General features: G+C 60.6%; 113 protein-coding genes, 1 rRNA gene and 1 other RNA gene (1 of these 115 running past the window's edge). 47 read left to right on the top strand and 68 right to left on the bottom strand.

Translation table 11 applies throughout. The features are described 5' to 3' along the window. Positions 1–428, bottom strand: partial view of a nickel/cobalt transporter gene (locus tag ACJ8KE_RS19975; protein ID WP_016929766.1) — the beginning only. The gene continues 595 nt to the left of window position 1, outside the view; 428 of the gene's 1,023 nt are visible here — the first part of the coding sequence; its start codon is at positions 426–428; its stop codon lies beyond the left edge, outside the window. After that, complete coding sequence (locus ACJ8KE_RS19970; RefSeq protein WP_028127507.1) at positions 419–1,054, bottom strand: DUF1007 family protein; 636 nt, start codon at positions 1,052–1,054, stop codon at positions 419–421. Before ACJ8KE_RS19970 ends, ACJ8KE_RS19975 begins: the two co-directional genes overlap by 10 nt. A 182-nt stretch (positions 1,055–1,236) precedes the next feature. Here ACJ8KE_RS19970 and csiE point away from each other — a divergent pair, with 182 nt between their 5' ends. After that, entirely contained in the window at positions 1,237–2,502 is a 1,266-nt protein-coding gene (gene csiE, locus ACJ8KE_RS19965; RefSeq protein WP_282677262.1) for a stationary phase inducible protein CsiE, read from the top strand. Here csiE and ACJ8KE_RS19960 read toward each other — a convergent pair whose 3' ends face one another. Beyond that, positions 2,503–3,648: a 3-phenylpropionate MFS transporter gene (locus tag ACJ8KE_RS19960; RefSeq protein ID WP_016929769.1), complete on the bottom strand. Its 1,146-nt coding sequence runs from the start codon at positions 3,646–3,648 to the stop codon at positions 2,503–2,505. 156 nt (positions 3,649–3,804) lie between these two features. Continuing rightward, on the bottom strand, positions 3,805–5,058 hold the full coding sequence (gene glyA, locus ACJ8KE_RS19955) for a serine hydroxymethyltransferase (RefSeq protein WP_004941389.1): 1,254 nt from the start codon (positions 5,056–5,058) through the stop codon (positions 3,805–3,807). Positions 5,059–5,415: 357 nt separating this feature from the next. On the opposite strand from glyA, the gene hmpA reads away from it, so the two are divergent. Further along, on the top strand, positions 5,416–6,606 hold the full coding sequence (gene hmpA / locus ACJ8KE_RS19950) for an NO-inducible flavohemoprotein (protein ID WP_261420286.1): 1,191 nt from the start codon (positions 5,416–5,418) through the stop codon (positions 6,604–6,606). Between the two features lie 37 nt (positions 6,607–6,643). Here the strand turns inward: hmpA and ACJ8KE_RS19945 are convergent, their stop codons facing one another. The 15 genes from ACJ8KE_RS19945 to purL form a co-directional block, all read right to left on the bottom strand. Then, a complete protein-coding gene (locus ACJ8KE_RS19945) occupies positions 6,644–7,828 on the bottom strand; it encodes a cytochrome c (RefSeq protein ID WP_016929771.1) in 1,185 nt (394 codons plus the stop codon). Then, on the bottom strand, positions 7,825–9,735 hold the full coding sequence (locus tag ACJ8KE_RS19940; RefSeq protein ID WP_016929772.1) for an NAD(P)/FAD-dependent oxidoreductase: 1,911 nt from the start codon (positions 9,733–9,735) through the stop codon (positions 7,825–7,827). Before ACJ8KE_RS19940 ends, ACJ8KE_RS19945 begins: the two co-directional genes overlap by 4 nt. An 85-nt stretch (positions 9,736–9,820) precedes the next feature. Further along, positions 9,821–11,245: an aminobutyraldehyde dehydrogenase gene (patD, locus tag ACJ8KE_RS19935; RefSeq protein ID WP_033639609.1), complete on the bottom strand. Its 1,425-nt coding sequence runs from the start codon at positions 11,243–11,245 to the stop codon at positions 9,821–9,823. A gap of 35 nt (positions 11,246–11,280) precedes the next feature. Further along, complete coding sequence (locus ACJ8KE_RS19930; RefSeq protein WP_016929774.1) at positions 11,281–12,087, bottom strand: ABC transporter permease; 807 nt, start codon at positions 12,085–12,087, stop codon at positions 11,281–11,283. Further along, a complete protein-coding gene (locus ACJ8KE_RS19925; RefSeq protein WP_016929775.1) occupies positions 12,077–13,021 on the bottom strand; it encodes an ABC transporter permease in 945 nt (314 codons plus the stop codon). The genes ACJ8KE_RS19930 and ACJ8KE_RS19925 overlap by 11 nt, the downstream gene beginning before the upstream one ends. 1 nt (position 13,022) lies before the next feature. Continuing rightward, positions 13,023–14,051 carry an ABC transporter ATP-binding protein gene (locus ACJ8KE_RS19920; protein ID WP_016929776.1) on the bottom strand — a complete coding sequence of 343 codons (1,029 nt, stop codon included), beginning with the start codon at positions 14,049–14,051 and terminating at the stop codon, positions 13,023–13,025. Positions 14,052–14,104: 53 nt separating this feature from the next. Continuing rightward, on the bottom strand, positions 14,105–15,259 hold the full coding sequence (ydcS, locus tag ACJ8KE_RS19915) for a putative ABC transporter substrate-binding protein YdcS (protein ID WP_016929777.1): 1,155 nt from the start codon (positions 15,257–15,259) through the stop codon (positions 14,105–14,107). A 73-nt stretch (positions 15,260–15,332) separates the two neighbouring features. Then, positions 15,333–16,796: a gamma-aminobutyraldehyde dehydrogenase gene (locus tag ACJ8KE_RS19910; RefSeq protein WP_016929778.1), complete on the bottom strand. Its 1,464-nt coding sequence runs from the start codon at positions 16,794–16,796 to the stop codon at positions 15,333–15,335. Between the two features lie 115 nt (positions 16,797–16,911). Beyond that, complete coding sequence (locus ACJ8KE_RS19905; protein ID WP_015378793.1) at positions 16,912–17,835, bottom strand: LysR substrate-binding domain-containing protein; 924 nt, start codon at positions 17,833–17,835, stop codon at positions 16,912–16,914. Positions 17,836–18,241: 406 nt separating this feature from the next. Beyond that, positions 18,242–18,580 carry a nitrogen regulatory protein P-II gene (glnB, locus tag ACJ8KE_RS19900; RefSeq protein WP_004847623.1) on the bottom strand — a complete coding sequence of 113 codons (339 nt, stop codon included), beginning with the start codon at positions 18,578–18,580 and terminating at the stop codon, positions 18,242–18,244. A gap of 11 nt (positions 18,581–18,591) precedes the next feature. Continuing rightward, positions 18,592–20,214, bottom strand: coding sequence for an NAD+ synthase (locus ACJ8KE_RS19895; RefSeq protein ID WP_442517357.1), 1,623 nt, complete (start codon positions 20,212–20,214; stop codon positions 18,592–18,594). Between the two features lie 130 nt (positions 20,215–20,344). Then, the gene (gene glrR, locus ACJ8KE_RS19890) at positions 20,345–21,685 is read right to left on the bottom strand and encodes a two-component system response regulator GlrR (RefSeq protein WP_004941361.1); all 1,341 of its coding nucleotides are present in this window, start codon (positions 21,683–21,685) and stop codon (positions 20,345–20,347) included. Beyond that, a complete protein-coding gene (qseG, locus tag ACJ8KE_RS19885) occupies positions 21,682–22,554 on the bottom strand; it encodes a two-component system QseEF-associated lipoprotein QseG (RefSeq protein WP_050072195.1) in 873 nt (290 codons plus the stop codon). The genes glrR and qseG overlap by 4 nt, the downstream gene beginning before the upstream one ends. A 3-nt stretch (positions 22,555–22,557) precedes the next feature. Beyond that, the gene (locus ACJ8KE_RS19880) at positions 22,558–23,994 is read right to left on the bottom strand and encodes a sensor histidine kinase (protein ID WP_004941357.1); all 1,437 of its coding nucleotides are present in this window, start codon (positions 23,992–23,994) and stop codon (positions 22,558–22,560) included. A gap of 887 nt (positions 23,995–24,881) precedes the next feature. Then, complete coding sequence (gene purL, locus ACJ8KE_RS19875) at positions 24,882–28,775, bottom strand: phosphoribosylformylglycinamidine synthase (RefSeq protein ID WP_442517365.1); 3,894 nt, start codon at positions 28,773–28,775, stop codon at positions 24,882–24,884. 275 nt (positions 28,776–29,050) lie between these two features. Between purL and mltF the strand changes: the two genes are divergently transcribed. Next, positions 29,051–30,511: a membrane-bound lytic murein transglycosylase MltF gene (gene mltF, locus ACJ8KE_RS19870; protein ID WP_004941352.1), complete on the top strand. Its 1,461-nt coding sequence runs from the start codon at positions 29,051–29,053 to the stop codon at positions 30,509–30,511. On the opposite strand, the gene tadA is transcribed toward mltF, so the two are convergent. After that, positions 30,512–31,018: a tRNA adenosine(34) deaminase TadA gene (tadA, locus tag ACJ8KE_RS19865; RefSeq protein ID WP_015378796.1), complete on the bottom strand. Its 507-nt coding sequence runs from the start codon at positions 31,016–31,018 to the stop codon at positions 30,512–30,514. 117 nt (positions 31,019–31,135) lie between these two features. On the opposite strand from tadA, the gene ACJ8KE_RS19860 reads away from it, so the two are divergent. Beyond that, a complete protein-coding gene (locus tag ACJ8KE_RS19860) occupies positions 31,136–32,188 on the top strand; it encodes a DUF2157 domain-containing protein (protein ID WP_176062765.1) in 1,053 nt (350 codons plus the stop codon). 45 nt (positions 32,189–32,233) lie between these two features. Here ACJ8KE_RS19860 and yfhb read toward each other — a convergent pair whose 3' ends face one another. From yfhb to murQ, 3 genes are read right to left on the bottom strand one after another with little or no spacing between them, the layout of a single operon-like run. Further along, on the bottom strand, positions 32,234–32,890 hold the full coding sequence (gene yfhb, locus ACJ8KE_RS19855; RefSeq protein ID WP_261420292.1) for a phosphatidylglycerophosphatase C: 657 nt from the start codon (positions 32,888–32,890) through the stop codon (positions 32,234–32,236). A 3-nt stretch (positions 32,891–32,893) separates the two neighbouring features. After that, positions 32,894–34,255: a PTS transporter subunit EIIC gene (locus ACJ8KE_RS19850; RefSeq protein WP_234213080.1), complete on the bottom strand. Its 1,362-nt coding sequence runs from the start codon at positions 34,253–34,255 to the stop codon at positions 32,894–32,896. Positions 34,256–34,273: 18 nt separating this feature from the next. Next, the gene (gene murQ, locus ACJ8KE_RS19845) at positions 34,274–35,167 is read right to left on the bottom strand and encodes an N-acetylmuramic acid 6-phosphate etherase (RefSeq protein ID WP_049299990.1); all 894 of its coding nucleotides are present in this window, start codon (positions 35,165–35,167) and stop codon (positions 34,274–34,276) included. Positions 35,168–35,334: 167 nt separating this feature from the next. Here murQ and ACJ8KE_RS19840 point away from each other — a divergent pair, with 167 nt between their 5' ends. The 3 genes from ACJ8KE_RS19840 to ACJ8KE_RS19830 all read left to right on the top strand — a co-directional run bounded on the left by ACJ8KE_RS19840 (position 35,335) and on the right by ACJ8KE_RS19830 (position 37,761). Then, positions 35,335–36,183 carry a MurR/RpiR family transcriptional regulator gene (locus ACJ8KE_RS19840; protein WP_033639602.1) on the top strand — a complete coding sequence of 283 codons (849 nt, stop codon included), beginning with the start codon at positions 35,335–35,337 and terminating at the stop codon, positions 36,181–36,183. A gap of 154 nt (positions 36,184–36,337) precedes the next feature. Further along, positions 36,338–36,544, top strand: coding sequence for a hypothetical protein (locus tag ACJ8KE_RS19835; protein WP_131818043.1), 207 nt, complete (start codon positions 36,338–36,340; stop codon positions 36,542–36,544). 422 nt (positions 36,545–36,966) lie between these two features. Continuing rightward, positions 36,967–37,761, top strand: a complete 795-nt coding sequence (locus tag ACJ8KE_RS19830) for a DUF3800 domain-containing protein (RefSeq protein WP_123867326.1) — start codon at positions 36,967–36,969, stop codon at positions 37,759–37,761. A gap of 334 nt (positions 37,762–38,095) precedes the next feature. Here ACJ8KE_RS19830 and ACJ8KE_RS19825 read toward each other — a convergent pair whose 3' ends face one another. From ACJ8KE_RS19825 to ACJ8KE_RS19815, 3 genes are read right to left on the bottom strand one after another with little or no spacing between them, the layout of a single operon-like run. Continuing rightward, entirely contained in the window at positions 38,096–38,425 is a 330-nt protein-coding gene (locus tag ACJ8KE_RS19825; RefSeq protein ID WP_064290143.1) for a type II toxin-antitoxin system RelE/ParE family toxin, read from the bottom strand. Then, entirely contained in the window at positions 38,394–38,630 is a 237-nt protein-coding gene (locus tag ACJ8KE_RS19820) for a ParD-like family protein (RefSeq protein ID WP_072271223.1), read from the bottom strand. The genes ACJ8KE_RS19825 and ACJ8KE_RS19820 overlap by 32 nt, the downstream gene beginning before the upstream one ends. Before the next feature lie 15 nt (positions 38,631–38,645). Further along, positions 38,646–38,942 carry a hypothetical protein gene (locus ACJ8KE_RS19815; RefSeq protein ID WP_442517356.1) on the bottom strand — a complete coding sequence of 99 codons (297 nt, stop codon included), beginning with the start codon at positions 38,940–38,942 and terminating at the stop codon, positions 38,646–38,648. Positions 38,943–39,156: 214 nt separating this feature from the next. On the opposite strand from ACJ8KE_RS19815, the gene ACJ8KE_RS19810 reads away from it, so the two are divergent. Next, complete coding sequence (locus tag ACJ8KE_RS19810) at positions 39,157–39,417, top strand: YfhL family 4Fe-4S dicluster ferredoxin (protein WP_123867324.1); 261 nt, start codon at positions 39,157–39,159, stop codon at positions 39,415–39,417. A gap of 44 nt (positions 39,418–39,461) precedes the next feature. On the opposite strand, the gene acpS is transcribed toward ACJ8KE_RS19810, so the two are convergent. The 7 genes from acpS to lepA form a co-directional block, all read right to left on the bottom strand. Then, on the bottom strand, positions 39,462–39,842 hold the full coding sequence (gene acpS, locus ACJ8KE_RS19805) for a holo-ACP synthase (protein ID WP_004929169.1): 381 nt from the start codon (positions 39,840–39,842) through the stop codon (positions 39,462–39,464). Further along, positions 39,842–40,573: a pyridoxine 5'-phosphate synthase gene (gene pdxJ, locus ACJ8KE_RS19800; protein ID WP_016929790.1), complete on the bottom strand. Its 732-nt coding sequence runs from the start codon at positions 40,571–40,573 to the stop codon at positions 39,842–39,844. Before pdxJ ends, acpS begins: the two co-directional genes overlap by 1 nt. A gap of 71 nt (positions 40,574–40,644) precedes the next feature. Continuing rightward, entirely contained in the window at positions 40,645–41,376 is a 732-nt protein-coding gene (gene recO / locus ACJ8KE_RS19795) for a DNA repair protein RecO (RefSeq protein ID WP_004929165.1), read from the bottom strand. A 6-nt stretch (positions 41,377–41,382) separates the two neighbouring features. Further along, positions 41,383–42,291 carry a GTPase Era gene (gene era / locus ACJ8KE_RS19790; protein WP_004929162.1) on the bottom strand — a complete coding sequence of 303 codons (909 nt, stop codon included), beginning with the start codon at positions 42,289–42,291 and terminating at the stop codon, positions 41,383–41,385. Beyond that, positions 42,288–42,968 carry a ribonuclease III gene (gene rnc, locus ACJ8KE_RS19785; protein ID WP_004929158.1) on the bottom strand — a complete coding sequence of 227 codons (681 nt, stop codon included), beginning with the start codon at positions 42,966–42,968 and terminating at the stop codon, positions 42,288–42,290. Before rnc ends, era begins: the two co-directional genes overlap by 4 nt. Before the next feature lie 234 nt (positions 42,969–43,202). Next, complete coding sequence (lepB, locus tag ACJ8KE_RS19780; RefSeq protein ID WP_016929791.1) at positions 43,203–44,180, bottom strand: signal peptidase I; 978 nt, start codon at positions 44,178–44,180, stop codon at positions 43,203–43,205. Positions 44,181–44,212: 32 nt separating this feature from the next. Next, positions 44,213–46,012, bottom strand: a complete 1,800-nt coding sequence (gene lepA, locus ACJ8KE_RS19775; RefSeq protein WP_004929150.1) for a translation elongation factor 4 — start codon at positions 46,010–46,012, stop codon at positions 44,213–44,215. A gap of 519 nt (positions 46,013–46,531) precedes the next feature. Between lepA and ACJ8KE_RS19770 the strand changes: the two genes are divergently transcribed. Further along, positions 46,532–47,368, top strand: coding sequence for a hypothetical protein (locus tag ACJ8KE_RS19770; RefSeq protein WP_016929793.1), 837 nt, complete (start codon positions 46,532–46,534; stop codon positions 47,366–47,368). Here the strand turns inward: ACJ8KE_RS19770 and rseC are convergent. The 4 genes from rseC to rpoE are packed head-to-tail and all read right to left on the bottom strand — an operon-like array spanning position 47,365 to position 50,056. Then, positions 47,365–47,841, bottom strand: a complete 477-nt coding sequence (rseC, locus tag ACJ8KE_RS19765; protein ID WP_004929144.1) for a SoxR-reducing system protein RseC — start codon at positions 47,839–47,841, stop codon at positions 47,365–47,367. The genes ACJ8KE_RS19770 and rseC overlap by 4 nt on opposite strands. Further along, positions 47,841–48,797 carry a sigma-E factor regulatory protein RseB gene (rseB, locus tag ACJ8KE_RS19760; protein ID WP_016929794.1) on the bottom strand — a complete coding sequence of 319 codons (957 nt, stop codon included), beginning with the start codon at positions 48,795–48,797 and terminating at the stop codon, positions 47,841–47,843. The genes rseC and rseB overlap by 1 nt, the downstream gene beginning before the upstream one ends. Beyond that, on the bottom strand, positions 48,797–49,450 hold the full coding sequence (rseA, locus tag ACJ8KE_RS19755; protein ID WP_016929795.1) for an anti-sigma-E factor RseA: 654 nt from the start codon (positions 49,448–49,450) through the stop codon (positions 48,797–48,799). The genes rseB and rseA overlap by 1 nt, the downstream gene beginning before the upstream one ends. A 30-nt stretch (positions 49,451–49,480) precedes the next feature. Beyond that, positions 49,481–50,056, bottom strand: a complete 576-nt coding sequence (gene rpoE, locus ACJ8KE_RS19750; RefSeq protein WP_004929136.1) for an RNA polymerase sigma factor RpoE — start codon at positions 50,054–50,056, stop codon at positions 49,481–49,483. A gap of 214 nt (positions 50,057–50,270) precedes the next feature. Between rpoE and nadB the strand changes: the two genes are divergently transcribed. Next, positions 50,271–51,872 carry an L-aspartate oxidase gene (gene nadB, locus ACJ8KE_RS19745; RefSeq protein WP_016929796.1) on the top strand — a complete coding sequence of 534 codons (1,602 nt, stop codon included), beginning with the start codon at positions 50,271–50,273 and terminating at the stop codon, positions 51,870–51,872. A 38-nt stretch (positions 51,873–51,910) separates the two neighbouring features. Here the strand turns inward: nadB and trmN are convergent, their stop codons facing one another. Then, positions 51,911–52,690: a tRNA(1)(Val) (adenine(37)-N(6))-methyltransferase TrmN gene (gene trmN, locus ACJ8KE_RS19740; RefSeq protein WP_079450449.1), complete on the bottom strand. Its 780-nt coding sequence runs from the start codon at positions 52,688–52,690 to the stop codon at positions 51,911–51,913. 99 nt (positions 52,691–52,789) lie between these two features. On the opposite strand from trmN, the gene srmB reads away from it, so the two are divergent. Further along, positions 52,790–54,112, top strand: coding sequence for an ATP-dependent RNA helicase SrmB (gene srmB / locus ACJ8KE_RS19735; RefSeq protein WP_016929798.1), 1,323 nt, complete (start codon positions 52,790–52,792; stop codon positions 54,110–54,112). 52 nt (positions 54,113–54,164) lie between these two features. Here srmB and ACJ8KE_RS19730 read toward each other — a convergent pair whose 3' ends face one another. The 3 genes from ACJ8KE_RS19730 to grcA form a co-directional block, all read right to left on the bottom strand. After that, positions 54,165–54,920 (bottom strand): ankyrin repeat domain-containing protein, encoded by a 756-nt coding sequence (locus ACJ8KE_RS19730; RefSeq protein ID WP_274985047.1) that lies wholly within the window; start codon positions 54,918–54,920, stop codon positions 54,165–54,167. After that, a complete protein-coding gene (locus tag ACJ8KE_RS19725; RefSeq protein ID WP_274985048.1) occupies positions 54,913–55,875 on the bottom strand; it encodes a phospholipase in 963 nt (320 codons plus the stop codon). Before ACJ8KE_RS19725 ends, ACJ8KE_RS19730 begins: the two co-directional genes overlap by 8 nt. 183 nt (positions 55,876–56,058) lie before the next feature. Next, the gene (gene grcA / locus ACJ8KE_RS19720) at positions 56,059–56,442 is read right to left on the bottom strand and encodes an autonomous glycyl radical cofactor GrcA (protein ID WP_004929114.1); all 384 of its coding nucleotides are present in this window, start codon (positions 56,440–56,442) and stop codon (positions 56,059–56,061) included. A 346-nt stretch (positions 56,443–56,788) separates the two neighbouring features. Between grcA and ung the strand changes: the two genes are divergently transcribed. Then, complete coding sequence (ung, locus tag ACJ8KE_RS19715) at positions 56,789–57,472, top strand: uracil-DNA glycosylase (protein WP_004929112.1); 684 nt, start codon at positions 56,789–56,791, stop codon at positions 57,470–57,472. A gap of 56 nt (positions 57,473–57,528) precedes the next feature. Here the strand turns inward: ung and grpE are convergent, their stop codons facing one another. Next, positions 57,529–58,113, bottom strand: coding sequence for a nucleotide exchange factor GrpE (gene grpE, locus ACJ8KE_RS19710; RefSeq protein ID WP_016929801.1), 585 nt, complete (start codon positions 58,111–58,113; stop codon positions 57,529–57,531). Positions 58,114–58,238: 125 nt separating this feature from the next. Between grpE and nadK the strand changes: the two genes are divergently transcribed. The 3 genes from nadK to bamE all read left to right on the top strand — a co-directional run bounded on the left by nadK (position 58,239) and on the right by bamE (position 61,444). After that, the gene (gene nadK, locus ACJ8KE_RS19705; RefSeq protein WP_004929107.1) at positions 58,239–59,117 is read left to right on the top strand and encodes an NAD(+) kinase; all 879 of its coding nucleotides are present in this window, start codon (positions 58,239–58,241) and stop codon (positions 59,115–59,117) included. Positions 59,118–59,203: 86 nt separating this feature from the next. After that, positions 59,204–60,865 (top strand): DNA repair protein RecN, encoded by a 1,662-nt coding sequence (gene recN / locus ACJ8KE_RS19700; protein ID WP_123867320.1) that lies wholly within the window; start codon positions 59,204–59,206, stop codon positions 60,863–60,865. A 240-nt stretch (positions 60,866–61,105) separates the two neighbouring features. Further along, complete coding sequence (bamE, locus tag ACJ8KE_RS19695) at positions 61,106–61,444, top strand: outer membrane protein assembly factor BamE (protein WP_004929101.1); 339 nt, start codon at positions 61,106–61,108, stop codon at positions 61,442–61,444. Positions 61,445–61,562: 118 nt separating this feature from the next. On the opposite strand, the gene ACJ8KE_RS19690 is transcribed toward bamE, so the two are convergent. Then, positions 61,563–61,847 carry an RnfH family protein gene (locus ACJ8KE_RS19690; RefSeq protein ID WP_049300035.1) on the bottom strand — a complete coding sequence of 95 codons (285 nt, stop codon included), beginning with the start codon at positions 61,845–61,847 and terminating at the stop codon, positions 61,563–61,565. Next, a complete protein-coding gene (locus ACJ8KE_RS19685; RefSeq protein ID WP_004929096.1) occupies positions 61,840–62,274 on the bottom strand; it encodes a type II toxin-antitoxin system RatA family toxin in 435 nt (144 codons plus the stop codon). Before ACJ8KE_RS19685 ends, ACJ8KE_RS19690 begins: the two co-directional genes overlap by 8 nt. Before the next feature lie 161 nt (positions 62,275–62,435). On the opposite strand from ACJ8KE_RS19685, the gene smpB reads away from it, so the two are divergent. After that, the gene (gene smpB / locus ACJ8KE_RS19680; protein ID WP_004929094.1) at positions 62,436–62,918 is read left to right on the top strand and encodes an SsrA-binding protein SmpB; all 483 of its coding nucleotides are present in this window, start codon (positions 62,436–62,438) and stop codon (positions 62,916–62,918) included. A 49-nt stretch (positions 62,919–62,967) separates the two neighbouring features. Beyond that, positions 62,968–63,331, top strand: a transfer-messenger RNA (tmRNA) gene (gene ssrA / locus ACJ8KE_RS19675). A 97-nt stretch (positions 63,332–63,428) separates the two neighbouring features. Here ssrA and ACJ8KE_RS19670 read toward each other — a convergent pair. From ACJ8KE_RS19670 to ACJ8KE_RS19655, 4 genes are all read right to left on the bottom strand, one after another. Further along, the gene (locus ACJ8KE_RS19670) at positions 63,429–63,776 is read right to left on the bottom strand and encodes a DUF6404 family protein (protein ID WP_016929815.1); all 348 of its coding nucleotides are present in this window, start codon (positions 63,774–63,776) and stop codon (positions 63,429–63,431) included. Positions 63,777–63,878: 102 nt separating this feature from the next. Continuing rightward, positions 63,879–65,492 carry a DUF2534 family protein gene (locus ACJ8KE_RS19665; RefSeq protein ID WP_261420299.1) on the bottom strand — a complete coding sequence of 538 codons (1,614 nt, stop codon included), beginning with the start codon at positions 65,490–65,492 and terminating at the stop codon, positions 63,879–63,881. Positions 65,493–65,611: 119 nt separating this feature from the next. Beyond that, a complete protein-coding gene (locus tag ACJ8KE_RS19660) occupies positions 65,612–66,028 on the bottom strand; it encodes a DUF2946 domain-containing protein (protein WP_261420300.1) in 417 nt (138 codons plus the stop codon). Positions 66,029–66,134: 106 nt separating this feature from the next. Further along, positions 66,135–66,587: a GNAT family N-acetyltransferase gene (locus ACJ8KE_RS19655; RefSeq protein ID WP_261420301.1), complete on the bottom strand. Its 453-nt coding sequence runs from the start codon at positions 66,585–66,587 to the stop codon at positions 66,135–66,137. Between the two features lie 100 nt (positions 66,588–66,687). On the opposite strand from ACJ8KE_RS19655, the gene ACJ8KE_RS19650 reads away from it, so the two are divergent. Beyond that, on the top strand, positions 66,688–67,422 hold the full coding sequence (locus tag ACJ8KE_RS19650; RefSeq protein WP_016929819.1) for a class I SAM-dependent methyltransferase: 735 nt from the start codon (positions 66,688–66,690) through the stop codon (positions 67,420–67,422). 73 nt (positions 67,423–67,495) lie between these two features. On the opposite strand, the gene ACJ8KE_RS19645 is transcribed toward ACJ8KE_RS19650, so the two are convergent. Both ACJ8KE_RS19645 and ACJ8KE_RS19640 read right to left on the bottom strand, forming a co-directional pair. Beyond that, complete coding sequence (locus ACJ8KE_RS19645; protein WP_016929820.1) at positions 67,496–67,993, bottom strand: GNAT family N-acetyltransferase; 498 nt, start codon at positions 67,991–67,993, stop codon at positions 67,496–67,498. Positions 67,994–68,144: 151 nt separating this feature from the next. Then, positions 68,145–68,660 carry a DUF1543 domain-containing protein gene (locus ACJ8KE_RS19640; protein ID WP_110147323.1) on the bottom strand — a complete coding sequence of 172 codons (516 nt, stop codon included), beginning with the start codon at positions 68,658–68,660 and terminating at the stop codon, positions 68,145–68,147. 120 nt (positions 68,661–68,780) lie between these two features. Between ACJ8KE_RS19640 and ACJ8KE_RS19635 the strand changes: the two genes are divergently transcribed. Further along, a complete protein-coding gene (locus tag ACJ8KE_RS19635) occupies positions 68,781–68,963 on the top strand; it encodes a YodC family protein (RefSeq protein ID WP_016929823.1) in 183 nt (60 codons plus the stop codon). A gap of 32 nt (positions 68,964–68,995) precedes the next feature. On the opposite strand, the gene ACJ8KE_RS19630 is transcribed toward ACJ8KE_RS19635, so the two are convergent. After that, the gene (locus ACJ8KE_RS19630; RefSeq protein ID WP_016929824.1) at positions 68,996–69,274 is read right to left on the bottom strand and encodes a GNAT family N-acetyltransferase; all 279 of its coding nucleotides are present in this window, start codon (positions 69,272–69,274) and stop codon (positions 68,996–68,998) included. A gap of 1 nt (position 69,275) precedes the next feature. Then, entirely contained in the window at positions 69,276–69,506 is a 231-nt protein-coding gene (locus ACJ8KE_RS19625) for a (4Fe-4S)-binding protein (RefSeq protein WP_115116547.1), read from the bottom strand. 192 nt (positions 69,507–69,698) lie between these two features. Here ACJ8KE_RS19625 and ACJ8KE_RS19620 point away from each other — a divergent pair, with 192 nt between their 5' ends. Next, positions 69,699–70,112 (top strand): DoxX family protein, encoded by a 414-nt coding sequence (locus tag ACJ8KE_RS19620; protein ID WP_016929826.1) that lies wholly within the window; start codon positions 69,699–69,701, stop codon positions 70,110–70,112. A gap of 50 nt (positions 70,113–70,162) precedes the next feature. On the opposite strand, the gene smrA is transcribed toward ACJ8KE_RS19620, so the two are convergent. After that, positions 70,163–70,735: a DNA endonuclease SmrA gene (smrA, locus tag ACJ8KE_RS19615; protein WP_048794740.1), complete on the bottom strand. Its 573-nt coding sequence runs from the start codon at positions 70,733–70,735 to the stop codon at positions 70,163–70,165. 184 nt (positions 70,736–70,919) lie between these two features. On the opposite strand from smrA, the gene ACJ8KE_RS19610 reads away from it, so the two are divergent. Then, positions 70,920–71,255 (top strand): MbeD/MobD family mobilization/exclusion protein, encoded by a 336-nt coding sequence (locus tag ACJ8KE_RS19610; protein WP_004928976.1) that lies wholly within the window; start codon positions 70,920–70,922, stop codon positions 71,253–71,255. A 67-nt stretch (positions 71,256–71,322) separates the two neighbouring features. Next, positions 71,323–71,769, top strand: a complete 447-nt coding sequence (locus tag ACJ8KE_RS19605) for a DUF1198 family protein (protein ID WP_025303978.1) — start codon at positions 71,323–71,325, stop codon at positions 71,767–71,769. Positions 71,770–71,794: 25 nt separating this feature from the next. Here ACJ8KE_RS19605 and ACJ8KE_RS19600 read toward each other — a convergent pair whose 3' ends face one another. From ACJ8KE_RS19600 to ACJ8KE_RS19590, 3 genes are all read right to left on the bottom strand, one after another. Next, positions 71,795–72,133 (bottom strand): DUF2002 family protein, encoded by a 339-nt coding sequence (locus ACJ8KE_RS19600; RefSeq protein WP_016929830.1) that lies wholly within the window; start codon positions 72,131–72,133, stop codon positions 71,795–71,797. Positions 72,134–72,235: 102 nt separating this feature from the next. After that, entirely contained in the window at positions 72,236–73,408 is a 1,173-nt protein-coding gene (locus ACJ8KE_RS19595; RefSeq protein WP_016929831.1) for an MFS transporter, read from the bottom strand. 90 nt (positions 73,409–73,498) lie between these two features. Beyond that, positions 73,499–74,404, bottom strand: a complete 906-nt coding sequence (locus ACJ8KE_RS19590) for a LysR family transcriptional regulator (protein ID WP_123867314.1) — start codon at positions 74,402–74,404, stop codon at positions 73,499–73,501. Between the two features lie 105 nt (positions 74,405–74,509). Here ACJ8KE_RS19590 and ACJ8KE_RS19585 point away from each other — a divergent pair, with 105 nt between their 5' ends. Both ACJ8KE_RS19585 and ACJ8KE_RS19580 read left to right on the top strand, forming a co-directional pair. Continuing rightward, positions 74,510–75,892 carry an MFS transporter gene (locus ACJ8KE_RS19585; protein ID WP_016929833.1) on the top strand — a complete coding sequence of 461 codons (1,383 nt, stop codon included), beginning with the start codon at positions 74,510–74,512 and terminating at the stop codon, positions 75,890–75,892. Then, a complete protein-coding gene (locus ACJ8KE_RS19580; RefSeq protein WP_016929834.1) occupies positions 75,889–76,269 on the top strand; it encodes a DUF4440 domain-containing protein in 381 nt (126 codons plus the stop codon). Before ACJ8KE_RS19585 ends, ACJ8KE_RS19580 begins: the two co-directional genes overlap by 4 nt. A 195-nt stretch (positions 76,270–76,464) precedes the next feature. Here ACJ8KE_RS19580 and asr read toward each other — a convergent pair whose 3' ends face one another. Beyond that, the gene (asr, locus tag ACJ8KE_RS19575) at positions 76,465–76,815 is read right to left on the bottom strand and encodes an acid resistance repetitive basic protein Asr (RefSeq protein WP_004928953.1); all 351 of its coding nucleotides are present in this window, start codon (positions 76,813–76,815) and stop codon (positions 76,465–76,467) included. A 229-nt stretch (positions 76,816–77,044) separates the two neighbouring features. On the opposite strand from asr, the gene ACJ8KE_RS19570 reads away from it, so the two are divergent. The 5 genes from ACJ8KE_RS19570 to nrdF all read left to right on the top strand — a co-directional run bounded on the left by ACJ8KE_RS19570 (position 77,045) and on the right by nrdF (position 81,599). Continuing rightward, entirely contained in the window at positions 77,045–77,353 is a 309-nt protein-coding gene (locus ACJ8KE_RS19570; protein ID WP_004928950.1) for a DUF883 family protein, read from the top strand. A 495-nt stretch (positions 77,354–77,848) separates the two neighbouring features. After that, positions 77,849–78,079 (top strand): glutaredoxin-like protein NrdH, encoded by a 231-nt coding sequence (nrdH, locus tag ACJ8KE_RS19565; RefSeq protein WP_004928934.1) that lies wholly within the window; start codon positions 77,849–77,851, stop codon positions 78,077–78,079. Positions 78,080–78,088: 9 nt separating this feature from the next. Then, positions 78,089–78,493 (top strand): class Ib ribonucleoside-diphosphate reductase assembly flavoprotein NrdI, encoded by a 405-nt coding sequence (gene nrdI, locus ACJ8KE_RS19560; protein WP_004928930.1) that lies wholly within the window; start codon positions 78,089–78,091, stop codon positions 78,491–78,493. After that, positions 78,475–80,619 carry a class 1b ribonucleoside-diphosphate reductase subunit alpha gene (gene nrdE, locus ACJ8KE_RS19555; protein WP_072009650.1) on the top strand — a complete coding sequence of 715 codons (2,145 nt, stop codon included), beginning with the start codon at positions 78,475–78,477 and terminating at the stop codon, positions 80,617–80,619. Before nrdI ends, nrdE begins: the two co-directional genes overlap by 19 nt. Before the next feature lie 8 nt (positions 80,620–80,627). Next, positions 80,628–81,599, top strand: coding sequence for a class 1b ribonucleoside-diphosphate reductase subunit beta (gene nrdF, locus ACJ8KE_RS19550; RefSeq protein WP_033639549.1), 972 nt, complete (start codon positions 80,628–80,630; stop codon positions 81,597–81,599). Between the two features lie 43 nt (positions 81,600–81,642). Here the strand turns inward: nrdF and ACJ8KE_RS19545 are convergent, their stop codons facing one another. The 4 genes from ACJ8KE_RS19545 to ACJ8KE_RS19530 form a co-directional block, all read right to left on the bottom strand. After that, entirely contained in the window at positions 81,643–81,930 is a 288-nt protein-coding gene (locus tag ACJ8KE_RS19545) for a type II toxin-antitoxin system RelE/ParE family toxin (RefSeq protein WP_028127519.1), read from the bottom strand. After that, the gene (locus ACJ8KE_RS19540; RefSeq protein WP_016929838.1) at positions 81,930–82,217 is read right to left on the bottom strand and encodes a CopG family ribbon-helix-helix protein; all 288 of its coding nucleotides are present in this window, start codon (positions 82,215–82,217) and stop codon (positions 81,930–81,932) included. Before ACJ8KE_RS19540 ends, ACJ8KE_RS19545 begins: the two co-directional genes overlap by 1 nt. A 77-nt stretch (positions 82,218–82,294) precedes the next feature. Next, positions 82,295–82,489 carry a DUF1289 domain-containing protein gene (locus ACJ8KE_RS19535; protein WP_071525980.1) on the bottom strand — a complete coding sequence of 65 codons (195 nt, stop codon included), beginning with the start codon at positions 82,487–82,489 and terminating at the stop codon, positions 82,295–82,297. 64 nt (positions 82,490–82,553) lie between these two features. Then, positions 82,554–83,294, bottom strand: a complete 741-nt coding sequence (locus ACJ8KE_RS19530; protein WP_016929839.1) for an SDR family oxidoreductase — start codon at positions 83,292–83,294, stop codon at positions 82,554–82,556. Positions 83,295–83,396: 102 nt separating this feature from the next. Between ACJ8KE_RS19530 and ACJ8KE_RS19525 the strand changes: the two genes are divergently transcribed. After that, positions 83,397–84,290 carry a LysR family transcriptional regulator gene (locus ACJ8KE_RS19525; RefSeq protein ID WP_442517354.1) on the top strand — a complete coding sequence of 298 codons (894 nt, stop codon included), beginning with the start codon at positions 83,397–83,399 and terminating at the stop codon, positions 84,288–84,290. A gap of 12 nt (positions 84,291–84,302) precedes the next feature. Here ACJ8KE_RS19525 and ACJ8KE_RS19520 read toward each other — a convergent pair whose 3' ends face one another. Beyond that, on the bottom strand, positions 84,303–85,247 hold the full coding sequence (locus ACJ8KE_RS19520) for an MBL fold metallo-hydrolase (protein ID WP_261420307.1): 945 nt from the start codon (positions 85,245–85,247) through the stop codon (positions 84,303–84,305). A 206-nt stretch (positions 85,248–85,453) separates the two neighbouring features. On the opposite strand from ACJ8KE_RS19520, the gene ACJ8KE_RS19515 reads away from it, so the two are divergent. After that, a complete protein-coding gene (locus ACJ8KE_RS19515; RefSeq protein ID WP_261106671.1) occupies positions 85,454–86,425 on the top strand; it encodes a patatin-like phospholipase family protein in 972 nt (323 codons plus the stop codon). A 98-nt stretch (positions 86,426–86,523) separates the two neighbouring features. Here ACJ8KE_RS19515 and ACJ8KE_RS19510 read toward each other — a convergent pair whose 3' ends face one another. Then, complete coding sequence (locus ACJ8KE_RS19510; protein WP_016929843.1) at positions 86,524–87,879, bottom strand: 2-hydroxycarboxylate transporter family protein; 1,356 nt, start codon at positions 87,877–87,879, stop codon at positions 86,524–86,526. Positions 87,880–88,205: 326 nt separating this feature from the next. Between ACJ8KE_RS19510 and ACJ8KE_RS19505 the strand changes: the two genes are divergently transcribed. Both ACJ8KE_RS19505 and ACJ8KE_RS19500 read left to right on the top strand, forming a co-directional pair. Beyond that, positions 88,206–89,798: an ATP-binding protein gene (locus tag ACJ8KE_RS19505; protein ID WP_442517353.1), complete on the top strand. Its 1,593-nt coding sequence runs from the start codon at positions 88,206–88,208 to the stop codon at positions 89,796–89,798. A gap of 32 nt (positions 89,799–89,830) precedes the next feature. Next, positions 89,831–90,517 carry a response regulator gene (locus ACJ8KE_RS19500; protein WP_033639541.1) on the top strand — a complete coding sequence of 229 codons (687 nt, stop codon included), beginning with the start codon at positions 89,831–89,833 and terminating at the stop codon, positions 90,515–90,517. Between the two features lie 16 nt (positions 90,518–90,533). On the opposite strand, the gene ACJ8KE_RS19495 is transcribed toward ACJ8KE_RS19500, so the two are convergent. Next, positions 90,534–90,797 (bottom strand): hypothetical protein, encoded by a 264-nt coding sequence (locus tag ACJ8KE_RS19495; protein ID WP_261420308.1) that lies wholly within the window; start codon positions 90,795–90,797, stop codon positions 90,534–90,536. Positions 90,798–90,923: 126 nt separating this feature from the next. Here ACJ8KE_RS19495 and proV point away from each other — a divergent pair, with 126 nt between their 5' ends. From proV to proX, 3 genes are all read left to right on the top strand, one after another. After that, positions 90,924–92,126 carry a glycine betaine/L-proline ABC transporter ATP-binding protein ProV gene (gene proV / locus ACJ8KE_RS19490; RefSeq protein ID WP_033639540.1) on the top strand — a complete coding sequence of 401 codons (1,203 nt, stop codon included), beginning with the start codon at positions 90,924–90,926 and terminating at the stop codon, positions 92,124–92,126. After that, positions 92,119–93,225: a glycine betaine/L-proline ABC transporter permease ProW gene (gene proW, locus ACJ8KE_RS19485; protein ID WP_016929847.1), complete on the top strand. Its 1,107-nt coding sequence runs from the start codon at positions 92,119–92,121 to the stop codon at positions 93,223–93,225. The genes proV and proW overlap by 8 nt, the downstream gene beginning before the upstream one ends. A gap of 69 nt (positions 93,226–93,294) precedes the next feature. Then, a complete protein-coding gene (proX, locus tag ACJ8KE_RS19480) occupies positions 93,295–94,296 on the top strand; it encodes a glycine betaine/L-proline ABC transporter substrate-binding protein ProX (RefSeq protein WP_016929848.1) in 1,002 nt (333 codons plus the stop codon). 30 nt (positions 94,297–94,326) lie between these two features. Here proX and ACJ8KE_RS19475 read toward each other — a convergent pair whose 3' ends face one another. Next, a complete protein-coding gene (locus tag ACJ8KE_RS19475; RefSeq protein ID WP_004928891.1) occupies positions 94,327–95,205 on the bottom strand; it encodes a LysR family transcriptional regulator in 879 nt (292 codons plus the stop codon). Between the two features lie 105 nt (positions 95,206–95,310). On the opposite strand from ACJ8KE_RS19475, the gene ACJ8KE_RS19470 reads away from it, so the two are divergent. The 7 genes from ACJ8KE_RS19470 (at position 95,311) to emrB (ending at position 102,628) form a co-directional block, all read left to right on the top strand. After that, on the top strand, positions 95,311–96,510 hold the full coding sequence (locus tag ACJ8KE_RS19470) for an MFS transporter (RefSeq protein ID WP_197759195.1): 1,200 nt from the start codon (positions 95,311–95,313) through the stop codon (positions 96,508–96,510). Between the two features lie 121 nt (positions 96,511–96,631). Further along, positions 96,632–97,378, top strand: a complete 747-nt coding sequence (locus tag ACJ8KE_RS19465) for an AzlC family ABC transporter permease (RefSeq protein WP_016929851.1) — start codon at positions 96,632–96,634, stop codon at positions 97,376–97,378. Then, positions 97,368–97,715, top strand: a complete 348-nt coding sequence (gene ygaH / locus ACJ8KE_RS19460; protein WP_016929852.1) for an L-valine transporter subunit YgaH — start codon at positions 97,368–97,370, stop codon at positions 97,713–97,715. The genes ACJ8KE_RS19465 and ygaH overlap by 11 nt, the downstream gene beginning before the upstream one ends. A gap of 162 nt (positions 97,716–97,877) precedes the next feature. Beyond that, the gene (gene mprA, locus ACJ8KE_RS19455; protein WP_004928879.1) at positions 97,878–98,396 is read left to right on the top strand and encodes a transcriptional repressor MprA; all 519 of its coding nucleotides are present in this window, start codon (positions 97,878–97,880) and stop codon (positions 98,394–98,396) included. Between the two features lie 28 nt (positions 98,397–98,424). Further along, positions 98,425–99,876 (top strand): efflux transporter outer membrane subunit, encoded by a 1,452-nt coding sequence (locus tag ACJ8KE_RS19450; protein WP_028127520.1) that lies wholly within the window; start codon positions 98,425–98,427, stop codon positions 99,874–99,876. A 23-nt stretch (positions 99,877–99,899) separates the two neighbouring features. After that, the gene (gene emrA, locus ACJ8KE_RS19445) at positions 99,900–101,072 is read left to right on the top strand and encodes a multidrug efflux MFS transporter periplasmic adaptor subunit EmrA (RefSeq protein WP_016929855.1); all 1,173 of its coding nucleotides are present in this window, start codon (positions 99,900–99,902) and stop codon (positions 101,070–101,072) included. A gap of 17 nt (positions 101,073–101,089) precedes the next feature. Continuing rightward, positions 101,090–102,628 carry a multidrug efflux MFS transporter permease subunit EmrB gene (gene emrB / locus ACJ8KE_RS19440; RefSeq protein ID WP_016929856.1) on the top strand — a complete coding sequence of 513 codons (1,539 nt, stop codon included), beginning with the start codon at positions 101,090–101,092 and terminating at the stop codon, positions 102,626–102,628. 60 nt (positions 102,629–102,688) lie between these two features. On the opposite strand, the gene ACJ8KE_RS19435 is transcribed toward emrB, so the two are convergent. Then, positions 102,689–103,777: a tRNA/rRNA methyltransferase gene (locus ACJ8KE_RS19435; RefSeq protein WP_004928870.1), complete on the bottom strand. Its 1,089-nt coding sequence runs from the start codon at positions 103,775–103,777 to the stop codon at positions 102,689–102,691. A gap of 207 nt (positions 103,778–103,984) precedes the next feature. Between ACJ8KE_RS19435 and trxC the strand changes: the two genes are divergently transcribed. The 4 genes from trxC to pssA all read left to right on the top strand — a co-directional run bounded on the left by trxC (position 103,985) and on the right by pssA (position 109,413). Then, a complete protein-coding gene (gene trxC / locus ACJ8KE_RS19430) occupies positions 103,985–104,404 on the top strand; it encodes a thioredoxin TrxC (protein WP_442517352.1) in 420 nt (139 codons plus the stop codon). Positions 104,405–104,518: 114 nt separating this feature from the next. After that, positions 104,519–105,214 carry a tRNA-uridine aminocarboxypropyltransferase gene (locus tag ACJ8KE_RS19425; RefSeq protein ID WP_004928866.1) on the top strand — a complete coding sequence of 232 codons (696 nt, stop codon included), beginning with the start codon at positions 104,519–104,521 and terminating at the stop codon, positions 105,212–105,214. A 42-nt stretch (positions 105,215–105,256) separates the two neighbouring features. Further along, positions 105,257–107,905: a bifunctional acetate--CoA ligase family protein/GNAT family N-acetyltransferase gene (locus tag ACJ8KE_RS19420; protein WP_079452313.1), complete on the top strand. Its 2,649-nt coding sequence runs from the start codon at positions 105,257–105,259 to the stop codon at positions 107,903–107,905. Positions 107,906–108,057: 152 nt separating this feature from the next. Continuing rightward, the gene (pssA, locus tag ACJ8KE_RS19415; protein ID WP_028127521.1) at positions 108,058–109,413 is read left to right on the top strand and encodes a CDP-diacylglycerol--serine O-phosphatidyltransferase; all 1,356 of its coding nucleotides are present in this window, start codon (positions 108,058–108,060) and stop codon (positions 109,411–109,413) included. Positions 109,414–109,449: 36 nt separating this feature from the next. Here pssA and ACJ8KE_RS19410 read toward each other — a convergent pair whose 3' ends face one another. Next, a complete protein-coding gene (locus ACJ8KE_RS19410; RefSeq protein WP_016929861.1) occupies positions 109,450–110,760 on the bottom strand; it encodes an MFS family transporter in 1,311 nt (436 codons plus the stop codon). 258 nt (positions 110,761–111,018) lie between these two features. Then, positions 111,019–111,131, bottom strand: a 5S ribosomal RNA gene (rrf, locus tag ACJ8KE_RS19405); the annotation flags it as partial.

The following is a 111,131-nucleotide window of genomic DNA, read 5'->3' as shown; positions in this document are numbered from 1 at the left end:
CGCGAAGAGAGCTGTAACACCACCAGCATCAACGTGACCAGCGCGATCGCCACCCCGCCCTGCACCAGCGAAGCGGCGAAGGTCAGCTTCAGGCTGCTTTTCAGCCGCGCCGGATGGGTGGCCAGATAGGTGGCGATCACCACTTTGCCGTGGCCGGGGCCGAGCGCATGCAAGACGCCATAGCCGAGGCTGAACAGCATCAGCGCCAGCCCGGCCTGCTGCGGCGCGGCCTTCACCTGCTGCAATAGCCCCGCCATCTGCTGGTGCAGCGCTTTTTGCCATACCACGCTCTGCATCAGCAGCTGCGGCCAATAGTGCCACGCCAGCAGCGCGGCGGCCGCCAGCGCCAGCGTAAACGGCAGCAGCGGCCACAGGCCGAAGGCCCAGTGGCGCCGGCTCGTCGTCGGTTGCGAGAGATTCAGCGACATTGCAGCGTCACCCGCTGGGCGAACTGCTGCCCCAGCGCCAGGTCTTCACCGGGCGAGTCGTTCTTGTCGAGCGACAGCGCATAGGCCTGCAGCGACGCATTCGGCTGCGGCGTCATCAGCTTGTAGCTGCACTGCTGCGCCATCTCCGGCGGCAAATGCAGCGCATTTTGATCTTTATAGGTCATATCCACGAAATAAGTCGGATCGTAAGTAGAAAGTTCGAACGGCTTGCCCGCCAGCGGCTGCGGTTCGGCCAACGGCAGCACGAACTCCAGCACCGCCTGGTTGCCCTGGCGCGACAGGTGATATTCGCTGGGCAAGTTCAGGTATTTCACCGGCTTGCCGTCGCGGTAAAGATCGGTGAAATAGTGCTGCCCCAGCACATTGGCCATCACTTCCGCCGCCAGCTTTTTCCATACTTCCGAATCGCTCTTGGCGTTTTTCGCATCGTAGAGCAGATCCGCCGAGGTGATTTCATCCATCACCCACACCATTTTCAGGCCGACCAGCCGCTGGTCCTTGGCGACAAAGGTGGTGTTCATGTCGATAAAGCTGTGTGGATGCGCGATCGCACCGGCGCTGAACACGGCGCCGAAAGCAGCCAAAAGACGACGTAACTTCATCATTATCCTGTCTTACCTGCATTTGTTATAACGTAACACAAATAACTGCCGAACGGCCCGCCTCTCCCGGCGATATTTGTGACGAAAGTTGTAAGCCGAAGTAAAAGCCGCGCTGTCATCCTGACGTTGCAAAGCCTTTTGCTATGCTTAGGCATAATCGCAACCTTTTATGCCGGAAGGTGATAATGAGCCTGGACACCTCTCCCGTGCCCGCGCTCTCCGGACAACAACGGCGCTGCCATCTGCTGCTGATGCTGTACACGCCGGAGCCCGAGTTACAACTGGAGACCCTAAGCCGAATCAACGGCGTCGCCCCCCCGATAACCCGGCAAGATATAGCCGAGGTAGCCAGTGAAATCCAGCGTTTCCATCACCTGGAGATCGCCGTCGATCCCGACCATGGCTACCAACTGCGGGGCAGCGCGCTTGACCAACGCCTGTGCCTGATCCATTGGCTGCGGCGGGCGCTGCGCTGCAGCCCGCTGTTTGTCGAAAGCGACTTCGCCCCGCGCCTGAGGCAAGCGCTGGCGGCCTATGCCGTCCCGACGTCTGCGCTGGCGGAGGCGATCGACGCCTGCGGGCCGCTGCTTAACCGCCACTTCGACGCGCGCGACCGCCAATTTCTGCAGCATTACCTGCTCTACTGCGCCTGGCAAAATCGCCTGCAGCAGCATCCGCGTTTCGACGCCGTTCAACGCGACTGGCTGCGGCAAAAGCCGGAGCAGCAAGCCGCCGCCTGGCTGCATCAGGCCTGCAACCGGCTGTTTAACCAGCCGCCGCAGGCAGACGAGCGCGATTTTTTGGCGCTGACCTTCACCCTGTTGAAAAATCACAGCTACCACAGCAATGACTCGGCGCAAGAGCAGCGGTTGATGACGGCGATCGACAGCATGGTCGAGCGTTTCCAGCAGCTTTCCGACATGGCCTTCAGCAACAAGGCGGAGCTGGTCAGCCAGCTGTTCGCCCACCTGGCGCCGGCGCTGGAGCGCTGCCGTTTCGCCATCGGCATCGACAATATGCTGCTGGAAGACGTGGTGCGCAAATACCCGCGGCTGATGCGCACCACGCAGGAAGCGCTGAAACCGCTGGAACAGGAGTACGGCGTGCATTTTTCCAACGAGGAGGCGGGCCTGGTGGCCATCAGCTTCGGCGCCTGGCTGATGCAGGACAACGCGCTGCAGGAAAAACAGGTGCTGTTGCTGACGCTGGACAACCCGCAGCTGGAAGAGGAGGTGGAATATCAGATCCGCGAGCTCACGCTGCTGCCGCTGAACATCAAATATCTGCCGCTGAGCGACTATCTGTGCGGCGGAGCGCCGCAGGGCGTCACGCTGGTGATCACCCCCTACGCGGCGGTGCACAGCGCTCCGCACCCGCCGCTGATCTATACCGAACTGCCGCTGGAAAACCGCCAGCGCCAGGCCATCCGCGCGCTGCTGGAAGCCCCTTAATCACCGGCTGACGCTGACCGCCGGCGGCCGGATGAACAAGGCCGGCACCGCGACCGCCGCCATCACCCAGAACACCCCGCCCTGCCAATGTTCGAACAGGAACCCGGCAATGACCGTCATGACGGCGATGCCGCCGCCCATCGCCAGCGCCGAATACACCGCCTGCAGTTGGATCACCTCTTGCCCCTGGCGCGCGGCGATAAAGCGCATCGCCGCCAGATGGCAGACGGTGAAGGTGCCGCAGTGCAGGATTTGGATCAGCAGCAGCCAACCCAGCTCGGTGCTGTAGGCCATCAGGCTCCAGCGCAACACGCCGCAACAGGCGGAAAGCAGCAGCAGGTTGCGCGCATTCCAGCGGCGGAACAGCACGTTGCTGCTGGCGAAAATAATCACTTCCGCCACCACGCCCAGCGACCACAGATAACCGATGGTCGAGGCCGAATAGCCCGCCTCCTGCCAGTAAATGGAGCCGAAGCTGTAGTAGCCGGCGTGCGCGCCCTGCAGCAGCGTGACGCACAGCAGGAAGCGCCACACCGGCCCCTCTTTCAGCAGCGCCCACAGCGAACGCTCGGCCCCGCCGTGCGTGCGCGCTTCGCCCTGCGGCATCACGCTCGGCTTCAGCAGCATGCCCAGCAGCATCGCCAGCACGCTGAGGATCAGGCTGTAGAGAATGGCGTTATGGCCCCACACCGCCACCAGTTGCCCGGTCAGCGCCGAGCCGATGACGAACGCCAGCGAGCCCCACAGCCGCACCCGGCCGTAGTCCATGCGGATCTGCTTTTGCCAGGTGGCGGCCAGCGCGTCGGTCAGCGGCACCAGCGGCGAGAAGAACAGGTTGAACCCCGCTATCACCAGCATCAGCCAGCCCCAACCGTTGCCGAAACAGAAGCCAACCGCGAAAGCCAGGGTCAGCAGCGCCAGCAGGCGCAGGGCGGCGACCAGATGAGAGGGATCTTTAACGCGGGGAGCAATCAGTAAACTGCCGAGGAAGCGGGCCACCAAACCGGCGCCGAGCAATATGCCGATGGTTTCGGGCGCGATGCCCTCGCCTTTCAGCCACACGCCCCAGAACGGTAAGAAGATGCCGTAGGAAAAAAAGTAGGTGAAATAACTGAGCGCGAGCCAACGCGTGGATTGCAGAACCATGATCCCTCCGGTGTGAGGGCAATACTTTGACAGAGCTCACACCGACCCGCAATCTTCATTCCACTTCAATGCGTTAGAGTGCCAGACAGCTCACAGTTTGCCGCAAGCGGCCATAAAAAAACCCGCCGCAGCGGGTTTTGTCAGGCGAAAGCGGGATTAGGCGTAAACCGGCAGGCGGGCGCAGATATCCAGCACTTTCTTCTTGGTGCGTTCGATGGTGGCTTCATCGTTGATGTTGTCCAGCACATCACAGATCCAACCGGCCAGTTCGCGCACGTCGGCTTCTTTGAAGCCGCGACGGGTGACGGCCGGGGTGCCGATACGCACGCCGGAGGTAACGAACGGGCTCTTCGGATCGTTCGGCACGCTGTTTTTGTTGACGGTGATGTTGGCGCGGCCCAGGGCGGCGTCAGCTTCTTTACCGGTCAGGTTTTTGTCGACCAGATCCAGCAGGAACAGGTGGTTATGGGTGCCGCCGGAGACCACTTTGTAGCCGCGCTGCAGGAACACTTCCACCATCGCCTTGGCGTTGACCGCCACTTGCTGCTGGTAAACCTTGAACTCAGGCTCCATCGCTTCTTTCAGCGCCACCGCCTTGCCGGCGATCACGTGCATCAGCGGGCCGCCCTGGCCGCCAGGGAACACGGCGGAGTTCAGCTTCTTGTACAGCTCTTCGTCGCCGCCCTTCGCCAGGATCAGGCCGCCGCGCGGGCCCGCCAGGGTTTTGTGGGTGGTGGTGGTGACGATGTGCGCGTGCGGCACCGGGTTCGGGTACACGCCGGCGGCGATCAGGCCGGCCACGTGCGCCATGTCGACGAACAGGTAAGCGCCGATGCTGTCGGCGATTTCGCGCATTTTGGCCCAGTCAACCACGCCAGAGTAGGCGGAGAAGCCGCCGATGATCATTTTCGGCTTGTGGGTTTGCGCCTGTTTGGCCAGATCGTCATAGTCGATTTGACCTTTGTCGTCGATGCCGTAAGGCACCACGTTATACAGTTTGCCGGACAGGTTAACCGGGGAACCGTGGGTCAGGTGGCCGCCGTGCGCCAGGTTCATGCCCAGAATGGTGTCGCCCGGCTGCAGCAGCGCGGTGTAAACGGCGAAGTTAGCCTGGGAGCCGGAGTGCGGCTGCACGTTGGCGTAATCGGCGCCGAACAACTCTTTGGCGCGGTCGATAGCCAACTGCTCAACGATATCCACGTATTCGCAGCCGCCGTAGTAACGCTTGCCCGGATAGCCTTCAGCGTATTTGTTGGTCAGCTGGGAACCCTGAGCCTGCATTACGCGCGGGCTGGTGTAGTTCTCAGACGCGATCAGCTCGATGTGCTCTTCCTGACGCACCACTTCCTGCTCCATGGCACGCCACAGTTCCGCATCGTAATCGGCAATGTTCATTTCACGCTTTAACATCCGGCATCTCCTGACTTAAATCAGCTAACTAAAAAATCACCAAATAACTACCCGTTTGGGTTCTGGGTCACAGTGTAAACCGTTTCGCCCTACCGAAGATAGGTCTTGACAGAGGTTTTTACGCAAACGATTGGCTTAAGGCGGCGCAAGGCTTTGATCCGCGAAACGCTCCCGTTTATCAACGGACATTTCCTCATGCGAACAATGCGCTTTTTTCATGTTCTGTGAGCGCGATCGACGCCCGAAGAACACCGCAACGAAAACAAGGGTATTTACAAGCGGCGCGGAACCCAATAAGATGCATTTAAAATACATCATTACAATTGTCGTCAAGATCCCAACCCAAGGAGCGCCCCCATGCTGGATAGCCAAACCATCGCCACCGTGAAATCCACCATTCCCCTGCTGGCAGCAACCGGGCCGAAGCTGACCGCCCACTTTTACGATCGCATGTTCGCCCACAACCCGGAATTGAAAGACATTTTCAATATGAGCAATCAGCGCAACGGCGATCAGCGTCAGGCGCTGTTCGACGCCATCTGCGCCTATGCCGCCAACATCGAGAACCTGGCGGCGCTGCTGCCGGCGGTGGAGCGTATCGCGCAGAAGCACACCAGCTTCAATATCCAGCCGGAGCAGTACCAAATCGTCGGCGGTCACCTGCTGGCGACGCTGGACGAAATGTTCAGCCCGGGCCAGGAAGTCTTGGACGCCTGGGGCAAAGCCTACGGCGTGCTGGCCAACGTATTTATCCAGCGTGAAGAGCAGATTTATCAGCAGAGCGAAACCGACAACGGCGGCTGGCGCGATCTGCGCGCATTCCGCATCCTGAAGAAACAGCCGCAGAGCGACGTGATCTGCAGCTTCGTGCTGGCACCGGTGGACGGCGGCCGGGTGGCGGACTTCAAACCGGGGCAATACCTGGCGGTTTACATCAAGCACGACAGCCTGGAGCATCAGGAAATTCGCCAGTACTCGCTGACCACCTCGCCGAACGGCGAGTTCTACCGCATCGCGGTGAAGCGTGAAGATCAGGGTAAAGTGTCCAACTACCTGCACCAGCAGGCGCAGGAAGGCGACGTGATCTACATCGCCCCGCCGCACGGCGACTTCTTCCTCGACGTGAAGCCGACTACGCCGGTGGCGCTGATCTCCGCCGGCGTTGGCCAAACCCCAATGCTCGGCATGCTCAACACCCTGCACGACAGCCAACATCAGGCGCAGGTCCACTGGCTGCACGCGGCGGAAAACGGCAGCGTGCACGCCTTTGCCGATGAAGTGGCGGATATTGCCGGGCGCATGCCGAATCTGAGCCGCCATGTGTGGTACCGCGAGCCGGGTGCCGATGACGTGGAAGGCCGCGACTACCACAGCCGCGGATTGATGGATTTGAGCGCGCTGCAAGGCAGCCTGGCCGATCCGCAGATGCACTATTACTTCTGCGGCCCGGTGGCCTTCATGCAGTTCGTGGGCAAACAGCTGCTGGAGATGGGGGTAGAGGCCGAGCGCATCCACTACGAATGCTTCGGCCCGCATAAAGTGCTGTAATGCGTGCGGAGCGCGGCCGTCAGACCGCGCTCCCTCTTCATTTCGCCTGCAGTTGGCGCGCGTCCTGGACCTGCTGCACCGTCACCGGCGCCGCCTGGTTGCCCCAGCTTCCCCGCAGATAGCTCATCAGATCCGCCGCTTGACGATCGTTCAACGCCCAGCCGTAAGCCGGCATGTCGAACGCCATCGCCTGCTGCGTGATCGGCGTATGCGCCCCTTCCAGCACCACCCGCAGCGCGGTCAGCGGATTGTCCGCCGTTACCGTGGCGTTGCCCGCCAGCGCCGGAATGGCGAAGTCGGTGCCTTCACCTTTATTGCCGTGGCAGGTCGAGCAGTACATCGCATAGGTCGCCTTGCCGCCCGAATTATCCGCCTGCACGACAGGCGCAGCGGCTTTGGCGGCGGTGTCCGGCGCCAGGCTGCGCAGGTACACCGCGATGGCGTTCAGATCGCCGTCGCTGAGGTACTGCGTGCTGTGGGTCACCACCTCGCTCATCGGCCCGGCGACCGCCGCATGGCGGCTGCGGCCGGTCTTCAGCAGCGCCGTCACCTCTTCCGGCGGCAGCCCGCGCAGATTGGAGGCGTACCAGCCGTCCAGCTCGGCGCCGCTCAGGAACACCGGTTCCTTGCCGTCCAGCCCCTTCTCCTGCATCGCCCAGCCGCGCGGCGTATGGCAGCTGCCGCAGTGGCCCGCGCCCTGCACCAGATAAGCGCCGCGGTTCCACTCGGCGCTTTGCTGCGGATCCGCCTGATACGGCTGGTCGTCGTGGAACAGCTGATTCCACACCGCCAGCGGCCAGCGCATCGACAGCGGCCAGCTGATGTCGCTGTCCCGGTTGGCGACGTTCTGCGCCGGCACCTCATTCATCAGATAGTCATACAGCGCGCGCATGTCTTCCGCGCTCATTTTGGCGTACGAGGTGTACGGCATCGCCGGGTAGAGCCGGTGGCCGTCTTTGGCCACCCCCTGACGCATGGCGCGATCGAACTCCTCGAACGAATAGGCGCCGATGCCGTGCAGCTTGTCCGGCGTGATGTTGGTGGCGTAGATAGCCCCGAGCGGCGTCGGAAACTTCATGCCGCCCGCCAATTCTGCGCCGCCCGGCGCGGTATGGCAGGCGGTGCAGTCACCGGCTTTGGCGACGTATTCCCCGGCCGACATCGCCTGGGCAGAACCGCCGGCGGCCAGCAGGCTCAACAGGTACAGCGAGCGCAGACTCATGCTCCCTCCTTGGCGGCAATCTTGCCGTAGGCCAGTTCATTCACCGCACGCCACGCCTGATCGATCGCCGAGTTGGCGTACGGGCTCCAGTCGGCATCGGAGTTGGCGATAGCGATCTTGCCGATCGGCTGCCGCGCCGTTTCGATGATTTTCTTGGCTTCGTCTTCGTCATCAAACAGCCCGTTAAGGAAGTAGGAGTAACCGTGTGACCAGCGGTTGACAGTGATCGCCTGAATGTCGCGCTGATGATCGAAACCGGCCTCGCCCAGCATGCCCTGCAGCTGTTCGCGGATCATCTGTTCGTGCACTTCGAACGGCGTGCCCAGCAGCAGCGCGCGCCCTTTGCGCGACTGTTCGCGCGTGCTGAGGCCGCTGCCCGGCAGCGTCGGCACATACACCATATGCAAGCCGATCGGCCGATCCGGATCGCGCGGGTGCTGATAGCCGCCCATGCTCACCGGATAATCCAGCTTCACGCGGCTGTACGGCGCGGCCGGCGAATAGACCTCGTGCACGCCCAGCTTGATGAACGGCTGCCAGTTGCGGATCACCACCTTGCTGTACACCAGGGGCGCCTTGACGTTCTGCTTCAGCGCCTCCTGCTGCTCGTGCGCCATCTCCGGCACCAGATACGGGATCATCATGTTGTAGCCGGCCATCACCACCTGTCCGGCGCGCACTTTGGTCATCTTCTCGCCGGTCATGTAGGTGACTTCCACCTTGTCGCCGACGTTGGCCGCGTGCAGCCCGGTGCTGTTCAAACGCAGCTTCACCGGCGATTCCGGCCGATCGAGCTGGCTGTAGTCGAATTTAGCCAGCACCACGTCGTTCATGTCCTTGCCGGCCGGCGCCACCGCCGGGATCAGTTGGCGCACCATCAGGCGCGCCAGCGTGGCGTTGCCGTCCGGGAAGTGGAACACGTAAGGATCGTCGAGATCCGCCTGCGACTCTTCGTCCAGCGGCGGCAGATTCATGCCGTTCAGGCCCGGCAGATCGCAAATGCGCGCATCGCTGCACGACGTGCCGTCGATGCCCACCGCCTGGAAATCGTTGGTGGTCTGCTGGAAATAACGGATCGCCAGTTCGCTCAGGCCCACCTTCTCGCGCAGGAACTGGGTGTAGCTGTGGCTGTCGAGCCAGTCGACCTTCTGCTCCAGCGTCATCTCCGGCAGATAGTCTTTCTCCACCGTGTGCAGCGCGATCAGCGCCTGGCGATCGCTTTCCGGCAGCGGGAAATCGCCGATGAACGCTTCATAAGAGCGGCCGTTGAGGCGATCGCGCGGAATGTCGTCCGCCACCGTGCGGCCCGGATCGCCGCTCACCACCTTGTCGACGCCGAAGTTCTTGCGATCGAAGTAAACCCCGCGGCTCAAATTCAAATCCGGGTAGAAGGTGGTGTCGAAAGCCTGCTCCAGTTGGTCGATATCGACGCCGAGCTTGCGCAGCAGCCCCATAGCCACCGGGCTGAAGTTGGAGCGCGGCGACTGCAGCGATTCGCTGCCGCCGTAGCCGAGCAGCATGCCGTCGTCGCTGTTGAACTCGTTGCGCTTGGCGTGGCCGCCGAAGTCGTCGTGGTTGTCGATCAAAAGAATGCGCTGCTGCTCGCCTTTCAGCTGCTGCCAGAAACAGGCGGCCGCCAGCCCGCTGATGCCGGCGCCCACCACCACCAGATCGAACTCTTCAACGGCGGGCACGCTGCCGAAATCAAAGGTTTTGCCGTCGCGCCCCAGCTGGTGCGCATGCTCGAACGAGCCCGGATGATTGCCCCGCAGCCCGGTCAGCGCCGGCGGATAGTACAGGGTTTGATTGGCGGTTTGCGGCGACGCGCGCAAGATTTGCAGCGGCGTCAACCCGGCGGCGATGGTGATCGCCACTCCGTTGAGAAAATCTCGTCTGGTGATACCCATATAGGCTTCCTTTCAATTTTTATTATCATCAGCCGGCCGGAGCCGGCTCGAAGGCCGCGCTATTGTGCGGATAATTACTGTAAAATCAATGTTTGAACATGACATGACGAATAGCCGTGTAATCCTCCAGCCCGTACATCGACATATCCTTGCCGTAGCCGGACAATTTCTGGCCGCCGTGCGGCATTTCGCTCACCAGCATGAAGTGGGTGTTCACCCAGGTGCAGCCGTATTGCAGGCGGGCGCTTAAGCGATGCGCGCGGCCCACGTCGCGGGTCCACACGGACGACGCCAGGCCGTAGTTGGATTCGTTCGCCCAGGCCAGCACCTGCTCTTCGTCGTCGAACGGCGTCACCGTCACCACCGGGCCGAACACTTCGCGCTGCACGATCTCATCGTCCTGGCGCGCGCCGGCCAGCAGCGTCGGCTGGAAATAGTAGCCCGGCCCCTTCACCTTCTCGCCGCCGGTCACCACCTGCACGTGCGGCAACGCTTTGGCTCGCTCGACAAAACCGGCCACCCGCTCCAGATGCTGGGCGGTAATCAACGGCCCCAGCTCGGTGCTCTCGTCGTCCGGCGCGCCGATCTTCAGGCTGGCCACCGCCTCGCCCAGCCGCTTGACCAGCTCGGGATAAATGTTTTTCTGCGCGTAGATGCGGCAGGCGGCGGTGCAATCCTGCCCGGCGTTGTAGAAACCGAAGCCGCGAATGCCGTCCACCACCTGCTGCAGATCGGCGTCGTCAAACACCAGCACCGGCGCCTTGCCGCCCAGCTCCATATGGGTGCGCTTAATGCCGGCGGCGGTGTGGGCGATGATGTGCTCGCCGGTGGCGATCGAGCCGGTCAGCGACACCATGCGCACCTTGTCATGCCCGGTCAACCGATCGCCCACGCTGGCGCCGCGCCCGAACAGTACGTTGAGCACGCCCGGCGGGAACAGCCCGGCGGCCAGTTCGGCCAGTTTGAAGGTGGTCAGCGGCGTCTGCTCCGACGGCTTGATCACCACGCAGTTGCCCGCCGCCAGCGCCGGCGCCAGTTTCCAGGCCGCCATCATCAGCGGGTAGTTCCACGGCGCGATCGAGGCCACCACGCCGAGCGGATCGCGGCGGATCATCGAGGTATGCCCGGCCAGATACTCGCCGGCGGCCATGCCGGTCAGGCAGCGGCTGGCCCCGGCGAAGAAGCGAAACACGTCGGCCACCGCCGGCAGTTCGTCATTCAATACGCAGTGATAAGGCTTGCCGCAGTTGAGCGACTCCAGCCTGGCGAAGGTCTCGGCATGCTCGTCGATCAGATCCGCCAGTTTGAGCAGATGCTCGGCGCGCTCCTTCGGCGTGGTTTGCCCCCAGGCGGCGAACGCGGCGTCCGCCGCCAGCACCGCGCGATCGACCTGCTCCGGGCTGGCCTCCGCCACCTGCGCGATCACTTCGCCGGTCGCCGGGTTATACACCGGCTGGGTGGCGCCCTGGCCATTCACCAGTTGGCCGTCAATCAACAGTTGGCTTTGCATAGGGTTATCCTTTTATCAGAGGTCGGGTAAGGAAATTATTTGCCGCTGCCGGCGACGCTTTCTCCACCTTTGGTCAGGTAGTAAGCGCCGAGGATCGGCAGCATGGTCAACAGCATCACCGACAGCGCCACCACGTTGGTGATCGGCACGTCGCGCGGGCGGCCGAGCTGGTTCAGCAGCCACAGCGGCAGCGTGCGCTCGTGGCCGGCGGTAAAGGTGGTCACGATGATTTCATCGAACGACAGCGCAAACGCCAGCATGCCGCCGGCCAGCAGCGCCGAGCCGAGATTCGGCAGGATCACATAGCGGAAGGTTTGCCAGCCGTCGGCGCCGAGATCCATCGACGCTTCGATCAGGCTGTACGAGGTGCGGCGGAATCGGGCGATAACGTTGTTGAACACGATCACCACGCAGAACGTCGCATGGCCGACGACGATGGTCAGGATGCCGGGCTCGATGTTCAGCGCCTTGAACGCCGCCAGCAGCGCCAGGCCGGTGACGATCCCCGGCAGCGCGATCGGCAGCAGCAACAGCAGCGAAATGCTGTCTTTGCCGAAGAAATCGCGCCGATACAGCGCCGCCGCCGCCAGGGTGCCGAGCACCAGCGCGATGGCGGTCGCCAGGCAGGCTATCTGCGCCGACAGCAGCACCGCATCGATAATGTCCTGCCGCCCGGCGGCGACGTTAAACCAGTGCAGCGTGAAGCCCTTCGGCGGGAAGCTGAAGGCCGCGTCCTCGGTGTTGAAGGCGTAGATGGCGATGATCGCCAACGGGAAATGCAGGAAGACAAGTCCGCCCCAGGCGGCCAGCTTCAGCCCTAAGGGCGCGCGTTCAGAGTGCATCGAAAGCCCCCAGACGTTTGACGATGGAAAGATAGATGGCGATCAGGACGATCGGCACCAGCGTAAAGGCCGCGGCCATCGGCATATTGCCGATCGCGCCCTGCTGGGCGTACACCATGCTGCCGATGAAATAGCCCGGCGGCCCCACCAGCTGCGGCACGATAAAGTCGCCCAGCGTCAGCGAAAAGGTGAAGATCGATCCGGCGGCGATGCCCGGCACCGCCAGCGGCAAAATGACGTGGCGGAAGGTCTGCGCCGGCCGGGCGCCCAGATCCGCCGAGGCGTGCAGCAGCGAGGGCGGCAGGCGCTCCAGCGCCGCCTGGATAGGCAGGATCATGAACGGCAGCCAGATATAAACGAACACCAGAAAACGCCCCAGCCCCGAGGTCGACAGCGTGTTGCCACCGACGCCGGGCACCGTCAGCAGCGACGCCAACAGCGGCTCCAGCCCCAGGTGCTGCAGGAACCACTGCGCCACGCCATCTTTCGCCAGCAGCAAAGTCCAGGCATAGGCTTTGACGATATAGCTGGCCCACATCGGCATCATCACGGCGATGTAAAAGAACGCCTTGACGCGGCCGCTGGTGTAACGCGCCATATAATAGGCGATGGGGAACGCCAGCGCCGCGCTGGCCAGCGACACCAGCACCGCCATGGTCAGCGTGCGCAGGATGATGTCGTAGTTGGCCGGGTTGAACAGCGCCGCCAGGTTGGCGAAGGTCAGATCCGGCGTCACCGCCATGGTGAAATCGTCGAAGGTGTAAAACCCTTGCCACAGCAGCGTCAGCAGCGAACCGAGGTACACCGCGCCGAACCACAGCAGCGGCGGCACCAGCAGTAACAGCAGATACAGCGTCGGCCGGCGATAGAGCCAGGTCGACAGCGCGCGCACGGTACCGCCGCGCGCCGGGGGGGAATCGATGCTCATGTCCATCTCACCTCTCCTCCAGCAGCGGCACCATCGCCGCGCGCGGCCAGCAGGCGACGATCGGCTGGCCGATCTGCCGCTGTTGCCCATCGGCGATCCACTGCGGATTGGCCTGGCTGACCAGCAGCTTTTCGCCGCCGTTCAGCGCGATTTCATAGCGCGTGGCCGCGCCCTGGTAATGGATTTCCTGCAGCGTGCCCTGCACCTGGATCTCGTCCTGCGCCGCGCCGCCTTGCTCCAGCAGGCGGATATGTTCCGGCCGGATCGAGAAGGTTCGGCTTTCGCCGAGCAGGCGCTGCGCCAGCTCGCTGCGCACCACGTTGGAGGTGCCGACGAACTCGGCGACGAACGGCGTCTTCGGCCGCATGTAAAGCTCGCGCGGCGTATCCACCTGTTCGATGCGGCCGTTATTGAACACCGCCACCCGATCGGACATCGACAGCGCTTCGCTTTGATCGTGGGTGACGAAGATAAAGGTGATGCCCAGCTGGCGCTGCAGCTTCTTCAGCTCGCCCTGCATCTGCTCGCGCAGCTTGAGATCCAGCGCGCCGAGCGGTTCGTCCAGCAGCAGCACCCGCGGCCGATTGACCAGCGCGCGTGCCAGCGCCACGCGCTGCCGCTGGCCGCCAGACAGGTGCGCCGGCTTGCGTTCGGCGACGAAACCGAGCGCCACGCTCTCCAGCGCCTCTTGCGCCCGCGCCAGCCGCTCGCGTTTGGCGACGCCCTTCACCATCAGGCCGTAGGCGACGTTTTCCAGCACCGACATGTGCGGAAACAGCGCGTAATCCTGAAACACGGTGTTCACGTCGCGCTGGTACGGCGGCAGGTTGGCGGCTTCCTGGCCGTGGATGCGAATCGAGCCGGAAGTGAGCTGTTCAAAGCCGGCGATCAGGCGCAGGCAGGTGGTTTTGCCCGAGCCGGACGGCCCGAGCATGGAGAAGAATTCCCCGTCCTGAATGTCGATGGATACCCGATCCACGGCGCGAACATCGCCGAAAGTCCGCGAAACATCGATGAATTGCACGGCAATGGTCATTTTCTGTGCTCCATTCTGATGTAATTCGGGCGCAGCGGGCTGCGCCCCGCGGCTTAGCGGCCGCCCATGATGGCGATGTAATCCTGGGTCCAGCGGCTGTATGGCACAAACTTGCCGCCCTGCGCCTGCGGCGTTTTCCAGAAGGCGATTTTATCGAACTGGTTAAAGCCGTTGGTTTCGCAGCCCTTCTCACCCAGCAGCGCGCTGGCCTTACAGCCCGCCGGCGAAGCCGGCACCGACCCGAACCAGGCCGCCACATCACCCTGCACCTTCGGCTCCAGCGACCAGTTCATCCACTGGTAGGCGCAGCTCGGGTGTTTGGCGTCGCTGTGCAACATGGTGGTATCCGCCCAGCCGGTCACGCCCTCTTTCGGGAACACGGTGGCGATCGGCTGCCCCTCGCCCTTCAGGGCGTTGGCCTGATACGGCCAGGCGCTGGAGGCCACCACGCCTTCGTTTTTAAAGTCGCTCATCTGCACCGAGGTGTCGTGCCAGTAGCGGTGGATCAGCGCGTGCTGGCTGCGCAGCAGCTTCAGCGCCGCCTGATACTGCTCTTCGTTGAGCTGATAAGGATCGCTGATGCCGAGCTGCGGCTGGGTGGCCTTCAGGAACAACGCCGCGTCGGCGATGTAGATCGGGCCGTCATAAGCCTGCACCCGGCCCTGGTTGCTCTTGCCGTCCGGCAGGTTCTGCTGCTGGAAGATCACCGCCCAGCTGTCCGGCGGCGTCGGGAAGGTTTTGGTGTTGTACATCAGCAGGTTCGGCCCCCACTGGTACGGGGTGCCGTAGGTTTTGCCGTCCACGGTGTACCAGGCGCCGTTCAACAGGCGCGGATCGATGTTCTTCCAGTTCGGGATCAGCGCGGTATTGATCGGCTGCACCCGCTTGCCGAAGATCAGGCGCAGCGAGGCGTCGCCGGAGGCGGTCACCAGATCGTAGCCGCCCTTGGCCATCAGGCTGACCATTTCATCGGAGGTGGCGGCGGTCTTCACGTTCACCGCACAGCCGGTTTGCTTCTCAAACTGGGTGACCCAGTCGTAGTTTTTGTCGGACTGGCCGCGTTCGATGTAGCCGGGCCAGGCGATGATGTCCAGCCGGCCTTCACCTTTGCCCAGCGACTGCGGCAGGTCGGCCGCCTGGGCCAAGCCGCACAGCACGGTGAGACAGAGCGCGGAGACGGTGGTGGTGACTGCGGTAGTTTTTGCCATCGTAATTACCCCTGTGTTGCTTATCGGTATGCGGCAGGGAACGGCTGCCGCCTGATTTTTCTTGATATAACCGTTAGAAGCCGGCTTTGAACTTCGCCATTACGTGCCTGACAACGCTGTAATCCTGCAGCGAATCGCTGGACAGATCCTTGCCGTAGCCGGAGCGTTTCAGGCCGCCGTGCGGCATTTCGCTCGCCAAGGTGAAATGGGTGTTGATCCAGGTGCTGCCGTACTGCAGATGAGCGGCGATGTGCAGCGCCCGATCGATATTTTGCGTCCACACCGACGAGGCCAGGCCGTATTCCGAGTCGTTGGCCCACGCGACCGCCTGCTCCAGGTGTTCGAAGCGCGTGACGCTGACCACCGGGCCAAACACCTCGCGCTGCACGATCTCGTCGCTTTGCAGGCAGCCCGCCAGCAGGGTCGGCTGATAGTAGAATCCCGGCCCGGAGTGCGCCGCGGCGCCGGTGATCAATTCGATATGCGGTTGGCTGAGCGCCCGCTCGACAAAGCTGGCGACGCGATCGCGCTGGCGGCTGCTGATCAAGGGGCCGATCTCGTTGTCCTGATCGCGCTTGCGGGCGAAACGCAGGCTGGCGACCGCTTCGCCCAGCGCGTCCACCAGTTTGGGATAGATGCCCGCCTGCGCGTAGATGCGGCAGGCGGCGGTGCAGTCCTGGCCGGCGTTGTAATAGCCGTAGGTGCGAATGCCGTTGACCACCTCGTCGAGATCGGCGTCGTCGCAGACGATCACCGGCGCTTTGCCCCCCAGCTCCAGATGAGTGCGCTTGACGCTTTTGGCCGCCGCCTGGAGAATTTTTTGCCCGGTGACGATATCGCCGGTGACCGACACCAGCCGCACCTGCGGGTGCCCCACCAGCTGGCTGCCGACCCCTTCCCCGCCGCCGTAGACGATATTCAGCACGCCCGGCGGCAGGATCTCCTGCAGCGCCGGCACCAGCGCCAAAATGGTCAGCGGCGTGTGCTCGGACGGTTTGAACACCACGGTATTGCCCGCCGCCAACGCCGGCGCAATCTTCCACGCCGCCATCATCAGCGGATAGTTCCAGGGGGCGATCGAGGCCACCACGCCGATCGGATCGCGGCGGATCATCGAGGTGTGGCCCGGCACATACTCACCGGCCAGTTGCCCTTGCTGCGTACGCACCGCGCCGGCGAAGAAGCGGAACACGTCGACCGCCGCCGGCAGATCGTCATTGAGCGCCTGATGCAGCGGTTTGCCGCAGTTGAGGGCTTCCAGCTGCGCCAGCTGCGGCGCCTGCCGCTCGATGGCGTCGGCGATGCGCAGCAACAGCGTGGCACGCTGGGCCGGCGTAGTGCGCGACCAATGGCCAAACGCCTGCTGCGCGGCTTTCACCGCGCTGCCGACCTGCGCCGAAGAGGCTTCGGTAAGGGCGATCAGCGTCTCGCCGTTGGCCGGATTGACGATGCACTCCTGCTGGCCTTCGCCGTCGATAAGCTGACCGTTAATGAACTGCTGACAGGACAAACCTGAGAGAACCTGCACATCCGCCATCGCCTGACGCCCCTAAGTGACAAAAACGTTAACCAAATGTGAATAAGTTAGTTTTAATCAGCCTAAGCGAGCCTCTGGCGGGCAACAAATTCTAAATACTGAACGACGCGTTCGATTAAATCGAATGCTTAAGCCCGGCGGCGTGTTTGCTGCCGTTCTCGCGCGCGATGGTGAGGAACGGCGTCACCAGCTCCGGCCGCGCGCTGCCGCGCCGCCATGCCAACCCGATATCCAGCGGCTCCAGCAAATCGTCCAGCTTGCGCGCCTCGATCATGTTGCCCTCCAGCGACCAGGCGCGGTACGCCATGTCCGGTTGGATGGAGACGCCCATCCCCGCCGCCACCAGGCTGCGCACCGCCTCGGTCGAGGCGGTCTTCATGGCGATCTCCGGCTTCAGCCCGGCGCGCGCCCAGATGCGCCGCGCGTGCACGTCCATTTCATCGGCGTTGAGCTGGATCAGCGGCTGTTTGGCCACGTCTGCCAGGCTGATGCTCTCGTGCTCCAGCAGCGGGTGCAGCGGCGGCAGCCACAGACGATACGGCGAGTGCATCAGCACCTCGGTCTGCAACGCGTCGCGGTCTTCGATATTCGACAAGATCAGCACGCCGATATCGATCTCGCCGCTGACCAGCAGATGCTCGATGTACGGACGTTCGTCTTCAACCACCTGCACGGTGACGTTGGGATAAGCCGATTTAAAGCGCGTGAGCAACTCCACCAGGAAGTAACCGGCCACCAGGCTGGTGACGCCGATAGTCAGCTTGCCGGTCAGGCTTTCGGTGCCGATCTGCAGGCTGCGCTTGGCGTTGTCCACCGTCGCCAGGATCAGATACGACTGGCGCAAAAATTGGTGCCCCTGATGGGTCAGCGTCATGCCCTTGGCGTGGCGATCGAACAGCCGCACGCCGATCTCGGTTTCCAGCTGCTGGATCGCCAGCGTCAGTGAAGACTGGGAAACAAACACCGCCTGGGCGCCGGCGGAGATCGACCCGGTTTCCGCCACGGCGATGAAGTGGCGGATTTGGCGTAATGTCATCATCCCCATCGCCTTTCAAGCCGCTGCGTTGTTGTCTGCGTGCTATTACGTGGCCCATCCGTAGGCCACGCCCTAACGGGCCGCTGCGAGCAGCGTTCAAATCTGCTCCCGGCAGATTTGTCCCCCCAGTCACTTACTTGAGTAAGCTCCTGGGGATGCACGCCCTTGCCGCCTAGCCGCAACTTGAAATTCATTGGGGATCACCTTAATCAAAATAGTTACGTTGATTGTAGATCTCGCGAGAGAAGCGATCGGGAAAAGTATCAAAAACGCGATAGCGTTCGCTTTTTTAGAATGCCGACAGGCAAAAATGGGGGGAACAATGAGGCGAAGAAGTGCGATGTGCGGGGGACAGAAATGACAAGGGCGCAGCACGCTGCGCCCTGATGGCCGATGATCCTGCGGAGGATCAGATCGCTTCTTCGTCCTGCTCGCCGGTACGGATGCGCACCACGCGCGCCACGTCGAAGACGAAGATTTTGCCGTCGCCGATCTTGCCGGTCTGCGCCGTCTGCATGATGGTTTCCACGCAGGTGTCGACGATGTCGTCGGCAACCACAATCTCGATCTTCACCTTAGGCAGAAAGTCGACCATGTATTCGGCGCCGCGGTACAGCTCGGTGTGGCCCTTCTGGCGGCCGAAGCCTTTCACTTCGGTGACCGTCATGCCGGTGATGCCCACTTCGGCCAGCGCTTCGCGGACGTCATCCAGTTTGAACGGCTTGATAATCGCGTCGATCTTTTTCATCTTCTTTCCTTTTACCAATTTTTGCGGCCAAAACCGGATGTGATGGGGTAGCGGCGGTCTTTGCCGAAGTTACGGGCGGTGATGCGCGGCCCGACGGCGGCCTGACGCCGCTTGTATTCGTTGATGTCCACCAGGCGGATCACCTTACGCACGATCGCTTCGTCGAACCCTTCGGCCACCAGATCGGCGACCGACTTGTCGCGCTCAACGTAGCCTTCCAGGATCGCATCCAGGATATCGTACGGCGGCAGGCTGTCCTGATCGACCTGATCCGGCGCCAGCTCGGCGGACGGCGGACGATCGATCACCCGCTGCGGGATCACGTAGGAGACGGTGTTACGGTATTCGGACAGCTTGAACACCAGCGTTTTCGGCACGTCTTTCAACACGTCGAAACCGCCGGCCATATCGCCGTACAGCGTGGCGTAACCGACCGCCATTTCGCTCTTGTTGCCGGTGGTCAGCACGATGCTGCGGCGTTTGTTGGACAGCGCCATCAGCACCACCCCGCGGCAACGCGCCTGCAGGTTTTCTTCGGTGGTGTCGCGCTCGGTGCCGGCGAACATCGGCGACAGCTGGCCCATAAAGGCGTCGAACATCGGTTCGATGGAGACGATATCGAACTCCACGCCGAGGATTTCCGCCTCTTCCTTGGCGTCGGCGATGCTGATATCCGCGGTGTAGCGGAATGGCATCATCAGCGCCTGCACCTTGTCTTTGCCCAACGCATCCACGGCGATCGCCAGCGTCAGCGCCGAGTCGATGCCGCCGGACAGCCCCAGCACCGCGCCTTTAAAGCCGTTTTTGGTCACGTAGTCGCGCACCGCCAGCACCAGCGCCTGATACACCTGCGCCAGCTGCGGCAGTTCGGCGGCCGGATCGGCCATCGGCACCACATCCAGCTCGTTGAATTCCAGGCGGGTCACCTGCTCGTCGAAAGCCGCCAGACGGTGTGTCATGGTGCCGGCGGCGTCGAAGACCTTGGAGCAGCCGTCGAAGATCAGCTCATCCTGGCCGCCGACCTGGTTGAGGTACACCAGCGGCAGCTGGGTGCGCTGGCAGTGGCCGGCCATCAGCGTTCTGCGGATATACGGTTTTTCGCGGTTATACGGCGAGGCGTTGATCGACAGGATAATCTCCGCGCCGGCCGCCTTGGCGGCGTCGATCGGCTCAGGGAACCACAGATCTTCGCAAATCAGCAGCCCCAGACGGTAGCCTTTCAGCGCCACCACGCAGGTGTCGTTGCCGGCGTGGAAATAGCGCTTCTCATCGAACACGCCGTAGTTCGGCAGCTGCTGCTTGAAGTAGCGGGTCAGCAGGCGGCCTTCGGCGAACAGCGACAGCGCGTTATACAGCTTGTCGCCTTCGCGCCACGGGTGGCCGACCAGGATCGCCGTCTCGGCGGAAGCCTGCTGCAGGCGCAGCAGCTGCGCATCACAGCGCTCATAGAAATCATTGCGATACAGCAGATCTTCCGGCGGGTAGCCGGACAGCGCCAGTTCGCTGAACATGACCAGATCGGCTCCCGCCTTCTGCTGCTCCTGCACGATTTGCAACATGCGTTCGGTGTTGCCTTCAATGTCGCCGACCAGCAGGTTCAGCTGGGCCAGGGCGATGGAAAGTGATCTGCTCATTTGTGTACGATCCCGCTTAATACGTTCCATGGTGCTCTACGCCGGGGCGCGCCGCGGCAAAGAGAACGGAGTGTAAATCATTCCGCCGGATTTGTTGAGAACCTGCGTGGCAGGCGCCGGCGGGAAACTGTCATTCTTTAAAATCGTTGGCGTCCAGCTCGTGGCGCGACAGCAATTTGTAAAACTCGGTGCGGTTGCGGCCCGCCATGCGCGCGGCCTGGGTCACGTTGCCCTTGGTGATCTGCAGCAGCTTGCGCAGGTAATGCAACTCGAACTGGTTGCGCGCTTCGGCGAAAGTCGGCAGTGCGGTGTTTTCCCCTTCCAGCGCCTGCTCCACCAACGCTTCGCTAATCACCGGCGCCGAGGTCAGCGCCACGCACTGCTCGATGACGTTGACCAGCTGACGCACGTTGCCCGGCCAACTGGCGGTCATCAGCCGCTTCATGGCGTCGGTCGAGAAGCTGCGCACGAACGGCTTGTGCCGCTGCGCCGCTTCGCGCAACAGGTGATTGGCCAGCAGCGGGATATCTTCGGCGCGCTCGTTGAGCGCCGGGATCTTCAGGTTCACCACGTTGAGGCGGTAGTAGAGATCCTCGCGAAACTCGTTCTTCGCCATCGCCTTTTGCAGATCGCGGTGGGTGGCGGAGATGATGCGCACGTCAATGTCCAGATCGCGATTGCTGCCGAGCGGCCGCACCTTGCGTTCCTGCAGCACGCGCAGCAGCTTCACCTGCAGCGACAGCGGCATATCGCCGATCTCGTCGAGGAACAGCGTGCCGCCCGCCGCCGCCTGGAACAGCCCTTCGCGGCTGCTGACCGCGCCGGTGAAGGCGCCCTTGGCGTGGCCGAACAGTTCGGACTCCAGCAGTTGCTCCGGCAGCGCGCCGCAGTTGATGGCGATGAACGCCTTGCTGGCGCGCGGGCTGGCCGCGTGGATCGCCTGCGCCACCACCTCTTTACCGGTGCCGCTCTGGCCGTTGATCAACACGCTGACGTCTGACTGGGCCACCATTTTCACCTGCTCCAGCAGGCGCAGCATCAACGGGCTGCGGGTAACGATGTCTTCCCGCCAGGCATCGTCGCCGGCCGGGCTGGCCGACAGCGCGAGCGCCTCGTCGATGGCCTTGTACAGCGCATCGCGATCCACCGGTTTGGTGAGAAAGCTGAACACCCCCTGCTGGGTGGCGGCCACCGCATCGGGAATCGAACCGTGCGCGGTGAGAATGATCACCGGCATGCCCGGCTGATGTTTTTGGATCTCGGCGAACAGCGCCATGCCGTCCATCTCATCCATGCGCAGATCGCTGATCACCAGATCGATCTGTTCGCGCGCCAGCAGGCGCAGCGCTTCCTGGCCGCTTTCGGCGGTGGTGACGTGAAAACCTTCGCTGGTCAGGCGCATACCCAGCAGCTTCAGCAGGCTGGGATCGTCGTCAACCAATAACAGGTTGGCCGGTTTGCGTGCGGTCATTGCGCGTGGGACTCCTTATTGGCGGGGTGCGGCGTATAGGTGTCTTCCGGTTCAACCGGCAGCGCAGTGCCCTTTTCTGGTTCGTCCTGCGGCTCAGCCCCTTTGGCGGCCGCGCCGTTTTTACCGGCGGCGTCGCCCTTTTGCGAGCCCGCGCCGTTGTCCGGTATTTCCCCTTGCAACTGCTTGCGCGATGAGAGCTGGCGCTCGATGTCGGTCAGGTTTTCCAGCTTGCGCGAGGTGTCCTGCAGCTGCGATTGCAAGCGCGCCTGGCTCTGGCGCAGCGAATCGATCTGGCTGTCGCTGCTCTCCTGCAGATGCTGATAACGCGCTTTCTCATCGAACAGCGTGATCTGCAGCATCTGCTGCTGGCGCCACAGCTGCGTCAGTGGACGCAGCGAGCCTGGGAACTCCATCCGGTAACTGTTGATCCTGTCGATCATCTGGCGGCGTTCGCCGGAGGTCGGCTGTGCGCTCCCCAGCAGGATGCTCTGTTTGAAAACGCCGGACCAGCTGTCGCCAGGCACCGTTTTCGCCAGCGCGCGCGCCTGGGTTGAGCCGATGCGATCGGCGCAGTCCATCGCGCGCAGCCAGTAGAGCGCGTTATCCAGCGCGTCCTTGTCGTCCAACTGCCACAGGGTATCGCAAGCCGCGGTGCGGTAATCGATCACCTTGGTATCCGGGATCGCCTCTTGTTGCTGAGCGCTCAGGCCGCCGCTGACGGCGCGATCGACGCAGCCCGCCAGCAACAGCGGCATAAAGAAAACGGCGCCCAACCAGCTGATCGGGCGTTTGCCGAGCGGCGCTCTGTGCGTGGCACGCGGTGAACGTTCGGTCTGTGAAAGACGAAGGCGCTTAGACCATGTGTACATTATTTATTCATTCTCGGCGGTTAACGGCAGTTCAATGCGGAAGCAGACGTCTGCACCGGCGACCGTCGCCAGTTGCAGCTCACCGCGCATGCGACGGATACAGTCCTGAGCGATGCTCAACCCCAGTCCGCTTCCTTTTACCGCCCCTTTTCGCTGGTGACTACCCTGGAAAAAAGGCTCGAAAATCATGGCTCTTTCAGCCTCGGGGATCGGCGTGCCAGTATTGGCGACGTCGATTTGCACCCGTTGTCCAACCTGACGGCTGCGGATCCAAATGTTACCGGATTCCTTGCCGTAGTGCACCGCATTGGAGTAGAGATTATCCAGCACGCGCATTAATAGCGTAGGCTCTGCCCAGCAGATTTCCGCCTCCAGCGCGATTTCGGTGGAAATCATCTTCGCCCGCGCCGGCAAACTGTGCGCGGCGACCACCAAATCGACCATCTCGCGCAGCTCGACGTTCTCGTGTTCCGCCGGGCCATCGGCCAGTTTGCGGTTATAATCCAGCAGCTGTTCAATCAGCTGCTGCAGGTGGCGACTGCTGTTGTCGAGGATCGCCACCACCTCTTTCTGATCGGAAGTCAGCGGCCCCGCCACCTCGTCGGCCAGCAGCTCGGTGCCTTCGCGCATGCTGGCCAGCGGCGTTTTCAACTCGTGCGAGATATGGCGCAAAAATTCGTGGCGCTGCGATTCCAGCCACGCCAACCGCTCGCTCAGCCAAATGATGCGCTGCGCCAGCGAACGCAGCTCGCGCGGCCCTTTGAACGATGCGGTGCTGCCCAGCGCACGCCCCTCCCCCAGGCGGTTGATCATCCGTTCCACGGCCTTGACCGGCCCGATGATCATGCGGGTAAACAGCACCACCAGCAGCACGCTGACCAGGAACAACAGCAGCGCCTGCCAGCCGAAGAACTGGCCGCGCTCGGCGATGGCTTGCTGCAGCTGCTGGCCGCGCGAGAACACCACCGCACGCGTGGCCTGCACCATTTCGGCGTTGGAACGGGAGAACGATTCGAGCAAGGCCGAAGCCTCTTGGTCCGGCCCGCTGTTATGGCATTTGATCGCCGCCAGCTGGGTCAGCAACTGACGCAGCGTTTGGTAGTAGCGCTCGTCCGGCAGAATCGGCGCATGGGCGTCCAGCATCTGCGAATACTGTTTGCGCTGGTTCTGGTACAGCTTCTGCAGCGTAGGATCGACCAGCACGCAGTACTGACGATAGCTGCGCTCCATCTCCAGCGCCACGCTGGTCATCGCCTCGCTGCGCCGCGCGTCCACCAGCGTGGTGCGGTTAATGTCCGCCGCCTGCGCGCTGAGGTGATCCAGGCTCTGGTAGGCTTGATAGGCCAGCACCAACAGCGGTAGCAGCACCAACAGGAAGGCCAGCAGCACCAATTGCCGCAGCGAACGGGGGAATAAACGCCATTTTTTCAACGAAATCATCTCATTCTCTCAGCTCTGTCACGATGCTAACTGACTCGCCGGAAAGAGAAAAGCCCGGCAGGGGAGAATCCTGAACGCACAAGGAAAAAGCGGCAGAATCGGCGAACCGCGCCCATAGGCCTGGCCTGCCGACGGCATGCGGCCCCGGTAACATCAACCGGTGCGAAAACGAGCGTGTGGGGATAGCGTCTGCGTTCGAGGACATAGGCAACGAAAGGGGCATAAGCGCAGCGTTGAGAATTGACATCGGGGCAAGAAACTTGCCCCAACGCAAGGAAAGTGTGGATGCCCTTAAACCTCGTCCCCAGGGTGATGTAGCACAGCGGCTGGCATCGAACAGGACGAATAGCATCCGTAAGTATCCAGGATTGATGAACCCTTCATCACAGTTGGATACAGGCGGTGCCTCACTCCACGTGTCGCCCGATGCTTGATAAAGCCGCTTGCACGGTCTGTTATCGGTTTGGTTGGACGATAGGCACCATTTCTTTGGCATCATTCGGAGGCTTATGAGGCGATTTGCCGTCTAATTACGGCGCCGTCATAAAAAGGTGAATGAGCAGCCGCCGAGAATAATGCACGTAGCGTGCCAATTTTGCAATAAAAATCATAACACAATGATTCCATTTGAAAATAAAACAAAACAAGCAAATTCCATCGTCCATTACACGGTGATGAATGATGAAAAAAACGCCGTGCTGTCGCCAAATGCAGACAACTAAAGTCAAACCTGATTACCGCCAATAAAATCAAACAGTTAAATGTCTCCATTTAGCGACACGAAAAATAGCGCCTGTCGCAAAATGCAGACACTGCCGCCAGACGGCGAACACCGGCCATAAAAAAGGGCGCAATTGCTTGCGCCCTCTGTACGGTGGTGGCCGTTTTTAACCCAGTTGCTTACGGGCGTTGCGGAACATGCGCATCCACGGGCTGTCCTCGCCCCACTCTTCCGGGTGCCAGGAGTTGCTGACGGTGCGGAACACGCGTTCCGGGTGCGGCATCATCACCGTGGCGCGCCCGTTGGCGCTGGTCACGGCGGTAATGCCGTTCGGCGAACCGTTCGGGTTAGCCGGGTAAGCCTCCGTGACCTGACCGGCGTTGTTGACGAAACGCAGCGCCACCAGGCCATGGCTTTCCAGCGCCGCCAGATGCGCCGCATCGCGCACTTCAACGTGCCCTTCACCGTGGGAAACGGCGATCGGCATGCGCGAACCGGTCATACCTTGCATGAACAGCGACGGGCTGGCCGCCACTTCCACCAGGCTGAAGCGCGCCTCGAAGCGATCCGACAGGTTACGCACGAAGCGCGGCCAGTGTTCGGCGCCCGGGATCAGCTCGCGCAGGTTGGACATCATCTGGCAACCGTTGCATACGCCCAGCGCCAGCGTCTGCGGACGGTGGAAGAACGCTTCAAACTCGTCGCGCACCCGCTCGTTGAACAGGATAGACTTCGCCCAGCCTTCGCCGGCGCCCAGAACGTCGCCGTAAGAGAAGCCGCCGCAGGCCACCAGCGTGTGGAAGTCCTGCAGATCGCGGCGCCCGGTCAGCAGATCGCTCATGTGCACGTCCACGGCGTCAAAGCCGGCGCGGTGGAACGCCGCCGCCATTTCAACGTGGGAGTTCACCCCCTGCTCGCGCAGCACCGCCACTTTCGGGCGAGCGCCCTTGGCGATGTACGGCGCGGCGATGTCTTCCTGCGGCGCAAAGGTCAGTTTCACGTTCAGGCCGGGATCTTGTTCATCCTGCTTGGCCTGATGTTCCTGATCGGCGCACGCCGGGTTGTCGCGCAGACGCTGCATCTGCCAGGTGGTTTCCGCCCACCAGGTGCGTAGCGTATTGCGGCTTTCGCTGTACAGCGCCTTGCCGTGTTGGTTGATGACGAAACGATCGCCGGCCTGCGCGCTGCCGATGTGATGCACGTTGTCGGTCAGCCCGTGCTGCGCGAACGCCCGCTTCACGTCGTCAAGACGTTCGGCGCTCACCTGGATCACCGCGCCCAACTCTTCGTTGAACAGCACCGCCAGCGCATCGTCGCCGAGGCCATCGAGGTTAACCTCTACGCCGCAGTGACCGGCGAAGGCCATCTCCGCCAGCGTCACCAGCAGGCCGCCGTCGGCGCGATCGTGGTAAGCCAGCAGGGCGCGATCGGCCACCAACTGCTGCATGGCGTTGAAGAAGCCCGCCAGCTGCGCGACGTTGCGCACGTCGGCAGGTTTATCGCCCAGTTGGCGATAAACCTGCGCCAGCGCGGTGGCGCCCAGCGCGTTATGCCCGTTGCCCAGGTCGATCAACAGCAGCGCGCTGTCGCCCTTATCGGTGCGCAATTGCGGCGTCACGGTATGGCGCACGTCTTCCACACGGGCGAAGGCGGTGATGACCAGCGACAGCGGCGAGGTCATTTCACGTTGCTCATTGCCTTCCTGCCAGCGGGTTTTCATCGACATGGAGTCTTTACCCACCGGAATGGTGATGCCCAGCGCCGGGCACAGTTCTTCACCCACCGCTTTTACCGCCTCGTACAGGCCGGCGTCTTCACCCGGGTGGCCTGCGGCGGCCATCCAGTTGGCGGACAGCTTCACGCGCTTCAGGCTGCCGATTTCCGTAGCGGCCAGGTTGGTCAGCGCTTCCCCGACCGCCAGGCGGCCGGAAGCGGCGAAGTCCAACAGCGCCACCGGCGCGCGTTCGCCGAGCGACATCGCCTCGCCGTAATAACTGTCCAGGCTGGCGGTGGTGACCGCGCAGTCGGCCACCGGGATCTGCCACGGGCCGACCATTTGGTCGCGCGCCACCATGCCGGTGACGGTGCGGTCGCCGATGGTGATCAGGAAGGTTTTCTCCGCGACGGCCGGCAGATGCAGCACGCGTTTCACCGCGTCGGCCAGCGTGATGTTCTCACGCTGCACCGCCTGGCCCTGCGCCTGCAGACGGGTCACGTCGCGGGTCATCTTCGGCGTTTTGCCGAGCAGCACGTCCAGCGGCATGTCGATCGGTTGGTTGTCGAAGTGGCGGTCGTTCAGCGTCAGGTGCTGTTCTTCGGTCGCTTCGCCGATCACCGCGTAAGGCGCGCGCTCGCGGCGGCAGATCTCATCGAACTGCGCCATCTGCGCCGGGGCGATCGCCATCACGTAACGTTCCTGCGATTCGTTGCACCACACTTCCAGCGGGCTCATGCCCGGCTCGTCGTTGAGGATGTCGCGCAGCTCGAAGCGGCCGCCGCGGCCGCCGTCGCTCACCAGTTCCGGCATGGCGTTGGACAGGCCGCCGGCGCCGACGTCATGGATAAACAGGATCGGGTTCTGGTCGCCCAGCTGCCAGCAGCGGTCGATCACTTCCTGACAGCGGCGTTCCATTTCCGGGTTGTCGCGCTGCACCGACGCGAAGTCCAGATCGGCATCGGACTGGCCTGACGCCATCGATGACGCCGCGCCGCCGCCCAGGCCGATATTCATCGCCGGGCCGCCCAGCACCACCAGCTTGGCGCCGACGGTGATTTCCCCTTTCTGGACGTGATCGGCGCGGATGTTGCCGATGCCGCCCGCCAGCATGATCGGTTTGTGGTAGCCGCGCAGCTCGACGCCGTTATGGCTGTTGACGCGCTCTTCATAGGTGCGGAAGTAGCCCAGCAGCGCCGGACGGCCGAATTCGTTGTTGAACGCCGCGCCGCCCAGCGGGCCTTCGGTCATGATATCCAGCGCGGTGACGATGCGTTCCGGTTTGCCGAAGTCCTGCTCCCACGGCTGTTCAAAGCCGGGAATACGCAGGTTGGACACCGAGAAGCCCACCAGGCCGGCCTTCGGCTTGGCGCCGCGGCCGGTGGCGCCCTCGTCGCGGATCTCGCCGCCGGAGCCGGTCGCGGCGCCCGGCCACGGCGAGATCGCCGTCGGGTGGTTGTGAGTTTCCACCTTCATCAGGATGTGCGCGTCTTCCTGATGGTAATCGTACGTGCCGTTGTCCGGCGCGGCGAAGAAGCGGCCGACCTGCGAGCCTTCCATCACGGCGGCGTTGTCTTTATACGCCGACAGCACGTAGTCCGGCGTCTGCTCATAGGTGTTCTTGATCATTTTGAACAGCGATTTAGGTTGCTGTTCGCCGTCGATGATCCAGTCGGCGTTGAAAATCTTGTGGCGGCAATGCTCGGAGTTGGCCTGCGCGAACATATAGAGTTCGATATCCGTCGGGTTGCGCCCCAAACCGGTAAAGGCATTCAGCAGGTAGTCGATCTCGTCCTGCGCCAGCGCCAGGCCGAGCCGGACGTTGGCCTGCTCCAGCGCAGCGCGCCCTGCGCCCAGCACGTCGACCGACTGATACGTCACCGGCTGATGGTGCGCGAACAGCTGTTCGGCCTGTTGCAGCTCGCTGAAGACGGTTTCCATCATGCGATCGTGCAACAGCGCGGCGAGTTGGCGCCATTGGGTTTCCGTCAGCTCGGGCGCCTTGACGTAGAACGCCAGGCCGCGCTCCAACCGCAGCACCTGCTGCAAACCGCAGTTGTGGGCGATGTCGGTGGCTTTGGAAGACCAGGGAGAAATGGTGCCCGGGCGCGGCGTAACCAGCAGCAGCCGGCCTTCGGGAGCGTGTTCGGCGAGAGAAGGACCGTACTTGAGCAGACGCTGAAGCTTGGCGTGTTCTTCGGCACTTAGCGGTGCGCTGACATCGGCAAAGTGGACGTACTCGGCGTAGATATCACTGACGGGCAGGTGAGCGTCCTGGCAGCGGGACAGCAGTTTGGTAATGCGAAAAGCCGATAAAGCGGGCGAACCACGCAGAATTTCCATAATCAAAGTTCTCTCGTCTTCGAAGCGACGGATAAGACGCTTCATTGGGCGCAACAGGGGAAAACGCGCGTCATTATAGAGAATCCTCGCCGCCGACGAAACCGTTTGCGTAGGGATTATTGATAAAAGCATGCCGCACCGTCGAATTGTCATAACGTGTCAATAAAGTTGCACACTGGCGTTTTGTTGCGCAAAATGCCCCCCGCACTGGTGATTTAACCATGAGAAAAGTCGCGGTTGTCGTCGCCGGTGTACCTGTGCCACCACTGGATAACTATTTGAAACGTCTTAAAATAAACTACATCCTCATCGGCGTTGTCACCCTGCTTCTGGCTCTCGCGCTGTGGCCCAATATCACCTGGCGCAGCGGCCAGGGCGGGCAACTCCAGGAGATCATTTCCCGCGGCGAGTTGCGCATCAGCACGCTGAATTCACCGCTGACCTATTTCAACACCAAGCAAGGGCCGGGTGGGCTCGACTACGAACTGGCCAAGCGCTTCGCCAACTACCTCGGGGTGAAGCTGGTGGTGATCCCCCATCAGAACATCAATGACCTGTTCGACGATCTGGACGACGACGACGCCGACCTGCTGGCGGCGGGCCTTATCTACAACCAGGAACGCCTCAGCCGTGCGCGCACCGGCCCGGCCTACTATTCTGTTTCCCAACAGCTGGTGTACCGGCTGGGAACCCCGCGGCCGAAAAGCTTCGCCGACATCAAAGGCAAGCTGGCGGTCGCCTCCGGTTCCGCGCACGTCAGCACGCTAAAACAGCTCAAGCAGGATAAATACCCGGATCTCGCCTGGGAGTCCTCCAGCGATCTCACCTCCAAAGAGCTGCTGGAACGGGTGGCCGACGGCAAGCTGGACTACACCCTCGGCGATTCGGTGACCATCGCGCTGCTGCAGCGCATCCATCCGCAGCTGGCGGTGGCATTCGACGTCACCGACGAAGAGCCGGTCACCTGGTATCTGAAACGCGACGGCGACGACAGTCTGTACGCGGCGATGCTGGATTTCTACAGCCAGATGGTGGACGACGGCACCCTGGCGCGGCTGGAAGAGAAGTACCTCGGCCACGTCGGCAGTTTCGACTATGTGGACACCAAAACCTTCCTGTCGGCCATCGACTCGGTGCTGCCCAACTTCCGCCCGCTGTTCGAGAAGCACGCCAACGAGATCGACTGGAAGCTGCTGGCGGCCATCGCCTATCAGGAATCGCACTGGAATCCGCAGGCCACCTCCCCCACCGGCGTGCGCGGCCTGATGATGCTGACCCGCGCCACCGCCGACGGCCTGGGGGTCAACGACCGCCTCGATCCGGAAGAGAGCATTCAGGGCGGCGCGCTCTACCTGCAGCGGCTGATGGCCAAGGTGCCGGACAGCGTGCCGGAAGACGAGCGTATCTGGTTCTCGCTGGCGGCCTACAACATGGGCTGGGGCCACATGCTGGACGCGCGCAAGCTGACCAAGACGCAAAAAGGCAACCCGGACAGCTGGGTCGACGTCAAACAACGCCTGCCGATGCTCAGCCAAAAGCGCTACTACCCGCAGTTGACCTACGGCTATGCGCGCGGGCGTGAAGCCTACAACTATGTAGAAAATATCCGCCGCTATCAGGTCAGCCTGGTGGGCTATCTGCAGGAAAAAGAGAGAAAGGCGGCGCAAGCGGCCGCCGAGCAGGAGGCGTTGGGGAAAGGCTATCCGACGGTGATGCCGGAACTGGCGCTCAACTACTGATTATTCCGGCTTATCCGCCGCCCGCTGCGCCAGCCTGAGCGCTTTTTTTTGTTCGCGGCGCAGGCGGAAGAAATTGCTCAGGGTGGCGGCGCATTCGTCCGCCAGCACGCCCGAGACGATCTCCACCTGATGGTTCATGCCCGGATGGCGCAGAATGTCCACCAGCGAACCGGCCGCGCCGGTTTTCTCGTCGGCGGCGCCATACACCAACCGGCGGATACGGCTGTGCACCATCGCGCCGGCGCACATCACGCAGGGCTCCAGCGTGACGTACAGCGTGGCGTTCAACAAGCGGTAGTTTTGCAGCACCGCGCCGCCCTGGCGCAGCGCCATGATCTCGGCGTGCGCGGTAGGATCGTGTCGGCCGATCGGGCGGTTCCAGCCCTCGCCGATGACCTGATTGTCCAGCACCAGCAGCGCACCCACCGGCACCTCGCCCTCTTCCTGCGCGCGCAGGGCCAGCTGCAATGCCTGACGCATCCAGTACTCATCGTTATATTCAGTCATCGCATAATTCCTCGTGCGCTTTTGCGGCGGGCATTATACACACTAGCCTCCCTTTGTCGTAGCCGCCCGCCAATGGCTATACTGGCCGAATCAGCATGTGATTCAGGGACAAGAAGCATGAAACTCAGTAAAAAGAACGCCGTCGTGGTGCGCAAGGCGCTGGACGGCTGGGTTGGGGAAGGCGCCATGACGCCCGAACAACGGCAGCAGTTGCTGCTGCATGTGGACGTACAACTTTTCGACTGGCGGCGGCTGGCGCGCTATGCGTTTCTCGCCGCGCTGGCCTCGCTGCTGATCGCCGTCACCAGCCTGTTCGCCGACAGCGCACTGCTTGCATGGCTGAGCGAACTGTTCCGCTTCGACGCGCCGGTACGCATGGCGATCGCCGGGGTGTTGGCGGCGCTGGCCTACGTCTGGGCGCTGCGCCGCCGCCAACGGCACCCGGAAAAACGCTACGGCAACGAGGCGGCATTGTTTGTCGCCGTGTTGCTTACCGCCTGCGCCTTATGGCAGTTGGGGGTCTGGCTGGATAACGGCAGCGGCCGGGTTTCCGTACTGCTGCTGGTCGCCGCGCTGCTGTACGGCGCGATCGGCTGGTTCAGCCGCTCCGGGCTGGTGTGGTGGTTCGCCCTGCTGTCGCTCGGCAATGCCTTCGGCGCAGAGACCGGCTACCTGTCCGGCTGGGGCGCCTACTGGCTCGGCATGAGCTACCCGATTCGCTTTATCGCCTTCGGCGCGGTGCTGATCGCCGCCGCATTGCTGCTGCGGCCGCTATTGGCGCAGCGCGGCCTGCAGCGGGTGTCGCTGGCGATGGGCCTGCTGTACCTGTTCATCGCGCTGTGGCTGCTGTCCATCTTCGGCAACTACGGCGATCTCGACAGCTGGTACCGCGCGCGCCAGATTGAGCTGTTCCACTGGAGCCTGCTGTTCGGGCTGGCCGCCTTCGCCGCCATCTGGCTGGGGTTGAAGCATGACGACGCCATGCTGCGCGGTTTCGGGCTGACCTTCCTCGGCATCAACCTGTACACCCGCCTGTTCGAGTTTTTCTGGGACAGCATGCCGAAGACGATTTTCTTCGCGCTGCTCGGCCTGAGCCTGTGGGCGCTGGGGCATTATGCGGAGAAGATTTGGCAGCTCGGACGCAAACCGCACGACGTGACCGACGACTGATCGCGGCAGCGATAACAGCAAAGGGCGGAATTCTCCGCCCTTTGTTTATTCCAGCTGCTGCAGCTCGCCCTGCTTGCTTACCCGCCAGCGGTGTTCGCAGAAAAACAGCAGCGGATTGTCCTGCTTGCTGTCGCTGTAACCGCTGTAAAGCTTCAGCGGCGCGCCGAGCCGCTGTTCCAACTGCACCACTTTTTGTACGCCCAGACAGCGCAAGGTCAGCACCCAACCGCCGCAGCGTCGCGTGATGCGGCTGCCGATCAACCGCACCCGCGGCAGAAACGCCGAATCCCGATACACCTGCGCCACCAGTTGCTCCGGCGAGCCGGTAATCAGCCACACCTCGGCATCGTGTTCATCCAAATACTGCCGCAGCCGCATTTGCACCACCGGAAACGCGGTCACCTTCTGGCGGAAAGCCTCGATAAACTGCCGCTCCAGCGCCTTCAGCGTCGCTTCGGAGCGCCCGAAAGTGATCGCCCACAGCAGCAGGCTCATCGGCCAACGCGCGGCGCGCCCCAGCAGCAGCAGCGCCAACCCGATCGGCAGCAGCAGCGGTATCACCAGCAACAGGTTCAGCGGTAAGCGGCGCAGCAGAAAGCGCAAGAAACTGCCGAACATATCCTCCTGATGCAGGGTGCCGTCCAGATCGAAAAAGACCACGCGGCGCCCCTCTGCGGCCGGTTGTTGCTGCTTGTCGCTCAAACGCTACTCCTCGGGATCGTTGAACCCCATCATCCAGGTGAAGAGAAAACCGGCGATAATCGTAATCAACATCCCCGCCAGATACAGCATCACCTTACCTGAGACGATGGTCAACGCCAAAGGCAGCCCCGAAATGCCGAAGGTGATGACCGTCGCCACCTTCCAGTAGCTGATTAACGCGCCGCCGACCGCGCCGCCGAGGCAGGCGCCGATAAACGGCCGGCCCAGCGGCAGCGTCACCCCGAAGATCAGCGGCTCGCCGATGCCGAGAATGCCGACCGGCAATGCCCCTTTGATCACCTGCTTCAGCCGCGCGTTGCGGGTTTTCAACAGCACCGCCAACGCCGCCCCCACCTGCCCGACGCCGGCCATCGCCAGGATCGGCAACAGCGGGTTGGAACCGTGCGCCTGCACCAGCTCGACGTGGATCGGCACCAGCCCCTGATGCAGGCCGGAGAGCACCAGCGGCAGGAACAGCCCCGAGAGCAGCGCCCCCACCAGCAGCCCGCCCTTGTCGATCGCCAGATTGGCGCCGTGGGCAATGGCATCGGAAATATAACCCCCGATCGGCTGCAGGATCAGGATCGCCAATGAAGCGGTGACCAGCGTGGTCAGCAGCGGGTTAAGGATCAGCTCGACCGACTCCGGCAACAGCGTGCGCAGGCGTTTCTCCACCCAGCACATCAACGCCACCACCAGCAGCACGGCGATTACCCCGCCGCGCCCCGGCTGCAGCGCCTCCCCGAACAACGTGATCTGCGCCAGCGCCGGGCTGGAGAGAATGCCGGCCATCACGCCGCCCATCGCCTGCGAGCCGCCGAATACCCGCGCGGCGTTGACCCCGACCAGAATGTTCATGATGGCGAACACCGCGCTGCCGAAGATCGCCAGCAGCCCCAGCGCGTTCGGGTAGTCCACGGCCAGCTGACCGGCGATGTCGGGCCGTTTCAGCAGGTTGATGATGCCGGTGATCAGGCCCGAGGCGATAAACGCCGGGATCAGCGGAATAAAAACGTCGGCCAGCTTTTTCAGCGCGCCGCTCATCGGCGCAGCGTATTTTTGCTTGGCCTGCACCTTGGTGCGGGCGGCGTCACCAACGGCGGGCTGCGCGCTGCCGCTCAACAGCCCGCGCATGGCGTCCACCACCTTGGCGGCGGCGCCCGGGCCGACGATAAACTGATGCTGCTCACCCTGTTTGATATAGCCCTTCACGCCGGGCAACTGCTTGAGAGCGGCCAGATCCAGACGCTGCTCGTCGCTGACTTCGACGCGCACCCGCGTCATGCAGTTCTCCAGTTTGAGGATATTGCCCTCGCCCCCCACGCCCGCCAGGATCTGTGTCGCCAATGCCGTTGTCTTGTCCATCGCCGCCCCCACCGTGAATTAACGCGCCAGCGCCGCGCGCAGGTAGCCGTCGTGCCGCTGCAGCCGCTGCTGCGCCTCTTCGGCGCTGACGCCGGCCAAAAGCATCAGGATCGCCGGTTTAACCTCAAAGCCGGTCTGCGCCAGCGCCGCCTCCGCCTGAGCGCGTTCGGCGCCGGTGGCCTCTACCACGATGCGGCAGGCGCGATCCACCAGTTTGACGTTGGTGGCCTTCACGTCCACCATCAGGTTCTGGTAGACCTTGCCCAGTTTGACCATCGCGCCGGTCGACAGCATGTTGAGCACCAGTTTCTGCGCAGTGCCGGATTTCAGGCGCGTCGAACCGGTCAGCGCCTCCGGCCCCACCACCGGCGAAATCGCCACCTGCGCTTCGTGCGCAATCGGCGAATCCGGGTTGCAGGAGATGGCCGCCGTCGGGCAACCCAGCCCGCGCGCATAGCGCAGCGCGCCGATCACGTAAGGCGTGCGCCCCGAGGCCGCCAACCCCACCACCATATCGACGGCGGTCAGGTTCAGCGCCCGGAGATCGGCCTCGCCCAGGGTCTCGTCATCTTCCGCCCCCTCCACCGCTTTGAGCAGCGCACCCGGCCCGCCGGCGATTAGCCCCACCACCACACCGTGCGGCACGCCGAAAGTCGGCGGGCACTCGGAGGCATCCAATACGCCCAGGCGGCCGCTGGTGCCGGCGCCCAAATAAATCAACCGGCCGCCGGCCTTCAACGCCGCCGCGGCCAAATCGACCGCCTGCGCAATCGCCGGCAGCACCTGTTCAATCGCCTCCGGCACCTTGCGATCTTCCTGGTTAAAGCAACGGACCATGTCCAGCGTCGACATTTCATCCAGCCCCATGGTGGCCGGGTTGCGGGTTTCCGATACCAGTGCGCCTAAGTTCATCTGTTCACCTTTGAATTTTTAATTCACAAAACTTAATCAATATTTGAATATTTTATTCAACAAAGCGAGCGCTATTTGCTATTTTAACGGTGAGCTCACAAAAATTTTCACCGCGCGTTTTCGCCCTCTGCATGGCAAAATGGCCGCTGGTTTCCAGGGAAAGAACAATGAGTACCCTTCTGCGCATTCGCCAGATGTATCCGACACTGGCGCAAAACGACCGCAAGCTGGCGGACTTTCTGCTGAATAACGCCGAGCAGGCGCGCCATCTCAGCTCGCAAAAGCTGGCCCAGTTGGCCGGCATCAGCCAGTCGAGCGTGGTGAAGTTCGCCCAAAAACTGGGCTATAAAGGTTTCCCGGCGCTGAAGCTGGCGCTGAGCGAGACGCTGGCTCAGCCACAGGTTGAACCGGTAGTGACCGTTCACAACCACATCCTCAGCAGCGACACGCTGAAAACCGTCGGTGAAAAGCTGCTGGCGGAAAAGCAGGCGGCGCTGCGCGCGACGCTGGACATCAACAGCGAAGAACGGCTGCATCAGGCGCTGGACATGCTGCGCCAGGCGCGCCGGGTGATGCTGATCGGCATCGGCGCCTCCGGGCTGGTGGCCAAGGATTTTTCCTTCAAGCTGCTGAAAATCGGCGTGATGGCGGTGGCCGAAGCGGACATGCACGTCCAGTTGGCGGCGGTGCAGGCGCTGGACAAGCGCGATCTGCTGCTGGCTATCTCCTTTAGCGGCGAACGGCGTGAAATCAATCTGGCGGCGGAAGAGGCGCGCCAGGCCGGCGCCAGGGTGCTGGCGCTGACCAGCTTCTCGCCCAATGGTCTGCAGCAGCGCGCGGACCACTGCCTCTATACCATCGCCGAAGAGCCCCATACCCGCAGCGCGGCCATCTCCTCCAGCACGGCCCAGTTCGCCCTCACCGACCTGTTGTTTATGGCCCTGATCCAGCACGATCTCGATCATGCCCGCGATCGCATCAAGCACAGCGAACAGTTAATGAAAAAGTTGGTTTGACCGGTATAATGCCGCTGCGACAAATACCCCTGTTAATAATGAGAGATACGTCATGGCCCTGCTAGACACATCCCATGAGTAACACAAGTAGCGTGTATTTCCTCTTCGTAATCTTTATTCTTGATAACATAACAAAAATATATCAGAGGTTGTAATGACCAAAAATGAAACAAAAGAGAGATGCAGAGAGCTCTATCTAGCTTGGGAAGGTCGTCAAGAAAAAGGGCCTGCAAAGGGATTACTGTTCCAAGCGCATATACGTAAACAGAATGATTTTTCCTCTTATACTTATGGTGTTGCCAGCATGCATCAGGTCGTGCAAGGTTGGGTAGAGGAATGGGAACAATTATACGGTCAGTAGAATGCGCTTGACTTAGGGTTGCCACCTTCTAAAAATGCTCCCCTACCGATGCTCAAGCAGGCTGAACAAAACGAGGTAGCAAATTTTAGATAGGGTAAGCGTTCACATTTTCAATAGCTGCGGTTTGCTCTTCAACGTCAGGCGCTGGCATTTTCAAGAGAAGATCAATCCAGCGGCCCCTCCGGGATACCTATTAACTCCCCTAAGAACTGATATCTGCTCCAACCACCAGTCCAGCAATAGTGATACTGCCAATCATGTAAGTCTCTGCGGCGGTACTGGTTACCGGTTCGGGCATGAGTTATCTCCTGTGTTAGCTCAGCCGATGCCGGGCGTTAGAACTGAACCACATTCCTTGAGCATTCTCAGAATATTAATAATGTGGTTAAATACCGTACTTTTACCTTTTAAAGAGTTGAGGCATGCCTGCTAACGATAACCCTGGGAAACTGATCTGGCACGTTGCATGTGACGAATCAGGCATTGATGGTCAGCGTTTTTATGGATTCGGTAGCCTTTGGATGAAATACCAAAGGAGGGGTGATTTCGCTCGTATAATCCGTGAACTCAGAGAGAAACATGGTTATTTCGAAGAAATTAAATGGACAAAAACCAACTCTAAAAAATTTGCAAATTTCCACATCGAGTTGATTGAAACCTTCTTTAAGCATAAATGGCTAGCTTTCCACTGCATCATTGTTGAAAAGTCCATCGTGGATAAAAGCTATCACGGTGGTGATTATGATCTTGCAATGAGAAAGCACTTTACAAAGCTCATGACTACCAAAATCGGGAATGTTATACGTGCTCACCCTGAGCGTGATTGCGTTTTCCGAGTCGAGGTAGATCCCCTTCCGTCCAGATATAAAAAGGCGGACGAGGCATTTCATATTATTGCTAATAATATGATATGCAAATCATTCGGAATTAAAGACATTATTTCATCTGTCGTAACGAAAGACTCGAAATCTTCTGAGCACATTCAGATATCAGACTTTTTCTTAGGGGCTGTAATGAGCGCTTTTCAGGGAAAAATCGAATCTGAAGTCAAAAAGAACTTGGCGAGTAACGTTGCAAAACACCTGGGATGGGACTCTCTTAAGCACGACACATGGCCTTCAGAGAGAAAATTCAATATCTGGTTCTTCTATGATAAGACGAAGGGGCCACGCGATATTGAAACAAAGCCAACAGAACTACTATATCCATTGTCTTGAAGCAAGGAGCCGACCTCTCAGCCGGCGCGGTTGGAGTCCCAGTCGATGCGACGAAGTTACCAACTTGGCGGTTTACTTTTGGGAGCCGCCTCTTCATTCCCAAAACCGAATGTGCCCACGATAGCTAAATAAACCTCGTATTGCAATCCATTGGTTTAAATGACCTCTGTATCATCCTTCAAACAACTGTTCTTAGCGCAACCAAAGGGATGCAATGACCTTTGACATGAGCACCTGGCGGACGGGGTGTTATCTCACCCTCTCCGCCACCCACTTCACAAACATTAGTCTGGAAATAAAAAAGCCCCGGAGGTTATCCGAGGCTTTGAAGTCGTCACCCGATTAGCTTCAAATCAGCTTTTCGGTGGGTCTTTTGGTCTTGGTAGAAGTTTTCATGAGACCCCACACTAAGTAGGTAGAGCTCCAATTTATCTTCCACCCAACTGTAACCCAGAAGGGTTAAGCGATTGTTAAGCTGAAATTTGTGGACACGAAGGAATGATAAATCTCCCTTCTTTAATTCACCAATCTCAGGATTTGCAATTATCGCATCGATTTCATCTTCAACGATTTCTTGCAACGCTTCAGGCAGTTTATCAAGAGCTTTCTCAAAGCGGCGGCTCTGATAAACATCAACCTCGTTTTCTTGCTGTTCTTCTGACATAGCGAGTTACCTTGTTGTTCTTGATTTCACTTTGTGCAAGCAAGGCTTCGCTGATGAAACTGAATGGCAAATCAGGGTTATCTTCGGCTATACGGCCGATTCTAGCCCAGTGCTCAATCTGCTTCGGTATGCTCCTGCTGGAGGCGTCAGCGTAAACCTTAACATCGCTTACAAAGTCATCGTCTAAGCGGATGCTGGTTGCCATTTTATATCCTCGGGTTCAGGTTTTCGGGTTTTCGGGTTTTCGGGTTTTCGGGTTTTCGGGTTTTCGGGTTTTCGGGTTTTCGGGTTTTCGGGTTTTCGGGTTTTCGGGTTTTCGGGTTTTCGGGTTTTCGGGTTTTCGTCCTGAGGCCCGCTGAAGATAATGCGACACTTTGTCGCAAAAAGCAATCCTATGTAGCAAAAATAACCAGAATTCGCACTCCTCCTCGGCATCACCAGTAGTAATCAGCATCTCTCCAGCCAAGAGCTCATCATTTTTGGGGATATACTGCATCTGTGTTACAGTGCGCGGCATTGATATTTCCTTGTATCAGAGGCCACCAACACTAAGCTCACACATGGTGTTAAATCTGGGGGCTAAAAAAGCATGTGTTGCCATTCTGTGTTGCTGAACATGGGTTTTCAATGCTTCAAACACTGTATAAATACACACGCATTACGGAATCGTGCGCAATAACAAAATCCTATAATCGCATGATTTAAATAGATTAAACTCGTAAGTGAACGATATGGCATTATTAATAACAAAGCGGTGCATCAACTGCGACATGTGCGAGCCGGAATGCCCGAACCAGGCAATTTCGATGGGTGATGACATTTACCAAATCGATACCGATCGCTGCACCGAGTGCGTTGGTCATTACGATACGCCGACCTGTCAGCAGGTTTGCCCTATCGACAACACCATCATCACCGATCCGCAGCATCGCGAGACTAATGAGCAGCTGTGGGACAAGTTCGTGGTGTTGCACCACGCCGATCGCATTTAATCGCCGCAGGACTGACAAGGGCGCCACAGGCGCCCTTTCTCTTTTCAGCTTTCGACGATCACCGTCGCGCAGGCATAACGCCGTTCGTCGGCCAGCGAAACGTGGATCGCGGTGACCCCCATCTCCCCCGCCAGTTCGGCGGCGCGACCGTGCAAACGAATATTCGGCTTGCCCAGCGCATCGTTGAACACTTCGAACTGGTTGAACGCCAGGCCGTTGCGAATGCCGGTGCCGAACGCCTTGGCGGCGGCCTCTTTCACCGCGAAACGTTTGGCCAGAAAGCGGATCGGCTGCTGGTGCTGCTGATACAGCGCCCACTCGGCGTCGCTTAGCACCCGGCGCGCCAGACGATCGCCGCTGCGCTCCACCACCGCTTCGATACGCGCCATCTCGACGATGTCGGTACCCAGCCCGAGCACCGCCATTACCGGCGCGCTTCCCGCATCAACACTTTCATGTCGGCAACCGCGGCCGGCAGCCCGCTCATCACCGCCTGGCCGATAATCGCATGGCCGATGTTGAGCTCGTGCATTTCCGGCAGCGCGGCGATCGGCTGCACGTTATGGTAGGTCAGGCCGTGGCCGGCGTTGACCTTCAGCCCCTTCTCGGCCGCGTAGGCGGCGGCTACCGCGATGCGACGCAGCTCGGCCTGTACCGCCAGCTCGCCCTGCGCTTCCGCGTAGGCGCCGGTGTGGATTTCGATGTAAGGGGCGCCCACCGCCACCGCCGCGTCGATCTGGCGATGATCGGGATCGATGAACAGCGAAACCAGAATGCCCGCCTGCGCCAGGCGCTCAACCGCCACGCTCATTTTGTCCAGCTGGCCGGCGACGTCCAGGCCGCCTTCGGTGGTCACTTCCTCGCGTTTTTCCGGCACCAGGCAGCAGAAATGCGGCTGCAGCTCAATGGCGATGTCCAGCATCTCGTCGGTCACCGCCATCTCCAGGTTCATGCGCGTCTGGATGGTCTGGCGCAACAAGCGCACGTCGCGGTCGGTGATATGGCGGCGATCTTCGCGCAGATGCACGGTAATGCCGTCGGCCCCCGCCTGTTCGGCAATGAATGCCGCCTGAACCGGATCCGGGTATTGGGTTCCGCGCGCGTTACGTAACGTGGCGATGTGATCGATATTGACGCCCAGCAGCAAATCAGCCATGACAACCTCTAAATACGATTTTCAGTGCCAGCAGTTTACACGCGGGCGCAGGGCGGCAAAAGGGGAAAAGGTCAGGCGTCGTCGACCGGCGTATTCGGCTGTTTGCGCACGAATTGGCGGAACAGTTCGCGGCTCTTCAACGGCTTGCCGCCGAGGTAGGGCTTCAGCGCCATGCGGGTGAAGCGCTTGGCGGCGCGCAGCGTCTCGGCATCGGGAAACTGCCGTTCCGCCAGCGCGCGCAGTTCGCGCCCGGTGAAGCTGTAATGATCCACCACCAGGCTGGCGATAAAGCCTTTCTCTTCGCGGTAGCGGTAGGTCATGGCGTCATCCACCGGCAGGCCGCTGCCGGCGCAGTGCAGAAAATCGAGGCCGTAGCCGAGATGATGCAACAAAGCCAGCTCGAACTGGCGCAGCGCCTGTTCCGGCGAACTGTCTTCCGCCGCCAGCGCCTGCAGGCATTGCAAGTAGTCGAAGAACAGCACCGAGTAGTTGGTTTCCTGCTCCAGCACGCGCGCCAGCAGTTCGTTCACGTACAGGCCGCTGTAAAGCATCATGCCGCTGAGGGGTAAACCGAGAGAGACCGCTTCGGCGTTGCGCAGCGTTTTCACTTCGCCGCGGCCGCCCCAGCGCACTAACAGGGGGGTAAAGGGTTGCAGGCAACCCTTCAGATTGGAGCGGCGGCTGCGCGCGCCTTTCGCCAGCAAACGCACCCGCCCATGACCTTCGGTAAACAGATCCAGCATCAGACTGGTTTCACTGTACGGCCGCCCATGCAGGACGAAAGCGCGCTCCCAGCCGTCCACGGATCGTTACTTCAGATCGTCAACATAGCCCAGGCTGCGCAGCGCACGTTCGTCGTCCGCCCAACCGGATTTCACTTTCACCCACAGCTCGAGATGCACTTTGGCGTCGAACATCTGTTCCATGTCCTGGCGCGCTTCGATGCCGATGGTTTTGATCTTGGCGCCCTTGTTGCCGATGACCATTTTCTTCTGGCCTTCGCGCTCGACCAGGATCAGGCCGTGCACATCGTAGCCGCCGCGATCGTTGGCCACGAACTGTTCGATTTCTACCGTCACCGAGTACGGCAGCTCTTCGCCCAGGAAACGCATCAACTTCTCGCGGATGATCTCAGACGCCATAAAGCGCTGGGAACGATCGGTGATGTAATCTTCCGGGAAGTGGTGTTCCGCTTCCGGCAGCAGCTTGCGCACGATGCCGGCGATGGTGTCGACGTTCATCCCTTTCTCGGCGGAGATAGGCACCACGTCGAGGAAATTCATCTGCTGGCTGAGGAACGCGATATGCGGCAACAGCTTGGATTTGTCGGTAACGTTATCGACCTTGTTGATCGCCAGCAGTACCGGGCAACGCAGGCTGCGCAGCTTGTTGACCACCATTTCGTCGTCGGCGGTCCAGTTGGTGCCTTCGACCACGAAGATCACCAGCTCAACGTCGCCGATCGAGCTGCTGGCCGCGCGGTTCATCAAACGGTTGATGGCGCGTTTTTCTTCGATGTGCAGCCCTGGGGTATCGACGTAGATCGCCTGATAGGCGCCATCGGTGTCGATGCCCATGATGCGGTGACGGGTCGTCTGCGGCTTACGCGACGTAATGGAAACCTTCTGCCCCAGCAGTTGGTTCAGCAACGTCGATTTGCCCACGTTCGGGCGGCCGACGATGGCGATAAACCCGCAGTGTTGTTTTACTTCGCTCATTCAAGCTCCAGCTTTTTCAGCGCTTGTTCCGCTGCCGCCTGCTCGGCTTTACGGCGGCTCGAGCCGGTGCCCACCACGGGCTCGCTCAAACCACTCACCTGGCAGTGGATGGTAAACTCCTGGTCGTGCGCTTCTCCGCGAACCTGCACCACCAAATAAGAAGGCAACGGCAGATGACGCCCCTGCAAAAATTCCTGCAAACGGGTTTTCGGGTCTTTCTGCTTATCGCCGGGGCTGATTTCGTCCAACCGGCTGCGATACCAGTCCAAAATCAGGCGCTCGACGGTCTGGATGTCGCTGTCCAGGAACACGCCGCCGATCAATGCCTCCACCGTATCCGCCAGGATTGACTCGCGGCGGAACCCACCACTTTTCAATTCGCCCGGCCCAAGCCGCAGACATTCGCCCAGGTCAAACTCGCGCGCCATCTCCGCCAGCGTGTTGCCGCGCACCAGCGTGGCGCGCATGCGGCTCATGTCGCCCTCGTCTACGCGAGGAAAACGGTGATAGAGCGCATTGGCGATGACAAAGCTCAGAATCGAGTCACCCAGAAACTCAAGACGTTCATTGTGTTTACTGCTGGCGCTGCGGTGAGTCAAAGCCTGCAGTAAAAGCTCCTGCTGTTGAAAAGTGTAGCCCAGCTTCCGCTGCAGCCTGTTTATTACGATGGGGTTCATGAGTTACCAATAGATCAAGAATGCGTCAAAAACTTGCAGCACACGGAACAGGCCTGCTTCGCCGAAAGCCGATCCAAAGCTGTTTCGTTTGCAGTGGCTCCCAGCAGGAGCCAACTTTTATCGCTCGAGAAAGTATTCTACAACGAGTGGAAACATAATGCTGTGTTTATATCCCCTTAATCTTTCACGCCGCAGTAGGCTGCGGCGTGAAATTGACAGGGAATAAATCAGCGATTAATGAATGCCGCCGATCCGGCTGAAACGCACGCCGGTAGGCCACTCGCCTTCCTGTTTTTCAAAGCTCATCCAGATGGCTGTGGCTTTGCCCACCAGATTCTTCTCCGGCACAAAGCCCCAGTAACGGCTGTCCGCGCTGTTGTCACGGTTGTCGCCCATCATGAAGTAATGCCCGGCCGGCACCACCCACTCCGCCAACGGTTTGCCCGGCTGTTGATAGTAAGCGCCCACCCGATCCTGCGCGTCCGGCACGGTCAGGATACGATGCGTAACGTTGCCGAGGCTTTCCTGGCGCTCACGCATGCGAATGCCGCCCGACGGCACGTTATCGTTCAGCGGGATCTGATAGAAGCCGTTGCTGGCCTCGCCCATGCCGCTGCGGCTGAACAGCTGCACGAAGTCGCTCGGCTGCGCATCGGCGTAGGTCACGGCCAGCGCGGTATCGCAGGACTGCCCGCTGTTGCAGGACGGCTGCACCGTGACGCGCTTATTCACCGGATCGTAAGTAATACGGTCGCCCGGCAGGCCAATCACGCGCTTGATATAATCCAGCTTCGGATCCAGCGGATATTTAAATACCGCAATATCGCCACGCTTCGGATGGCCGGTTTCAATGAGCGTCGTCTGGGTAATCGGATCTTTAATGCCGTAGGCATATTTCTCCACCAGAATGAAATCGCCAATCAACAGCGTCGGCATCATTGATCCGGACGGGATCTGGAACGGTTCGTAAATAAACGAACGCACCACAAAGACCAGCAGCAACACCGGGAACACCGATGCGCCAGTCTCTACCCAACCAGGCTGCTTCGCCACTTTCGCCAGCGTTTTATCGTCGACGGCGCCCGCGGTCTGTTCGTTGACCGCCGCGATCTTCGCGCGGCGGGCCGGCGCCCATTTAAAGCGCTCGAAGCACCAGATGATCCCGGTGACCAGAGTGGCCAACGCCAGGACCAGGGCAAACATATTCGCCATGCAAACTCCCTCGTTTCGCGAACTCGTCGCGGTTACTTGCCGTCTTTACCGACGTGCAGAATGGCCAGGAACGCTTCCTGCGGCAGCTCGACGTTGCCGACCTGCTTCATGCGTTTCTTACCGTCTTTCTGTTTCTGCAGCAGCTTTTTCTTACGACTGACGTCACCGCCGTAGCATTTCGCCAGCACGTTTTTACGCAGCTGCTTCACGGTGGAGCGCGCGATGATATGCGTGCCGATCGCCGCCTGAATCGCGATGTCGAACTGCTGACGCGGGATCAGATCTTTCATCTTCTCCACCAGTTCACGGCCGCGGTACTGCGAGTTGTCGCGGTGGGTGATCAGCGCCAGCGCATCCACGCGCTCGTTGTTGATCAGCACGTCCACGCGCACCATGTCGGAGGCCTGGAAGCGCTTGAAGTTGTAATCCAGCGACGCATAACCGCGCGACGTGGACTTCAGGCGGTCGAAGAAGTCGAGCACCACTTCCGCCATCGGGATTTCATAAGTCAGCGCCACCTGGTTGCCGTGGTAGACCATGTTGGTCTGCACGCCGCGCTTCTCAACGCACAGGGTGATGACGTTGCCCAGGTATTCCTGCGGCATCAGCATGTGACATTCGGCGATCGGCTCGCGCAGTTCCTGGATGTTGTTCAGCGGCGGCAGCTTGGACGGGCTGTCGACGTAGATCACTTCTTTGCCGGTGGTTTCCACTTCGTAGACTACCGTCGGCGCGGTGGTGATCAGATCCAGATCGTATTCACGCTCCAGACGCTCCTGAATGATCTCCATGTGCAGCAGACCGAGGAAGCCGCAGCGGAAGCCGAAGCCCAACGCGGTGGAGCTTTCCGGCTCGTAGAACAGGGAAGCGTCGTTAAGGCTCAACTTGCCCAGCGCATCACGGAAAGATTCATAGTCGTCGGAGCTGATTGGGAACAGACCGGCGTACACCTGCGGCTTCACTTTCTTGAAGCCCGGCAGCGCTTTATCCGCCGGCTGACGCGCCTGCGTCAGGGTATCGCCCACCGGCGCGCCGAGGATGTCTTTGATCGCGCAGACCAGCCAACCCACTTCGCCGCAGTTCAGCACGTCGCGATCGACCTGCTTCGGCGTGAAGATGCCCAAACGATCGGCGTTATACACCTGACCGGTGCTCATGACCTTGATCTTGTCGCCCTTGCGCAGGGTGCCGTTCTTGACGCGCACCAGAGACACGACGCCCAGGTAGTTATCGAACCAGGAGTCGATGATCAGTGCCTGCAGCGGCGCATCCGGATCGCCCTGCGGCGGCGGGATGTCGCGCACCAGGCGCTCCAGCACGTCGGGCACGCCGACGCCGGTTTTGGCCGAGCAGCGCACGGCATCGGTGGCGTCGATGCCGACGATGTCTTCGATTTCCTGCGCGGCGCGATCCGGATCGGCGGCCGGCAGGTCGATTTTGTTCAACACCGGCACCACTTCCAGATCCATTTCGATCGCGGTGTAGCAGTTGGCCAGCGTCTGGGCTTCTACGCCCTGGCCGGCGTCCACCACCAGCAGCGCGCCTTCGCAGGCCGCCAGCGAGCGGGAAACTTCATAGGAGAAGTCAACGTGGCCGGGAGTGTCGATAAAGTTAAGCTGATAGGTCTGCCCATCCTGCGCTTTATAATCCAGCGTCACGCTCTGCGCCTTGATGGTGATGCCGCGCTCACGCTCCAGATCCATGGAATCGAGCACCTGCGCAGCCATTTCACGGTCGGTCAAGCCACCGCAGATTTGGATAATGCGGTCAGACAGCGTCGACTTACCGTGGTCAATATGGGCAATAATGGAGAAATTTCGTATATGCTTCATTATAAAAGTTTTTCTGCCTTGGTATTTCTGAATTACTCGCCTATAGAAACCCGCATGGACCTAAAGCGACAGTGAATGGGTGAGGCCGTCTTGCACCTGAATCGCTGCATTCTACATGCCACACCACTGAAAACCTAGCGATCGGTGCAGTGAAGGCATTCTATTATGCGCCGCTAAATGTTACAGGGCGCCCCGGCGGGTGAAAACAGATGTTAACGCGGACGATGCGGCCTGAACCCAAGGCTTGCCGGTGCTTCGTGGCCGTCAAACTCCGGCACTAATACATAACCGGCCACGGCGCAATAAACCCTCTCCGAAATTATAAAAAAAGAATATTTGGATCAACCTCTTAGAATTCCATTTTGCCCCACTTCCTTTAGGAAAAACCCCATATACGCCACCACCGTCCCTCGGATAGAAAGGGCATGAGCTCCGCGACAAAACATTATTCAGGGCACTACATCGGCAGCCCACCGGGGTTCACCAGCATATCTGCGTACGTTGATTGGAAGGTGCATTATGATCGATAAAGGGCAAATGCTGAGCCGGCACGATTTTTCAAAGGTCAACTGGGGCATACTGGCGGCGGCGGCGCTGCTGTTTAGTGTGGGGGCGGCGCTGTTGGTGCTGCCGCTGCTGAGCAGCATTGACGAGAGCCAGGTCATCACGCTGTTGCAGGCCGGCGCGGGCACGATTTTACTCGGCTGTACGCTGCTGGCGCTGCGGCATTATCTGCGTCCGGCGCTGACTTATCGTCTGTACGAGCACGGCGTGCGGGTCTTTGACAGCCACCATCACAAAGAGCGTTTCATCCCGTTTGAGAAGATCAGCGACATCTATCGCTTTCGCGGCGGCCAGGCTTTTGGCGGGCTGTTTGACGTTACGGCGTTCCGCGCCGGTGCGGATCAGCCCTGGTGCACGGTTTTCAGCAACGTCGCCCACTCGTGGCGATTGGCGGACGTAATCGTCGACCAACAGCTGCAGCAGCGCGGGCCGCTGGCGCTGAATGCGCTCTATCAGGGGGGGACGGTGTCGTTTCACACCATAGAGGGCGACGCGCGCTGGCTGTGGCAGTTGCTGCTCGGCAAGCGGCAAGGCACGCCGGCCGAAACGCTGCGGCTGAGCGCCACCCTGCTGACGACGGAACGGGGAAACGTGCCTATCGAACAGATCCGCACGTTGGAAAATCATCCGCAGCGCGGCATCCGCTTATTCGATGGCCAGGGAAATGTGCTGTTCGCGATTAACTACGATTCGCTGCTCAGCGCCGATCTGTTCATCGCGCTGTTGGAGCATATGATCCACAACCGCATCCCCGCCTATCACAACCCGGCGATGACGCGGCCATCGGTTTAAATCAGCGGGGAGTTTTCCGCCTGCATGCGCATCGCGGTAGGCGGCAACCCAATCTGCAGCACCACCGGCTGGTAATCGGCCTGCTCACCCAGACGTCGAGCCAAGCGGCGAGCCAGCATAAAGGCCGCACCACCGCCCAATACGGCGCCGACTGCCGCCGAGGCGTCGCTGCCGAAACAATATTGCAGCAATGTGCCGCCCAACATCATGCCCAGCAGCGGCGTCAGGTAAACCAGCATGGCGGAGCGCAGCAGGCTGCCTTCCGCGATGCCGACCTCGACGCGCTGCCCCGGTTCGAGCGGCTGATCGATATGTACCTGCAGCTGATGCTCGGTTTCCGGCACCAGCTCGTTCAGCGCACGCGCGCCACAGCCGGAGCGCGCGGTGCAGCTGCCGCAGCCGGCCTTGGGTTCACAGCGCAGCAGCGCTACGCCCTGTTGCCACGATACCACCGTGGCCCACTCTTTCATCATTACGGCGATACCTTGAAAGAAATGCTGTCGGCGATGCGCTTGGCCGTCGCCGGCGGCAATTCGCCCACAATCGTGATTTCGTTGCCCGCGCGCACTTCGGTCTGAATGGTGCGGCGCCCCTGACGGTAGTACTGCTGCCCGGCGCCGCTGCCCGCCGGGCTGACGTTGACCGAGAAGCTGAACAGACCGTCGCTGTAGAGCCGGGACTCCACCGGCACGGCGACGTTCGGCAATTTGCGGCGATTGCGCGCCACCTCGTCCACGCCGGCCGGCAGCCAGCCGGTGCTCCAGCTGAGCTGGACGTTTTCCACCGCCGGCAGCGACAGCAGCGGCGGCAAATTGGCTTTGAGCAGCCCCTGCATCGCGCCCTGCACGTCGGCGCCGACCGCGAAGGAGATCACCCGATATTGCTCCAGCGTTTCGCCGTCGCGATCGAGCAGATCCACCCGCAGCGGCAGCTTGGTGTCTTCGTCCATCCAAACGATGTAGCTGTAGCGGGAACCGTCGCGCGCCACCACGCGCAGCACTTCACACGGCCGATCGGCGATGCGGGTGCTGCCCACGGAGATGAAGTCGTAATACTTCGCCAGACGAGTGAAATCAGCATAGACGATCGCCGGCAGCGCATCGACGATGTGATCGCCGGTGAGCGTGAACGGTTCCAGACCGGGTTCGAAGTAGCTGATCCCGCCGCCGCGCTGCAACACTTCGCGGCGCGGGCCGTCCATATGCAGCAGCTGGCCGAGCGGCACGTTGCCGATCACCGCATGGCGATAGCGCAACGACTCGATTCCCTGCTTGCTGACGCTGATGTAGGCGAGCTCGTAATTGAGAGAACGGCTGGCGCTGCTCATCTGTTGCAATAACGCCCCGGACGCAGTTGGCTGCGCCGGGGCGATGCTGGAATAGAGCAGGCTGCCCGTCAATAAACAAACGGAGAACCAGATTTGCTTCATTACTGCTGTTGCATTCCTAAAGACTGAGTTCCGGGAACCTGAATGGCAGCCTGTTGCGGGTTGCCTTGCTCAAGCTGCAGCTGATCCGAATGCAGGCGACGTTGCAGTTCATAGTCCTGCAGCATGGCGTTGATACGCTTGCGCTGTTCCTGCACCTGCTGCTGTTGGCCGCTGCCGGTGGAGAAACTGTCGGCAGGTACGCCCAGGCTGACCGGCGAGGCCTGGCCCATGATCGGCAGCGTGGTGAAGGCCGGCGATTCGGACGCGTTCGATGGCGCAGAAGGCTGGTTGTACTGCTGCACGCCGACGATCACCGCCAGCGACACGCAGGCCGCCATGCCGATTTGCGTAATCTGGCTCGCCCAAGGACGCACTTTGTCCCAGAACGGCATTTTCTGCCAGGTGTGAGGCTGCGGCTGAGATTCCTGAACGGCGGAAGGCACCAGCCGGGCGGGTTCTTTCTCAAGTGCAGCGGCGACGCGATCGGCGATGTCGAGATGCATCACTTGCCCGACATCACCTCGCAGTGTGTCACGTATCAGGTGATAGCTCTGCCAGCTTTGTTGAAGCGTTCGATCTTGCGACAGAGAACTCAACAGCTCGCTGTCGAACGATTCACCATCCATCAGAGCGGAAAGCTTTTCTTTCTGCATGCCTAAGTACCCTTCCTGTGCCCGCCATTGCTAACGCTGGATCAGCGGTTGAACTTTATTATCGATAGCTTCCCGGGCGCGGAAAATACGCGAACGTACGGTTCCGACCGGGCAATCCATGATGGCGGCTATCTCTTCGTAGCTTAGACCATCCAACTCCCGCAGGGTAATCGCCATGCGAAGATCCTCAGGGAGCGACTCAATGGTACGGAAAACTATCTGTCTCAGCTCTTCTGACAACATTAAGTTCTCAGGGTTCGAAATTTCTTTCAGTGCGCCCGCACTTTCGTAATTTTCCGCATCGTTGGCGTCCACATCACTGGATGGCGGACGGCGCCCCTGAGCAACCAGATAATTCTTTGCCGTGTTCACGGCGATTCGATACAACCAGGTATAAAAAGCGCTGTCGCCACGGAACGATTCCAGTGCGCGATAGGCCTTGATAAACGACTCCTGCACCACATCGGGCACATCGCCCTGCGGCACATAGCGGGAAACGAGACTCGCCACCTTATGCTGATAGCGCACTACCAGTAGGTTAAACGACTTCTGGTCGCCCTTTTGGACCCGCTCGACCAGAACTTGATCCGTTAACTGCTCGCTCATCCGAGGTAAACTCTCCCCAAATCCGTCTCCACGCGTAAAATTGTACTGCCAGCCATACATTATTTTCCTGAGCAAGCACTCGCTTGGAGTTCATATAGAACACGAAGTTCCATATCGCCATTGTTTTTTCTGTTGATGTCACCCTATCCGTGGCTTTTGCCCGGACAGTTAGGCTAACATGAAATTCACTCTTCTTCTGCACACATCATACGTTATGCAACCATCATCTGAACATGTTAGCGATGTCCTGATCGTCGGCAGCGGCGCTGCGGGCCTGTCACTGGCGCTGCGCCTGGCGCAGCATTGCAAGGTTACCGTCCTCAGCAAGGGGCCGCTCAGCGAGGGCGCCACCTTTTACGCCCAGGGCGGGATCGCCGCGGTGTTCGATGAGACGGACAGCATTGCCTCACACGTTGATGACACTTTGATTGCCGGCGCCGGCCTGTGCGACAAAGAGGCCGTCGAATTCATCGCCGGCAACGCGCGCCACTGCGTGCAGTGGCTGATCGATCAGGGCGTGCTGTTCGACACCGAGGTCAACGCGCAGGGCGAGGCGCATTATCACCTCACGCGCGAAGGCGGCCACAGCCATCGCCGCATCCTGCACGCCGCGGACGCTACCGGTAAGGAAGTAGAGACCACGCTGGTGGGGAAAGCAAGCGCTCACCCCAATATTTGCGTGATGGAACGCCGCAACGCGGTTGACCTTATCACCTCGAACAAAATCGGCCTGCCGGGCACCCGCCGAGTGGTGGGCGCTTACGTCTGGAACCGCGAGCTGGAACGGGTGGAAACCTACCGAGCCAAAACGGTGGTGCTGGCCACCGGCGGCGCGGCCAAGGTGTACCAATACACCACCAACCCGGACATCTCCTCCGGCGACGGCATCGCCATGGCCTGGCGCGCCGGCTGCCGGGTCGCCAACCTGGAATTCAACCAGTTCCACCCGACCTGCCTGTTCCATCCGCAGGCGCGCAACTTTCTGCTGACCGAAGCGCTGCGCGGCGAAGGGGCTTACCTGAAGCGCCCGGACGGCAGCCGCTTTATGCCGGATTTCGATCCGCGTGGCGAACTGGCCCCGCGCGATATCGTCGCCCGCGCCATCGACCATGAAATGAAGCGCCTGGGCGCCGACTGCATGTACCTGGACATCAGCCACAAGCCGGCGGAATTCATCACTCAGCACTTCCCGATGATCCACGAAAAGCTGCTGACGCTGGGCTTCGATCTGACCCGGCAACCGATCCCCATCGTTCCGGCGGCGCACTACACCTGCGGCGGCGTGATGGTCGATCAGCATGGCCGCACCGATCTCGACGGGCTGTACGCCATCGGCGAGGTCAGCTACACCGGCCTGCACGGCGCCAACCGCATGGCGTCGAATTCGCTGCTGGAGTGCCTGGTTTACGGTTGGTCGGCGGCGGAAGACATTCTGCAGCGCCTGCCGTTCATCCAGCAGGCCAAACAGGTGCCGCACTGGGATGAGAGCCGGGTGGATGATGCGGACGAACGGGTGGTGATCCAGCACAACTGGCACGAGCTGCGGCTGTTCATGTGGGATTACGTCGGCATCGTGCGCACCACCAAGCGGCTGGAGCGCGCCCTGCGCCGCATCAACACGCTGCAGGCGGAAATCGACGAGTACTACGCGCACTTCCGCATCTCCAACAACCTGCTGGAGCTGCGCAATCTGGTGCAGGTGGCCGAGCTTATCGTGCGCAGCGCCATGGCGCGCAAAGAGAGCCGCGGCCTGCACTACACGCTGGACTACCCGGATTTGCTGCCGGAAGCGCTGCCGACCATTTTGCAGCCTTAAACTCTGCGACAGGGCGCCTTATCGGCGCCCTTTTCTTTTCAGTAGAACAGATAGAAGTCAGTGATCAACCGGCGGAAATCGTCGGTATAGCTGCCGTCGGCCTGTTTGATCGCCAGCGCCTGCTCCCGCAGCGGCGTTTCCCGCCGCGTCAGCGCCAGCAACACCCGGTGCAGCGGCGTATCGGCCCGATCGCTGACGTTCACTTTCGCCGCCGTGTGCCAACCGCTTTGCTGCGCCAGGCGTTCGAATTCGGCGCCGATGTCGTGCGGCAGCACCACGCAAAACGTCCCCTGCGCGGCCAGCAGCTCCGCCGCGCAGGCCAACAGCGCGTCGTGCGTCAGGGTTTCGGTGTAGCGCGCGTTGTGGCGTGCCTGGTCGCGGCAGGCCACCGCCGGCTCGAAATACGGCGGATTGCTGACGATCAGATCATACTCAGCGGCATGCTGCTGCGCATAATGGTGAATATCCTGCGCATGCACGCGGATGCGCTGCGGCCACGGCGATTCCGCCGCGTTTTCGCGCGCCTGGCCGGCGGCGGCTTCATCCAGCTCCACCGCGTCGATGGTCACTTCGTCGCCGCTGCGCTGCGCCAGCATCAGCGCGATCAGCCCGCTGCCGCTGCCGATGTCCAGCACCCGGCGCGCCTGCCCCAGCGGCGCCCAGGCGCCGAGCAGCACCCCGTCGGTGCCCACTTTCATGGCGCAACGATCGTGGGCGACAAAGAATTGTTTAAAGGTAAAACCCCCGCGGCGCGGGGTAAAATCGGCTTTCGATCGCTTGCTCACACTCACCACCCGGCTATAAAACTGGCGTAGCATAAGGCAATCTGATCGGCGGGAAAAGAGCGGCTTTCCGCTTAAATAGGTGAAGATCGCGGCCAACCCGTCTATAATCGGCGCCCCAAGTAGAGGTAGACCATGACAGCAACCACTTTTTCCGAACTCGAACTCGATGATCGCCTGATCGACGCGCTGCGCGACAAAGGCTACGATCGCCCCACCGCCATTCAGGCCGCTGCGATCCCGCCGGCGATGGACGGGCGCGACGTCTTAGGTTCGGCTCCGACCGGCACCGGCAAAACCGCCGCCTTCCTGCTGCCCGTGTTGCAGCACCTGCTGGACTTTCCACGCAAGAAATCCGGCCCGCCGCGCGTGCTGATCCTGACGCCAACGCGCGAGCTGGCGATGCAGGTCGCCGACCAGGCGCGTGAATTGGCTGCTCATACCTCGCTGGATATCGCCACCATCACCGGCGGCGTCGCTTACATGAACCACGCGGAAGTGTTCAGCGAAAACCAGGACGTGGTGGTCGCCACCACCGGCCGCTTGCTGCAATACATTAAAGAAGAGAACTTCGACTGCCGCGCGGTGGAAACCCTGATCCTCGACGAAGCCGACCGCATGCTCGACATGGGCTTCGCGCAGGACATCGAAACCATCTCCGCCGAAACCCGCTGGCGCAACCAGACGCTGCTGTTCTCCGCCACGCTGGAAGGCGAAGCGATCCGCGAATTCGCCGAACGCATCCTGAAAGAGCCGGTGGAAGTGGAAGCCGATCCGTCGCGCCGCGAACGCAAGAAGATCCTGCAGTGGTACTACCGCGCCGATGACGTGCAGCACAAAACCGCGCTGCTGATCCACCTGCTGAAACAGCCGGACGTGCAGAAATCTGTGATTTTCGTGCGCAAGCGCGAGCGCGTGCATGAGCTGGCCACCTGGCTGCGCGAAGCGGGCATCAACACCTGCTATCTCGAAGGCGAGATGGTGCAGGCCAAACGCAACGAAGCGGTCAAACGCATGATGGATGGCCGGGTTAACGTGCTGGTGGCCACCGACGTTGCCGCGCGCGGCCTGGATATCCTCGATATCACCCACGTGTTCAACTTCGACATGCCGCGCACTGCGGATACCTACCTGCACCGCATCGGGCGTACCGGCCGTGCCGGGCGCAAAGGCACCGCCATTTCGCTGGTGGAAGCGCACGACCATCTGCTGCTGGGCAAAGTGGGCCGTTACCTGAACGAGCCGCTGAAAGCGCGCGTGATCGACGAACTGCGGCCGAAAACCAAGGTGCCGAACGAGAAGAGCAACGGCAAGCCATCGAAGAAAGTGCTGGCCAAACGCGCGGAAGATAAAGCGAAGAACAAAGAGAAGGCCAAGGTGAAAGTGCGCCATCGCGACGCCAAAAACGTCGGCAAACGCCGTCAGGCGAAGGCCAAACCGGCCGGCGACGCAGAATAACCACCGCTGCCTAAGAAAAAACCGCCTGTACAGGCGGTTTTTTTATGGGCGTTTACTGCTGCGCGTAATGCGTGGCCAGGCGGCGCCCCTGCAGCCATTTATCCAGCTCGCGGAACTGCGCCTTCAGCTCGTCATTCTGCAAATGCGCCGGCGTTTGCGAGAAATAAAACTGGAACGCATAACCCTGCTGATTGCGCGCCTGGGCATCGGCCCCGGCCTGCAACAGCAACAGCGCCAGATGCGGCGCGTTGATCTTCGCCGCCAGATGCAGCGGGGTATCCCCCAGCCGATCGCTCAGGGTGGTGTCCGCCCCGGCCGCCAGCAACAACCGCAGTTGCTCCTCGCGCCCGGCCAGCACCGCCGCCGCAAGCGGCGTGGCGCCGGTAACGGCATTGCGCACGTTCACCTGCGCCCCTTCAGCCAGCAGCAACCGCAGATACTGCGCGTCTTGCAGTATCGCCGCGGTGTGCAGCGCGCTGTTGCCGTCCAGCCCCGCTATCGACGGGTCGGCCCCGAGATCCAGCAACGCCTGCACGCTGGCCGGCTGCTGCGAAAGCACCGCCCACTGCAACAGCGTGACCTGCCGATCGCCCCGTTCGCGCAAGCGATCCTGCGTAGCCTGCGCATGGATGCCCTGCGCATCGCCGCGCGCCACCGCCTGAGCCAGCGCCAGGTTGCCGCGGCCGTCAAACGGTGAAATCTCCTGCCCCATCTGTTGCTCCTTAGCCATCATCAGTAAACCGGTCACCGCGACCAGCGCCAGTAAGGCTATCGCCAGCGCTCGCCGCAAGCGACGCCCTTCAGGCATTGGCCTTCGCCTCCCACGGCTTTTGTTCCGCCATCGAGCTTATCACCTTGTCGATGCCGTGCGCCGTCAGGCTACGATCCAGATGCTTGCTCGGCCGCCAGTCATCGATACCGGTCAGGGTATCGTTGTTGGCCAGGGTGATGTTGTGGCCAATGGCGTCCGGGATCAGCGAAGTCGACTCCTGGGTGCTGGTCAGCATGTCATATTGTTCGCTGTAACGACGGATGCCGCCGGCTTCGGCGTCTTTCTTCGCCGCCGCCGGATCGATACCCAGGCGATTCAGCGTGTAATCTGACACCCCGGCCGCATTGAAGGTGACCGCGACGGTGCCGGTCGCCAGCGCCGCCGTGGCCGCCAGACCGCCGCCGAGCGAATGACCGGCGATCACCAGCGCATCGCCGAAGGCCGCCTTGGCGCTTTTGGCGGCGGCAACCGCCTGATTGTACTGCACATCATCATAGCCCGTCGCTTGCCGCACGTTGCTCAGCCAGTCGCGCCAGTCGTTGGTGCCGGCAAACGCCAACACATACTGCTTGTCGTTGCTGTAAACCCCGGCCTGGAAACCGCTGCCTGCGTCGTGCAGGCTGGCGGGATCGATGCCGAAACCGAGCAGCGCGCTGTCGCTCAAGCGGTTGAACCCAGCGGCGCCCTGACCGTTCAGTGAATAAACGTCCTTGGCCAACAGCGCCAACGCATAATCACCCTCCTGCGATTGCTGCCCCCGGGTCACGCCCGGCGCTGCCGCCGCCGTCGGCGCCGCCGCGGAGATATCGCCGACCAGCGTATTCAACATGGCCTGCGCATTGAGCGAGTTCTGAGAGGGAGTGGCCACCGGCGCCGGATTTGCCGGCGCTGCCGCGGGCTGCGCCGCCGTCACCGTCTCGGCAACGGCGCGAGGTGTAGGGATCGCGGCCACCGGGGATACTGCAGAGGTAAAACTTAAAGGCATACTCATGCCGACTCCTTGTCGATAGACTTTTTATTGAGCACCTGAATAGGTGCTGATTTAGCTATCGGCAGGTCGGATGAGTTCTGTATTAGAAATGCTTATCTTTGTACAGAATGTGATCCGCATTCCGTTTTCGGCCGTCAAACGCAAGAAAGGGAGCCGAAGCTCCCTGATTGACAGCGCCGCAAATTACAGGCTTTCGGTAAAGGTGCGGGCGATAACGTCGCGCTGCTGTTCCGGCGTCAGGGAATTGAAGCGCACCGCATAACCGGACACGCGGATAGTCAGCTGCGGGTATTTTTCCGGGTGCTTGACCGCGTCTTCCAGGGTTTCGCGACGCAGCACGTTGACGTTCAGGTGCTGACCGCCTTCCACACGCACGGTCGGCTGCATTTCCAGCGGCACTTCACGGTATTCGATCTGGCCCAGGTCGCTCACTGCGACAACCTGATCTTCCGCGTAGTTGGCCTTGGCGCACACGCAGCGGGCTTCCGCTTTTTCATCGTCCAGCAGCCAGAAAGAATTCACCAGCGCCTGGTCGTTCGCTTTGGTAATTTGAATACCGGTAATCATTATGTTGCCTCCGTACAAGGGCGTAAAAATTCACGTCGTGAGAAAACCCAATCCTGGTTTCGGCCATTTGGTAAAACCATTGTTGTCTTGTTGTTCTGTATACCAGCCTGACCGGGCCAGTTCCTTGATTAAAGTCAATTTTTACCGGGTAGGTGCAGGGCATGAAGGGGCAAATTTATGTTTTATATCAATTTTCCCACCGCGACAAAAACCAATTATTTTTGTAAATTTTCAAAAATAATTGCATGGCGCGCGGAGGCGAGAAATGAAAAGCGGGTTTCGCTGCGCGAGCCGACACGGTAAGCTATAGCCCATGAATTGCTAAAGAAAACAAAGGAGAGCGTTTATGGCCACCTCCCTCACCTGGCATGACGTGATCGGCAAAGAGAAAGAGCAGCCCTATTTTGTTGAAACGCTCGCCTTTGTTGCCGCTGAACGTCAGGCTGGTAAGACCATTTATCCACCGCAGAAAGACGTGTTCAACGCGTTCCGCTTTACCGAACTGGCGGACGTCAAGGTCGTCATCCTCGGCCAGGATCCGTATCACGGGCCCAATCAGGCGCATGGCCTCTCTTTCTCGGTGCGCCCCGGCGTGCCGGCGCCGCCGTCGCTGGTGAATATGTATAAAGAGCTGGCGACCGACATTCCCGGTTTCGAACGCCCGGATCACGGCTACCTGCAAAGCTGGGCCGAACAGGGGGTGCTGCTGCTCAACACCGTGCTGACGGTAGAGGGCGGCCGCGCGCACTCGCACGCCAATCTGGGCTGGGAAACCTTTACCGATAAGGTGATCGCCGCCCTGAACGAGAACCGCGAAGGCGTGGTGTTCCTGCTGTGGGGCTCGCACGCGCAGAAGAAAGGCAACTTTATCGACCGCAACCGCCACCACGTGCTGAAAGCGCCGCACCCATCGCCGCTTTCCGCCCACCGCGGTTTCCTCGGCTGCCGCCACTTCTCGCAGGCCAATCAGCTGCTGGAGCAGCAAGGGCTCACGCCGATCGACTGGATGCCGCGCCTGCCGCAGGCGTAGCCCAGAGACAAAAAAGGCACCCTTGGGTGCCTTTCTTTATATCGTTGCCGGAGCGATTACGCCTTGGCCTTGGAGACCGCGACCATCGCAGGGCGCAGCAGGCGGCCGTTCAGCGTATAGCCTTTCTGCATCACCATCATCACGTGGTTCGGCTGGTGATCGGCGGATTCCATCATGCTCATCGCCTGATGCACTTCCGGGTTGAACGGCACGTTGACGTCGCCGACGATTTCGATGCCGTACTTGCGCACCACGTCCAGCAGCGATTTCAACGTCAGCTCGATGCCTTCAATCATTGCGGCCAGTTCCGGATTGTTTTTATCCGCCAGATCCAGCGCGCGCTCCAGGTTGTCGATCACCGGCAGCAGATCGCCGGAGAATTTCTCCAGGGCGAACTTGTGCGCTTTCTCGACGTCCAGTTCGGCGCGGCGACGGATGTTTTCCGCTTCCGCTTTGGCGCGCAGCAGGCTGTCGCGCTCTTGCTGCTGAGCTTCCGCCAGTTGGGCTTCCAGTTCGGCGATACGCGCATCGCGCAGATCGACGCCTTCCGCCGCTTCCGGCAGCGTATCCTCGTGATGAGCGTGTTGTTCCATTTCTTCCGAGACTTGCTCGTTTGGCGTCTTCTGTTCTTTACTACTCATGAATATCTCCGCGTTTTAGCATTAATCTCGCAACTTGGCTTATTATGGGGATCAAAACCGGGGTTTCAAGTCAACCGGTCACAATGTGGGGCATAAACGGGTCCCGGTGAGGAAAATCACAGCAAATGAATAAAAAATTCGCCTGTATTGGCATTGTTGGCCACCCGCGTCACCCTTCAGCGCTGGCAACCCACGAGATGCTGTTCCACTGGCTGGTCGCCCGCGGCTATTCGGTGATGGTCGAACGCCAAATCGCCCATGATTTGGGGCTGAAAGACGCCGTGACCGGCAGCCTGGCGGATATCGGCCAGCGCGCCGACCTGGCAGTGGTGGTCGGCGGCGACGGCAACATGCTCGGCGCCGCGCGCGTGCTGGCGCGCTATGACATCAAGGTGATCGGAGTCAACCGCGGCAACCTCGGCTTCCTCACCGATCTCGATCCCGACAACGCTCTGCAGCAGCTGGCGGACGTGCTGGAAGGCGAGTACATCGACGAACAGCGTTTCCTGTTGGAAACCATCGTGCATAAAGAGCACCAGCAGTGCCGCATCAGCACCGCCATCAACGAGGTGGTGCTGCACCCCGGCAAAGTGGCGCACATGATCGAATTCGAGGTGTACATCGACGATCGTTTCGCCTTCTCGCAGCGCTCCGACGGCCTGATCATCGCCACCCCGACCGGCTCCACCGCCTACTCGCTCTCCGCCGGCGGGCCGATCCTCACCCCGTCGCTGGAGGCGATCGCGCTGGTGCCGATGTTCCCGCACACCCTTTCCGCCCGGCCGCTGGTGATCAACGGCGACAGCACCATCCGCCTGAAGTTTTCGCAGATCGGCAGCGATCTGGAGATTAGCTGCGATAGCCAGATCGCGCTGCCGATCCAGGAAGGCGAAGAAGTGCTGATCCGCCGCAGCAACTTCCATCTGAACCTGATTCACCCGAAGGACTACAGCTATTTCAACACGTTAAGCACCAAGTTGGGCTGGTCTAAAAAATTGTTCTAAAATCTGCGCCGGCCACTTTACTGTATATAAAACCAGTTTATACTGTATGAAACTACAGTTATGTGTTTATACACAGGAAGGTTCCCATGCTGGCGCAATTAACCATCAGCAACTTTGCTATCGTTCGTGAGTTGGAAATCGATTTTCAACCGGGCATGACGGCGATCACCGGTGAAACCGGCGCCGGCAAATCCATCGCTATCGATGCGCTCGGGCTGTGCCTCGGCAACCGCGCCGACGGCAACGTGGTGCGCCTGGGAGCCGCCCGCGCCGACATCTGCGCCCGCTTCTCGCTGGCGGACACCCCGTCCGCGCGCGAATGGCTGGAGCAGAACCAGCTGGACGACAGCAACGAATGCCTGCTGCGGCGGGTGATCAACGCCGACGGCCGTTCGCGCGGTTTTATCAACGGCACCGCCGTGCCGCTGTCGCAGCTGCGCGAGTTAGGGCAACGCCTGATTCAAATCCACGGTCAACACGCCCATCAGCTGCTGCTCAAGCCGGAGCACCAAAAAGCGCTGCTCGACGCCTACGCCGACGAACCCGCCCTGCTGGCGGCGATGAGCCAGGCCTACCAGCGCTGGCACCAGAGCTGCCGCGAACTGGCGCACCATCAGCAGCAGTCCATCGAACGCGAAGCGCGCAAGCAACTGCTGCAATACCAATTGAAAGAGCTGAACGAATTCGCGCCGCAGGCCGGCGAGTTCGAGCAGACCGACGCCGAGTACAAGCGCCTGGCCAACAGCGGCCAACTGCTGACCCTCAGCCAGCAAGCGTTGCAGCTGCTGGCCGACAGCGACGAGAACAACATGCTCAGCCAGCTTTACAGCGCCAAACACCTGCTGCTTGAGCTGGCCGGGCTGGACGATAAGCTCAGCGGCCTACTGGACATGCTGGAAGAGGCCTCTATCCAGATCAGCGAAGCCAGCGACGAGCTGCGCCATTACGCCGATCGCATGGATCTCGATCCCAATCGCCTGCACGAGCTGGAGCAACGCCTGTCGCGCCAAATCAGCCTGGCGCGCAAACACCAGGTCGCGCCGGAAGAGCTGCCGCAGCTGCATCAGCAGTTGCTGGATGAACAGCAGCTGCTGTCTCAGCAGGAAAGCGACCATGAGCATCTGAACGAGGCGGTCACCCTGCATCATCAGCAGGCGCTGGCGCTGGCGGAGCAGCTGCATCAGAAACGCCTGCACTACGCCGCCGAGCTGACCACGCTCATCACCGACAGCATGCAGGCGCTCTCCATGCCGCACGGCAAGTTCAACATCGACGTGCGCTTCGAACCGCAGCACCTGAGCGCCGAAGGGGCCAGCCGCACCGAGTTCTGCGTCTCCACCAACCCGGGGCAGCCGCTGCAGCCGCTGGCGAAGGTCGCCTCCGGCGGTGAGCTGTCGCGCATCGCGCTGGCCATTCAGGTGATCACCGCCCGCAAGATGGAAACCCCGGCGCTGATCTTCGATGAGGTGGACGTGGGCATCAGCGGCCCGACCGCCGCCATCGTCGGCCGTTTGCTGCGCCAGCTCGGCGAATCCACCCAGGTGATGTGCGTGACTCACCTGCCGCAGGTGGCCGGATGCGGGCATCAGCACCTGTTCGTCAGCAAGCAGACCGACGGCACGGTCACCGAAACCCGAATGGCGCCGCTGGATAAACGCGCCCGGCTGCAGGAGCTGGCGCGCCTGCTCGGCGGCAGCGAAGTCACCCGCAATACGTTGGCGAACGCCAAAGAACTGCTGGCGGCATAAAAAAGCTCAACTTTTTCACTTTCCTGCGGTCTGACAGTGACGCTGTTGGCCCGAGAAATATCTAAAGTGCGGCGCGGCGGTGATCCAAAGCCATCTCAACAGCCTGAAAAAGGCCAAGCGCTTGAGGTGCTAAAGGAAAGCCAATGCGTCGCAACGTGAAAGATGAAGGGTATAAAGGTTTCCAACTGCCGCAAGGTCTATTATCATCGGCATCCTATGCCCTAAAGGAATGTGATTACTATGCGCTGTAAAACGCTGACTGCCGCCGCTGTAGTTCTTGTGATGCTGACTGCAGGCTGTTCTACTTTTGAAAAGGTGGTTTATCGTCCTGACATCAACCAGGGGAACTACCTGACGTCGACCGACGTGGCGAAAATTCAGAAAGGGATGACCCAACAACAGGTCGCTTACACATTGGGCACCCCAATGCTGCAAGACCCGTTTGGAACGCAAACGTGGTTCTATGTATTCCGTCAGCAGCCTGGCCATGAAGATATCACCCAGCAGACGCTGACGCTGACCTTCGACAGCGCAGGCGTGTTGACCGATATCCAGAACAAACCGGCGCTGACCAAGTAATCGGCGTCGCCCGCTCTTCCGGCCCATGGGGGGGCATGGTGTTCCTCATGACAGTCGCAGGCTGCAACGCGGAAGAGAAAATCAATTTCAGATAAAAAAATAAGGCGCTATAAGCGCCTTATTTTTTTGCCTTTTCTGCCCGTTGCCGGCGCAGCTCTTTCGGATCGGCGATCAGCGGCCGGTAAATCTCCACCCGGTCGCCGTCGTTCAGCGTATCGCCCAGCTTGGCCGGGCGGCTGTAGATGCCGATTTTGTTGTTCTTGAGATCGATATCCTGGCGCAGCTCCAGCAGGCCCGAAGCCTGGATCGCCTGCTCAACGCTGCTGCCCTCGGCCAGCTTCACCTTGCGCAGGTACTGCCGCTCCGGCAAGGCGTACACCACCTCGACCTGGATGTCAGACACTGTAGACCTCTTTCGCCCGCTGGGTGAATGCCTGCACCATGCTGCCCGCCAGCTCTTTGAACACCTTGCCGAACGCCAGCTCAATCAGTTTGTTGGTGAACTCGAAGTCCAGGTGCAGCTCCACCTTGCAGGCCTCTTCGCTCAGCGGTGTGAACTGCCAACCGCCCATCAGCTTGCGGAACGGGCCATCGACCAGCTGCATATTGATGCTCTGGTTATCCAGCAGCGTATTGCGCGTGGTGAAGGTCTTGCTGATACCGGCCTTGGCAACGTCCACCGCGGCGGTCATCTCGTTGGAGGTAGCGTTAAGCACCCGGCTGCCAGTGCAGCCTGGCAGAAAATCGGGATAAGAATGAACATCGTTAACCAACTGATACATCTGCTCGGCGCTGAACGGCACTAATGCAGACCGACTGATCTGGGGCATATCATTTCCTGTAAGACATAAAACGTACAGATAATATCATTTATCTGGCGGCAAACAAAAAATCTGCTACGGGATGAGGGCACCAAAAATGCGAAAAATTGCGCAGGTGCTGAACGGGAAAGGATTTCTTTCGCTGAAGCATCCAGTATAATGAACGCACTATGACAAAGAAAAAAGCACACAAACCCGGTTCCGCCACCATTGCCCAAAACAAGCGCGCGCGTTTCGAATACTTCATTGAAGAAGAATTCGAGGCGGGCCTGTCGCTGCAAGGGTGGGAAGTTAAATCGCTGCGTGCCGGCAAAGCCAACCTCAGCGACAGCTACGTGACGTTCCGTGACGGTGAAGCCTATCTGTTTGGCGCCACCATCACCCCGCTCAACGTGGCTTCGTCGCATGTGGTGTGCGATCCGACGCGTACCCGTAAACTGCTGCTGAACCGACGCGAGCTGGACACCCTGCTCGGCCGCGTCAACCGCGAAGGTTACACCGTGGTGGCCTTGTCCCTGTATTGGAAAAATGCCTGGAGCAAGATCAAGATCGGCGTAGCCAAAGGCAAGAAAGAGCACGACAAACGCGATGACATCAAAGATCGCGAATGGCAGACGGCGAAAGCCCGTATCATGAAGCACGCCAATCGTTAAGCCGCTGGCTTATCGAGGTAAACTTCTGGTATACTGCACAAAGTTACTTGGGGCTGATTCTGGATTCGACGGGATTTGCGAAGCCCTAGGAGCATGCCGAGGGGCGGTTGGCCTCGTAAAAAGCCGCAAAAAAATAGTCGCAAACGACGAAAACTACGCTTTAGCAGCTTAATACCCTGCTTAGAGCCCTCTCTCCCTAGCCTCCGCTCTTAGGACGGGGATCAAGAGAGGTCAAACCCAAAAGAGATCGCGTGGATGTCCTGCCTGGGGCTGAAGCGTTAAACTCAATCAGGCTAGTCTGTCAGTAGCGTGTCCATCCGCAGCTGGCCGGCGAATGTAAAGATTGGACTAAGCATGTAGTGCCGACGGTGTAGTAATTTCGGACGGGGGTTCAAATCCCCCCAGCTCCACCAAATACGTCGCCAGTGAACCAGATAGACCCGGCGATAATAGCGAAAAAGCCCACAACTTCGGTTGCGGGCTTTTTTGTGTCTGTTCATCACCAACGTGTCAAAGATCGTTCCAGTCCGGCAACCTGTTCGCCTTTTTTCGCCAATAGTGGAAAAGCGCCATAAAAAAGCCAAACAGCAGGCCGGCGGCGAGGCTTAATATCAGGGCCTCGTCACCAGTATGTCCCTGATTTTTCCATACCATGAACCACATCAGCACGCCCCACAGCGGGCCAAACCAAATGCCGAAGAACAGCATATTCAGCCAGAAAGGCGCAAACGGCGGCGGTGGCATATTCACGTCCATTCGCCACAGCAAGCGCAAGATTGGCGGCGCATAGTTACTCCGCCACATCTTCTTTTCCTCCATCAGCGCTATCGCCTTATCCCTTTGTTGTTTAAACGTCATCGTTCGCTTCCTTTCAGTGGAAATTACCCTTTGGTGAGATGATACGCGCTTAAGCCCCATTCCCAAATATCCGGCATGCCCGCAGGCATGCCGGCCCCCCTCTCACCGCCCCTCTTTTTCCCCCAGGAAGAAATACCACAGCGGAATGGAAAGCAGCAGGGTGAACACCAGCGTATACAGCAACACCATCAGGCTCTGCATGATCACCATCTGGGCGCTCCAGTCGCCGATCGGCAGCTGAAACTGTTCGACGGTGCCGCCGAGGATCGCCCGGCCCATCACGCAACCGACCGCTACCGCCACCGTCGCCACCGCCGCGCGGAACTTGCGCACCTCGGCGCGGCGGGCGGCCGCTTCCGGCGTTTCGTCCCACTGGCCTTGCCGCTGGCCGCGCCAGCGCCATACGTCCACCAGCAGCAACGCCGCGAGGCTCACCCCCATTACCGGCAGGCAATAACCCAGCGCCGCTGCTACCAGCAGCGTGCCGGCGCGCGCAGGCAGGGAAAGCGCCAGCCAGGCGGCAACCAGCGTATGCACCGGATGCTGCGCACCCGCCGCCGGGCGGCGACTCCACCACATGCGGTAACCCAGCACAATCATCAGGCACAGCCCGAGGCCGAACGCCGCCAGCAGCAGCTGATTCGGCAAGCCGAACAGAATGCCCATGTGGGCGTCGATGCCCCAACGGGTCAGCTTGGCGATGAGCGGGAAGGTCTCGAACCGCACCTGATCGACGACAGTGAAGCTTTGCGGCGCGATGGCGACCGCGTCCACCTGCGTCGGCCAGCTGCGATCTACTTCGGTCACCGTCCAGGCTTTGCCCTCGCCTTTCGGCTGGCGCAGCTCGACCTTAGCGGCGTCTATTCCGGCGGCGCGCGCGGCGTGCAGCGCCCGATCCCAGTCGCCATTCAGCGCATTGGTCTGTTCGGCAGGGTTCATCTTCATGCCCGGCATCATACCGCGGTGCTCGGCGTGCGGATCGGCCGGCGTCTGCGGCGCATCGGCCTGCAGGCTGGCGTTGACCTGCGGCGTCAGCCAGCCCAGGTTGGCCCGCAGCGTGTCGATGTTGCCGCCGGCCCACTGCGACCAGGTCAGCCCGGTGGCCGAGAAGAACAGCAGCCCGGCCAGCAGCGCCACGCCCAGCGTGATATGCCAATGGCGGCTGGCGGCAAAGCCCCCTTTCGCCCTTTTCAGCTTGCGCTTCGGCCGCGTCGCCAGCCACAGCGCCACGCCGCCCAGGGCGGCCACCCACAGCCAAGAGGCCGCCAGCTCGCTGTAGTTGCGCCCCAGATCGCCAAGCAGCAGGCTGCTGTGCAGTTTGTCCAGCCAGGTGCGCAGCGGCAGCACGCCAGAGGTGCCGTACACCGTCATATCACCCTTGATCGCCAGGGTGTAAGGATCGACAAACAGCGCGCGCGACTCGGAAGCGCCCAGATCGGCACTCGCGAACTGTACGCGCGTGGTGTCCATTGCGCCGGGCGCCGGACGCACGGCGTAAATGCGCGCCTCGTCACCCGCCACACGGCGGGCGGCGGCGATCTGGTCGGCCAGCGGTCTCGCGTGCCCGTGCGGATCGGTAGACAGCGCATCGCGATACAGCGCCTCTTCAAGCTGCGGGGTCAGCACATACAGCGTGCCGGTCAGTGCGGCGACCAGAATAAAAGGGGCGACCAGCAGGCCGATATAAAAATGCAGCCGTCTGATCAGGTTCAGCATCGCGCCTCTCGGCGATGCGGCAGGTGGAGTTTTGGTTATCGAAGACATGGCCTTTCTCGTTTTTCAAACTGTGCGCGCAGGCAAACCGTCCGCAGCGATACGAACGGCGTTACCCATGATCAAGCAATAAGGAAAAACGGCAGGCCGGGCGGCCCGCGCGGGCTTGGCCGCAGAGCAAGGCGCCGAATGGGCGGGGGGACGATGCGCGGCGCGCAAGGCAGGCGCGCGATGCGCGTCATCAGCCACAGCAGCGGGACGAATACCCACAACAGCAGCGGCACGTGGATCAGCAGCTCGCAGTAGCCGCAGAAAATCATCTCCGCCGAGTCCATGCCGTGGTGGCCGGCATACTCGGCGGCGGGCATCGCCATCCCGTGCATGTCGTGCGGCATGGCGGCGTCCGTTTGCATCATGCCGCCCATCATCTGATGGTGCATCAGCGATTTCGACACCACCGGAGCCACAAACAGCAACAGCACCGCCATAATGGCGATGCAGGCGGTGAAGCGTTGCGGTAGCTGGCGTGGCACTCTCATCGCGGCGGCGAATTAACCCGGTCGGTGGCGAACAAGCGGCCAGTGTAACCCGCGAGGCGCGATAAGGTGAATGAAAAGTCAGGTTTGTCTTACACGGCGGCGGCGATCACAGCACCCGCGAATAGACCCGCGAGGCCTCGCCCCAGGGGTGATAGCCGAGCCCGTTATAAACGAAACCGCTGCGCTCGTAGTACCCTTCCAGATCGGTGCACAGGTGCAGCTGCGGGAAGCCCAGCCGGCGGGTTTCCGCCACTACATGCTCAATCAGTTTGGCGCCGTAGCCTCGGCCGCGCTGCGTCTCTTCTACGTAGAGCGCGCACAGCCAGGGATACAACTCCCCACGGCTGATAAAGTCGTTGGTGATGAGCCCCGCGCAGCCGAGGATCTGGTCATTTTCCATCAGCAGGTACCACTGCGGCAGCGGGTTGGCAGCGCCGAGGCTGCGGTTGATGGCGTCTTCATACATCATCAGCGTCTCTGCCGTGGCCCAGTGCCGCTGAAAATACGCAATGGCGCGCGGCGCCAGCTCGGGCGCTTGCCGCACCGAAATCATGTCCATCGTCATTCCCGTTATTCATGTTGTCAGCGTAGAATTATGCAGCAATATGCAGGGTATGGCAGCGGCATTCCGCCGCCGTCATTCACCCCAAGGAGTCATCATGACGCAAAATATCTATGACAATCAGGCTTTCTTCGACGGCTATGCGCAGCTCAGCCGCTCGCAGCACGGTCTGGACGGCGCGCCGGAATGGCCCGCCATCCGCCGCATCCTGCCGGATTTGCAGGGAAAAAGTGTGGTCGATCTCGGCTGCGGCTACGGCTGGTTCTGCCGCAGCGCGCGCGAACAGGGCGCAGCCAGCGTGCTGGGGCTGGACGTTTCGGAAAAAATGCTGGCCAAGGCGCGGGAGATGACCGCCGACGCGGGCATCGAGTATCGTCGGCAGGATTTGGCGCAGCTGCAGCTGCCTGTGAACCGTTACGATCTGGTCTACAGCTCGCTGACGCTGCACTACCTCGAGGATTTGTCCGCGCTGTTCGCCACGGTGTACGCCGCGCTGAAACCTGGCGGGCAGTTCATCTTCACCGCCGAGCACCCGATCTACACCGCCCCGGCGCAGCAGGGCTGGCTGACCGACGGCAACGGGCAGAAATCCTGGCCGGTCAACGGCTACCAGCGAGAAGGCCAGCGCGTTTCCAACTGGCTGGCGGAAGGCGTCATCAAGCAGCACCGCACGCTTGGCGGCTATATCAACCCGCTGGCGCAGCAAGGGTTTATCATCCAGCATTTGAACGAATGGGGCCCCAGCGCGCAGCAAATCGCCGCTAACCCGGCGCTGGACGAAGAGCAGGAGCGCCCGATGATCTTCATTCTCGCCGCCCGCAAACCCGCCTGATCCTGACCTGATTCACCCGCAGTAAACCGATCACACCACCACAGTTGGGGAGGCCGCCTCCCCCCAATGACGGTTACGCCGGCAGCGCCGCCCCGTGCGCCGCGAAGTACGTCAGCGCCTCGCCCTCCATACGATAACGCACCCACTCGCCCTGCGGCTGCGCGCCGATGCTGAGATAGAAATCGATGGCCGGTTGGTTCCAGTCCAGCACGCTCCACTCCAGGCGGCCGCACTGCCGTTCGCACGCCAGCCGGGCGATGTGCCGCAGCAGCGTTTTACCGGCGCCCGCGCCGCGATGCTTCGGCGCCACGTACAGGTCTTCCAGATAGATGCCGTTTTTACCCAGCCAGGTGGAGTAACTCATAAAGAACACCGCATAACCCGCCGGCTCGCCGTTCACCGTACAAATCAGCGCTTCGGAACAGGCGCCCGGCCCAAACAAGCTGCGTTCGATGTCTTCCACGCTGGCCAGCACCTGCTCGCGCGCCTTTTCGTACACCGCCAGCTCAATAATCATATCCAGAATCAGTTTGGCGTCGCTTTTTTGCGCCGGGTAAATCTCAATGGTCATGGTAAATCCTGGGCGTGTTGATGACTGTGCTTGCCAGCATACCGCGCCTCTCATGCTGCATGAACGGCATTTTCATCAACAGGTAATGAATATCATGCATCTGGATCTGAAACGCCGCGATCTCAACCTGCCGCAGGTGTTCGAAGCGGCGTTATAGCGCGGGTTCGCCGATTGGCAGATACCCCTGCCACAGCGGCCGGGCCGGTTTCCCGTGCGGGTTGGCCCGCAGATGCACGTGGTAGCCTTGCAGCGCCTGCAGCAGCAGACAGTCGTCCACCTCGGCCAGGTCATCCTTGTGCTGCTGCGCGCTGTCAGTCAGCAGCGCCCGTTTGGCTTTGTCTTTCGCCTCGTCGGCGGAGCGCGCCACGAACAGGCCGAACTGGTGCAATTCCGCCAGCTCATCGCTGCGGTAACCGCCCACGTTAACGAAAAACAGCTTCTCTTCACCGGCGAACGGCGCAGACTCTAGGCTCACGTCGTAACCGTCCGCCCAGTCGATGCGCGCATAACCGTCGACATGCACCTTGCGCTTATCGCCGAACCACTTTTCGCGCAGCAGCGGATACGCCTCTTCCGGCCGATCCGCCGCCGCAAACTGCACGTCGTGCAACTCAATATTGGCGCCCGGCGCCGTACCGCCCACATAAAACATCAATAATCCCGGCATGTTAGTCTGCTCTCCTTGGTGATAATCGCTATATAATCTAATGCATAACGAAACACCTGCCAACGGCGGCGCCATTCTGTGTTATCAATAGATGAGGTTTAATCTGTTGTGGAGGAACGCATGGCATTCAATATCGGTGATTTTGTACAACGCACCACCGGCGGCCCGAAGATGACCGTGGTGGCGATCGACGGCGAAACCCTGGTTTGCAGCTGGAATGAACTGGGTAAAGAGCAGCGTACGGAGGTGCAGGCCAACGAGGTGGCGCTGTACCACGAAGACGGCGATTTCGGCGTCTGCTGAATGATCGGGGCGCGCCGCGCCCCGTTATCGCCTCAGGCGCGAATGTCCTGATAGGCTGGGGTGGTATCGAACTCATGCTTGGCGAACGGGCATAGCGGAATGATTTTACGCTGCTCCGCGCGCATTTTCTCCACCACCAGCGCCACCAGCTTTTTGCCGACGCCCTGCCCCTTCAATGACTCATCCACCCAGGTGTGATCGATAATGGTCAGCTTGTCGCCGCTCGGCACGAAAGAGATCTCGGCGATCAGCTTGCCATGCTCGTCATTGATATAAAAACGCTTCTCGTCTGCCAGTATTTTATGTTCCATATTATTTCTCCCTATATTTCAGTGCGCCGCTGGGGCAAGTGTCGATAACGCGTTTCACTTCGGCCGCGTCGGCATTGTCCGGCATAATCCACGGCCGGCGGTTCAGGGTAAAAATAGCCGCGTTGCCACGCACGCAGTTGGCGGAATGGCGGCATATCGCGCTGTTAAAATAAACGTCAATCTTGTCGCCGGAATAACGGCGGTAACCGTCGGCGGTCAATTCCTCATCCATCTTGGCCTCACATTGCCTGTTTTATTGTTTTTGCTCCAGGCTCAAGTATAGGCAATGCCGTCGGCTTCACCACGCGTCTCACCCAACGAAAAAAGTGGCGCAACCGCCCGTCGCCGCTAGAAAAAAACGTAAATTGTTCTAATCTTTAATCAGCAAGACAACATAATTCCGACAGTGGCTAAGGAGTTCGAAATGGGTGATAGCTCAAAAGACGGCGTAATTCTGCTGTCCCGTATTCTACTGATGGTTCTGTTTATCATTTTCGGCTGGATGAAACTGGTCAACTTCGGTGCGACCGTCACGGCGATGGAAGGCTATGGCACGCCGATGCCTTATTTGGCGGCGATCGTTGCCGTGGTGGTGGAGTTTATTTTCGGCATCGCGCTTATTCTCGGCCTGTTTACTCGCCCTATCGCGGTCATTTTCGCCCTGTATGTGTTGGGCACCGCGTTTATCGGCCATCCGTTCTGGAAAATGACCGGCATGGAAATGATGGGCAACGAAATTAACTTCTTTAAAAACATCAGCATCATTGGTGGTTTGCTGTTGCTGGCGGTAACCGGCGCCGGCCGTTATTCGCTGGACTATAAAATATTTAATAAATAATTCATCGATGGCCGGCGATATTCGCCGGCCATTTTATTTCGCCTATCCTTTCACCGGCTGCGCTTGGCGTGGCGCTCAAAGTTTTCTGCCTTGGCCTGCGCCGATTTACGCAACGTGACATAACAAGCGCCCTCGCCGCCGTCGCGCGGTAAGGCGCGGCAAAACGCCTGCACCTGCTCAAACTGCGCCAGCCATTTGGCGACGTAACTGCGCACGATATTCGGATGGCTTTCGTTCTGCCGCCCGCGGCCGTGCACGATCAGCAGCGAACGCAGATTTTGCGCCTCCGCCTGCATAATGAAACGGAACAGCGCCTGCCGGCTGGTTTCAACCGGCTGACGCAGCAGGTTCAGCGACGCCTGCGGCGGGTAACGCCCGTTGCGCAGTTTGTCCAGCACGCCCTGCTGAATGCCTTCCCCTTTGAACTCCAGCGGCTGTTCGCAGGGGATCACCTCGAGAAAATCGGTGCTGAGGAAGTTTTCCTGCATCAGCCGCTGCGCTTCGCGCCGCGCGCTTTTGTCCACCGCCGCCTGCGGCTTGAGGTACAGCGTCTGCCGCCCGCTCTCCAGCGGCACCACGTCCGCCATCGCCTGTTCAAAAAAGTCTTTTTCCTGCTCGCTCATGTTCCACCTCTCTTGAACGGCAGCCTTTACGGCCGGGAATGGGGTCGATTGTAAGACGCCTTGCCACGGTTGCAAGCCGGGAATTGTCAGCGGCATGTGTCTCATTTGTCGTCAACGGGTGAGCTTGCGAACAGTTTTCGCTATACTGCTAAGCCATCATTGAGTGCCGCAAAGGATCGAGCCCATGACAATGCGCGAGCTGGAAATCCAGTTTCAAAATGCGATGAATGAGTTGCAGAGCAGCTTCGAACGGCAACACCGCGAATGGCAGCAGAGCTACCAGGCGCTGCAGCAACTGCTGGAAGAAGCCAAACAGCGCGAAGCCGCGCTGCGGGCGCAGAATGAACAACTGGCGCGCAAACTGAGCACCGCCAGTTCGGTGCCGGAACAGCATGCGCTGGTCAAGCAGATCAAAATGCTCGGCGCCCATCTGGACGCGCTGGCCAAAGACGCGGCCACCTTCAATCACCACCTGCGCCAACAGAGCGCGGTCGGTAATTTCAGCGGCGAACAGCATTGATAGCGGGCGCTGTCGCACAGCGCCTCCCGCCCCTCTTCTGGCGTATTGAGAGTGTAATAAAGCCTAAATGACCTGGATCATCCTCGCCGCCCTGATCGTCGTATTCATTATCGGTTACCGCATCTTGACGTCCGACACCCGCAAAGCCATCGATTCGCTGGCCCATCTGCTGAGGGTCAAGCCGATGCTGATCGAATCGATGATCCAGGAAATGGGCGGCCGCCAAAGCCAGACCTTTATCCGCATGCTGAACAACGGCTACACCGAAGAGATGCACCAGGCGGCTTATCTGCTGTTCATCTACCTGACGTTCATCAAACAGGCGGACGACGAACAGATTGCCCTGTGGCGCGACGTGCTGCTGCGCGCCGGGCTGTCGCCGGAGCTGCATGCCGAGCACACCGAAGCGGCGCTGTTTTACTTCGCCGAGCTGGATATCGATGCGTTTGAACTGGCGCAGTTCCGCCGCGCCTACAACGAGCGTTTCAACCGCGAAGCGTTGGCGCACGGCTGATCGCGTCCCCCGGGCGGGGGACCGATTACAGGAACATGCTGTAGAGGTAGCGCGACAGCGCTTCGCGCGAGCTGAAGCCGTGTGCGATGCCGTAGCGCTGGTTCGGGGCGTCGCTGCTTAAATCCAGGGGAAACTCCAGATACTGCTCGCTGGTGCGCACCGGGGAGGTCGGCGTGGCGAAATGCACGCTTCTCTCTTTCAGCGCCGGGTGGATCACCAACGCGGTTCTGCCCATCCGCGCTTCGCGATTCACATACACATAATGCGTACCCTTGCGGTAACCATAGGCCTGATCGGTGACATAATCACGCTCAAAGCCGGTATTCTCCAACACTTTAGCCACTTCATCCGGCCGTAAATACATCGATTCCTCCTCTCATTCTGGACCGCTGAGCGACCTTACCGTAATCATTCACCGAAACAATGATTTTCTGGGGAGGAATCCGGGTTTCGGACTATTCCTGAATCAGGCCCGGCGACGCTGCAGCAGGCGCAGGGTGAGCAGCACCCCGAGCGCCACCAGCAGCGCCGCCGCCAGATAAATCGACGGCACGCCCGCTTGTCCAATAAGCAGCCCGGCCAGCGGGCCGGTGATGCCCAACGCCAGGTCGAGGAACGCCGAATAGGTGCCGAGCGCCGTGCCCTGATTCTGCGGCGGCACCTGTTTCACCGCCTCAACGCCCAGCGCCGGGAACACCAGCGAAAAACCGGCGCCGGCCAGCAACGCGCCGGTTTGCACCATCCAGGGCTCGCCGGCCAGCCAGATCAACAGCAGCCCGACGATCTCGACCAGAAACGACGCCAGCGTCACCTTCAACCCGCCGTGGCGGTTAATGACGTTGCTGAAGATCAGGCGGATGCCGACGAAGGCGCAGCTGAACAGCGTCAGCGAAAACGCCGCGCCGCTCCAGCCTTTGTCGGCGTAGTAAAGGGTGATGAACGTGGCGATCACGCCGAAGCCGACGGTGCCCATCGCCAGCCCGAGACCATAGGCCCAGATGCGGCCGAACACCGCGCGGAAGGCGATGCGCTGCCCAGCCGCGATCGAGACGTCCGGCTTGCCGCTCGCCAACAGCAGCGCCACCGCGACCGCCAGCACAATCAGCGCCGCCACCCCGGCCAATCCCCACTGCTGGTTCAGATACACGCCGAGCGGCGCGCCGGCCGCCATCGCGCCGTAGGTGGCGACGCCGTTCCAGGAGATCACCCGCGCAGTGTGCATCGCCCCAACCCGGCCGATGCCCCACAGTGTGGAACCGGTGCTGGCGAAGCTTTCGCCGACGCCGAGAAACACCCGCCCCACGCACAGCAACAGCAGGCTGAGCCACGGGTAACCGTCAACGCCGAACGCCAGCGCGTAAAACAGGCCGCTGGCGCCGCAGCACGCCAAGCCGAACAGCACCACTTTCTTCGGCCCCAGCTGATCGGCGTAACGCCCGGCGTGCGGGCGGCTGAACAGCGTGGCGAAGTATTGCGCGCTGATGATAAGGCCCGCCAACACCGAGTTGTAGCCCAGGTGGTCATGCACAAATCCCGGCAACACCGCCAGCGGCAGGCCGATGGTCAGGTAGCAGACGAAGGTGAACATCACCACGGACAAAATACGTCGGTTCAGTTGGAAGTTATTTTCTGCGGTCATCGAAGGTGGCTCGCATCGGACGAGGTAGACGAAGCGTTCCAGCATACCCCGATGAGATTTGATGATAAATGAGAGAGTTATAACGAATTATTATTTCGCTAACGATTTTGCCGCCACCCGCGCGCGCAGAAAATCGATAAACGCCCGCACCTTTTCCGGCACGTGACGGGTATTCGGGTAGAGCGCATAGATGCTCTGCTCGGGGAAACGGTGATCCGGCAGCAACCGCTGCAACCTGCCGGCATCGATGTCGGGCTGCGCCAGCCACGCCGGCAGCAGCGCCACCCCGGCGCCATGCAGGGCGAACGCCAGCAATGCCGCGGCGCTGTCGCCGGTAAGCGTGGCGGCGTCCGCGACCTTGAACAGCACCGCTTCGCGCTGCGGCGTGACCACCTGCCAACTGAGCGGCGAACTGAGCCGGCTGTGGGCAATCCACTGCGCCTGCGCCAGATCCGTCAGCGAATGAATCGGCTGCTCGGCCAGATAATCCGGCGACGCCACCGGAAAAATGGCGAAGCTGTCAATTAGCGCCGCGCGGTGGCTGGAATCCGCCAGCTGGCCCAAGCGGATCGCCACGTCGAAGCGCTCCGAAATCAGATCGGCATGATAGGAAGAAGACACATGCTGGATACGCAGGCGCGGATGCTGGCGCGAAAACGCCGCCAGCGCCGGCGCCACCACCTGCGCGCCGTACTCCGGCGTGCTGGTGATGCGCAGCACGCCGCTCAGCCCGTGATGATCGCGTCGCACGTCGTCCAGCACGTTTTCCGCCTCCTGCAACAATTGCTGGCTGCGCTGATAGAAGCGTTCGCCGGCATCGGTCAGCGACAATCGTCGGGTGCTGCGCGCCAGCAGTGACACCCCCAGCTCATTCTCCAGTTGCTTGACGTTAAAGCTCACCACCGCCTTGGTTTGCCCCAGCGCCGCCGCCGCCGCGGTAAAGCTGCCCGCTTCCACCACCGCCGCGAAGATCGCCAGACGCTGCAAATTCAGCATTTCGCCGCCCTTATTGTCAAAATCATTTTGACAGTGTAATCGCCCGCCGCCGATTTATCCGCACTTTTCCCCCCGATACACTGCTCGCCTTCAACCGGAGGCACCATGTCTTATCGCAGCAAAGTGGCAATCGTCTATCTGCTCGGCTTTTTCGTCGATCTGATCAATATGTTTATCGCCAATGTCGCCTACCCCGCCATCGGCCAGGCGATGCGAGCATCGGTCAGCCAACTGGCGTGGGTCAGCAACGGCTATATTCTCGGCCTGACGCTGGTGATCCCGCTCAGCGCCTGGCTGGCGCAGCGCATCGGCGGACGGCGAGTATTTCTGCTGTCGCTGGCGCTGTTCATGCTGGCCACCCTCGGCGCAGGCAACGCCGACAGCATCGGCGCGCTGATCGGCTGGCGCACCCTGCAGGGCATGGGCGGCGGCTTGCTGATCCCCATCGGCCAGACGCTGACCTATCAGCTGTACCGCAGCCATGAACGCGCCGGGCTGTCGGCGGCCATCATGTTGGTGGGGCTGCTGGCGCCGGCGCTGTCACCGGCGCTGGGCGGCTGGCTCGTCGATCGGTTGGACTGGCGCTGGGTGTTTTTCGCCAACCTGCCGCTGGCGGCCCTGGCCCTGGCGCTGGCGGCGCTGTGGCTGCGAGCGGAAGCGCCGACGGCGGCGCGCAAACCGCTCGACGCGACAGGATTACTGAGCGCCTGCGCAGCGCTGACGCTGCTGCTGCTCGGCCTGACCCGGCTGAGCGAAGCCGGCCATCAGGTTTCCGGTGCGGCGCTGCTGGCTGCCGGCCTGCTGGTGCTGGCCTCTTATCTGCGCCATAGCCTGCGTACCCCGCAGCCGCTGCTGAACCTGCGGCTGGTCGCCGACCCGCTGCTGCGCAACGCCATGGCGGTTTATTTGTGTATTCCCGGCCTGTTCATCGGCGTCAGCCTGGTGGCGATGCTGTATCTGCAAAACCAGCTGGGCATGCCCGCCGCACAGGTCGGCGGCCTGATGCTGCCCTGGGCGCTGGCGTCGTTCCTGGCCATCACGCTGACCGGCAAAACCTTTAACCGCCTCGGCCCGCGGCCGCTGCTGATCGTCGGCTGTCTGTTGCAAGGCGTCGGCATGCTGACGCTGGCGCAGATCGATCAGGCCGGGCAGCACGCGTTGCAGATCGCCGCCTTTGCCCTGATGGGGTTCGGCGGCAGCCTATGCAGCAGCACCGCGCAGAGCAGCGCGTTCCTGCAGATCCCCGACGCTCAGCTGGCGGACGCCAGCGCGCTGTGGAATATCAACCGCCAACTCAGTTTTTGCCTCGGCGTGGCGCTGCTCAGCCTGCTGCTGAATCTGCTGCTGGCCGTGTTGCCGCCCGCGACGGCTTACCGCACCTGCTTCATTCTGGCGGGCGCCAGCGTACTCATCCCGCTGCTGCTGTGCCTGCGCCTCGCCAACCGCGCCATCGTGCGCCAACTCAACGCTCAACAGGATGCTTTATGAACCCGTATTTTACCGAAGTGATCGACGCCCACATCGCCATTGAACGCTGGCTGGGCAAAGGGACCGGAGAAGAGCAGGCGCTGCTGGCGCGCTTTACGCCGGATTTCAGCATGATCGCGCTGAACGGCGCTCCGCTGGATTTCACCGCGCTGTGCGCTTTTTTCCACGCGCATCGCGCCGCCAAACCGGGTTTGGAAATCGAGATAGAAGAGATGAAGCTGGTGGCCGAATGGCCGACGGGCGCGGTAGTCAGCTACCGGGAAAAACAGAGTCTGCCGGGACAAAGCGCTACGCTGCGCTACTCCACGGTGGTATTTGAACGTCAGCCCAACGCGCTCGGCTGGCGGCATTTGCACGAAACCGCCGCGGCGCAATGATCACAGGAAGCTGCCGGCCAAAAACAGTTCCCAACCGACGATCACCCCGCACAGGGTTACCGCGCTGAAAATAACTTCAAACAGATAGCGATTGATCATCGTGCGTCGCCTCAAAAGAAGACACCCGGAAGAACCGGGTGTCTGGAGTACGGACTGGAGCGTGCGGAACCTTCCGGTTCCGCAAACATCACTTAATTAAGCTTTTTTACCGGCTTTTTTGTGGTGTTTTTTAGCGGCCTGAGCTTTCTGCACTGGCGCTTTTTTGTGGTGTTTTTTAGCAGCCTGGGCTTTCTGAGCTGGCGCTTTTTTGTGGTGCTTTTTAGCGGCCTGAGCTTTCTGGGCTGGCGCTTTTTTGTGGTGCTTGGCTTTCTTGTGGTGCGTTGCTTTAGCTGGCGCTTTTTCAGCAGCAGCCGCTGGCGCAGCGGTGGTGGTGGTCGCAGCTGGTGCGGTGGTGGTAGCCGGAGCAGTAGCTGCGGTATCAGCAGCGAAAGCAACAGAAGACAGACCCATAGTGGCAGCAACGATCAGCGCTAATACTTTTTTCATCTTTAAATCCTCAGAGTGTTGTTTCGGTAAGCTCCGGTGGAGCCGTTGAAACAGATACTAGTGGAATCAAACCGCCGCTTCCGTGAGTGATTGGTTTCGCCGAGTAACCAAATGTACAAAGCCCAGGCGCCGGCAAACACCTGCGTGACGGCGGTTTTTTTCCGTGATCGGCCACGCAAATCTCGGCATGGTCTACACTTGAAAGACATGTGTCGAAATGGAGAGCTGAATGTTTAAGAAAGCGGAAAGAACAGAACGCGATATCGATCAGGACGTCACTCTGTTGGCCGATACGCTGGATGAAGTGTTGCGCGAGTCCGGTGACAAGACCAAAGAGGAACTGAAAGAGCTGCACAGCAAGGCGAAAGGCGTGCTGCGCGACGCCCGGGCGCGGTTCAATGGCTCCACCAGTCTGACACAGCATGCGCGCGACGCGGTCGATCAAGCCGACAGCTATGTGCGTGACAAACCTTGGCAGGGCGTAGGGATCGGTGCCGCCGTCGGCATCGTGCTCGGCGTGCTGCTGGCCCGGCGTTAACACCCCTGCAGTCATAAAGATAAAACAGATGTGCGTCTGGCCCGCGGAAATCGCGGGCCGTTTAATTTGTGCGAAACAGCTGCGCCAGCCCCTGTACCGCCCGCTCCGCCTCCTCTCGCCGGCTGAAATTGGCGCCCCCCGACAGTAACCCCCGCCCCGCCGGATGGTCGATGCGCTAATCAGAGAGCGCCTTCAATCGTCTGGCCGTCAGCATGCGTCAGAATGCGCTCGACTCCCCCTCTTCACTGAGAGAGGAGAATTTCTCACCCGAAAAAATTTTTCCCTCGCCTTTTCCAGCCCCGACGCGGTCTACGTACCCAACCCCACAAAACACCATATATAGCGTGGTTGATAAATTAAATATCTACATATAGTATTTTATCTATCAGCCGCAGGGACCGTTGTTCGGTTGATAACGCCGTCAGAAACGCCAGGAACGATGCTCCGTTATCTGACTTGTCCGCCTTTCCTTCAGCCTAAAGGTAAATGCGAATCATGAGCATTATTATTTACAGTAAGCCGGACTGTGTCCAGTGCAACGCCACCTATCGCGCATTTGATAAACAGGGGATTGATTATCAGGTGATCGACCTCACCCAGGATCAGCAGGCGCTGAACCACGTTAAATCCTTAGGTTATCAGCAAGTTCCGGTGATTATCGCCGGTGACGATCACTGGTCCGGTTTCCGGCCGGACAAAATCGGCGCGCTGGCGCTCACCTGCTGAGGCTCGGCGATGAATCCGCTGGTCTATTTCTCCAGCAGTTCGGAGAACACCCACCGATTCGTTGAGAAACTGGGCCTGCCGGCGATCCGCATTCCGATCGCCGGCGCCCGCAGCAAATTGCTGATGGAACAACCCTATATCTTGATCGTACCCAGCTATGGCGGGGGCAGCGCCGTCGGCGCGGTGCCGATCCAGGTGATCCGCTTTCTCAACGTTCCGCAAAACCGTTCATACCTGCGCGGCGTCATCGCCGCCGGGAACACCAACTTCGGCGCAGCGTACGGCATCGCCGGCGACATCATCGCCAAAAAATGCCAGGTGCCTTTTTTGTACCGCTTCGAGCTGCTCGGCACTACGCAAGACGTTGAAAACGTTAGACAGGGAGTAACCGCATTTTGGCAACGACAGAATTGACCAGGCCCGAGACGGGCGCGCTGGATTACCATTCGCTCAACGCGATGCTCAATCTTTACGATGCGGAAGGCCGGATCCAGTTCGATAAAGATCGGCTGGCGGCGCGGCACTACTTCCTGCAGCACGTCAACCAAAACACCGTGTTCTTCCATAACCTGGAGGAAAAGCTGCGCTATCTGGTGGAAGAAGGCTACTACGAGCCGCAGGTGCTGGCGCAGTACGAATTCCCGTTTATCAAGCAGCTGTTCCAACAGGCCTACGCCAAGAAATTCCGCTTCGAGACCTTCCTCGGCGCCTTCAAGTACTACACCAGCTATACGCTCAAAACCTTCGACGGCAAGCGCTATCTGGAACGCTACGAAGACCGGGTGTGCATGGTGGCGCTGACGCTGGCGGCGGGCGACACCGCCCTGGCGCAGGATCTGGTGGAAGAGATGATTTCCGGCCGCTTCCAGCCGGCCACGCCGACCTTCCTCAACTGCGGCAAACGCCAGCGCGGTGAGCTGGTCTCCTGCTTCCTGCTGCGCATCGAAGACAATATGGAATCGATCGGCCGGGCGGTGAACTCCGCGCTGCAGCTGTCGAAACGCGGCGGCGGCGTGGCCTTCATGCTGAGCAATATTCGCGAGGTGGGCGCGCCGATCAAGCGCATCGAGAACCAGTCCTCCGGCGTCATTCCGATCATGAAAATGCTCGAAGACGCCTTCTCCTACGCCAACCAGCTCGGCGCGCGCCAGGGGGCCGGCGCGGTGTATCTCAACGCCCACCACCCGGATATCCTGCGTTTTCTCGATACCAAGCGGGAAAACGCCGACGAGAAGATCCGCATCAAAACGCTGTCGCTGGGGGTGGTGATCCCGGATATCACCTTCGAGCTGGCGAAGAACAACGAAGAAATGTACCTGTTCTCGCCCTACGACGTCGAACGGGTGTATGGCGTGCCGTTTTCGGAGATTGCCGTCAGCGAGAAGTACCGCGAGATGGTGGACGACAAGCGCATCCGCAAGTCGCGCATCAACGCGCGCGAGTTCTTCCAGGTGCTGGCGGAGATCCAGTTCGAATCCGGCTACCCCTACGTGATGTTCGAGGACACGGTCAACCGGGAGAACCCGATCGCCGGGCGCATCAACATGAGCAACCTGTGTTCGGAGATCCTGCAGGTCAACCGCGCCAGCACCTATCACGAGGATCTGAGCTACGATCGCATCGGCAAGGATATCTCCTGCAACCTCGGCTCGCTGAACATCGCCAAAACCATGGACGCGCCGGACTTCGGCAAGGCGATCGAGACCGCGATCCGCGCGCTGACCGCGGTGGCCGACATGAGCGATATCCGCTCGGTGCCGTCGATCGCCGAAGGCAACCGCAGCGCCCGCGCCATCGGTCTGGGCCAGATGAACCTGCACGGTTACCTGGCGCGCGAGCGCATCTTCTACGGCTCGGAAGAAGGCATCGACTTCACCAATCTCTATTTCTATACCGTGGCCTATCACGCCATCCGCGCCTCTAACCGGCTGGCGATCGAGCGCGGCGGCGCCTTTGATGGCTTTGAGCACTCTCGCTATGCCAGCGGCGAGTACTTCGACAAGTACACCGAGCGCGACTGGCTGCCGCAGACCGAGCGGGTGCGCGAGCTGTTCGCCGCCGCCGGCATCGCCATTCCGGGCCGCGACGACTGGCGCGCGCTGCGTCAGTCGGTGATGATGCACGGGCTGTACAATCAGAATCTGCAGGCGGTGCCGCCGACCGGCTCCATCTCGTACATCAACAACGCCACCTCCAGCATCCATCCGATCGTCTCGCGCATCGAGATCCGCAAGGAAGGCAAGATCGGCCGCGTTTACTACCCGGCGCCGTACATGACCAACGACAACCTGGCGTATTACCAGGATGCCTACGAGATTGGCCCGGAAAAAATCATCGATACCTATGCCGCCGCGACGCAACACGTCGATCAGGGGCTGTCGCTGACGTTGTTCTTCCGCGATACCGCCACCACCCGCGACATCAACCGCGCGCAGATCTACGCCTGGCGCAAAGGCATCAAGACCATTTACTACATCCGCCTGCGCCAGATGGCGCTGGAAGGCACCGAGGTGCAGGGCTGCGTGTCCTGCGCGCTGTGAGGCAACTTATGACGACCGTAACATCGGCGCCGCTGGTGCGCGCCATCAACTGGAACATCATCGAAGACGACAAGGATCTGGAGGTATGGAACCGCCTGACCTCCAACTTCTGGCTGCCGGAAAAGGTGCCGCTGTCCAACGATATCCCCTCCTGGGCCACGCTGACGCCGAAGGAGCAGCAGCTGACCATTCGGGTATTTACCGGGCTGACGCTGTTGGACACCATCCAGAACACCGTCGGCGCGCCGGCCCTGATCGCCGATGCGCTGACGCCGCACGAAGAGGCGGTGTACTCCAACATCAGCTTTATGGAGGCGGTGCACGCCCGCTCTTACAGCTCAATCTTCTCCACCCTGTGCCAAACGCCGGACGTGGACGACGCCTATCGCTGGAGCGAGGAAAACCGCGCGCTGCAGAAGAAAGCCGGCATCATTCTGGCGCACTACCGCAGCGACGATCCGCTGCTGAAAAAGGTCGCCAGCGTGTTCCTAGAGTCGTTCCTGTTCTATTCGGGCTTTTATCTGCCGATGTACTGGTCCAGCCGCGCCAAGCTGACCAACACCGCCGATCTGATCCGCCTGATCATTCGCGACGAGGCGGTGCACGGCTACTATATCGGCTATAAGTTCCAGAAAGGGCTGGAGAAAGTGGACGCCGCGCGGCGCCAGCAGGTGAAAAACTTTGCCTTCGACCTGATGCAGGATCTGTACGACAACGAGGTGCGTTACACCGAGGAGCTGTACGACGGCGTCGGCTGGACGGAAGACGTGAAGACCTTCCTGCACTACAACGCCAACAAGGCGCTGATGAACCTGGGGTATGAAGCGCTGTTCCCGCCGGCGATGGCGGAGGTCAACCCGGCGATCCTGTCGGCGCTGTCGCCGAACGCCGACGAAAACCACGACTTCTTCTCCGGTTCAGGCTCGTCTTACGTCATCGGCAAGGCGGTCAACACCGAGGATGAGGACTGGGATTTCTGAGGACATGACAGCGATGCCGGTCTTTCAGGCCGGTATCGTGCATTCAATACCCTTGTTCTTTCTGACTGCGGATCGCCAGAACAAACGCCGTATCGATATCAGGAATGTATTTGTAGAGCGCCAAATAACCGCGAGCTTGCTGCCCAATAATCAATTCACGCAGCCCTGCGCCAAGGGACCGTCCGATCAATGGATTATGTTCCAATACCGCAATTGCATGGATGATTTCCTGAATGCGCCGCCCTGAATCCGCAGCGCCATACTGAGCTAAATGAGCGAGAACACGTTCGATATCATCCCTGACCTCTGGCGCCAACTCGACATTTGCCATCAGCGTCCCAGTTTTTTAACAGGAGGTTTGACAGCGGCAGTATCACCCGCTGCGTAATTTTCCAAATAACCGCGCATCTCTTTCCAAGAGACCGTCTCTCCCGTCGCAATTATCTTGGCATAGCGTTTTTCCGCTTCATTCTCAAAGTCACGGCGCAACTCTTCTTGCTGCGTTTTCTCCGCTATTGCCTGCAAAATAAAGCTGTGAGACGTGACGCCTACCTGCTCGGCGACGACAGCGACTCGGGCTTTAAGCTCATCTGGAATACGAATGGTCGTCGTCGACATAATCGCTCCTAACGTCGGTCAATCACATGTAGCTCAATTGTGCTACATGAAGTCTGACAGCGCAATAATGCAGAGGATTATTTCACCGATTGACGCAGCTCAAGCCGCCGCCAAATAGCGCGTTTCTCCGCGTCGCTGGCGGTCGGCCAGGCGGCGATCTCCGCCCGCGTGCGCCGGCATCCGCGGCACTGCTGGGTTTCGTCGTCGATCCGGCACAGGCTGACGCAGGGCGATCTGACGCCAGGATGGGATTGCTGAGTGTGGCCCGCCATACGTTGCCCTTGATGTGACATGTTCCGCCACAGGATACCCGATCCTGCGGCGGCGCGTCGCCAATCAGATGATGCCGCCGTTGGCGCGCAGGGTTTGGCCATTGATCCAGCCGCCGTCTGCCCCGGCGAGGAAAGCCACCGCCGCGGCGATATCGTCCGGCGTGCCCAGACGTTCCAACGGCGCCATCTTCGCCAGCCGCTCGATAAGCTCCGGGGTTTTGCCGTCGAGGAACAAGCCGGTGGCGGTCGGCCCCGGCGCGACGGCGTTCACCGTGATATTGCGGCCGCGCAGCTCTTTCGCCAGCACGCTGGTCAGCGCTTCGATCGCCGCCTTGCTGGCGGCATACATGCCGTACCCCGGCTGCAGCAACCCCACCACGCTGGAGGAGAAGTTGATGATGCGGCCGTTGTCGCGCAGGCGCTTCGCCGCCTCGCGCATCGCATTGAAGCTGCCTTTCAGGTTGATGTCGAGCAGGCGATCCGCATCTTCATCACGCATGTCCGCCACCGGCGCCAGCGCGATCACCCCGGCGTTATTGACCAGCACGTCGACGCCGCCAAACGCCCGTTCGGCGCTGTCGAACAGTTGGGCGACCGCAGCCGCATCGCTGACGTCGGCCTTGACACTCAAGGCGCGGCCGCCGCGCTGTTCTATCTTGCCCACCAGCTCATCGGCCGGCGCCGGATTGCCCGAATAGTTGATGATGACGGTAAAGCCATCGGCGGCCAGACGCTCGGCGATGGCCGCGCCGATGCCGCGGGATGCGCCGGTGACGATGGCGACGCGTTGAGTCGCGTGATTCATGGATATCTCCTCATCGGGTTAATGTACAGTCATCATGCACCTTTCGGCATGGCGAATAATCCCCTATTCTTCGTTATCACTATCCGAAATAAACGAACAATTATGGACAGAATCGACGCCATGCGCCTGTTCACCCGCGTGGTAGAACAACGCAGCTTCACCCAGGCGGCGCAGGATCTGAACCTGCCGCGATCCACCGTGACCGACGCCATCAAACAGCTCGAAGCCCGGCTGCAGGTCAGGCTGCTGCAACGCACCACCCGCCACGTCAGCCCGACGCTGGACGGCGAAGCCTACTATCAGCGTTGTCTGAGCATTCTGGCGGACATCGAAGAAGCGGAGATGGCGTTCGCCGGCGCCAAACCGCGCGGATTGCTGCGCATCGACGTGCACGGCACGCTGGCGCGCCATTTTCTGTTGCCCGATTTGCCGGATTTTTTGGCGCAATACCCGGATATCGAGCTTTATATGAGCGAAGGCGATCGGCTGGTGGACGCGCTGCGGGAAGGCATCGACTGCGTGGTGCGCGTCGGCAAACTGCGGGACAGCGACATGGTGGCGCGCCGCCTGGGCGAGCTGGAAGAGGTGACCTGCGCCGCCCCGGCCTACCTGCAGCGCTTCGGCACGCCGCAAAGCCTGGACGATCTGCGCCATCACCGCATGGTGGGCTTTCGCTCTTCGGCGACCGGCGCGCTGATGCCGCTGGCGTTCACGGTGGCGGGACAAGCGCAACCCGTCACGCTGCCGGCGACGGTGTCGGTCACCGCGGCGGAGAGCCTGGTCGCCGCCGCCCGCGCCGGACTGGGCATCATTCAGGTGCCGCGCTATCACCTGCGCGGCGATCTGGCCGACGGCAGCCTGTTGCCGCTGCTGTCGGATTGGCCTTCTCCTCCGATGCCGGTCTCGCTGCTTTATCCGCGCAACCGCCAGCTGTCGCCGCGGGTGCGCGTGTTTCTCGACTGGTTCAGCCGGGTGTTCGCCGAGCGGAACCGATAACGAGAGCGGGCGTTACAGCGCGCCGTAGTTCAACGGCACCCAGGTGTAACCGTCGCCCTGGCGGTTCAGATACCCCAACCCCGGGAACGACAGGTGTGCGCCGCCGACCAGTTCGCTCTGCCGCGCGCTGTCGCCAAATATCCGCAGCCGCTGAGCGACAGCCGCCTTGGCGTCGCTGTCAAAGCTGATAGCCACCTTCGGATGCGGCAACTGCACCGCCGCCACGTGGATCAGATCCCCCAACAGCAACAGCTTCTTGCCCTGGCTGGTCACCTGATACACGCTGTGCCCCGGCGTATGGCCGTGGGCGGCGAAGGCGGCAATGCCCGGCGACAGTTCACCGTCGCCGCTGAACGGCTTAAAGTGGCCCATCGCCTGGTATGGCTTGATCGCCGCCTGGGCCCGTTCGAAGTTGCTTTTACTGCCTGCGCTGGCCTGTTTCAGTTGGTCCGCGCTCAGCCAGAAGTCCGCGTCCTGGCTGGCGGCGCGCACCACCGCATTGGGGAATACCGCCTTGCCGTCGTGCGTCAGGCCGCCGAGGTGGTCCGGGTGCATGTGGGTCAGGTAGATCTCATCCACCTGCTCCGGCTGGTAGCCCGCCGCGCGCAGGTTATCCACCAGCTTGCCCAGGCCGTCGCCCAGCAGTTGGCCGGCGCCGCTGTCGATCATCACCAGCTTGTCACCGGTATTGATCAGATAGGCATTGACCGAGGTGACCACCGGCAGGCTTTGATGCCGCTCGGCCAACCAGGCGGCGATCTGCTGCGGCGTGGTGTTCAGCAACAGTTTGTCCGCCGGCAGGCGAATGATGCCGTCGGATAACGCGGTCACTTCAAAACTGCCCAGCATGATGCGGTAAAATCCCGGCGTCGGGGTTTTGGCCTGCGGCGCGGCGGCCCCAGCCTGTAATGACATAACGGCCAGCGCCGCGCCCAGCAGACAACGTTTCCAGAACATGATGACTCCTTGCGAGAATTGAACAGCGCTAAGTATTGACGCAAAAAGCCCGATGCGCCTGTTTAATAAATGCCTTTGATAAATATATAAACAATATATTTATTATGAATAATTTTGTTTGCCGACTCACACAACCCTAATCAATATTTTCCGGTTCACGACTTCGTTATTTTTCTTACTCCCTAAACCAAGAGTGAGGAAATATCATGAGCTATCAATTCGAAAACCTGGTCTTTGAAGGCGGCGGCGTAAAAGGCATCGCCTATGGCGGCGCGCTGGAACTGCTGGAGGCCAAAGGCATCATGCCACAGATCAAGCAAACCTCCGGCGCCTCAGCGGGCGCCATCGCCGCGCTGCTGGTCGGGCTGGGCTGCAGCTCGGCGGACGTCACCAAAATTCTGTCGGCGATGGATTTTAAAAAATTCCTCGATTATAACGGCGGCTTTTTCGGTACGATCCAGGACGCCTATCGCCTGTTCAATCAATACGGCATCGCGCCCGGCGATTATTTCTATCAATGGTCGCGTGATATTATCAAGCAATATACCGGCAACCCGGATATCACCTTCGAGCAGTTCGAAGCGATGAAGGCGGCGAAAGGGTTCAAGTCGATTTACTTTATCGGCGCTAACCTCAACAGCGGCCAACGCGAAGTTTATTCGCACCGCACTACGCCGCGCATGAAAGTAGCGGACGGCCTGCGCATTTCGATGTCGTTCCCGTTCGCCTTCGTGGCGAAGAACAATACCCTGGGCGACCTGTGCATCGATGGCGGCATGATCGACAACTACCCGGTGCGGCTATTCGACTATGACTTCTCCGCCACGCCGCCTTACATCGACGTCTCCAGCCAGCGCATCAACACCCGCACCCTGGGCCTTCGCCTGGACTCCGCCGGTGAAATCGCCCAGGCCGCCGGTCAGGCCGGCCCGCGCACGCCGGTCAACAACCTGTTTGATTTCACCCTGGCGGTGGCCAACGTGATGCTGGACATCCAAACCAAGGTGCATCTGGACAGCGACGACTGGAAGCGCACCGTGTATGTCGACACGCTCGACGTCGGCACGCTGGAGTTCGGCATCAGCGAGGAGAAAAAACGCGCGCTGATCGAATCCGGCCGCCGCGGCGTAGAGCGCTACTTCGCCTGGTACGACGCCGCCATGAAACAGGCGGCATAACCGGCGTTCCCCTTGTCCGCGCGTCTGGCCGGCGCGCGGGCAAAAAAAATCCCCGCGGGGGCGGGGAAAGGCAAAGTAACGCTAAGGATTTATAGGAGTTATACGAAGAACTTGGCCAACACCAGCAGCGACAGCGAGACGTTGATAGCGCCCCCGATACGCGTAGCGATCTGGGCGAACGGCATCAACGACATGCGGTTGCCGGCGGTGAGGATCGCGACGTCGCCGGTGCCGCCCTGCCCGCTCTGGCAACAGGAGACAATCGCCACGTCGATAGGGTGCATGCCGATTTTCTTGCCGACGAAGAAACCGGTCGCCACCAGCGCGCTGACGGTCGTGACGATCACGATCAGATTCTGGACGGTGAACGCATCCACCAGCTCCTGCCACGGCGTGATGGCCACCCCGACCGCGAACAGGATCGGATAAGTCACGGCGGTGCGGAAGAATTTGTACACCACCTGCGAGCCTTCCTGAATGCGCGGCGATACCCCGTGCGCCAGCTTCACCGCCACGGCGGCGAACAGCATGCCCACCGGCGCCGGCAGGCCAATCAGGCGATGCAGCAGCATGCCCACCATATACAGCAGAATAGCCAGCAACGCGCCGCAGGCGATGGTGCTGACGTCCACCTTGCCGCTGATTTTTTCCACCGCGTTCATGCCGCTGTCGCCCTGCTTGCTCGGCATCAGGCTGCCTTCGCCGGTCAGGTGCGGATAACGCTTGCCCAGTTGGTTGAGCAGGCCGGCGATGACGATGGCGGTCAGGCTGCCGAGCATCACGATCGGCAGAATGCGCCCCAACGCCACGCCCTGCTCCATGTGCAGGATCGCCGCGTAGCCCATCGACAGCGGGATCGCCCCTTCACCCACGCCGCCGGCCATGATCGGCAGGATCAGGAAGAAGAAGATCTGGAACGGCTCCAGGCCCAGCGCCATGCCGACGCCCATCCCCACCAGCATGCCGACGATCTCGCCGCACAGCATCGGAATGAAGATGCGCAGGAAGCCCTGGATCAGCACCTGGCGGTTCATGCTCATGATGCTGCCGACGATGATGCAGCAAATGTAGAGATAAAGAATGTTGGTCGATTTGTAGAACTTGGTGGTCGACTCCACCACCACGTCCGGCAACAGGCCATAGTGCACCAGCGCGGAAGGAATGAAGGTGGCGCAGATCGCCGCCGCGCCCATTTTGCCGATCAACGGCAGCCGTTTGCCGAATTCGCCGCAGGCGAAACCGAAGAACGCCAGGGTGGCCACCATCACCACGATATCGCTCGGCAATTTGCCTTCCAGGCAGTCGAGCAGAATCAATACGCCGGCCAGAATAAAGAACGGTAACGGAATAATCCCTACTTTATAATTGTCCAGTATCCGCCACCATTTCTCACGCAGAGGAATATCGGCGGTCTTGTCTTTGGCTACGAGGTAAGAATCATCTGTTGTGCTCATAATCTGGCCTCTTATTAGTTTGTTCAGCCATCATAGAGAAGCGCACGGATTATCTGCTGTGATTATGTTCAAAGTTAAAAAGGGTTTTTAATGGTGGTTATGGTTTCTATGGGGTTAATTAAGATTATGTAAAAACCGACGTGGTTTTAATGGTGTTAATACCGTTTTTATTTTAAAGCTTATCAATTTTATCGCAGGCGAACAATTCTCGTCCGGTTCACTCTAATCCCGTGTGAGGGATCACAAGTTGATCGGGCGCAATATTACAGACCCCGCTTCTCGTGATAGGGTAAGGCTTCAGGATCTCTTTACGGTGAAGCTCCGCCATGCGCCTCAAACTCTCATTTCAAATCAAACTGTTTCTGTGCCTGGTGGCCTTCTCCTGCCTGCTGCTGACCTGTATCGGCGCCTACACCTATTACCAGCTGGATGCGCAACTGCACCGCGATCTCGGCGCCCGCGCCCAGGTGCAGGCGCGGGAAATCGCCCTTATCCCTTCGCTGGTGGACGCGGTGGAAAAACACGACGCCGCCAGAATTGCCGCGCTGATGAAAAAAATCCGCGCCAGCAGCGACGCCAGTTATATCGTCATCGGCGATAATCATGCCCGCCATCTTTATCATTCCGAATACGAAGGCCGCTTGGGCACGCCGATGATCGGCGGCGATAATAAAGAGGTGCTGGAAGGGAAAAGCATTATTTCTATTCGCAAGGGCGGCATTGGCGTTTCATTGCGCAGCAAGGCGCCGATCCTGGATGAAAATAATCACGTGATCGGTATCGTTTCCGTCGGCTATTTGAAATCGCACATCGATAATTCAAATGCCAGGACGTTGACGCAAATTATCGGCTCCATCGTTCTGCTGCTGATCGCCCTGTTCGTTTTTTCCTGGCTGCTGTCGAAAAATCTCAAGCGCCAGATGTTCTGGCTGGAACCGAAAGAGATCGCGCTGCTGGTGCGCCAGCAAAAAGCGCTGCTGGAAGCCATTTATGAGGGCGTGATCGCCATCGATCCGCAATTGCGGATCATCACCATCAACCATGCGGCGCGCGAGCTATTGGATCTGCACCAGCCCGCCGCCAGCTTGCTGGGCCGGCCGATCGGCGACGTGATCCAGGCGCAGCCGGACTTCTTCGCCGCCGCGCAACTGGGCCAGGATACGCACGACGAGGTGTGCCGCTTCAACCACGTGCGGGTGATCGCCAGCCGGGTGCGCATCATGCAGGAGCAGGAGCTGCAAGGCTGGGTGATCAGCTTCCGCGACAAGAACGATATCAATACGCTGAGCAGCCAGCTCAGCCAGGTGAAACGCTATGCCGACAATCTGCGCATCATGCGCCACGAGCAGCTGAACTGGACCGCCACGCTGGCCGGGCTGCTGCATATGCAGCGCTACGACGAGGCCATCCGCTATGTGGAAGCCCAGTCGGAGGGCGCGCAGGAGATCCTCGATTTCATCTCGCAGCGCTTCAGTTCGGCGGCGCTGTGCGGCCTGCTGCTGGGCAAATATTCCAGCGCCAGAGAAAAAGGCATCGAGCTGCGCTTCGATCCGGCCTGCCAGCTGCGGCAGATCCCGGCGGCGCTGAATGAGATCGAACTGATGTCGATCGTCGGCAATCTGCTGGATAATGCGGTGGAAGCGACGCTGCACTGCCCGGCGCCGCACGACGCGATCGAACTCTATATCAGCGACGGCAGCGACGAGCTGGTGATCGAGGTGGCGGATCGCGGCACCGGCATCGCCGAGGAGATTCGTGATACGCTGTTTGAACAGGGCGTCACCACCAAAGCGGATAAAAGCGACCACGGCATCGGCCTGCATCTGGTCGCCAGCCATGTGGCGCAGGCGCACGGCAGCATAGAAGTGTCGGACAATGAGCCGCACGGCGCGATATTCTCTATATTTATCCCTAAATAAAACCCATAACCCGATTTTTTGAGCACCCGATTATGTCACACCTAACACTGGACGTTCTGATCGTGGAAGACGAGCCGCAACTGGCGACGCTGCACGCAGAGTTCATCGAGAAAAATTTCAACCTGCGGGTGGTGGCCTACGCCGCCACGCTGGCCGAAGCGCGGGCCAAAGCCAACGCGCATCAGCCGCGGCTGATCCTGCTGGATAACTTTCTGCCGGACGGCCAGGGCATCGAGCTGATGGAAGAACCGGCGGTGAAGAACCCCGCCTGTTCGGTGATTTTCATCACCGCCGCCAGCGACATGCATACCTGCAGCCAGGCGATCCGCAACGGCGCTTTCGATTACATCATCAAGCCGGTGTCCTATAAGCGACTGCGCAATTCGCTCGAACGCTTCATGCAGTTCGTGCAGACCCAGCGCACCTTCAAGATCATCGATCAGGACAACGTCGATGCGCTGTACAACCTGCAGTCGAAGCAGTTCTCCAGCGAGCCGAGCGCCAAAGGCATCGAAACCAATACCCTCGAGCTGGTGCAGGCGCTGTTTATCGCCCAGCCGGCGGTGGCGCATGCGGTGGAAGACGTGGTTGAGCAAGTCGGCATCAGCAAGACCACCGCCCGCCGTTATCTGGAATATTGCGTCGCCACCCAGTTCGTGCGGGTGGAGATGCTGTACGGAAATATCGGCCATCCGCGGCGGCTGTACCGCAAGGCCTGAGGCTGCCATCTGGCTGTCATACTAAGGCGATAACATGACGCTCGACGATATCCCCCTCGATATCGGCACCTGTCGTTAAAACTGATGAAATACTGATGACTTTTGCCCGGCCTCTGGTCGGGTTTTTTATTATCCGAACGGCAGGCGCGGCGCCAAAATATCTCTCTGCGCCACACCGTATTATTTTCCCAAAAACCAAACCATTATGCCGAATAATGGCCATCAATTTTGAGTCACGGGCCAAATTACCATAACTAATTAAAACCTTGATGTAAACCACTAATATCCCATTTAAATGACATTGAGGGTTGTCTCAGATATTCACTGTGTTAGGGTAAAAAGCTCTTTTATTTTGCTAAGGACAGCCCATAACGCGTTAATTAAACCAGAGGAAACAGCAAATTGCATGGCAATTAAACTCGAAGTAAAGAACCTGTATAAGATATTTGGCGAACACCCGGAACGCGCATTCAAACTGCTGGATAAAGGTCTGACAAAAGATCGGCTGTTTGAAAAAACCGGCTTATCGCTCGGCGTAAAAGACGCCACTCTGGCCATTGAAGAAGGCGAGATATTTGTCATCATGGGGCTCTCCGGTTCCGGCAAGTCCACCCTGGTACGCCTTCTCAATCGTCTGATAGAACCCACCCGCGGTCAGGTGCTGATCGACGGTGAGGACATCGCCAAAATATCCGACACCGCGCTGCGCACCGTGCGGCGAAATAAGATCAGCATGGTATTCCAGTCATTCGCGCTGATGCCGCACATGAATGTCCTGAATAATACCGCCTTTGGCATGGAATTAGCCGGCATGCCGCTGCAGGAACGCCAGGAAAAAGCGCTGGACGCCCTGCGTCAGGTCGGGCTGGAGAATTATGCGCTGTCTTATCCGGATGAATTATCCGGCGGCATGCGTCAGCGCGTAGGATTAGCCCGCGCCATGGCCAATAACCCGGATATATTATTGATGGACGAAGCCTTCTCGGCGCTCGATCCGTTAATTCGCACCGAAATGCAGGATGAGCTGGTGAAATTACAGGCCCAGCATCAACGCACCATCGTGTTTATCTCCCACGATCTGGACGAGGCGATGCGCATCGGCGATCGCATCGCCATCATGCAGGGCGGTGAGGTGATCCAGGTCGGCACGCCGGACGAGATCCTGAACAACCCGGCCAACGACTATGTGCGCACCTTCTTCCGCGGCGTGGACATCAGTCATGTGTTCAGCGCCAAGGATATCGCCCAACGGCGCCCGGTGACGCTGATCCGCAAAACCCCCGGTTTTGGCCCTCGCTCGGCGCTGCAGCTGCTGCGCGATGAGGACCGTGATTATGGTTATGTTGTTGAACGCGGGAAGAAATTTATCGGCGTGGTGTCGATAGAGTCGCTGAAAAAAGCGCTGTCCGCCAATCAAACGCTGGACGATGCCCTGCTCGAGGCCCCCGCCGCCGTGCCGGCCGACACGCCGCTCAGCGATCTGATTTCCCTGGTCGCCCAGGCGCCGTGCGCGGTGCCGGTGGTGAGCGAAGAACATAACTATCTCGGCATCATCTCCAAGGCCATGCTGCTGCAGGCGTTGGACAAGGAGGGCTCAACCAATGAGTGATACCACGCAAACCCAAGATCCCTGGGCTACCGCAGCGGCCGATACCGGCTCCGCACCTGCCAGCGATGCCGCCGCCAACGCCGGCGACGCCTGGTCCAGCGCGCCGCCGCCGGCCGCTCATGACGCCGCCGGGCAAAGCGCCGATTGGCTCAGCGGCGCCCCGGCGCAGCCGGAGCACTTCAGCCTGCTCGATCCGTTCCACAAAGCCTGGGTGCCGTTCGACACCTGGGTCACGCAAGGCATCGACTGGCTGGTGCTGCACTTCCGCCCGCTGTTCCAGGGCATCCGCGTGCCGGTGGACATGATCCTGAGCGGCTTCCAGCAATTGCTGCTGGGCATGCCGGCGCCGATCGCCATTCTGGTGTTCTCGCTGCTCGCCTGGCAGGTCTCGGGCCTCGGCATGGGCGCCGCGACGCTGCTCTCCCTGATCGCCATCGGCGCCATTGGCGCCTGGTCGCAGGCGATGGTCACGCTGGCGCTGGTGCTGACCGCGCTGTTCTTCTGCATCCTTATCGGCCTGCCGCTCGGCATCTGGCTGGCGCGCAGCAAGCACGCCGCCAAGGTGATTAGACCGCTGCTCGACGCGATGCAAACCACCCCGGCCTTCGTCTACCTGGTGCCGATCGTCATGCTGTTCGGCATCGGCAACGTGCCGGGCGTGGTGGTCACCATCATCTTCGCGCTGCCGCCGATCGTGCGTCTGACCATTCTGGGCATCAAACAGGTGCCGGAGGATCTGATCGAGGCCGCCGAATCCTTCGGCGCCAGCCCGCGCCAGCTGCTGTTCAAGGTGCAGTTGCCGCTGGCGATGCCGACCATCATGGCCGGCGTGAATCAGACGCTGATGCTGGCGCTGTCGATGGTGGTCATCGCCTCGATGATCGCCGTCGGCGGTTTGGGCCAGATGGTGCTGCGCGGCATCGGTCGGCTGGACATGGGCCTGGCCGCCGTCGGCGGGGTCGGCATCGTGATCCTGGCGATCATTCTCGATCGCCTCACCCAATCGCTGGGGCGCGATCGCCGCAGTAAAGGCATCGGCCGCTGGTATCGCCGCGGCCCCATCGGGCTGCTGACTCGCCCGTTCATCAAGCAAGCCTGACGCTTTTCCCGCCGGCGGCTGCGGCCCCGGCGGGCTATGACACCACCACATCGAAAGAGGGGAAACACTATGCGCACCACGGGCATCTGGGCTCTCGCCCTGACGACGCTGATTGGCTCACAGAGCGTGAGCGCCGCAGATTTACCCGGCAAGGGGATCGCGGTACAGCCGGTGCAAAGCACCATATCCGAAGAGACGTTCCAGACGCTGCTGGTCAGCAAAGCGCTGGAAAAATTGGGTTATGACGTGAAAGAACCGCGTGAAGTGGATTACAACGTCGCCTACACCTCGATCGCCTCCGGCGATGCGACCTTTATCGCGGTCAACTGGGATCCGCTGCACGCCGATCAGTACAAGGCCGCCGGCGGCGACGCCAAGTTCTACCGCGAAGGCGTCTACGTCAACGGCGCCGCGCAGGGCTACCTGATCGACAAGAAAACCGCCGAGCAATACCACATCACCAACGTCGAGCAGCTCAAGGATCCCAAGATCGCCAAGCTGTTCGACACCAACGGCGACGGCAAGGCCGATCTGACCGGCTGCACCCCGGGCTGGGGCTGCGAAGCGGTGATCAACCACCACATCAAGGCCTACGGCCTGAGCAACACCGTCGAACACAACCAGGGCAACTACGCGGCGATGATCGCCGACACCATTACCCGCTACAAAGAGGGCAAACCGGTGCTGTATTACACCTGGACGCCGTACTGGGTCAGCGATGTGATGGTGCCGGGCCGCGACGTGGTCTGGCTGCAGGTACCGTTCTCTTCCTTGCCGGGCGAGCAGAAGAACGTCGATACCAAGCTGCCTAACGGCGCCAACTACGGCTTCCCGGTCAACACCATGCGCATCGCCGCCAACAAGCAGTGGGCCGAAGCCAACCCGGCGGCCGCCAAGCTGTTCGCCATCATGAAGCTGCCGATCGCCGACATCAACGCGCAAAACCTGCGCATGCATGAAGGCCAGGCTTCGGAAGCCGATATCCAGAACCACGTTAACGGCTGGATCAAGGCGCACCAGGCGACCTTCGACGGCTGGGTGAAAACCGCCGCCGCAGCGGCGAAGTCGTAACCGTTCAGGGGCGCCGCCTTTGCCGCGCCCCTACCCCGCCATATCGATGCCGCTGAACTGTAAAAAACGTGCGGCGGCGTTCGACAAGGGCTGCGGCCAGATGCAATACACCTGGCGCCGCGGCCCGTCTTCAATCGGAATCGACACCAGCGCGCTTAAGCGTTGCGCGGTCGAGACAGGTACGATGCCCGCCGCCAATCCGCGCCGCACCAAATTCTCCAGCCATTCGATATGATCTATCTCAAAACTGACGTGTCGGCGGATGCCCGCCGCCAGGAAGGCGCGATCGGTTTGGCGCCGCGCGCCGGTGCCGCTGTAGAAATCCACCAGCGGTACTTCCGCCAGCGCTTGCAGGTTTACCCGCTCGCGGTTGGCCAGCGGGTGCTGCGGCGCCACCAGCGCCACCAGTGGCTCATCGGTCAACTGCCGGTGCGACATCGGCAGTAAATCGACATCGCCGGGCCAAATGCCGACGAACGCCATATCGCACTTCTGCTGACGCACATCCTCCAGCAGGGCTTCGCTCATGCCAACGTACAGGCGGATGTTCACCGCCGGATAGTGGCGATGAAACTTGTCGAGCTTTTCGGTCAGATCAATCGCGTTTATGGTTGAAATCGTGCCGATGGTCAGGGTGCCGGACACCGCATCGCCGGCGGCGGTCACCTCTTCCACCAGCGCCTGCTGCGCCGCCAACAGTCGCTGCGCCGACGGAATGAAAGCCTGGCCGGCGGGGGTCAACCGCACCCGGCGCGAGGTGCGTTCAAACAGCGTACAGCCCAGCTCTTCTTCCAGTTTGGCGATCTGGTGGCTGAGCGCCGACTGCACCGTATGGCAGCGCTGCGCCGCCCGGGTGAAACTCTGTTCTTCCGCCACCGCCAGCGCGTAGCGGATCTGTTTCAGGTTCATGGCATCTATCTTGAAATGAGATAAATCAAATGAAAATTATACATTGGTTTCCGCAGACGCGTTGCCGGATACTGCGCGCTATCTTCTTCCCGTGATGAAAAAATCATGAACCCACAAAACGCCCATCCGGGCCTCAGCCCGGCGCTGACCGTGCTGATTGCCATCGCCACCGGCCTGGCGGTCGCCAGCAACTACTACGCGCAACCGCTGCTGGAAACCATCGCCACCAGTTTCAACCTGTCGGTCAACCAGGCCGGCTTTATCGTCACCGCCGCGCAACTCGGTTACGCCACCGGCCTGCTGCTGCTGGTGCCGCTCGGCGACATGTTCGAACGCCGCAGCCTGATCGTCTTCATGACGCTGCTGGCCGCCGGCGGCATGCTGATCACCGCCACCTCCGCCACGCTGCCGATGATGATCCTCGGCACCGCGCTCACCGGGCTGTTCTCGGTAGTGGCGCAGATCTTGGTGCCCCTGGCCGCCACGCTGGCCCACCCGGAAAAGCGCGGCAAGACCGTCGGCATCATCATGAGCGGCCTGCTGCTCGGCATCCTGCTGGCGCGAACCGTCGCGGGCGCACTGGCGTCGTTCGGCGGCTGGCGCACCATCTACTGGGTCGCCAGCGTGCTGATGCTCCTGATGGCGCTGATCCTGTGGCGCGCGCTGCCGCGCTATAAGCAACACTCCGGGCTGAACTACCCGCAGCTGCTGGCCTCGATCTTCAGCCTGTTCTGCCGCACGCCGCTGCTGCGCACCCGCGCCATCCTCGGCGCCCTGTCGTTCGCCAACTTCAGCGTGCTCTGGACCTCAATGGCCTTTCTGCTCGCCGCGCCGCCGTTCAACTATTCCGAGGGAGTGATCGGGCTGTTCGGCCTGGTGGGCGCCGCCGGGGCGCTGGCCGCTTCGCGCGCCGGGCATCTGGCGGACAAAGGCAAGGCCGGGCTGACCACCACCGTCGGCCTGGTGTTGCTGCTGCTGTCCTGGATCCCTATCGCGTTCGCCAAACAATCGCTGTGGGCGCTGATCGCCGGCATCCTGATCCTCGATCTGGCGGTGCAGGCGGTGCACGTCACCAACCAGAGCGTGATGTACCGCATCATGCCGGACGCGCGCAACCGCCTGACCGCCGGCTACATGACCAGCTACTTTATCGGCGGCGCTCTCGGTTCACTGCTCTCCGCCTCGGCCTATCAACATGCCGGTTGGTACGGCGTGGCCGCCGCCGGCGGGGTGTTATGCCTGCTCAACCTGCTGACCTGGTGGCTCGGCAAGCACCACGATCCGCAGGGGCCCGCGCCAATCTGATTATCGTGCAAATAGTCACTAAAGAAATTTATTAGCGGTACAGGGTATAAACATTACTTACTCTCTGGTAATGTTCTGGGCATAAACTATTGAAGTCCTATCTACCCTGCGATCCACAACCATGCAAAGCCAAGCTGCAGACAGCCTCAATCCGCCCGCCGTCAGCGCCACCTTCGCCAACGGCGTCGTCGACAGTTTGCCGATCGTCATCGGGTATGTCCCGGTGGCGTTCGCCTTCGGCCTCAGCGCCGTCAAACTGGGTTTTTCCCCGCTGGAAAGCATTTTCTTCTCCTGCATCATCTACGCCGGCGCCAGCCAGTTCGTGATCACCGCCCTGCTGAGCGCCGGGATGTCGCTGTGGGTCTCCGCATTGACGGTGATGGCGATGGACGTGCGCCACCTGCTGTACGGCCCGGCGCTGCGTCATCGTATCGTTTCGCGCATGTCGCCCGGTAAAACGGCGATGTGGGCCTTTGGTCTGACCGATGAGGTCTTCGCCGCCGCCACCGCCAGGCTGATGCGCAATAACCGCAGCTGGAGCGAAAACTGGATGCTGGGCATCGCGCTCTGTTCCTGGCTCTCCTGGGTGGCCGGCACCGCGCTCGGCGCGCTGTTCGGCAACGGCCCGCTGGAGCAGTTCCCGGTGATCGAGGCCTCGCTGGCCTTCATGCTGCCGGCGCTGTTTCTCAGCTTCCTGTTGGCCGCCTTCCGGCGTCCGCAGAGCCTGACCATCGCTGCCTCATTGGCCGGCGCGCTGCTCGGCGTGGTGCTGTTCTCCATCCCGGTCGCCATTTTGGCCGGCATCGGCGCCGGTTGCGTCGCCGCTCTGTTCCAACCTGCCCCTGCGGAGGCCAGCCATGAACACTGATGTGCTGGTGATCGGCCTGGTGGTGGGCTGCGCCAATTACCTGTTCCGTTATCTGCCGCTGCGGCTGGCGCCGGCGCGCGCCCAGCCCGGCCTCAAACGCGGTAAAGCCGCCCTGCTGCTCGACAGCATCGGCATCGCCTCGATCTGCGCCCTGCTGGTGGTCTCCAGCACGCCGGTGGTGATGCGCGAGCCGGACAAACTGCTGCCGACGTTGGTGGGGTTCGCCGCGCTGGCGCTGTGCTTCTACCGCAGCAAAAGCATCATTCTGTCGACGCTGCTCGGCGCAACGGCCTTTGGCGTCACATTAAAGCTGTTAATGATTTTCGGCGCGGGCTGACGCCGCTCCCGATCGTTTGGCTTCACACTGGCGTTTTCAGGCGCCACATCTTTACAAACACTGACAAATGACACGAATTGCTAAATTATCCGCACGGCTGAACATTTACATTATTTGTCACCGTCGTTACTATCTCGAACGAAATTAATGAGGCCCTAAATTATGGAAAGCTCGTTTGCCCCCATAGAACAAATGCTGAATTTCCGCGCCACGCGGCAGAAAGATTTCCCTTATCAGGAAATCCTGCTGACCCGCCTGTGCATGCACATGCAAGGCAAGCTGCTGGAAAACCGCAATAAGATGCTCAAAGCGCAGGGGATTAACGAAACACTGTTTATGGCGCTGATTACCCTGGATGCGCAGGAAAGCCACAGCATCCAACCTTCTGAGCTAAGCTCTGCCTTAGGCTCCTCGCGCACCAATGCGACCCGCATCGCCGACGAGCTGGAAAAACGCGGCTGGATCGAGCGCCGGGAAAGCGACAACGATCGCCGCTGCCTGCATCTGCACCTGACGCCGCAGGGGGAAGAATTTCTCAGTCAACTGCTGCCGCCGCAGCATCAATGTCTGCATTTCCTGTGGTCCACATTGACCGACGATGAGCAAAAACAGCTGGAACAGCTGACGCGCAAATTGCTGGCACGTCTGGATCAAATGGAAATCACAGAACAGTTACCCTAATTCACAATTTCTGTTCAGGTACCTACTTATGCGATCCCCATTTCACTGGAGATTCACCCCGCTGTTCGCCGTGTTACTGCTGGCCGGGTGTGCTTCGACCGATAATATTGCCCCGCAATCCACGCTGATGGATCCGCAGAGCCTGCAGTTGGCTCAGCCGAAAGTCAGTTCGCTGGCCGTCAGCCCGCAGTGGTGGCGCGCCCTCAAGGATCCGCAGTTGGATACCCTGATGACGCAGACGCTGCAAAGCTCGCCGACCCTGCGTCAAGCCGCCGCCCGCGTGCGCGAAGCGCAGAGCGTGGTGGGTGAAGCCAGCGCCGCCAACGGGCCGAACCTGGATCTGAACGCCAGCACCCAGCGCCAGCGCGTGCCGCAAAACGTCAATATGGGGCTGGGGTATCCGCATAAGCCGATCTACGAAAGCTCCAACTCGCTGGGGTTGAACCTGGCGTACGAGTTCGACTGGTGGGGCAAATACCGCAACCAGGTGAACGCCGCCAAGGCGCAGGTCAACGCCGCGCGCGCCGAGCAGGAACAGGCGGCGCTGACGCTGACCAGCTCGGTGGCGTCCGCCTACTACCAGCTGCAGAGCAATCTGGCGCTCGAGAAGCTGCTGCAGCAGGAAGTAAACAACAATGAGCGCCTGACCGCGCTGCGCCAACAGCGCTATCAGGCCGGGCTGACCGGCGTCGATGTGCCGCAACAGACCCAGGCGCAGTCCGACGTCGCCAAGCAGCAGATCCTGCAGCTGCAGTCGCAAATCGAACAGCTCAGACACCAGCTTGCCGCGTTGGCGGGCCAGGGGCCGAACGCCATGCAGCACCTGCGTCAGGTGCCGTTGCCCGCAGACAACCTGATGGCGCCGCAGGGCGAGCTGACGGCGGATCTGCTGGGTAAACGCCCGGACATCGCCGCGCAACGCCAGCTGGTGGAATCTTACAGCCAGCGCGTCAGCGCCGCGCGTAAAGAGTTTTATCCCAGCCTGACCATTTCAGCCTTCGCCGGCCTGATGACCACCAATACCAGTGGCACCAGCCCGAATCTGTTTGAAGCGGCCAGCCAGGCCTGGAACGTGATGCCGGCGATCTCGCTGCCGATCTTCCACGCCGGGGCGCTGCGCAGCAAGCTGGGCGAGGAATCCGCGCTGTATGACGAAGCGGTGGAATCCTACAACCAAACCATCCTGAATGCGGTACAGGAAACCGCTGACGCCATCACCATCCAGCAGAGTTCTGCGCAACAGCAGCTGCAGGCGGCGTCCGCGGCCCAGTCGATGCAACAGGTGTACCAGGTCGCCAACGCCCGTTACCAGGCAGGGATTATCGGGCGCGACGATCTGTTGACCAGCCAAACGCAGCTATTACAGCAGCAACAGGCGGAGTTGAATGCCAGCAGCAATTTACTGCAGGCGAAGATAGGACTGATCCGCGCGCTGGGCGGTGGCTATCAGGCCCCGGCCGCAGCGGATTCGAAAGCATAATAATATAAGGCTTGGAGAACACCATGAGCGCAAGCGCGGAAACTCAAAACCCGCAGCAGCCGAGCGGCAAAAAGAAGCAGCGCAAATTTTGGCTGCTGTTGCTGACGGTTATTTTCATTGTTATAGGGGTGGCTTACTTAGTGTATTGGTTCCTGGTGCTGCGTCATCATCAGGAAACCGACGACGCCTACGTCTCCGGCAACCAGGTGCAGATCATGGCCCAGGTGTCCGGCAGCGTGAACAGCGTCAATTTCGACAACACCGACTACGTCAAGCAGGGCGACGTGCTGCTGACGCTCGACCCGACCGATGCCGAGCAGGCGTTTGAACGCGCCAAGACCGGCCTGGCCAACAGCGTGCGTCAGACCCACCAGCTGATCATCAACAGCAAGCAATATCAGGCCAACATCGCCCTGCGCAAGACCGATCTGAGCAAGGCCGAGAACGATCTGAAACGCCGCGTGGTGCTGGGCAGCGTCGACGCCATCGGCCGCGAAGAACTGCAACACGCGCGCGATGCGGTCGACAGCGCCAAGGCCGCCCTGGAAGTGGCGGTGCAGCAATACAACGCCAATCAGGCGATGGTGCTGAATACCCCGCTGGAACAGCAGCCGGCGATCCAACAGGCCGCCGCGCAGATGCGCGACGCCTGGCTGGCGCTGCAGCGTACCAAGGTGATCAGCCCGATTACCGGTTATGTCTCGCGCCGCAGCGTGCAGGTCGGCGCGCAGATCGCCGCCGGTTCGCCGCTGATGGCGGTGGTGCCGGCCGATCACATCTGGGTTGACGCCAACTTCAAGGAAACCCAGATCGCCAACATGCGCATCGGCCAGCCGGCGACGGTGGTCAGCGACGTCTACGGCGATGACGTGGTGTATCAAGGCAAAGTGGTCGGTATCGACATGGGCACCGGCAGCGCCTTCTCGCTGCTGCCGGCCCAGAACGCGACCGGCAACTGGATCAAGGTGGTGCAACGTCTGCCGGTGCGTATTGAGCTCGACGCCAAGCAGGTGGCCGATCATCCGCTGCGCATCGGTCTTTCGACGCTGGTGACCGTCGACACCGCCAACCTGGACGGCCGCGTGTTGTCTGACGTGGTGCGCGACAAACCGCTGTACCAGAGCGACGCGCTGGCGTTGAATCTGGCGCCGGTTAACCAGCTGATCGCCGACGTGATCCATGCGAACGCCGGCTAAGCGCGCGGGAGGCCATCTTGCCACAGAAACCGCTTGAAGGCGCCCAGCTCGCCTGGATGACGGTCGCGCTCGCCATGGCGACCTTCATGCAGGTGCTGGACTCCACCATCGCCAACGTGGCGATCCCCACCATTGCCGGTAACCTCGGGTCTTCCAACTCGCAGGGGACCTGGGTGATCACCTCGTTCGGCGTGGCGAACGCCATCTCGATCCCGATCACCGGCTGGCTGGCGAAGCGCATCGGCGAAGTGCGGCTGTTCCTCTGGTCCACCGCGCTGTTCGTCCTCGCTTCCTGGCTGTGCGGCATCTCCAACAGCCTCGGCATGCTGATCTTCTTCCGCGTGATCCAGGGCGTGGTGGCCGGGCCGCTGATCCCGCTGTCGCAGAGCCTGTTGCTGAATAACTACCCGCCCGCCAAGCGAGCGATGGCCCTGGCGCTCTGGTCGATGACCGTTATCGTCGCGCCGATATTCGGGCCGATCCTCGGCGGTTACATCAGCGACAACTACCATTGGGGTTGGATCTTCTTCATCAACATCCCGATCGGCGCCTTCGTTATCATGGCGGCGATGGCGACGCTGAAGGGGCGAGAAACCAAAACCGAGATCAAACCGATCGACACGGTTGGACTGGTGCTGCTGATCGTCGGCATCGGTTCGCTGCAGGTGATGCTCGATCAGGGCAAGGAGCTGGACTGGTTCAACTCGACCGAGATCATCACCCTGACCGTCGTGGCGGTGGTGGCGCTGTTGTTCCTGGTGGTCTGGGAGCTGACGGACGATCATCCGGTGGTGGATTTGTCGCTGTTCAAGTCGCGCAACTTTACCATCGGCTGCCTGTGCATCAGCCTGGCGTACATGCTGTATTTCGGCGCCATCGTTCTGCTGCCGCAGCTGTTGCAAGAGGTGTACGGCTATACCGCCACCTGGGCGGGGCTGGCGTCGGCGCCGGTCGGGCTGATCCCGGTGCTGCTGTCGCCGATCATCGGTAAGTTCGGCAACCGGCTCGACATGCGCCGGCTGGTGACCTTCAGCTTCATCATGTATGCCGTGTGCTTCTACTGGCGCGCCTATACGTTTGAACCGGGCATGGACTTCGGCGCTTCCGCCTGGCCGCAGTTCGTCCAGGGCTTCGCCATCGCCTGCTTCTTCATGCCGTTGACCACCATCACGCTGTCCGGCCTGCCGCCGGAGCGTATGGCGGCGGCATCGAGCCTGTCGAACTTCACGCGAACGCTGGCGGGTTCGATCGGTACCTCGATCACCACCACCCTGTGGACGCAGCGCGAATCGCAGCACCATTCGCAGCTGACGGAGTTCGTCAACCCGTACAACCCGCAGTCGCAGGAGATGTACCACCAGCTGGAGCAGCTCGGCATGAGCAAGCAGCAGGCGTCGGCGTACATCGCCAACGAGATCACCGCGCAGGGCCTGATCATCTCCGCCAACGAAATCTTCTGGCTGTCGGCCGGGGTGTTCCTGGTGCTGCTGGTGCTGGTGTGGGTGGCGAAACCGCCGTTCAGCTCCGGCGGCGGTGGGGGCGGCGGCGCGCACTAAGCTGCAATAAACGAAACGGGCGCCCTGGGGCGCCCGTTTTTTTATCCGACGTAGAAAAGATTACGCCTGATTCTGACGCCACCAGTCCGCCAGCAGAATGCCGGTCGCCACGGAAACGTTCAGGCTTTCCACCTTGCCGGTGCCGCCGATAGACACGTTCATGTCACCCTGCTGCCAGGCGCTGTCGCTCAGACCGTCGCGTTCCTGGCCCAGCACCAGCACCATCTTGGCCGGCAGCTTGGCCTGCGCCAGCGCGGTGCCTTTGTGGCTCGAGGTCGTGACGATGGTGTAACCCGCCTTGCGGAAGGTATCCAGCACCGACAGGAAATCGTCAGCGTTGATCGCCTTGATATGCTCCGCCCCGCCTTCTGCGGTGCGCACCGCCGCGCCGGATTCCAGCAGCGCCGGATCCTGCAGCAGCACGCCGTTGACGCCGAAGTGGGCGCACGAACGGACGATGGCGCCCAGGTTGTGCGGGTTGCCCACTTCCTCCAGCGCCAGCACGCAGTCGGTCGCCGGTGCGGTTTTCAGGTAGGTCTGCGCATCCAGGCCCTGACGTTTTTTGATCAGGAAGCAAACGCCGCCGTGGTGCTCGGTGCCGGAAGCCTTGGCCAGTTCTTCTTCATCCACCACGTGGTAAGCTTTGCGGTTAGCCGCCATCCAGCGCAGCGCTTCGCGGAAGCGCGGGGTGACCGACTGCACGAACCAGGCGCGCACAATCGCTTCCGGACGGCTGGCGAACAGCGCCTGACAGGCGTTTTCACCGTAAACGCGGGTTTCTTCCGCGCGCTGGCGGCGCAGTTGCTCAGGATCGATGAAGCTTTTGCCGCTGATGCCGCCATGATCGAACGCCGGCTCTTCATTCGGCGCGCGCGAGACGGTTCTCCACGGCGACTCATTGCCACCGCGATCTTCAGAGCGCGCCGGACGGCGAGGACGATCGCTTTCACTGCGGCGGGAGTCGGCGCCGCGGCGATCGTTGCCGCCGCGCGCCTTGTCTTGACCGGTGCGGCCCGATCGCGCACCGTCAGCCGGACGGCCTTTGCCGGCCGGACGTTTATTCTTGTTACGGTCGTCGCCGTTGTCGTCGTCACTGCGGACGTACATCACTTTGACTTTACCGTTCTTGCCACTAAATGAATCGTTCATTGTCTTCTCCACCAACGCGCAGGGCGCGAAGATTACCTGATGTTGGTGCACGAAGCCACCAACTTGCGCTAAAAGCTCCCAACTATCACATCCATTGAACAAACCTCATTGTTCACGCGCCGGGTTTTGCCGATAATTGTCAGCATTAAAGAAACATCTCCGCAACCGCGTTGCGGGGACCATGCTTTCTCTGTACCCGAGGTCAACATGAATACAGTTTGTGCAGCTTGCAATGCCACCAACCGCGTGCCGGAAGAACGTCTGGCGGACAACGCGAAATGCGGCCGCTGCGGCCATGAGCTCTTCGACGGTGAAGTGATCAACGCCACCGCCGCCACGCTGGACCAGTTGCTGCAGGACGATCTGCCGGTCGTGGTCGATTTCTGGGCGCCGTGGTGCGGCCCGTGCCGCAGCTTTGCGCCGATCTTTGAAGACGTGGCCGAAGAGCGCGCCGGCAAAGTGCGCTTCGTGAAAGTGAACACCGAAGCCGAGCCGGAGCTGAGCGCCCGTTTCCGCATCCGCAGCATCCCGACCATCATGGTGTTCCGTCAGGGCAAAATGGTCGACATGCTCAACGGCGCGATGCCGAAAGCGCCGTTTGAGAACTGGCTCAACGAGTTAGTGTGATTCGGCAAGTATAGGCCGTATCCCGCCATTGCGCGCGAACGCGCCCCGATCGAGCCCGCCCCTCCCGGCGGGCTTTTTTCTGCGTTACAATAACGGTTTTTCCCCAGGATCGTTATGACCGACAACGCCGTACTTCGCCTGCGCCAATTCCGTTTAGACCGCGCCACCCGCCCTTTTTTGGCACGCGGTTGCCGGGTGGCACGTTGTCAGGGTTGCCTGCTGCCGCATAAGAACTGCCTGTGCGACACCATTCGCCCACAGCAGGCCGGCAGCCGTTTCTGCCTGATCATGTTCGGCGCCGAGCCGCTCAAGCCCAGCAACACCGGCCGCCTGATCGCCGATATCCTGCCGGACACCCAGGCGTTCCTCTGGTCGCGTACCGAGGTCGATCCCGCCCTGCTGGCGGCCATCAACGATCCCACCCGGCAGCCTTATGTGGTGTTCCCCGCGTCCTACGCCGACGCCGAACGGCCGGTGTTCAGCGCGCTGCCCGTCGGCGGCAAACCGCCGCTGTTCATCATGCTGGATGGCACCTGGGCGGAGGCGCGCAAAATGTTCCGTAAAAGCCCGTATCTCAATCAATTCCCGGTGTTTTCCCTCAACGTCGACGCCGCATCGGACTACCAACTGCGCGAAGCCAGCCGCGCCGAGCAACACTGCACGGCGGAAGTGGCCGCCGCCCTGCTGCAACAGGCGGGCGATCTGCCGGCCGCCGAAGGGTTGAATCAGCATTTTCGCTATTTCCGCCAACAGTATCTGGCGGGAAAACCGACCCGGCCGGAGGCATCGGTCACAGCAATGCAGCCATAAAGCGCCTAAAATCAGGCGTAACGTTGCCAAAAGGAGCCGTGCATGAGCCAGCGAGGGTTAGAAGCGCTACTACGTCCCAAATCGATCGCCGTTCTGGGCGCTTCGCAGCAGCCGGGCCGCGCCGGCAACCTGATGATGAGCAACCTGCTGGCCGGCGGTTTCGGCGGCCCCATCTTGCCGGTGACGCCGCGCTACAAGGCGGTATGCGGCGTCATGGCCTACCCCGACGTCGCCAGCCTGCCGTTGACGCCGGATCTGGCGATCATCTGCACTCACGCCAAGCGTAATCTGGCGCTGCTCGACGCGCTGGGGCAGCGCGGCTGCAAAACCGCCATCGTGCTCTCTTCACCGCCAGAACAGTTCGCCGAGCTGAAAGCCTGCGCGCAGCGCTACGCCATGCGGCTGTTGGGCCCCAACAGTCTGGGATTACTGGCGCCGTGGCAAGGCATCAACGCCAGCTTCTCGCCGGTGCCGATCCAAAAAGGCAAGCTGGCGTTTATCTCGCAGTCCGCCGCCGTCGCCAACACCATTCTCGACTGGGCGCAGCAGCGCGAAGTCGGCTTCTCTTACTTCATCGCGCTGGGCGACAGCCTGGATATCGACGTCGACGACCTGCTCGACTTTTTGGCGCGCGACAGCAAAACCAGCGCCATCCTGCTGTATCTGGAAAACATCAGCGACGCACGGCGCTTTCTCTCCGCCTCGCGCAGCGCCTCACGCAACAAGCCCATTCTGGTGATCAAAAGCGGCCGCAGCCAACAGGCGCAATTACTGCTCAACAGCCAGCAGGGGCTGGACGCCGCCTACGACGCCGCCATCCAGCGAGCCGGCCTGCTGCGCGTGCAGGATACCCATGAGCTGTTCTCCGCGGTGGAAACCCTCAGCCATATGCATCCGCTGCGCGGCGAGCGGCTGATGATCGTCAGCAACGGGGCGGCGCCGGCGGCAATGGCGCTGGACGAGCTGCTCGGGCGCAACGGCAAGCTGGCGACGCTGAACGATGAGAGCCTGGCGAAGCTGAGCGATGCGCTGCCGGATTTCATTCGCGCCGGCAACCCGCTCGATCTGCGCGACGACGCCACGCCGCAGCGCTACCTGGCGGCTCTCGAAGCGCTGCTCGACAGCCACGACTATGACGCGCTGCTGCTGATCCATGCGCCGAGCGCGGCGGCGCCGGGCACCGCCACGGCGCAGCGGCTGATCGACGCGCTGCACCGCCATGCGCGCGGCAAACGCATCACCTTGCTGACCAACTGGTGCGGCGAATACTCTTCGCAAGAGGCGCGCCGGCTGTTTACCGAGGCCGCCATTCCCACCTACCGCACGCCGGAAGGCGCTGTGACCGCTTTTATGCATATGGTGGAATACCGCCGCAACCAGAAGCAGCTGAAAGAGACCCCGGCGCTGCCGGTCGGCCTGACCGCCAATACCGCCGACGCTCACCGCCTGATCCATCAGGCGCTGGCCGAAGGCGCCACCCAGTTGGATACCCACGAGGTGCAATCCATTCTGCAGGCTTATGACCTGAGCACCCTGCCGACCTGGATCGCCGAAGACAGCGCCGAAGCGGTACATATCGCCGAACAGATCGGCTACCCGGTAGCGCTGAAGCTCCGTTCGCCGGATATCCCGCACAAGTCGGAAGTTCAGGGCGTCATGCTCTACCTGCGCACCGCGACCGAAGTGCAGCGCGCGGCGGAGGCGATCCTCGACCGCGTGAAGCGCACCTACCCTCAGGCGCGCATCCACGGCTTGCTGGTGCAGAGCATGGCCAACCGCGCCGGCGCCCAGGAGCTGCGCATCGCGGTGGAGCAGGATGCGATTTTCGGCCCGCTGATCATGCTGGGTGAAGGCGGTGTGGAATGGCGCCAGGAAAATCAGGTGGCGGTCGCGCTGCCGCCGCTGAACATGGCGCTGGCGCGTTATCTGGTGCTGCAGGCGGTGAAAGGCGGCAAGATCCGCGGGCGCAGCGCGCTGCGGCCTTTAGATATCCCTGGACTAAGCCGCTTGCTGGTGCAGGTCTCCAACCTGATCCTCGACTGCCCGGAGATCGCCCGGCTGGATATTCACCCGGTGTTGGCCTCCGGCAGCGAATTCACTCTGCTGGACGTTTCGATGCAGCTCGCGCCGTTCAGCGGCGATCCGCAGGCGCGGCTGGCGATCCGCCCTTATCCGCATGAGCTGGAAGAGACCATCGCGTTGAAAGACGGCAGCCAATGCCTGTTCCGCCCGATCCTGCCGGAAGACGAGCCAGCGCTGAAGCATTTCATCGACCGGGTGACCAAGGAAGACCTCTATTATCGCTACTTCAGCGAGATCAATGAGTTTACCCATGACGATTTGGCCAACATGACGCAGATCGACTACGATCGAGAAATGGCCTTTGTGGCGGTGCGCGCAGACGAGATCATCGGCGTGACCCGCGCGCTGTCCGATCCGGACAACACCGACGCCGAATTCGCCGTGCTGGTGCGTTCCGACCTCAAAGGACTGGGCCTGGGCCGTCAGTTGCTGGAGAAAATGATCGCCTATGCGCGCGCTCATGGCCTGACCCGTCTGAGCGGCATCACCATGCCGAATAACCGCGGCATGATCGCACTGGCGCAGCGGCTGGGCTTTGGCATTGAGGTGCAGCTTGAGGACGGCATCGTCAATCTGACGCTGCCGCTGCAGGCCGCCGACGCGCAGTGACCTGCGTCGCAATGCGCTACGAATCCATCACTTAACGCCAAAACATACGCACAATCGGGGCAACTAATGGTATTATCGCCCGATTATTCGGTTTATTGTTTTTATGCCTGTGGCGTTCTGGCCATCAATCATGAGAGAAGAAACGCACTGTGATGTTGTCAAAATTTAAACGTAGCAAACATCAACAACACCTTGCACAACTGCCCAAACTCCCCCAGACGGTTGCTGATGTTCGTACGTTGTACGCGCCGTCCGATTTTCGCACCACGCTGCTGAGCGCCATCGCCAACGCCACCCAACGCATCTATCTGGTGGCTCTGTATCTGGAGCATGACGACGCCGGGCGCGAGATCCTCAACGCGCTGTATCAAGCCAAACAGCGGCGGCCCGAGCTGGAAATCTGCGTACTGGTCGACTGGCACCGCGCACAGCGTGGGCGCATCGGCGCCGCCGCCGCCAATACCAACGCCGACTGGTACTGCGCCATGGCCAGCCAACATCCGGAACAGTCGGTGCCGATCTACGGCGTGCCGGTCAATACCCGCGAAGCGTTAGGCGTACTGCACCTGAAAGGCTTTGTGGTCGACGATACCGCGATCTACAGCGGCGCCAGCATCAACGACGTTTATCTGCATCAGCATGAGAAATACCGTTACGATCGCTATCAGCTGATCACCAACGGCGTGCTGGCCGATACCTTGATCGATTACATCAAGCAGCATCTGCTCACCGCCGGCGCCGTACAGCGCCTCGATCGCAGCGATCGGCCGAAAAGCCCGGAGATCAAAAACGAGACCCGTCTGTTCCGTTTCGCCCTGCGCCGCGCCGGTTACCACTTCCGCGGCAAGGCCGGCAACGATGAGCTGGCGGTGACGCCGCTGGTTGGGCTTGGCAAGCAAAGCGTGCTGAATAAAACCATTCATCACCTGATGTCGTGCGCCGACCAGAAACTGACGCTCTGTACCCCCTACTTCAACCTGCCGGCGCTGCTGGTGCGCAACATCATTTATCTGCTGCGCCAGGGCAAACAGGTGGAGATCATTGTCGGCGACAAGACCGCCAACGATTTCTATATTCCGGAAGACCAGCCGTTCAAAATCATCGGCGCGCTGCCCTACCTGTACGAGATCAACCTGCGCCGCTTCCTGAGCCGCTTGCAGCGTTATATCGATACCGGGCAGCTGATCGTGCGTCTGTGGAAGGATGGCGATAACAGCTATCACCTGAAAGGCATGTGGGTAGACGAAGAGTGGCAGCTGATTACCGGCAATAATCTCAACCCGCGCGCCTGGCGGCTGGATCTGGAAAACGCTATTCTGATCCACGATCCCAAACAAGAGATGCGCGAACAGCGGCAAAAAGAGCTGGAGTGCATCCGCACCCACACCACCGTGGTCGGCCACTATCAGGAGCTGCAAAGCATTCAGCAGTATCCGATCAAGGTGCGCAAGCTGATTCGCCGTCTGCGGCGTATCCGCATCGATCGGCTGATTAGCCGTATCCTGTAAGCGATACTCTGACCCCGGCCAAGGCCGGGGTTTTTATTACAGCTGTATCTCCTTCCCTTTGCGATGCAACCGAAGCGAAACCAGCAACGCCAGCAGGCACATGCCGGAAACGTACCAGAAGAAGGCATTCTCCACGCCGAATGATTTAAGCGACAACGCGACATATTCTGCCGAACCGCCGAACAGGGCGTTCGCCACCGCATAAGACAAGCCTACCCCTAACGCGCGTACCTCCGGCGGGAACATCTCGGCTTTAAGCAGCCCGCTGATCGCGGTGTAAAAGCTGACAACGAACAACGCCAACACGATCAGACCGAACGCCATAAAGGGGTTGGTCACCTCTTTCAAGGCAAACAGGATCGGCACCGTCAACACCGTGGCGAAGGCTGAGAAGATCAGCATCGAGCTGCGACGGCCGATTTTGTCCGAAAACGCGCCTACCGCCGGCTGCAGCAGCATAAAGACGAATAGCGCAACGGTCATGATGGCGCTGGCCAGCTTGGCGTCCATACCGGCGGTGTTCACCAGGTATTTCTGCATGTAGGTGGTAAAGGTGTAGAAGGTCAGTGAACCGGCGGCGGTAAAGCCCAGCACCATCAGGAACGCCTTGCGATTTTTCCACAGCCCCGTCAGCGAACCGGCATCTTTGTGGTTACGCGTCTTCGCATCGGAGGTTTCATTCAGCGAGCGGCGCAGGTAAAGCGCCACCACCGCCAACACGGCCCCCAGGGCAAACGGAATACGCCATCCCCAGGCTTTCAGCTCTTCGGCGGGCAATATCTGCTGTAAGATCACCAAGACCAGCAGCGCCAACAGTTGCCCGCCAATCAGCGTCACGTACTGGAACGATGCGTAGAAGCCACGCCGCCCCTTGATTGCCACCTCGCTCATGTAGGTGGCGCTGGTGCCATACTCGCCACCCACCGACAACCCCTGGAACAACCGAGCGATCAGCAGCAGCGCCGGGGCCCAACTGCCGATCGATTCATACGTCGGCAGGCAGGCGATCACCAGCGATCCGGCGCACATCATGCAGACTGAAAGCAGCATTGAGTTTTTTCGTCCATGCTTGTCGGCAATATAGCCGAACAGCCAACCGCCGATAGGTCGCATAAAGAAGCCGGCGGCGAAAACACCGGCGGTTTGCAGCAGCTGCGTGGTGCTGTTGCCCGCTGGAAAGAACGAGGCGGCAAAATAAATGGAACAGAAGGAGTAAACGTAAAAATCAAACCACTCCACCAGATTGCCTGATGAAGCCCCGACGATAGCGAAAATGCGTTTCTTGTTATCCAGCGCCTCCTGTTCGACGCCGTGCTCATCCCCAAGAGCCGAGGTTGTTTCTGTCATGATATTTTCTCCGAGCCATAGCAATGATGAAATTCGGCGTCCTGCCGCCCTGGTTGTTACTTTATTGTTATTTATAAGTTAACAGCCAAACTTAATAGCGGACGAAGAATATCTGACATTCAGAGAAACAATGCGTTGGTTTTGTGATGAATATTAAACAGTACGATGAAAATTGAAGCGGATTACAACGGGGATTTTCCTTTTTACGCATAGCAAAAAGCCCTGAACGTCAGTTCAGGGCTTTCGGCTTTGTTTGATGCCTGGCAGTGTCCTACTCTCGCATGGGGAGACCCCACACTACCATCGGCGCTACGGCGTTTCACTTCTGAGTTCGGCATGGGGTCAGGTGGGACCACCGCGCTATTGCCGCC

The organism is Serratia sp. CY56464 (assembly GCF_052168435.1).
GTDB lineage: Bacteria > Pseudomonadota > Gammaproteobacteria > Enterobacterales > Enterobacteriaceae > Serratia > Serratia marcescens.
This window is presented reverse-complemented; position numbering and strand designations above follow the sequence as displayed.

Coding starts and splice junctions, on each gene's coding strand:
- proW (WP_016929847.1), top strand. CDS start 92,119: ATGAGTGATACCACGCAAACCCAAGATCCCTGGGCTACCGCAGCGGCC.
- ACJ8KE_RS19595 (WP_016929831.1), bottom strand. CDS start 73,408: ATGACCGCAGAAAATAACTTCCAACTGAACCGACGTATTTTGTCCGTG.
- glnB (WP_004847623.1), bottom strand. CDS start 18,580: ATGAAAAAGATCGACGCGATTATCAAGCCGTTCAAACTGGATGACGTC.
- ACJ8KE_RS19945 (WP_016929771.1), bottom strand. CDS start 7,828: ATGAGTCTGCGCTCGCTGTACCTGTTGAGCCTGCTGGCCGCCGGCGGT.
- nrdH (WP_004928934.1), top strand. CDS start 77,849: ATGAGCATTATTATTTACAGTAAGCCGGACTGTGTCCAGTGCAACGCC.
- ACJ8KE_RS19635 (WP_016929823.1), top strand. CDS start 68,781: ATGGCATTCAATATCGGTGATTTTGTACAACGCACCACCGGCGGCCCG.
- mprA (WP_004928879.1), top strand. CDS start 97,878: ATGGAAAGCTCGTTTGCCCCCATAGAACAAATGCTGAATTTCCGCGCC.
- nrdF (WP_033639549.1), top strand. CDS start 80,628: ATGACGACCGTAACATCGGCGCCGCTGGTGCGCGCCATCAACTGGAAC.
- nadB (WP_016929796.1), top strand. CDS start 50,271: ATGCAACCATCATCTGAACATGTTAGCGATGTCCTGATCGTCGGCAGC.
- smrA (WP_048794740.1), bottom strand. CDS start 70,735: ATGAGCGAGCAGGAAAAAGACTTTTTTGAACAGGCGATGGCGGACGTG.
- proV (WP_033639540.1), top strand. CDS start 90,924: ATGGCAATTAAACTCGAAGTAAAGAACCTGTATAAGATATTTGGCGAA.
- bamE (WP_004929101.1), top strand. CDS start 61,106: ATGCGCTGTAAAACGCTGACTGCCGCCGCTGTAGTTCTTGTGATGCTG.
- glyA (WP_004941389.1), bottom strand. CDS start 5,058: ATGTTAAAGCGTGAAATGAACATTGCCGATTACGATGCGGAACTGTGG.
- ACJ8KE_RS19810 (WP_123867324.1), top strand. CDS start 39,157: ATGGCATTATTAATAACAAAGCGGTGCATCAACTGCGACATGTGCGAG.
- ACJ8KE_RS19545 (WP_028127519.1), bottom strand. CDS start 81,930: ATGGCAAATGTCGAGTTGGCGCCAGAGGTCAGGGATGATATCGAACGT.
- ACJ8KE_RS19570 (WP_004928950.1), top strand. CDS start 77,045: ATGTTTAAGAAAGCGGAAAGAACAGAACGCGATATCGATCAGGACGTC.
- ACJ8KE_RS19830 (WP_123867326.1), top strand. CDS start 36,967: ATGCCTGCTAACGATAACCCTGGGAAACTGATCTGGCACGTTGCATGT.
- ACJ8KE_RS19650 (WP_016929819.1), top strand. CDS start 66,688: ATGACGCAAAATATCTATGACAATCAGGCTTTCTTCGACGGCTATGCG.
- patD (WP_033639609.1), bottom strand. CDS start 11,245: ATGCAAAGCCAACTGTTGATTGACGGCCAACTGGTGAATGGCCAGGGC.
- tadA (WP_015378796.1), bottom strand. CDS start 31,018: ATGACTGAATATAACGATGAGTACTGGATGCGTCAGGCATTGCAGCTG.
- ACJ8KE_RS19910 (WP_016929778.1), bottom strand. CDS start 16,796: ATGGCGGATGTGCAGGTTCTCTCAGGTTTGTCCTGTCAGCAGTTCATT.
- rpoE (WP_004929136.1), bottom strand. CDS start 50,056: ATGAGCGAGCAGTTAACGGATCAAGTTCTGGTCGAGCGGGTCCAAAAG.
- ACJ8KE_RS19450 (WP_028127520.1), top strand. CDS start 98,425: ATGCGATCCCCATTTCACTGGAGATTCACCCCGCTGTTCGCCGTGTTA.
- ACJ8KE_RS19585 (WP_016929833.1), top strand. CDS start 74,510: ATGTCTTATCGCAGCAAAGTGGCAATCGTCTATCTGCTCGGCTTTTTC.
- ACJ8KE_RS19670 (WP_016929815.1), bottom strand. CDS start 63,776: ATGACGTTTAAACAACAAAGGGATAAGGCGATAGCGCTGATGGAGGAA.
- ACJ8KE_RS19920 (WP_016929776.1), bottom strand. CDS start 14,051: ATGACCATTGCCGTGCAATTCATCGATGTTTCGCGGACTTTCGGCGAT.
- ACJ8KE_RS19630 (WP_016929824.1), bottom strand. CDS start 69,274: ATGGAACATAAAATACTGGCAGACGAGAAGCGTTTTTATATCAATGAC.
- lepA (WP_004929150.1), bottom strand. CDS start 46,012: ATGAAGCATATACGAAATTTCTCCATTATTGCCCATATTGACCACGGT.
- recN (WP_123867320.1), top strand. CDS start 59,204: ATGCTGGCGCAATTAACCATCAGCAACTTTGCTATCGTTCGTGAGTTG.
- ydcS (WP_016929777.1), bottom strand. CDS start 15,259: ATGGCAAAAACTACCGCAGTCACCACCACCGTCTCCGCGCTCTGTCTC.
- pdxJ (WP_016929790.1), bottom strand. CDS start 40,573: ATGGCTGATTTGCTGCTGGGCGTCAATATCGATCACATCGCCACGTTA.
- ACJ8KE_RS19860 (WP_176062765.1), top strand. CDS start 31,136: ATGAAACTCAGTAAAAAGAACGCCGTCGTGGTGCGCAAGGCGCTGGAC.
- ACJ8KE_RS19770 (WP_016929793.1), top strand. CDS start 46,532: ATGATCGATAAAGGGCAAATGCTGAGCCGGCACGATTTTTCAAAGGTC.
- ACJ8KE_RS19540 (WP_016929838.1), bottom strand. CDS start 82,217: ATGTCGACGACGACCATTCGTATTCCAGATGAGCTTAAAGCCCGAGTC.
- ACJ8KE_RS19520 (WP_261420307.1), bottom strand. CDS start 85,247: ATGTTCTGGAAACGTTGTCTGCTGGGCGCGGCGCTGGCCGTTATGTCA.
- ACJ8KE_RS19410 (WP_016929861.1), bottom strand. CDS start 110,760: ATGACAGAAACAACCTCGGCTCTTGGGGATGAGCACGGCGTCGAACAG.
- ACJ8KE_RS19660 (WP_261420300.1), bottom strand. CDS start 66,028: ATGAGAGTGCCACGCCAGCTACCGCAACGCTTCACCGCCTGCATCGCC.
- ACJ8KE_RS19850 (WP_234213080.1), bottom strand. CDS start 34,255: ATGGACAAGACAACGGCATTGGCGACACAGATCCTGGCGGGCGTGGGG.
- ACJ8KE_RS19835 (WP_131818043.1), top strand. CDS start 36,338: ATGACCAAAAATGAAACAAAAGAGAGATGCAGAGAGCTCTATCTAGCT.
- pssA (WP_028127521.1), top strand. CDS start 108,058: ATGTTGTCAAAATTTAAACGTAGCAAACATCAACAACACCTTGCACAA.
- ACJ8KE_RS19905 (WP_015378793.1), bottom strand. CDS start 17,835: ATGATGACATTACGCCAAATCCGCCACTTCATCGCCGTGGCGGAAACC.
- grpE (WP_016929801.1), bottom strand. CDS start 58,113: ATGAGTAGTAAAGAACAGAAGACGCCAAACGAGCAAGTCTCGGAAGAA.
- lepB (WP_016929791.1), bottom strand. CDS start 44,180: ATGGCGAATATGTTTGCCCTGGTCCTGGCGTTGGCCACTCTGGTCACC.
- nrdI (WP_004928930.1), top strand. CDS start 78,089: ATGAATCCGCTGGTCTATTTCTCCAGCAGTTCGGAGAACACCCACCGA.
- ACJ8KE_RS19600 (WP_016929830.1), bottom strand. CDS start 72,133: ATGTATTTACGGCCGGATGAAGTGGCTAAAGTGTTGGAGAATACCGGC.
- ACJ8KE_RS19930 (WP_016929774.1), bottom strand. CDS start 12,087: ATGCACTCTGAACGCGCGCCCTTAGGGCTGAAGCTGGCCGCCTGGGGC.
- ACJ8KE_RS19470 (WP_197759195.1), top strand. CDS start 95,311: ATGAACCCACAAAACGCCCATCCGGGCCTCAGCCCGGCGCTGACCGTG.
- ACJ8KE_RS19820 (WP_072271223.1), bottom strand. CDS start 38,630: ATGGCAACCAGCATCCGCTTAGACGATGACTTTGTAAGCGATGTTAAG.
- qseG (WP_050072195.1), bottom strand. CDS start 22,554: ATGTACACATGGTCTAAGCGCCTTCGTCTTTCACAGACCGAACGTTCA.
- ACJ8KE_RS19610 (WP_004928976.1), top strand. CDS start 70,920: ATGACAATGCGCGAGCTGGAAATCCAGTTTCAAAATGCGATGAATGAG.
- ung (WP_004929112.1), top strand. CDS start 56,789: ATGGCCACCTCCCTCACCTGGCATGACGTGATCGGCAAAGAGAAAGAG.
- ACJ8KE_RS19665 (WP_261420299.1), bottom strand. CDS start 65,492: ATGCTGAACCTGATCAGACGGCTGCATTTTTATATCGGCCTGCTGGTC.
- rnc (WP_004929158.1), bottom strand. CDS start 42,968: ATGAACCCCATCGTAATAAACAGGCTGCAGCGGAAGCTGGGCTACACT.
- ACJ8KE_RS19590 (WP_123867314.1), bottom strand. CDS start 74,404: ATGCTGAATTTGCAGCGTCTGGCGATCTTCGCGGCGGTGGTGGAAGCG.
- ACJ8KE_RS19645 (WP_016929820.1), bottom strand. CDS start 67,993: ATGACCATTGAGATTTACCCGGCGCAAAAAAGCGACGCCAAACTGATT.
- ACJ8KE_RS19725 (WP_274985048.1), bottom strand. CDS start 55,875: ATGAGTATGCCTTTAAGTTTTACCTCTGCAGTATCCCCGGTGGCCGCG.
- ACJ8KE_RS19960 (WP_016929769.1), bottom strand. CDS start 3,648: ATGGTTCTGCAATCCACGCGTTGGCTCGCGCTCAGTTATTTCACCTAC.
- ygaH (WP_016929852.1), top strand. CDS start 97,368: ATGAACACTGATGTGCTGGTGATCGGCCTGGTGGTGGGCTGCGCCAAT.
- trxC (WP_442517352.1), top strand. CDS start 103,985: ATGAATACAGTTTGTGCAGCTTGCAATGCCACCAACCGCGTGCCGGAA.
- ACJ8KE_RS19605 (WP_025303978.1), top strand. CDS start 71,323: ATGACCTGGATCATCCTCGCCGCCCTGATCGTCGTATTCATTATCGGT.
- asr (WP_004928953.1), bottom strand. CDS start 76,815: ATGAAAAAAGTATTAGCGCTGATCGTTGCTGCCACTATGGGTCTGTCT.
- ACJ8KE_RS19475 (WP_004928891.1), bottom strand. CDS start 95,205: ATGAACCTGAAACAGATCCGCTACGCGCTGGCGGTGGCGGAAGAACAG.
- smpB (WP_004929094.1), top strand. CDS start 62,436: ATGACAAAGAAAAAAGCACACAAACCCGGTTCCGCCACCATTGCCCAA.
- srmB (WP_016929798.1), top strand. CDS start 52,790: ATGACAGCAACCACTTTTTCCGAACTCGAACTCGATGATCGCCTGATC.
- ACJ8KE_RS19895 (WP_442517357.1), bottom strand. CDS start 20,214: ATGAGCAGATCACTTTCCATCGCCCTGGCCCAGCTGAACCTGCTGGTC.
- ACJ8KE_RS19530 (WP_016929839.1), bottom strand. CDS start 83,294: ATGAATCACGCGACTCAACGCGTCGCCATCGTCACCGGCGCATCCCGC.
- rseB (WP_016929794.1), bottom strand. CDS start 48,797: ATGAAGCAAATCTGGTTCTCCGTTTGTTTATTGACGGGCAGCCTGCTC.
- trmN (WP_079450449.1), bottom strand. CDS start 52,690: ATGCTACGCCAGTTTTATAGCCGGGTGGTGAGTGTGAGCAAGCGATCG.
- ACJ8KE_RS19465 (WP_016929851.1), top strand. CDS start 96,632: ATGCAAAGCCAAGCTGCAGACAGCCTCAATCCGCCCGCCGTCAGCGCC.
- ACJ8KE_RS19435 (WP_004928870.1), bottom strand. CDS start 103,777: ATGAACGATTCATTTAGTGGCAAGAACGGTAAAGTCAAAGTGATGTAC.
- ACJ8KE_RS19880 (WP_004941357.1), bottom strand. CDS start 23,994: ATGATTTCGTTGAAAAAATGGCGTTTATTCCCCCGTTCGCTGCGGCAA.
- hmpA (WP_261420286.1), top strand. CDS start 5,416: ATGCTGGATAGCCAAACCATCGCCACCGTGAAATCCACCATTCCCCTG.
- ACJ8KE_RS19815 (WP_442517356.1), bottom strand. CDS start 38,942: ATGCCGCGCACTGTAACACAGATGCAGTATATCCCCAAAAATGATGAG.
- rseC (WP_004929144.1), bottom strand. CDS start 47,841: ATGATGAAAGAGTGGGCCACGGTGGTATCGTGGCAACAGGGCGTAGCG.
- ACJ8KE_RS19625 (WP_115116547.1), bottom strand. CDS start 69,506: ATGGATGAGGAATTGACCGCCGACGGTTACCGCCGTTATTCCGGCGAC.
- ACJ8KE_RS19640 (WP_110147323.1), bottom strand. CDS start 68,660: ATGCCGGGATTATTGATGTTTTATGTGGGCGGTACGGCGCCGGGCGCC.
- ACJ8KE_RS19515 (WP_261106671.1), top strand. CDS start 85,454: ATGAGCTATCAATTCGAAAACCTGGTCTTTGAAGGCGGCGGCGTAAAA.
- ACJ8KE_RS19825 (WP_064290143.1), bottom strand. CDS start 38,425: ATGTCAGAAGAACAGCAAGAAAACGAGGTTGATGTTTATCAGAGCCGC.
- ACJ8KE_RS19535 (WP_071525980.1), bottom strand. CDS start 82,489: ATGGCGGGCCACACTCAGCAATCCCATCCTGGCGTCAGATCGCCCTGC.
- ACJ8KE_RS19940 (WP_016929772.1), bottom strand. CDS start 9,735: ATGGGTATCACCAGACGAGATTTTCTCAACGGAGTGGCGATCACCATC.
- csiE (WP_282677262.1), top strand. CDS start 1,237: ATGAGCCTGGACACCTCTCCCGTGCCCGCGCTCTCCGGACAACAACGG.
- acpS (WP_004929169.1), bottom strand. CDS start 39,842: ATGGCGGTGCTCGGGCTGGGTACCGACATCGTCGAGATGGCGCGTATC.
- ACJ8KE_RS19730 (WP_274985047.1), bottom strand. CDS start 54,920: ATGCCTGAAGGGCGTCGCTTGCGGCGAGCGCTGGCGATAGCCTTACTG.
- ACJ8KE_RS19925 (WP_016929775.1), bottom strand. CDS start 13,021: ATGGACATGAGCATCGATTCCCCCCCGGCGCGCGGCGGTACCGTGCGC.
- era (WP_004929162.1), bottom strand. CDS start 42,291: ATGAGCGAAGTAAAACAACACTGCGGGTTTATCGCCATCGTCGGCCGC.
- ACJ8KE_RS19655 (WP_261420301.1), bottom strand. CDS start 66,587: ATGGACATGATTTCGGTGCGGCAAGCGCCCGAGCTGGCGCCGCGCGCC.
- ACJ8KE_RS19510 (WP_016929843.1), bottom strand. CDS start 87,879: ATGAGCACAACAGATGATTCTTACCTCGTAGCCAAAGACAAGACCGCC.
- ACJ8KE_RS19425 (WP_004928866.1), top strand. CDS start 104,519: ATGACCGACAACGCCGTACTTCGCCTGCGCCAATTCCGTTTAGACCGC.
- ACJ8KE_RS19840 (WP_033639602.1), top strand. CDS start 35,335: ATGAGTACCCTTCTGCGCATTCGCCAGATGTATCCGACACTGGCGCAA.
- ACJ8KE_RS19685 (WP_004929096.1), bottom strand. CDS start 62,274: ATGCCCCAGATCAGTCGGTCTGCATTAGTGCCGTTCAGCGCCGAGCAG.
- nadK (WP_004929107.1), top strand. CDS start 58,239: ATGAATAAAAAATTCGCCTGTATTGGCATTGTTGGCCACCCGCGTCAC.
- ACJ8KE_RS19505 (WP_442517353.1), top strand. CDS start 88,206: ATGCGCCTCAAACTCTCATTTCAAATCAAACTGTTTCTGTGCCTGGTG.
- ACJ8KE_RS19620 (WP_016929826.1), top strand. CDS start 69,699: ATGGGTGATAGCTCAAAAGACGGCGTAATTCTGCTGTCCCGTATTCTA.
- proX (WP_016929848.1), top strand. CDS start 93,295: ATGCGCACCACGGGCATCTGGGCTCTCGCCCTGACGACGCTGATTGGC.
- murQ (WP_049299990.1), bottom strand. CDS start 35,167: ATGAACTTAGGCGCACTGGTATCGGAAACCCGCAACCCGGCCACCATG.
- ACJ8KE_RS19420 (WP_079452313.1), top strand. CDS start 105,257: ATGAGCCAGCGAGGGTTAGAAGCGCTACTACGTCCCAAATCGATCGCC.
- ACJ8KE_RS19525 (WP_442517354.1), top strand. CDS start 83,397: ATGGACAGAATCGACGCCATGCGCCTGTTCACCCGCGTGGTAGAACAA.
- ACJ8KE_RS19500 (WP_033639541.1), top strand. CDS start 89,831: ATGTCACACCTAACACTGGACGTTCTGATCGTGGAAGACGAGCCGCAA.
- ACJ8KE_RS19970 (WP_028127507.1), bottom strand. CDS start 1,054: ATGATGAAGTTACGTCGTCTTTTGGCTGCTTTCGGCGCCGTGTTCAGC.
- rseA (WP_016929795.1), bottom strand. CDS start 49,450: ATGCAGAAAGAAAAGCTTTCCGCTCTGATGGATGGTGAATCGTTCGAC.
- emrA (WP_016929855.1), top strand. CDS start 99,900: ATGAGCGCAAGCGCGGAAACTCAAAACCCGCAGCAGCCGAGCGGCAAA.
- glrR (WP_004941361.1), bottom strand. CDS start 21,685: ATGACCGCACGCAAACCGGCCAACCTGTTATTGGTTGACGACGATCCC.
- ACJ8KE_RS19580 (WP_016929834.1), top strand. CDS start 75,889: ATGAACCCGTATTTTACCGAAGTGATCGACGCCCACATCGCCATTGAA.
- grcA (WP_004929114.1), bottom strand. CDS start 56,442: ATGATTACCGGTATTCAAATTACCAAAGCGAACGACCAGGCGCTGGTG.